The following is a 113699-nucleotide window of genomic DNA, read 5'->3' as shown; positions in this document are numbered from 1 at the left end:
CGCCCTTCGCGCTTGATGGCGGCCTCGCGTTCACGCAATTGGTGGAAGAGCCGCTGGTGGTGGCGCTGCCGCTGGGGCATCCGCTGGCGCGGCGCAAGCGGCTCGCGCCCGCGGACCTGGAGCTGGAGCGCTTCATCCTGTATTCACGCAAGTCGGGCTACGGACTCAGCGCCGACATCATGGCGGCCTGCCGCCAACATGGCCTGAATCCGCAGATCGGCCAACGCGCGCCGCAACTGTCATCGGCCGTGAATCTGGTGGCAGCGGGCATGGGCGTGGCCGTCGTACCGGAGTCGCTGCGCCATCTGCGTCCTGACGGCGTCGTCTACCGCCCCTTCGCGCTGGACTGGCCGCGCGCGGTGTTGGGCCTGGCGGTGCGCCAGCAAGGCGCGGGCGGACGCGTGCGCAATCTGCTGGCCTTGGCGGGCGGCTGAAAGCTCGTGGCGGATCAACCTTCGTGCGATTCGTGCACGGCCACCGCGCCACGCTTCCAATAGCTGGCGGCACGTATGCGGGTCTTGTCGACGCCGTGCTGCATCACCATGATTTCCCGCACGGCCTTGGCAGCCGCGGATTCCGCGGCAACCCAGGCATAGCCTTCGCCAGGCGGCAACACCAGGTCGCGCGCCGCTTCCAGCAGCAAGGTGCTATACCCGGCCGCCGTGCCATTGCGGTGCAGCCAGCGTACGGAAGCCTGCGCCTGGGTCGCCAGCGGGATCTCGCTGGAGGCGTCTGGCACTTCGATCACCACCAGCGCCTGCGTCGTGGCCGGCAATTCTTCCAGGCGGCGCGCAATGGCGGGCAACGCGGTCTCGTCGCCAATCAGCACATGCCAGTCGAAGCCCTTGGGCACGACGAAAGAGCCACGCGGCCCGCCTATGCCCAGCAGTTGGCCGGGCCGCGCCTGTTCGGCCCAGGTAGAGGCAGGACCATCGCCGTGCAGGACGAAATCGATAACGAGTTCCTTGCGCGCCGCGTCGAAATAGCGCGGCGTGTAGTCGCGGGCGGCGGGCTTGGGCGCGTCGTCGGGAAACTTGATGCCATCCGCGCTGGCGACCGGCAGGACCGGCGGCAAGGAAGGATCGGCAGGGAAAAACAGCTTCACGTGGTCGTCGAACGAGGCGGACACGAAGTCCTCCAGCTCGTCGCCAGTGAAAGTAATGCGGGCCAGCAGGCCGGCAATGCGCTCGACATTGGCCACGGTCAGCGTGCGCATCTTCAGGTTGTGGCGGACGCGTTCGACATTCAGGTCGTTGCGGGTCATGGGAACTCCGGAAATGAGGTCATCAGGAACAGCTCTTGGCTGTGATTTCCGCGGTGGCGCGGGCCAGGATAGCCGCAATGCGCCGCTGCTCCGCGGGTGAGGCATCGGTGCGGTCCAGCAGCGCGCGCTTGAGCTCCTGGCGCGCCGCCACGAATTCCGGCAGCCAGCCGGTGGCGGTGTCCTCGCCTTCCGGGCCGACGCTGCGCGGCTGGCCGCTCCATGCCTGACGCATCCAGTCCATCTTGCGCGCCACGTGCTTGAGCTTGTTGAACATCAACGCCAGGCGTTCGCGGTTGCCCTCCAGATGGACGCGCCCCGGCTCCGCCAGGTGATAGCGCTTTTTCGCGCCCTCTTGTTCCACCGTGGCGTAGCCCAGCTCTTCCAGATAGGTCAGGGCGGGATACACCATGCCGGGGCTGGGCGTGTAGAAGCCGTTGCTAAGCGCGCCGAGGGCCTTGATCAGTTCGTAGCCATGGCTGGGGTTTTTTTCCAGCAACCCCAGCAGCATGAGCTGCAGATCGTCGGCAGAGACCTTGCGGCTGCGGGTCCAAGCGCGGCCGTCGTCGCCGAAGCCGCCCCCGAAGCCGCCGCCTTCGCCGTGCTCGCCGCCAGGACCCGAAAACCAGTCACCGCCCGCGGCGGCGTGGCGCTGATGGTGCGCATGGCCCTCGCCATGGTGGCGGTGGTGTTGTGCGTGGGAATGGGAATGGCCGTGGCGGCCCGGCTGCTTCTGGCGGGCACGGCGCACGAATGCGGTAAGAAATTGGGCATCACGCATGGTTGACCTCCGGTTTGTATCTTACGATATATATCTTACGATATACCCGTGAGCGTCCGGGCGTCAAGCGCGGCGTTCGATCATCCCTGCGGCGATACCGGTCACGATGAGCGCCATGCCCGTCAACAGCGAAGCGTTGACAGGCTCATGCAGGACCACGGCGGAACACAGCAGCCCGAATACCGGTACACCCAGCAGTCCAATGGACGTGACGCCCGCGGGCAACGACCGGTTCACGTTCACCGCGGCCCAGTGGGCCACCGCGATGCCGAACACGCCTGCATAGCCCAGCAGCCAACCCAGGTCCGCGTCCCAAGCCACCCGGGGCGCGCCTTCGGCGGCATAGGCCACGATGCACAACGCGGCGGAAGCCAGCAGCGCCTGCCAAAGCGCCAATTCAAAGGGCGGAGTCACCCAACGATGGGCGCGCACATAGACGATGTTGGCCGCCCAGCACAGCGCCGCCAGCAGGATCAGGCCATTGCCGTACAGCGCGTCGCGGTTGCTCCAGTCGAAGGCCAGGGGATTGAAAATAACGAGCACGCCCAGCAGACCCAGGACCAGCCCTGCCCGCCTGGCGCGCCTGACGGGTTCGCCCAGGAAGAGCCAGGCTCCCGGGATCACCCACAACGGCGTGGTGTAGGCCAGCACCGCCGACCGGCCCGCCGGCACGTACAACATGCCCAGGCTGACCAGCGCGGCAAAGGCGCCCATGTGCAGCAGCCCCACGCTGAGGATCACGGGGATGTCGACCTTGACCGGCCACGCCACGCGGCGCAGCGCCAGCCCCAGCGCCAGCAGCGCGGCAGTGCCCACGATGCTGCGCGCGGCCGCCGCCCAGATGGGCGTCATGTAGTCCAGCAGCAACTTGTTGACGATCCAGGTGAAGCCCCAGGCCAGCACCACCACGCACAGCAGCAGCAGGGCATGGCGGCGGGAAAGCGCATTGGAGGACATGAGCGGCAGGCCTGTCCGCTAGGACGCGGCAGTACGAAGAAGACCCGACTATAGGAGCCGGCCGTCATGCGTCCGTAGACCCACGGCGCGCCTATTCCCTGGTGCCACGCCCGGATTGCGGCGGAGAAGCCTGGCGGGTGCGGAGCCAGCGCTCAAAGGCCTCCGCCTTCGGTTCATCCGGCGCCGGCGCATAGACCACCAGCCGCAAGTGCCGGCTTTCGTCCACGGACAAGGTGGAATGCTCGAACGCCAAGGCCCCCAGCGGAGGCACCCGCAAGCTGCGCAGGCCCATGCAGGACCCATGCACATCGTGTACGCGCCACAGGGCCTTGAAGTCCGGCGACACCCGTTCGAGTTCGTCCACCAGTTCCGCCACGTCCGGCGCCTGTCCCGCGCTGGCGAAATCACGCCGGAAGGTGGAAAGCATGGCGGGCGCTTGAGCCTGCCAGTCCACGAACAGTTCGCGCATCGCCGGGTCCGCGAACAACATCCACAACAGGTTTCTGCGCCCCGCCGCCTGCGCCGAAAAATTGAACACGCGGTCCGCGGCGGCATTCCACACCACGACATCCCAGCGCAGGTTCAGGATGTAGGCGGGACGCGCCGGCAGATCGTCCATCAGGCGGCGCACCTGCCCAGGCACCGTGCACCATGTGCGCCCCGGTTCGGACGGCGGACGCTGGTGCGCCAGCAGGTAGAGGTGCCGGCGTTCTGCGGCGTCCAGTTTCAGGACGCGCGCGAGGTTTTCCAGAAAACCGGCCGACACACTGATGTTGCGCCCTTGTTCGAACCAGGTGTACCAGGCCAGGCCCACGCCAGCCAACGCGGCCACTTCCTCGCGGCGCAATCCCGGTGTGCGCCTGCGTCCCGCGGCGGGCAGTCCGAGTTGGGCGGGAGTCAGCCGTTCGCGGCGCAGGCGCAGGAACTCGGACAGGTCGGCGCGGGTGCGCTCCAGACGCTTGGGGGCTTCAGTCGCGGTCATGAGTCTATTGCACGTTGTAATAGCATAAACAGCTAAATTGTATAAGGCTAAAAGCCTCTCCAGAATAGCGCTCATCCTGACTCCGATGGCGCTTTCCATGACTTCCTCGACGCTCCTCCGCCCTGGTCTCCGGGCCCAATCACAGCCCGCGATGGGCCGGCTGGGCCTGGCCGTGCTGCTGTCCGGCGGCTTTATTACGATCTTCGATCTGTTCGTCGTAAACGTTGCCATACCGAGCATGCAGTCCACCTTGTCTGCCAGCTTCGCGCAGATCAGCTTCATCATCGCGGCCTACGAATTGGCCTATGGCGTATTCCTGATCGCCGGCAGCCGGCTGGGCGACCGCCACGGGCGGCGGCGACTGTTCATGCTGGGCATGGCCGCGTTCGCGCTGGCCTCGGCGCTATGCGGACTGGCCCCCACGGCCGACGCACTGATCGCCGCGCGCATCCTGCAAGGCATGGCGGCGGCCATGCTGTTTCCCCAGGTGTACGCGCTGATCCGCGTCAGCTATCAAGGTCATGAGCGGCGCCGCGCGTTCGGCCTATTGGGCATGACCCTGGGCTTGGCGGCCATTGCCGGACAGGTGCTGGGCGGCTGGATCGTTCATGCCGACCTGTTTGGCCTGGCATGGCGCAGCATCTTCCTGATCAACGTGCCGCTGGGCTTGCTGGCGTGGCGGCTGGCGCGCCATATCCCGGAATCGCGCGAGCCTGCGAGTGCCGCGATGGACTGGCCCGGCGCGGCGCTGGTGGGCGCCGGCCTGGCCTTGCTGCTGCTGGCACTGATCGAAGGCCCGCCGCGGCACTGGCCGGCATGGACAGTGTCTTGCGGCGTGGCGGCTGCTGCCACGCTGGCGCTGTTCGTCCATCTGCAACGCGGCATCGCCGCCCGCGGCGGCGCTCCGCTGGTGGACATGGCCTTGCTGGCCCAGCCGCGCTTCGCGGCGGGTTGCCTGCTGGTGATGCTGGTGTTCTCGACCGCGAGCGCAATGTTTCTTTGCTACGCGCTGCTGGTGCAGACAGGCTTCGGGCTGGACGCCCTGACGGCGGGCCTGATCTTTGCGCCCGCCAGCGTGGGCTTCGTAGCGGGATCGCTGGCGGCGCCGCGCCTGGTCGCAAGCTTCGGCACGCGCGCCATCGCGGTAGCCGCGCTGTTGTACGGCGGCGCGACGGCAACGTTGATGCTGCAGGTGGATGCGGCCGGCGCGAGTCTGGCCCCGTGGTCATTGTTGCCGGCGCTGGTGTGGCTGGGCGCCGCCCAGGGCGCCGTCAATACGCCGCTGGTGAACCTGGCGCTGGGCCTGGTGGACGACCGCCAGGCCGGCATGGCCGCGGGCGTGGTGTCGACTCTGCAGCAAGTGGGTGCGGCGCTGGGGGTGTCGGCCGCAGGCCTGCTGTTTTCCGGCACGCTGGCCGCGCATGCCGATGTCAGCGCCGCAGAACGGCATGCGCGCGCATTCGCCAGCGCCATGCAGTTCAACGTTGCCGCGATCCTGGCTGCGTCGGCCATCCTGTGGTGGCTGGGCCGGCGCGCGCGGGCGACCGGCCCAGGCCGGGAGCCGTCGTAAGTTCAGACGATCGACGTGAGCGGCACGCCCGGCTGGCTTGCCGAGCGCGTGCCCGCCACGGGATGGCAGGATTGCGGGTGATACGTGTGCACCACCGACAGCTTCACGCGGTCGCTGCTATTGCCCTGGGCCGCGTGCAAGGTGCGGCAATGGAAGAACACCACGTCGCCCGCCTGCAACTCGGGGCAGACCGCGCGAGCGATCCACTCGGCATTCCCGGGCGCGTCGTCGCGGAAGAACTTCTGCTCGTCGTATTGCTCGGGCGCGAAAGCTGCCGCGTGCGACCCCGGGATGAAAGACAACCCGCCATTGGCGCGGGTTTCCGGCCCCAGCGCCAGCCAACAGGACACCAGGTCCGTGTCGGAAAACGACCAATAGCGGATGTCCTGGTGCCAGCCCGTGAGACTGCCGTAGGCGGGGTGCTTGGTCATCACACAGTTGTGGTGCACGGTGGACAGCACGGGCGTTTCACCGAAGTAGCGCCCCAGCCACTGGCCTATGCGCGTGTCGGTGGCCCATTGCGCGAACAGCGGGTCGCGGGCATAGGCGTTCAGGAGGCGGCGCACGGTCAGCCCGCCTTCAGCGGCGCGCGATTCGGGCGCGCCGGGATAGCGCAGATCCGCTTCGTATTCGATGGGCGCGATATGCTCGCGCAAATGGCGCTCGGCCACGGCGCGCAGCGCCGATACTTGTTCCGGGCTGGCGAACTGGCGCGCCACCACGAAGCCCTGCTCTCGCAGGACGGCTATCTGATCATCAGGCAACAACCCGGACATCTCGATCCTCACACCCCGCGGCGTAAGCTGCAAAGCGTCTGCGAATGCGCAGGCGCGCACCGGACCAGGGCCGGCATACGCGGGGACGGCTAGATTACCAAAACGCGCTCAGGGCTTGCGCCAAGCCCGCGCTGCGCGCATGGCATTCAAGCGGCCGGAGGCTGGGCGGGCGGATTGATGCGGGCGGCGTCGCGTTCCTGTACTTCGTGGTGCACCCATTCGCGCCATACCGCCACCAGCAGGGCCATCAGCACCGGCCCCACGAACAGCCCGACGATGCCCATCGTCTTGACGCCCCCCACCAGGCCGAAGAAGGTCGGCAGGAAAGGCAGCTTGACCGGCCCGCCCACCAGCCGCGGGCGCAGGGTCTTGTCGACGATGAAGAGTTCCACGCTGCCCCAGACCATCAGCGCGATGCCCGCCACCAGGTGGCCGGAGCCCACCAGGTACAGCGACACCAGGGTGAAGGACAACGGCGCGCCGCCGGGTATCAGGGCCATGAAGCCCGTGACCACGCCCAGCAGCACGGGCGATGGCACGCCGGCCACCCAATAGGCGATGCCCAGCACCACGCCTTCGCCCAGGGCGATCAGGCCCATGCCGGTAACGGTGGAGTTGATGGTGGCCGGCACCACGCGCGAGAACCGTTGCCACCGCGCGGGCAGGATGCGTTCGCCCAGCACGTCCAGCTGCGCCACCATGCGGATGCCGTCCTTGTAGACGAAGAACAGCGTGATCAGCATGAAGAGGACGGTCAGCAGCAACTGGAACACGTTGCCCGTGGCGGCCAGGACCATGCGGTAGATATTGCCCAGATGCTCGCCGCTGACGGCCTCGACCAGCGCGCCCAACGCGTGGGGCTGGCCGATATAGTTTTCCCAGTACTGGCCCAGGCGCTCGCCCACGACGGGCATGGAGGTGATCCAGTTGGGCACGGCCACGCCGTGGCGGTTGGCCGCGATCGCCCAGGCGAAGAACGCACTGGCTTCCTTGATGGCGTAGGACAGCGCCAACGACATCGGCACGATCAGCACGACGATCACGACCAGCAGCGCCAATGAGGCTGCCAGCGCAGTGCGGCCGCCGCAACGCGCGACCAGGCGTTGGTACAGCGGCCAACTGGCCAGGCCGATGATGAGCGCCGCAAGCGCGGGGACGAGGAAACCGCTAAGGAAGTACACCCCCGCCAACAGCACGAGCAACAAAAGCCAACGGGCGATCAGGTAAGCGGGTAGTACAGGCTGCATGGAGCGGATCGACAGTAAGTGCGTTGTAGGCTTTGACTGTCGGACTATACAGACGTTTCATGCAATTCGAGGGACACAAGGCCTGTATTTACTACGGGGTTTCCCGTGTTCCCCTGGGTGGAGGGCGGTTCCGCCCCCCACGCCAGACGCTCACAAAGCGTATTCCGCGGCCTCTTCGCGGGCGCTGCGGCGGCGCGGCTGCATGTATTCCAGAACCGGCTGCTTGGGGGCAGTCGAGGCCAGCGTGCTTGCCTGGCTGATCTGGCGCGCATAAACGCTGCAGCTGGCGGCGGCCGGGTCGGTCTCGTCGCGGCCGCTCAAGAGCGGGCAGCTGGCGAACAGCTCGGCGGCCCAATCGGTGAAGGCGCGCACCTTGGGCGACAACTGGCGGCTTTGCGGATACAGCACCGAAATCGCCGTGGGGCTGGGCTTCCATTGCGGCAGCACTTCGATGAGCTCGCCTGACTGCAGATGCGGCAGCGCCATGTAGCGCGGGGTCTGGATCAGGCCAAAGCCTTTCAGTCCGCAATCCAGGTAGGCGCCGGACTCGTTCACGGACACCACGCCTTTCATTTCGACTTCCTGGTGTTTACCGTCCACCCGGAAATCCCAGGCGCAATTGCGTCCGGTGCGGCTGGAGAAATAGTGCACGGCGTGGTGGTCGCGCAGTTCGTCGATGCTCTGCGGCAGGCCATGGCGCGCCACATAGGTGGGCGAGGCGCAGGTCACGCTCTGCAGGGTACCGATGCGGCGCGCGACCAGGCTGGAATCCTCCAGGTCGCCGGCGCGGATCACGCAGTCCACGGCCTCCTGCACCATGTCCACCGGACGGTCGCCCAGACCCAGCACCAGTTCCACGTCGGGATACTTGTCGTGGAAATCACACAATGAGGGGATCAGGATCAGCCGCCCGATGCAAGTGGGCACGTCGATGCGCAAGCGTCCCTTCAGACGCAGGGCCGCTTCCTGGAAGCAGGCCTCGGTTTCCTCGACGTCCGCGAGAATGCGCACGCAGTGCTGGTAATAGCCGGCGCCGTCCGGCGTCAGGCCGATCCGGCGCGTCGTGCGATTGAGCAGGCGCACGCCCAGCAGGCGCTCCAGGTTCTGAATGATGGTGGTAACGGTGGTGCGCGGGAGCGAGAGGCTGTCGGCCGCCCGGGTGAAGCTATTGGCGTCCACGACGCGCACAAACACCTGCATAGCCTGAAAACGGTCCATGGCGACGGTGTCCTTTGGGGAAATAGTCGGTGTGGACGGAGCATAACCCGATTTCGACGTTGATTAGTCGATCTTGGCGACTAGTGTTGCCGAAACATACGGGTTTATCCGACCCCGTAAACCGCTCAGAATGCAAACCATCTTGAAGTGCCCTTGCCGCCAGGCGCCGCCAAAGGGCATGCCTACCCTCAGATTCCGGTAACTGCAAAGACCCGCCCCGATCAGGCGCCTTTGCCTGGGATGCGCAGCAGTATTGCATGTTGCATCGCAGCATTTACGCCGGGTCCTCAGGACAGGCCTGCCCTGGACCGCCACAGCCGCCTCCCGCCCCCAGGCTCTCACAGGCAAGCGCGCTTTCGCCCCATCATTTCTCAAGGAAACATCATGGTTTCGCGCAATCGTATTGCTGTGCTCGCCGTATTTGCAGCCGTCATCGCCGCCGGTGGCGGATACGCCCTGTTCCGCGCCCCCGCAGGCGCCAACGCCGCCCAGGCGCAAACCGCCCCCGCCGCCCCGCCGGTCGAGGTGGCCGAGGTCCTGAACAAGACCATTGTGGACTGGCAGCGTTACTCCGGCCGCCTGGAAGCCATCGACCGCGTCGACATCCGCCCGCTGGTATCTGGCACCCTCACCGCCGTGCACTTCCAGGACGGCAGCATCGTCAAGAAGGGCGACGTGCTGTTCACCATCGACCCCCGCCCCTATGCCGCCGAGGTGGACCGCGCCGCCGCCGCCCTGACCGCCGCCCGCGCCCGCGCCTCGTACACCGCCAGCGAACTGGCCCGCGGCCAGCGCCTGCTGACCGACAACGCCATCGCCCGCCGCGATTTCGAGGAAAAGCAGAACGCCGCGCGCGAGGCGGCCGCCAATCTGCAGGGCGCGCAAGCCGCGTTGGACTACGCCAAGCTGAACCTCGGCTACACCCGCATCGAGGCGCCCGTTTCCGGCCGCGTATCCCGCGCCGAGGTCACCGTGGGCAACGTGGTGGCCGCCGGCGCCGCATCGGTGCCCCTGACCCGGCTGGTATCGGTATCCAAGATGTACGCGTCCTTCGACGTCGACGAACAGACCTTCCTGCGCTACGTGAACCCCGCGCGCAATGGCCGTGCCGGTTCCGTGCCCGTTGAGCTGGGCCTGGCCAACGAGGAAGGCTATTCGCGTACCGGCGTCGTGCAGTCGGTGGACAACCGCCTGGACACGACCTCCGGCACGATCCGTGTGCGGGCCGAATTCGACAACAGCGATGGCCTGCTGCTGCCCGGCCTGTACGCCCGCGTGCGCCTGGGCGGCAGCGAACCGCGTCAGGCCGTGCTGATCGACGAAAAGGCCATCGGCACGGATCAGGACAAGCGCTATGTGCTGGTGCTGGACGATAAAAACCATGCCGTCTACCGCCAGGTGAAGCTGGGCGCCAACCAGGAAGGCCTGCGCGTGGTCGATTCCGGCCTGGCCGCCGGCGAGCGCATCGTCGTCAACGGCCTGCAGCGCATCCGTCCCGGCGATGCCGTGACGCCCACCGTCGTCCCCATGGTTGCGGCCCAACGCAACCCGGTCAAGACCGCTTCGGCTGCCCTGAACTGAGCCGGCGCGTCTAACGAGAACGTCCATGAATATCTCGAAATTCTTCATCGACCGGCCGATCTTCGCCGGCGTGCTTTCGATCCTGGTGTTGCTGGCGGGCATACTGGCCATGTTCCAGCTGCCCATTTCCGAGTACCCGGAAGTGGTGCCGCCGTCGGTGGTGGTGCGCGCGCAGTATCCGGGCGCCAACCCCAAGGTCATCGCCGAAACCGTGGCCTCGCCGCTGGAGGAGTCCATCAACGGCGTCGAGGACATGCTGTACATGCAGTCGCAGGCCAATAGCGACGGCAACCTGACGCTGACGGTGAACTTCAAGCTGGGCGTGGATCCCGACAAGGCCCAGCAGCTGGTGCAGAACCGCGTGTCGCAAGCGCTGCCGCGCCTGCCGCCGGACGTGCAGCGACTGGGCGTGACCACGGCCAAGAGCTCGCCCACGCTGACGCTGGTGGTGCACCTGATCTCGCCCAACGACCGCTACGACATCACCTACCTGCGCAACTACGCCATCCTCAACGTGAAGGACCGCCTGGCCCGCATCACGGGCGTGGGCGAAGTGACGGTGTGGGGCTCGGGCAACTACTCCATGCGCGTCTGGCTGGACCCGCAGAAGGTCGCCCAGCGCGGCATGACCGCCACCGAAGTCGTCAACGCCATCCGCGAACAGAACGTGCAGGTCGCCGCCGGCGTCATCGGCGCCTCGCCCACGCTGGGCGACGTGCCGCTGCAACTGAACGTGAACGCGCGCGGCCGCCTGCAGACCGAGGAAGAGTTCCGCGACATCATCCTGAAGACCTCGCCGGACGGTGCGGTCACGCATCTGTCGGACGTGGCGCGCGTCGAACTCGACGCGCAGGAATATGGCCTGCGCTCGCTGCTGGACAACAAGCAGGCGGTGGGCATGGGCATCATGCAATCGCCCGGCGCCAACGCGCTGGACGTGTCCACCAAGGTGCGCGCGGCCATGGCCGAACTCGCCCAGGATTTCCCCCCGGGCGTCGAGTACCGCATCGAGTACGACCCCACCCAGTTCGTCAGCGCCAGTATCGAGGCGGTGGTTCACACGCTGCTGGAAGCGATCGCGCTGGTGGTGCTGGTGGTGATCCTGTTCCTGCAGACCTGGCGCGCGTCCATCATTCCGCTGCTGGCCGTGCCGGTGTCCATCGTCGGCACCTTCGCGCTGCTCTTGATCTTCGGCTATTCCATCAATGCGCTGTCGCTCTTCGGCATGGTGCTGGCCATCGGCATCGTGGTGGACGACGCCATCGTGGTGGTGGAGAACGTCGAACGCAACATCGCGGCAGGATTGAGTCCACGCGACGCGACCTATCGCGCCATGCGCGAAGTCAGCGGCCCCATCATCGCCATTGCGCTGACGCTGTGCGCGGTGTTCGTGCCCCTGGCCTTCATGACGGGCCTGACCGGCCAGTTCTACAAGCAGTTCGCCATGACCATCGCCATCTCGACGGTGATCTCGGCCTTTAACTCGCTGACCCTGTCGCCGGCCCTGTCCGCCATCCTGCTCAAGGGCCACCACGAGAAGCCGGACTGGCTGACCCGCGGCATGAACCGCGTCTTCGGCCGCTTCTTCAACTGGTTCAACAACATGTTCGGCCGCGCTTCCGAGTCCTACGGCACGGGCGTGTCCAGCGTGATCCGCCGCAAGGCGGGCGCCATGGGCGTGTACGCCGTGCTGGTGGCCGCGACCATCGGCATTTCCTACCTGGTGCCCGGCGGCTTCGTGCCGGCGCAGGACAAGCAATACCTGATCGGCTTCACCCAGCTGCCCAACGGCGCCTCGCTGGACCGCACCGACGCCGTGATCCGCCGCATGAGCGATATCGCCCTGCAGGAACCCGGCGTGCAAAGCGCCATCGCCTTCCCGGGCCTGTCGATCAACGGCTTCACCAACAGCTCCAGCGCCGGCATCGTGTTCGTGATGCTCAAGCCCTTCAACGAGCGCAAGGGCGCCGCGCTGTCGGGCAATGCCATCGCGGGCTCGCTGAACCAGAAGTTCGCCGCCATCCAGGATGCGTTCATCGCCGTGTTCCCGCCGCCGCCCGTCATGGGCCTGGGCACCCTGGGCGGCTTCAAGTTCCAGATCGAAGACCGCAGCGCCGCCGGCTACGCCGAGCTGGACCGTGCCAAGGCTGCCTTCCTGGCCAAGGCTCGCCAGACCCCCGAGCTCGGCCCGGCTTTCTCCAGCTACGAGATCAACGTGCCGCAGCTGGACGTGGACCTGGACCGCGTCAAGGCCAAGCAGTTGGGCGTGCCGGTGACGGAAGTGTTCGACACCATGCAGATCTACCTGGGCTCGATGTACGTCAACGACTTCAACCGTTTCGGCCGCGTCTTCCAGGTGCGGGCGCAGGCGGACGCGCAATTCCGCGCGCACGCCGACGACATCCTGCAGCTCAAGACCCGCAACGTCGCCGGCGAAATGGTGCCGCTGTCCTCGCTGGTCACCGTCAACCAGACCTTCGGGCCGGAAATGGTGGTGCGCTACAACGGCTACACCGCCGCCGACATCAACGGCGGCCCGGCACCGGGCTACTCATCCGACCAGGCCCAGGCCGCGGCCGAACGCGTGGCCGCCGAGACCCTGCCGCGCGGCATGAAGATGGAATGGACCGACCTGACCTACCAGCAGATCCTGGCAGGCAACGCCGGCCTGTGGGTGTTCCCCATCAGTGTGCTGCTGGTGTTCCTGGTGCTGGCCGCGCTGTACGAAAGCCTGACCTTGCCGCTGGCCGTGATCCTGATCGTGCCGATGAGCATCCTGGCCGCGCTGACGGGGGTCTACCTGACCGGCAACGACAACAACATCTTCACGCAGATCGGCTTGATGGTGCTGGTGGGCCTGTCGGCAAAGAACGCGATTCTTATCGTGGAATTCGCCCGCGAACTGGAGATGAATGGCCGCGGTCCGCTGGAAGCCGCCATCGAAGCCAGCCGCCTGCGCCTGCGCCCCATCCTGATGACGTCCATCGCGTTCATCATGGGCGTGGTGCCGCTGGTGCTGTCCTCGGGCGCCGGCTCTGAAATGCGCCACGCCATGGGGGTGGCCGTGTTCTTCGGCATGTTGGGCGTGACCCTGTTCGGCCTGTTCCTGACTCCGGTGTTCTATGTGCTGCTGCGCACGCTGGGCGGCAAGAAGCTGCACTCCGCCGCGCCGCACGAAGCTCCGGTGTGCATGCCGCACCTGGACCCGAATGCGCCGCCCGCCACGCAGCACAACGCCTGACCCCGCGGGCCGGAAATAGCATAGCCAGCGCCTCCCGCCCCGGCGGCGGGAGGCGCCCACAAGAGAATAGTCATCATGATCAAAAGACTTACCCGCGGTTCCGCCCTGCTTGCCGTCCTGCTCGTGCTGGCCGGCTGCGCGGTGGGCCCCACCTACGAACGGCCTTCGGCCGCGGTCCCCGCGGCATTCAAGGAAGCCGCCCTGCCCGCCTCCGAAGCCGGCACCTGGAAAACCGCCGAGCCGTCGGAAGACGCGCTGCGCGGCGCCTGGTGGAAAGTGTTCGGCGACGAAGGCCTGAACCAGTTGCAGGAAGAAGCCCAGAAGGCCAACCAGAACCTCCAGGCCGCAGCTGCCCGCCTGACCCAGTCCCGCGCGTTGCAGCGCGAGGCCCGCGCAGGCTTCTTCCCCAACCTGGACGCCGCCTTCGGCCCCAACCGGCAGCGCCCCTCGGCCGTGTCGCAGGGGCTGCCCGACGGCACCTCGACCAGCCCGGTGACGACTTGGCGCGCCCAAGGCGCCGTGTCCTACGAGGCCGACCTGTTCGGCCGAGTAGCCTCCACCTATGACGCCGCCAGCGCCGACGCGCAGCAAAGCGAAGCGCTGTACCGTTCCGTCTTGCTGGCGTTGCAAGCCGACGTCGCCACCACCTACTTCCTGGTCCGCGAACAGGACGCCGAATCGCAGCTCTACCGCCAGACAGTCAAGCTGCGCACCGACACCCTCCAGTTGATCCAGCGCCGCTACGATGCCGGCGACATCAGCGAACTCGACCTGGCTCGCGCCAAGGCCGAACTCGCCAGCGCGCAGTCCGAGGCCCTGGGCATCGACCGCCGCCGCGCCGCCTCCGAACACGCCCTGGCCGTGTTGCTGGGCCGCGCGCCCGCGGACTTCGCCATGCCCGAGCAACCTATCCAGAAGGTCGCCCTGTCCATCCCGGCCGGCCTGCCGTCCACGCTGCTGGAACGCCGTCCCGACATTGCTGCCGCTGAACGCGCCATGGCCGCCGCCAACGCCCGCGTGGGCGCGGCCAAGTCCGCCTTCTTCCCGCGCCTGGACATCACCGGTGCCTTCGGCTACGAGTCATCGGAACTCGGCAACCTGTTCCAGTGGTCCAGCCGCACCTTCCTGCTGGGTCCGCTGGTCGGCGCCGCGCTGTCCATGCCCATCTTCGACGGCGGCCGCCGCCAGGCCGGCCTGGACCGCGCCCGAGCCGTTTATGAAGAAGATGTCGCCGTCTACCGCCAGACCGTGCTGAATGCCTTCCGCGAAGTGGAGGACAACTTGGCCAATCTGCGCATCCTGGCCGACCAGACCAAGGCGCAAGACGCCGCCGTCGACGCCGCCGCCCGCGCCGCCAAGCTTTCGCATACGCAGTATCGAGAAGGCTCCATCAGCTACCTCGACGTAATCGAAGCCGACCGCAGCGTGCTGCTGCAGCAACGCGTCGCCGTGCAGCTCAGTGGCGAACAAGCGCGTTCGGCCGTAGGCCTGATCCGCGCTATCGGCGGCGGCTGGGAAAACCCCGTGCCGCCGGAGACGGTGGCGGCGAAGTAAGCGCAATCGCAAGAAAAAGCCTAAGCCCCAAAAGGCCGCCCGCGCGGCAGGCCTGGGGCGGGGCCCGCATGACACGCCACCGACCGTGGCCAGAAAGCCAAGCACACCACCCGCCCCAGCGCCCGTGAAGTTTCAACCCGGGGGGGCCCACAGATGCCTCAACAATCAAACCAAACCATCACCCCCGCCGCTCCATATACCTCCGAGCCATCTGATAGCCAGCAAACACATAAAACCCATTGCTATTGAGCACCAACCAAGCCCCCAGCCCGCCGAGCAAGGCGACCACCGGCCCTACCGCCCGCACATCCCCCTGCGTCCAGGCAATCACTCCCAGAAAGCCGACGGCAATCAGCCCCAAGGCCAGCCGCTTCAGCACCACCAGCCCGAACGCGTGCCCGCCCATGAACGCCACCACCCCGATAGCCAGCGCCAGCGCGGTCAGTGCACAAACCAGCACCAGCGCAAATGCCGCCAACGCAGGGCCGGCACCTCGCAGCAGCAGGCTCAGCACCCCTATCCCCACGCCGATTCCACCCGTCATTACCAGCACCGCCAGCACCAGCGGCGACCACATTCCCGGCGGCGCGCGCCGCGCGTCCATGGCCGCCACGAAACGATGCATCGCCGCCGACATGGCGGGTTCGTCCCGCTCCGGCAGCGCGGCTTCCAGCTTGCGGCACTGCGCGATCAACGCGTTCAGCCCCGCCCGCGGCGCCTCCATCACGCCCTCGCCGCGCCCGGCGCGTGTTCGGCCACCGTGTTCCGCAATGCCGCCATCGCCTCCTGCACCGCGATCGGACGGAACGGGTCTTCGCGCCAATACATCGCCACCGATCCGAATCCGGACAGCCGCACCGGAATGATCCGCATCGCCCGCATCTGCGAAAACCGCAGCGCCGCGCGGTGGGAAGCCACTCCGATCATGTCGCTGTTGTTGATCAGCGTGAGATTGATGGTCACCGAGTTGGACTCGACATGGTCCGGCGGCGGCGCCTGTCCCGCCGCCGCGAGCGCCGCGTCCACCGCATTGCGGATGGGCGTGCCCTTGGGCCACAGGATCCAGCGGTAGGACAACAGATCCTGCCAGGACGGCTGCTCGATCGCGAACAGGGGATGCCGCGGCCGCGCCACCAAATGGATGGGTTCCAGGTACAGCGCCTCGAAGCGGATCGCGGGATCGTGGTGCTCGGGCGCCGAACGCCCCACCACGATATCCAGGTCGCCCTGCGCCAATTGCGCCAGCAACAAGTCGGTAGTGCCCTCCACCAGCTTCACGCGCGCCTGCGGCATGCGCTCCAATAGCTTCATCACCGCCAGCGGCACCGTGTCCGAGGCCGACGCGCCGGACGCGCCGATCACTACCCGCCCGCCGCCGCCCTCGCGCAGCGCCGCCATGTCCGCGCTGGCGCGATCCAGCTGCGCCTCCACCCGCTGGGCATGCGCAATCAGCACGTCGCCGTGCGGCGTGGGCCGCAAGCCGCGCGCGTGCCGTTCGAACAGCGGCAGCCCGATGTCGTCTTCCAGATCCTTCAGCCACTTGGACAAGCCCGGCTGCGTCGTATTGAGCATCGCCGCCGAATGGCTGATGTTGCGGGTCTGGGCCAGGCTGAGGAGCATTTTCAGGTTGCGCAAGCGCAGCCGGTGGGTCCAGTCCATGCAGGCCCTCGTCTCGTATGTATATTCTTATTGATATGGATAATAAGATAATTTCATTTCAAAACACATAGCTCGTTCCGCATAATCGTCTCCACATCAGAACCAGCCGCGAACCACGCGGCGGCCACGCGAAGCCGGCGCCAGCCGGACATTCCGGAGACAAGCATGCCCGACGGTCACAATCCCGGCGCGGACCGCGCCGCCTATTACGCCCGCATCGCCCGCAAGCACATGGCCCCGCTGTGGGAGTCCCTGCACAACCTGGTGCCGCGCGAACCCGCGCCGCGTTGCGTACCCGCCATCTGGAAATACGAAGACGTCCGCGACGACGTCATGGCGTCTGGCACGCTCATCACGGCGGAAGAAGCCGTGCGCCGCGTGCTCATCCTGGAAAACCCGGGCCTGCCCGGGCAGGCCAGCATCACCCAGAGCCTGTACGCGGGCCTGCAACTGATCCTGCCCGGCGAAATCGCCCCCAGCCATCGCCACACGCAGTCGGCGTTGCGCTTCATCGTCGAAGGCCGCGGCGCCTACACCGCGGTGAACGGCGAACGCACCACCATGCACCCCGGCGACTTCATCATCACGCCGTCCTGGACCTGGCACGATCACGGCAATGCGGAGACCGCCGAGGGCGGCGAGCCGGTGGTCTGGCTGGACGGCCTGGACATCCCGCTGCTGCGCTTCCTCGACGCGGGCTTCGCCGAAAACTATCCCTCGGCCACCCAGCCCGTGACGCGGCCGGAAGGCGACAGCATGGCCCGCTATGGCCACAACATGGCGCCCGTACGGCACCAGACCGCCAGCGGCACCTCACCCATCTTCAACTACCCCTACGAACGCAGCCGCGAAGCACTGGACCAGCTCTACCGCCATGGCGAACTGGACCCGTGGGACGGCGTGAAGCTGCGCTACCTGAATCCAGCCACGGGCGGCTATCCCATGCCGACCATGGCCACCTTCATGCAGTTCCTGCCCGCCGGCTTCCACGGCAAGACCTACCGCAGCACCGACTCCACGGTCTACAGCGTGGTCGAAGGCCGCGGCACGGCCCGCATCGGCGACCAGGAATTCAACTTTGGCCCGCGCGACGTCTTCGTCGCCCCGTCCTGGCAGCCCGTGCAACTGGCGGCGCTGGACGACGCCACTTTGTTCAGCTATTCCGACCGCCCCGTGCAGGACGCGCTGGGCGTGTGGCGCGAAGCGCGCGTCGGCTGAACGCCGCCGCATTCCTCTATTGCCATTTCAGGCCGGGGCCGCGCCGCCCCCCGGCCGTGCATACACATACATAAAGGTGACCCATGTCTTACGTCTTTGATCCCGCCGCTCCCATCGCCGTGCCCGTCGCCGGCAGCCAGGACAGCTTTCCCGTGCGCCGCGTCTATTGCGTGGGCCGCAACTACGCCGCGCACGCCCGCGAAATGGGCTTCGATCCCGACCGTGAACCGCCGTTCTTCTTCTGCAAGCCGGCCGACGCCGTGGTGCCCGTGGCGGAGGGCAGCACGCTGTCGCTGCCTTACCCCCCGGAAACCGCCAACCTGCACTACGAGATCGAACTGGTCGCGGCCATCGGCAAGGGCGGCGCGAACATCCCCGTCGAAGAAGCGCTGCAACACGTCTGGGGCTATGCCGTCGGCCTGGACATGACCCGCCGCGACCTCCAGATGAAGATGCGCGAAGCGGGCCGCCCCTGGGAACTGGGCAAGGCCTTCGATCTCAGCGCCCCGATCGGCCCGCTGCATCCCGCCGCCTCGGTCCGGAACATCGACCAGGCCGGCATCTGGCTGCAGGTAAACGGCGCCGACAAGCAAAGAAGCGACATCGGCAAGCTGATCTGGTCCGTGGCCGAGACCATTGCCTACCTGTCCAAGTACTTCCGCCTGGAAGCCGGCGACCTGATCTACACCGGTACGCCCGAGGGCGTGGGCCCCGTGGTACGCGGCGACAAGATGGTCGGCGGCGTCGACGGCCTGGGCACGCTCAGCGTGCAGATGGCGTGAACCTTCCGGGAATCCGCATGCAACTGCACAGCTTCTTCAACAGTTCCACCTCCTACCGCGTGCGCATCGCATTGGCGCTAAAGGGCCTGTCCTACGACTATCTGCCCGTGAACCTGCGCAAGCAGGAGCAACGCGCCGCGGACTACGTGGCCAAGAACCCGTCGGCGGGCGTGCCCTTGTTGATCGATGGCGACATCCAGTTGTCCCAATCGCTGGCTATCGTCGATTACCTGGACGCCACCTATCCCGAACCGCGCCTGATTCCCGCCGCCACGCTCGAACGGGCCCGCGTCCTGGAGCTGGCGGACGCCATTTCCTGCGATATCCATCCCGTCAACAACATGCGCATCCTGCGCTACCTGCAGGACGTGCTGGGCGCCAGCGACGAACAGAAGAACTCGTGGTACCACCATTGGATCCGCGAAGGCATGACGGCGGTGGAGGCGCTATTGGTCCGCCATGGCCACGGCGCCTACTGCTTCGGCGACGCGCCCACGCTGGCGGACTGCTGCCTGGTCCCGCAAGTGGCAAACGCGCTGCGCATGGGCTGCGATCTTTCCGCCTATACGAATGCGCTGCGCATCTACGAACACTGCAATGCGCAGCCCGCCTTCCAGCAGGCCGCTCCCAACCGGCAACCGGACTATACAAAGTGAGCAACCAGGAACCCGATACCCAAGGCGCCCCGCTGCGCGCCTATACCGACCCGTCCTACCGTCCGCTTTGCGCCACGCTGGCTGACGTGCGCGCCAACATCGACCGGCTGGACGATGAGATCGTGCGCCTCATCGCCGAGCGCGCCATGTACGTAAAGGACGCCGCGCGCTTCAAGCGCGATGCTTTCCAGGTCAGCGCGCCCGCCCGCCAGGCGCAGGTCTTCGAAAAAGCGCGCCTGCTGGCCGAACGCCACAACCAGGGCTTCGCCAATCTGGACCAGGTGGTGGACGCCACCTACCGGGCCATGGTGGCGGCCTTCATCGCCAACGAACAGACCTACTTCAACGCCATGAAGGACCTGGGAGACACCCATGAATGAGCACACCGCGCCTCTGTGGGCGCGCCGTATCGCTACCCATGCGCTGATCCTGGGCCTGGCCGCGCTAGCGCCGGTATCCGCGGCACATGCCCAGGCTTGGCCGACGCAGCCGCTCAAGGCCATTGTCCCCTTCGGGCCTGGGTCCAGCCCCGACCAGGTGGCCCGGATCGTCGGCGAAAAGGCCGGCGCAATCCTGGGCCAGACCATCGTCATTGAAAACAAGCCGGGCGCCAGCGGCAACATCGGCACCTATGCCATTGCGAACGCCAAGCCCGACGGCTACACCTTCGGCGTGTCCATCACCGGCCCGCTGGTCAACAACACCCTGCTCTTCGACAAGCTGCCCTACGCGCCAGCGACCGACCTGTCGCCGCTGACGCTGGCGGTGCACCAGCCCAATGTGCTGGTAGTGCCTGCCACGGCCGGCATCGAAAACATCGGCCAGTTGCTGGACGCGCTGAAGAAAAACTCGGACAAGTACAACTTCCCGTCCACGGGCGCCGGCACCGTGTCGCACCTGGCCGTGGAACTGATGCTGCAGCAGACCGGCGCGCGCGCCACGCATGTGCCCTACCCCTCGTCGCCCGCCGCGCTGACTTCGCTCTTGTCGGGCGACACGCAGTTCGCCGCGCTGCCGCCCATCGCCGTCATGCCCATGGTGAAGGACGGACGTCTCAAGGCGCTGGCCGTCACTTCGTCCAAACGGTCCGCGCTGCTGCCCGAGATTCCGACGCTGGCGGAAGTTGGCGTGCAGGGCATCGAAGGCTCTGCATGGATCGGCTTCGTGATCTCGTCCAAGGTCCCCGCCGACATCCAGAAGAAGCTGTCCGACGCGCTGATCCAGGCCATACGCGACCCGGAAGTCACCAAGCGCCTGCAGGCCCAGTTCATGGATCCCGCCGCCACCACGCCCGCCGAGTTCCGCGCCTACATGGACGATGAACTCAAGCGCTGGGAGCCGCTGATCAAGAAGCTGGGCATCAAGGGCCAGTAAACCAGCGCCGGGCGCGCCGCAAGGCGCTGCCCGGCTCGGCATATGCAAGGAGAATGGGATGGTCATCACCGAACCCGCCCGCCAGGTCCCGCTCTACGGCGAATATGACGTCGTCGTGCTGGGCGGCGGCCCTGCCGGGCTTCTGGCTGCCGCCAGCGCCGCGCGCAATGGCGCCAGCGTGCTGCTGGTGGAACGCTACGGCTTTCTGGGAGGCATGGGCACTGCGGCCGGCGTATCCAACTTCTGCGGCCTGCACGCGAACGTGCGGGGCGACATCCGTCAGGTGGTCCATGGCATGACGGACGAGCTGCTGGACCGCATGCGCGCCATGGATGGCTTGAACGATCCGCACCTGATCCTGGGCAAAATACATGCCCAGGCCTATGACATTTCGGCCTTCAAGTGCGCTGGCGACGGGCTGCTGCAGGCCAGCGGCGCCCAGGTACTGTTCCATGCCCTGGCCACGGACCTTGTCCGCGGCGCCGATGGCAACGTGGACGCCCTGTTCCTGGAAACCAAATCCGGACGTTGCGCCGTGCGCGGCAGGATCTTCATCGACTGCTCGGGCGATGCCGACATCGCCCAGTGGGGCGGCCTGCCTTTCGAGAAAGGCGACGAGCACGGCGGCATGCTCTATCCCACGCTGATGTTCAAGGTGGGCAACGTTGACGGCGTCCGCGCGCAGGAAGCCTGGAAGACCATCCCGCAGTTGATGGACCAGGCCGCAGCGAGCGGTGAATTCACTTTCCCGCGCCGCGGCGCCATCGTGCGTCCGCAAAAACATGACTACGAATGGCGGGTCAACGTGACCCAGCTGGCCAACGCCGACGGCAGCGCGGCCGATGGCACGGATGCCGATTCCCTGTCGGCGGGCGAGCTCGAAGGGCGCCGCCAGATCGTGCAATACCTAGCCTTTCTGCGCGCCAAGGTACCGGGTTTCGAAAACGCCTACGTGCTGGACATCGCCCCTCAGCTCGGCATCCGCGAAACACGCCGCATCGTGGGCGAAGCCGTCTTGAGCCAGGAAGACGTGCTGGGCTGCGCCGACTTTCCCGACAGCATCGGCGTCAATGGCTGGCCGCTGGAAATGCACACGGCGGGCGACGTGAAATGGCTGTGGCCGCCTATTCCCGAGTCGCGCGGATACAACCAGCTGCCATTCCGCATGATGGTGCCAAAACGCGCCGCGGGCGTGGCCGGCAATGTGCTGGTGGCCGGCCGCTGCGCCTCCATGACGCACGAAGGCCAGTCGGCCGCGCGAGTCAGCGGCAGCTGCTTCGTGATGGGCGAGGCTGCCGGTACGGCCGCCGCGATGGCGCTACGCGCCGGCATTGCGCCGGGCGACGTTCCCATCCCGGCCTTGCAAGCGCAGTTGGTAAAGCAAGGCGTGTTCCTGGGCGGCCAGGACTGAACGGCGCGGAGGCCACACATGAACGCAACGCAAACTGAAAAATCCGTGATCGTGGTGGGCGGCGGCATTGGCGGGCTGGCAGCCGCGCTCGCGCTGACCCGTCAGGGCATCGCCGTGCAACTGTTGGAGCAGGCCGCACACATTGGCGAGATCGGCGCCGGCATACAGTTGGGCCCCAATGCCTTCGCGGCGCTGGATGCCCTGGGTGTGGGACAGACCGCAAGGAACCGCGCCGTATTCACAGACCACATCATCATGATGGACGCGGTGGATGCCAAGGAAGTCGTGCGCATCGATACCGGCGAGGCCTTCCGCAATCGCTTCGGCGGTCCCTATGCGGTTATTCATCGCGCCGACATCCACTTGTCCATACTTGAGGCCGTGCAGCAGAATCCGTTGATTCGCTTCCGCACGTCTACGCAGATTGCTTCCATGTCGCAGGACGACAAGGGTGTGGAAGTGGTGGACACGCAGGGCAACCGCTACCGCGCCGACGCCGTGGTGGGCGCCGACGGCGTGAAGTCCGTGATCCGCGAGCGCATGATCGGCGACCCGGCCCGCGTGACCGGCCACGTGGTGTACCGCGCCGTGGTCGAGCGCGAGAACATGCCGGAGGAACTGCGCATCAACGCGCCCGTGCTGTGGGCTGGCCCGCATTGCCACCTGGTGCACTATCCCCTACGCGGTGGCCAGCAATACAACCTGGTGGTGACTTTCCACAGCCGCGAACAGGAAGAATGGGGCGTGCGCGAGGGCAGCAAGGAGGAAGTGCTGTCCTATTTCCAGGGCATACACCCCCGCCCCCACCAGATGCTGGACCGCCCCACGTCCTGGAAGCGCTGGGCCACCGCCGACCGCGAGCCGGTCGAGCGCTGGGGCCAGGGCCGTGTAACCATCCTGGGCGATGCCGCCCATCCCATGACGCAATACATGGCCCAGGGCGCTTGCATGGCACTGGAAGACGCAGTGACGCTGGGCGAAGCCGTCAGGCGCTGCGAGCACGACCTGGAAGCCGCGTTCCGGCTGTATGAATCGGTCCGCATTCCGCGCAGCGCGCGCGTGGTGTGGTCCACGCGAGAGATGGGCAGGCTTTATCACGCGCGGGGCGTCGAACGCACCGTGCGCAACATGCTGTGGACCGGTCGCAGCCAGTCCCAGTTCTACGACGCGTTGCAGTGGCTGTACGGTTGGAAAGTGGAGAACTGCCTCACTTTTCGTTGAAGCAGTCGAATAGCAGCAAAAAAATCAACATAGGAGAAGACAGCCATGAAGAAGACCCTCAGCGGTGGAACCGCCGCCCTCATGCTTGCGCTGGCCGCATCCGCGGCCGGCGCGCAGCCCAAGCCCGTGGACATCGGCTTCATCGGCACCTTGTCCACACCCGCAGGCTACATCGGCGAAGACGAGCGCGATGCGTTCATGCTGGCCGTGAAGGAAGGCGGTGGCAAACTGGGTGGCGTGCCGGTCAACGTGCGCGTCGAGGACGATGCGCTCAAGCCGGCCAACGCCAAGCAGATCGCCGACAAAATGGTGCAGGGCGGCGTGCGGCTCTTCACCGGCATCAACTTCTCCAATGTCATGGCGGCCGTAGGCCCGACGGTGCTGAATGCGGGCGGCTTCTACGTCAGCCTGAACGCCGGCCCGTCCAACTACGCCGGCAAGGCCTGCAACCCGAACTACTTCTCGGTGGCGTTCCAGAACGACTCCTACGCCGACACCGCCGGCCTGGCAGCCAATGAACTGGGCGCCAAGCGCGTGGTCATCATGGCGCCCAACTACCAGGCCGGACGCGATGCCGTTGCAGGCTTCAAGCGCACCTATAAGGGCGAGATTGCCGACGAGATCTACACCAAGCTCGAACAGGCCGACTTCTCGGTCGAACTTGCGCGCATCCGTTCGCTCAACCCCGACGCCATCTTTCAGTTTCATCCCGGCGGCGCGGGCATCAACCTGACCAAGCAGTTCGCCAATTCCGGGCTCGCCGACAAGATCCGCATGATTACGCCCATCTACTCGATGGACGACCGCATGCTGGCGGCGACCGGCACGGCCGGCAAGGGTTTCTACCTGAGTTCCCTGTGGAGCGCGGACCTCGACAATCCGCAAAGCAAGCATTTCGTGGAGGCATTCACCAAGGCCTACAACCGCGCGCCCACCGCCTACGCGGCGCAAGCCTATGACACCGCCAACCTGATCGGCTCCGCGCTGAAGGCCGTTGACGGCGACATCACCGGCCGCGCGGACGACTTCCGCAACGCGCTGCGCCGCGCCGACTTCCCCAGCGTGCGGGGCAAGTTCAAATTCGGCCCCAACCAGCATCCGATCCAGGACTGGTATCTGCTGCATATCGAAGCCGGCCCGGACGGAAAGCTGGTCTACAAAAACCTTAAGGTCATCGCGCGCGACCATACCGACGTGCACGCCGCCGACTGCAAGATGTAGTCCCGCGCCGCGCCCGGCGGATTGCGCGCAGTCCGGCCGGGCGCCGGCCCACAAGGAGTCCCCCATGCTGATGTTCCTGGAGCAGGTCTTGAACGGCCTGCAGTACAGCGCTTTGCTGTTCCTGCTTTCGGCGGGCTTGACGCTGGTGTTCGGCATCATGAACGTCATCAACCTGACGCACGGCTCGTTCTACATGGTGGGCGCGTTCTGCGCCGCCAGCGCGGCCGCCGCTACCGGCTCGTTCCTGGCGGCCCTGCTGGCGGCGCTGGCTGGCGCCGCACTCTATGGCCTGGTGGTGGAACTGCTGGTAATCCGCCATCTATATCGCCGCGATCACCTGGACCAGGTGCTGGCCACGCTGGGCCTGACCTTATTCACCAACGAGATGGTGACCGTGCTGTTCGGCCGCAGCCCGCCCTTCATGGACATCCCGCCTTTCCTGTCGGGCTCGGTGGAGCTCCTGCCCGGCCTGAACTACCCCCTCATGCGCCTGGCCTTCATCGGCGCCGGCGTGCTGGTGGCGCTGGGACTGTGGCTGCTCATCTCGCGCACGCGAGTCGGCATGCTGGTGCGCGCCGGGGCGGATGACGGCGAAATGGTCGATGCGCTGGGCGTGAACATCCAGCGGCTGTTCACCCTGATCTTCACGCTTGGCGCCCTGCTTTGCGGCTTTGCCGGCGTGATGGCGGCGCCGCTGCTGGCCGTGGAAATCGGCATGGGTGAACGCATCCTGATCACCACCTTCGTCGTCATCGTCGTGGGAGGCGTGGGGTCCGTGCGCGGCGCCCTTGTGGGTTCGCTGATGATCGGCATGACCGATGCGCTGGGACGCGCCTACATTCCGTTCTGGATGTCGCGACTGCTGCCGCCGGAGCTGTCGGATTCAGCGAGTTCCAGCCTGGTCTCGGCCAGCATCTACATCCTGATGGCCATCGTGCTGCTGTTCAGGCCGCGCGGCCTCGTGCCCGCGCAGCGATAGGAACAAGATCCATGACCAGAAAAACCATCGTCAACACGATCGGGCTGCTGCTGTTTGTCCTGGTGCCGGCCATCGCGTCGGCCACGGGCGAGAGCTTCCTGATCAATCTGATGACCCGCTTTCTCATCTACGCCATCGCGGCGGTCAGCCTGGATCTGATTCTGGGCTACGGCGCCATGGTCAGCTTCGGCCATGCCGCCTTCTTCGGTTTGGGCGGCTACGTGATCGGCATCGCGGGATTTCATCTCGGCCAGGGCGACACCCTGTTCGGCTGGAGCGGCAGCAGCTCGGCGCTGGTAATGTGGCCGCTGGCCATCGCCGGCGCCGCGCTGGCGGGACTGCTGGTGGGCTTCCTGTCGCTGCGCACCTCCGGCGTGCAGTTCATCATGATCACGCTGGCATTCGGACAGATGCTGTACTTCATCCTGGTCGGCCTGATGGTGTATGGCGGCGACGACGGCCTGTCCATCGACACGCGCAACACCTTGCCCGGCCTGGATATGAACAGCCCCGCCACCTTCTATTACGTTTGCCTGGCGCTGATGACGGCGTGGGTCCTGGCATGCCGCCGCATCGTCAATTCGCCCTTCGGCATGGCGCTGCAAAGCATCAAGCAGAATCCTCGCCGCAGCATCGGCCTGGGCCTCGCGCCGTTGCGCTACCGGCTCACCGCCTTCGTTCTGTCGGCCGCGGGCACGGGCCTGGCGGGCGCGCTGTGGGCCAACTACGCGCTATTCGTCAGCCCCGACATGTCGTCCTGGCAGAAGTCCGGCGAACTGATGGCCATGGTCATCCTGGGCGGCATGGGCTCCATCTTCGGCCCGGTATTGGGCGTGGCTGTGTACCTGGGCCTGGAACAGGTTGCCACCGCATGGACGGAACACTGGATGCTGATCCTGGGGCCGGTGCTGGTGCTGGTGGTGCTGTTCGGCAAGCGTGGCGTCTATGGTTGGCTGGTGGGAGGCAAGCATCATGACTGATCACCCCAAGCTGGAAATCCGCGACCTGCAAAAATCCTTCGGCGCGGTACGCGCAACCCAAGGCGTCAATTTGCAGGTCCTGCCCGGAGAACTGCATGCGCTCATCGGCCCCAACGGCGCGGGCAAGACCACGTTGCTGTCGCAGATCAGTGGCGAAATCCTGCCGGATGCGGGCGGCATCCTGCTGGACGGCCACGACATCACCCGCATGCCGGCGCACAAGCGCCCCGCCGCCGGATTGGCGCGCTCGTTCCAGATCAGCCAGCTTTATCCCGCCTTTACCGCCGAGGACAACGTCGCCATGGCCGTGCAGGCTCACAGCCCCGGCGGCTTCAACCTGTGGAAAAATGCCCGCCGCCTGCCGCAACTGCGCCAGCCTGCCAGGCAGGCGCTGGAACGCGTGGGCCTGGGCGGCCGCGCCCACGTCCGAGTATCGGAGTTGGCTCATGGCGAAAAGCGGCAGCTGGAACTGGCGATGGCATTGTCGCTGGACGCCTCGCTGCTGCTGCTGGATGAGCCGATGGCAGGCATGGGCGCCGAAGAGTCACAACGCATGACCGCCCTGCTGCAGGAACTAAAAGGCCGCTATGCCATCCTGCTGGTAGAGCACGACATGGACGCCGTCTTCGCGTTGGCCGACCGCATCACGGTGCTGGTCTATGGCAAGACGATCTTCACCGGCACACCCGACGAGGTGCGCCGGCACCCCGACGTGCGCGCCGCCTATCTGGGCGAGGAGGACTGATGCTGCAAGTCAAGCAACTGCAAGCCGGTTACGGCGCCAGCAAAGTGCTGTTCGGCGTAGACCTGGACATTGCCGCGCGGCAAGTCGTGTCCCTGATCGGACGCAACGGCATGGGCAAAACCACCACCGTGAAAACCATCATGGGCATGCTGCCCGCGCAAGGCGGCAACATCTTGCTCGACGGCCAGGCCATAGCGGGGCATCCGCCGCATCGCATCGCGCAGCTGGGCATCGGCCTGGTGCCCGAAGGACGCCGCGTCTTCGGCTCGTTGTCAGTGGAAGAAAACCTGATCGCCACCGCCCGCAACGCACGCGCCGGCTGGCACGTGGGCCGCGTCTTCGACCTGTTCCCCCGCCTGAAGGAACGCCGCGCCCAGTCCGCCCGCACCCTGTCCGGCGGCGAGCAGCAAATGCTCGCCGTCGGGCGCGCGCTCCTCATCAATCCACGCCTGCTTATCCTGGACGAAGCTACCGAAGGCTTGGCCCCGCTGATCCGCCAGGAGATATGGAACTGCCTGCGCCGCCTTAAGGAGGAAGGGCAGACGATTCTGGTGATCGACAAGAACCTGAAGGAAATGGCCACCCTCGTCGACCGCCACCACGTCCTGGAAAAAGGCCGCGTCGTGTGGCAGGGCAGCCCGGCGGAACTCGCCGCGCAGCCCGAGCTCGCACAGCGCTACCTGGGCGTCTAGTCGGATGATTCGCAGAAGCTCAGCCGATTCCCGAACGGATCGATGACGGTCATCACTCGCCCCCAGGGCATCTCTTCCACGCCCGGCCGCATATAGCCATAGCCCTTGGCGTTGACCTCGGCCTGGAACTCGTCCACGCCCCGCATCCGCACGAACACCGCGGATCCCGGCGTGCCGTCGCCGTGGTGTTCGCTCAGGTGCAGCACCAGGTCGCCGCGATGCACTTGCGCATACAGCGGCATGCCCGGCTCGAAGCGATGCTCCCAGTCCCACTCGAACCCGAGGAAATCCAGATAAAACTCGCGCGCCTTCTCGACGGAGAAAATGCGCAGGATGGGAATAGCAGCTTGGATATGCATGAAGGCCCCGGCGTCAGTAAGCAAAGACGCTCAGCATAGACCACAAGCCACACCGCAAAGCACCAATCACCAATCACACAGCATCACGACGCAAGCCACCGCGTAAGCCCCAAAAGGCCGCCCGCGCGGCCGGCCTGGGGCGGGCCCCGCAAGACACGCCCCCCCAACACAAATGTCGGCAAGAACCAGAAGAACGCCAATCGCCCCAGCGGACGTCAAGCTTCAACCGCCAGAGCCTGGCGCGCCGGGCGTCTCAAGAACCCAAGACGCCCATCAAGACAAAAAAATCAATTCAAGCTGGCCCCAGAGATCTTCACAATCTCCTGATACTTCGCCTTCTCGCTCTTAACGAACTCAGCAAACGCCTCAGGCGTCATCGGCGCAGCCTCAGACCCCATCGTCAGCAGCCGCTGCTTCACATCCGCCTGCTGCATCGCGTCCGAGTAAGCCTTGTTCAGCTTCGCCACCACCGGCACCGGCGTGCCGCCCGTCGTGAACACGCCGAACCAGGTTCCCAGGTCAAAGCCCTTGATCCCCGACTCTTCCACCGTGGGCACATCCGCCAGCAACGACGAACGCTTGGCGGTGGTAACAGCCAGGGCCTTCACCTTGCCGTCCTTGATCAGCGGAGCCGAGGCCGCCAGGTTGTCGAACATGAAATCTGACTGGCCCGACAGCAGCGCCAGCTGCGCAGGCGCCGCGCCTTGATAAGGAATGTGCTCGACATTGATGCCTGCGCGCGCCTTCAACAGCTCGCCCGACAAATGCCCGGCGCTGCCGTTGCCGCCCGACCCGTAGTTCAGCTTGCCCGGATTCTTCTTGGCGTAATCGATCAGGTCGGCCAGCTTTTCGATCTTGTTCTTCTGCGCGAACTCGACGTTCATCACCAACACGTTGGGCACCGAAGCCACGATGGTCACCGGCGCGAAATCCTTCACCGGGTCGTATGGCAGATTGGCGAACAGCCACGGATTGATGGCGTGCGTTGCAACCGCGCCCATCACCAGCGTGTAGCCGTCGGCCGGCGCCTTGGCCACCAGGTCGGCGCCAATGTTGCCGCCCGCGCCCGAACGGTTTTCCACGATGACGGGTTGCCCCAGGGAGCCGCGCACCTTCTCGGCCAGCATCCGGGCCATGGTGTCCAGCGGGCCGCCGGGCGGGTAGGGCACGACAAAGCGCAACGGCTTGGTCGGGAAATCGGTGGCCTGGGCCAGGGCGGGCGCGCCAAAAGGCAGGGTCGCGGCCAGCGCCACGGCGCCTTGCAACAGGGCGCGGCGCATAGCGCGGCGGGGGGTCTGCGTCATGATGTTGTTCTCCTCGCGTCGGATAAATAGCGGTCAGTAGCATACCGCAGCAAGGAATACGGCGTAACAAAGAGATACCAGCAGAACGCCCGCCTGTTCCCGTAACAGCGCCCATTCCAAACGCCGGGAATCAAGCCGGCCGCCCCATGAAAAAACCGCCCGAAGGCGGTTGGGGGATCAGTGCAGGATCTGGCTGAGGAACAGTTTGGTCCGGTCGTTCTGCGGGTTGTCGAAGAACTCGTCGGGGCTGTTCTGCTCGATGATTTCGCCCCGGTCCATGAAGATGACGCGGTTGGCGACCTTGCGCGCGAAACCCATTTCGTGGGTGACGCAGATCATCGTCATGCCGCTTTCCTGGGCCAGGTTGACCATCACGTCCAGCACTTCCTTGACCATTTCCGGGTCCAGCGCGGAAGTCGGCTCATCGAACAGCATGATCTTGGGGCTCATGCACAGCGAACGCGCGATCGCCACGCGTTGCTGCTGGCCGCCGGAGAGCTGGCCGGGGAATTTCTTGGCCTGGTCGGGGATACGCACGCGCTCCAGGTACTTCATGGCCGTGGCCTCGGCTTCGGCGCGCGGCTTCTTCAGCACCCACATGGGGCCCAGCGTCAGGTTCTCCAGCACCGTCAGGTGGGGGAACAGGTTGAAGTGCTGGAACACCATGCCGACGTCCTTGCGGATGGTCTCGATGTGCTTGAGGTCGTTGGTGAGCTCCGTGCCGTCCACGATGATGTGGCCCTTCTGGTGCTCTTCAAGGCGGTTGATGCAACGGATCATGGTGGACTTGCCCGAGCCCGACGGTCCGCACACCACGATGCGTTCGCCCGGCGCGACGTCCAGGTTGATGTTGCGCAGCACGTGGAACTGCCCGTACCACTTGTTCACGTCCTGCAATTTGATGATGGCATCAGACATGCCTGTACTCCCGTAAGTATCGCGGTGCGCGCCCGCCCGGGGCGGACGCGCTGCAAAGTTCTAGCGTGCGTGTCCCGTGGCCAGGCGTTTTTCGAGCGCCTGGCTGTACTTGGACATGGAGAAGCAGAAGACGAAGTAGATGAGCGAAATGAACAGGTACGCCTCCACCCCGAATCCGCGCCATGCCGCATCGGACAAGGCTGCCTTGGCCGCCAGCGTCAGGTCGAAGATGCCGATGATCACCACCAGCGAGGTGTCCTTGAACAGCGCGATGAAGATGCTGACCAGCGGCGGAATCACAATCTTCAGCGCCTGCGGCAGGATGATCTTGCGCATCTGCTGCCAGTAGTTCAGGCCCAGGGAATCGGCGCCCTCGTACTGGCCCTTCGGGATCGCCTGCAAGCCGCCACGGACCGTTTCGGCGATGTACGCCGCCGCGAACATGATGATCGCGATCTGCGCGCGCAGCAGCTTGTCGATAGAGAAACCTTCCGGCAGGAACAGCGGCAGCATCACCGACGACATGAACAGCAAACTGATCAGCGGCACGCCGCGGATCAGCTCGATGTACACAACGCACAGCGCCTTGATGGCGGGCATCTTGGAACGCCGGCCCAGGGCCAGCAGCACGCCGATCGGGAACGCGAAGGCGATGCCGAACGTGGACAGGATCAGCGTCAGCGGCAGGCCGCCCCAGCGCGCGTTTTCCACGTAGGTCAGGCCGAACACGCCGCCCCACATCAGGAGCGCCACGGCCGTCAGGCCCACGGTCCAGATGATGGCGAGCTTCCAGTTCCAGAAACGGCGGATGCCGCTGCAGACGATCACGGCCACCAGGATGATGGTCGCGATCAACGGACGCCATTGCTCGTCGTACGGGTAGGTTCCGAACAGGATCAGCCGGTGCTTCTCGATGATGAAGGCCCAGCAGGCGCCGCCCGAGGCGCGGCACTCCTGGGCATTGGTCGCGGAGAAGTTCGCCTTGATGAAGGCCCACTCCACCAGCGCCGGTATCGCCATCAGCAGGAACCACGCCACCAATACCGTGATGAGGATATTCAGCGGCGACGAAAACAGGCGCGACTTGACCCATGCCCACGGACCCACCTGGGTGCTGGGCGGCGGCAGGCCTTCGGCGGGGATATGCGAAGTGCTGCTCATATCAACGCTCCACCAGCGCGATGCGCTTGTTGTACCAATTCATGAATATCGAAATCGACAGGCTGACCGTGAGGTACGCGGCCATGATGATGAGAATGCCCTCGATGGCCTGGCCGGTCTGGTTCAGCGTGGTGTTCACCACCGACACGATATCGGGATACCCGATGGCCACGGCCAGCGAACTGTTCTTGGTCAAGTTCAGGTATTGGCTGGTCATTGGCGGGATGATCACGCGCAGCGCCTGCGGCAGCACCACCAGGCGCAGCACCTGCTTGCGGCGCAGGCCCAGCGAACCGGCCGCTTCCCACTGGCCGTTATTGACCGCCTGGATGCCCGAACGCACCACTTCGGCGATGAAGGCCGAGGTGTAGATCACCAAGCCCGCCATCAAGGCAGCGAATTCCGGCGACAGGGTCAGGCCGCCCGAAAAGTTGAAGCCCTTGAGCTCCGGCATGTCCAGGGTCAGCGAAGCGCCGCTGACCAGCCAGCCGATGACGGGAAAGCCGATGAGCAGGCCGATGGCGGCGCGGCCCAGCGGGAACACCCGGCCGGTGGCTTCCTGGCGCTTCTTGCCCCAGTGGCCCAGCAGGATGATCGCGATGATGGCCAGGCCCAGTCCGCCCAGCATCCAGTCCAGCGAATTGCCTTCCAGCCCCGGCACCTTCAGGCCGCGGTTGGAGATGAAGACGCCTGGCAGCGGATTGTGCGCCTGGCGCGGACCCGGCATGTTTTCCGTGATCAGCGCATACCAGAAGAACAACTGCAGCAGCAGCGGCACGTTGCGCATCACTTCGACGTAGACCGAGGTGATCTTGGCGACCAGCCAGTTCTTGGACAGGCGGCCGATGCCGATGAGCGTGCCGAGGATGGTAGCCAGCACGATGCCGATGACGGCCACGCGCAGCGTATTGAGCAGACCGACCAGGATGGCGCGGCCATAAGTGTTCGCGGGGGTATAGGCGATGGGTGTTTCACCGATCGCGAAACCGGCCTCGCGGTCCAGGAAGCCAAAGCCCGTGGCGATATTGCGCACGGACAGGTTGTGCAGCGTGTTTGAAACCAGGAACCACACGGCCCAGGCCACTGCGGCCAGCGCAAGCACCTGGTAGACCACGGAGCGCACCCCGGGATCGTTCCAGTTCAGACGCCGGGGAGGTGCCGATGCAGGCGCGCTTTTATTGGGAGTATTCATGAGTGAATCTACAGAAGTCGGACACCGGGCGGCGAAACCGGAAGGGCCGCGCCACCCACTCCTGCCACCCGCCCGCAGGCGGGAGAGGAAAAACGGAGCGCCGGGCTCCGTTTTTCCAGGCAGCCGTGTGTTAACGCACCGGCCAACCGTACATCAAACCACCATTCTTGTAGGATGCGTTCAAGCCGCGCTCCAGCTTCATCGCGCTGCTCTTGCCCAGCGTGCTTTCGAAGCTTTCACCGTAGTTGCCCACGTTCTTGATGATGTTGTAGGCCCACTTGTCATCCACGCCCAGGTTCTTGCCCATGCCCGGGGTCACGCCCAGGATGCGCTGGATGTTGGGGTTGGGGCTCTTCGCCATTTCATCGACGTTAGCCTTGGTGATGCCGTATTCCTCGGCTTCGAGCATGGCATTGAGCGACCAGCGCACGATGTTGAACCATTGCTCGTCGCCCTGGCGGACCATGGGGCCCAGCGGCTCCTTGGAGAAGTCTTCCGGCAGGATGATGAACTTGTCCGGGTTCTCGAGCGTGGTGCGGGTCGAAGCCAGCTGCGACTTGTCGGTGGTGAAGGCATCGCAACGACCGGCCGAGAAGGCGCGGATGATCTCGTCGTACTTGTCGATCACGACCGGCTTGAATTCGATCTTCTGGCCGCGGAACCAGTCAGCCAGGTTCAGTTCGGTGGTGGTGCCCGGCTGCACGCAGATGGTGGCGCCGTTCAGTTCCTTGGCGCTCTTGACGTTCAGGTCCTTGGAGACCATGACGCCCTGGCTGTCGTAGTAGTTCACGCCCACGCCGATCAGGCCCAGCGTCGTGTCGCGCGTCAGCGTGACCGTGGTGTTGCGGGTAAGCACGTCCACTTCGCCGGACTGCAGCGCGGTGAAGCGCTGTTGCGTGTTCAGCGGGGTGAACTTGACCTTGGTGGCGTCGCCGAACATGGTCGAGGCGATGGCGCGGCACAGATCGACGTCGATGCCCTTGTATTCGCCCTTGCTGTCAGCGATGGAGAACCCCGGGATACCCGTCGAAACCCCGCACTGGACAAACCCTTTTTTCTTGACATTATCGAAGGTTGCGCCCGCATTGGCTGCGGCCGATGCAGCGAACAAAGCGGCGCCGATCGCAGCGAGTTTCAGTACTTTCATCGTGTTCTCCGTGTGGGATAAGGCGAAGTCTCACGCAGGCCGGGTTGGGCCCACGTATGGGGCGGATGGTAGCGTCCGCGCCGTACGCGGCGCATCCGGGAATTCCCTTGAAATATAGGGACACTGGATGAAATGAAACGCTGTTTTCCCCCGAAAAAAGGGACACTTTTTGAGCCAGCGCAAGCGTGTCCGGATACCTTGCGCCGAAAAATTTGTCCGCGCCTCGTCCTGGCGGCTTAGGCCACCTTACTGTCCCCGAGTTACTATTGCGGCTTCATCTGACAGCCGCCATGATCGAATTCCAGCACGTATTCAAATCATATGGTCGCGGCCGCAACATCCTGGCCGACATCAACTTCCGCGTAAGCGCGGGAGAGTTCGTTTTCGTATCCGGGCCATCCGGCGCGGGCAAGTCCACTTTGCTCAAGCTGATTGGCGGGCTGGAGCCCGCCAGCCGGGGATCGATCCAGGTCAACGGCCAGCGGCTGGACAAGCTGCCCGCCCGGGCGAGGCCGTACCTGCGCCGCGCCGTGGGCGTCATCCTGCAGGACACACACCTGCTGTTCGATCGAAGCGCGTTCGAAAACGTCATGCTGCCGCTGGCGGTCACGGGCCATGCCTGGGATTCGGCCGCAGCCCGCGCCCGCGCCGCGTTGGACAAGGTGGGGCTGTCCGGCAAGGAAGACCTCAATCCCATCGAGCTGTCCGGCGGCGAGCAGCAGCGCCTGGCCATCGCCCGTGCCATCGTGAACCGGCCCGCGATCCTGATCGCCGACGAACCCACCGCCAACCTCGACCACGACAACGCGCAGCGCATCATGAACGTGTTCCGCGACTTCAACCGCGTCGGCGTGACCACGCTGATCGCCTCGCACGACCAGGAACTCATGGCGCGCTACGCCACCCGCACTTTGCGGATCGACCCAGGCAAATTCGCCGACTCCCAGGGCGCCGCGTCGGCGCAGGCTGAGCCGGGCATGGGATACCCCGGCAGCACCCAGCCGGGCGCCGCGTCCGGCCGGGCCTACCCGGGAGAAAACGCATGAACGCCTGGCTGCGGCAACACCGCTACGCGCTGCTGGTCACCCTGCGCCGGCTGATCAAGCAACCCTTCTCTTCCCTGGCCAATCTGCTGGTCATGGCCCTGGCCCTCGCCCTGCCGCTGCTGGGCAGCGCCATCCTGGTCTCGGTCCAGCCGGTGGCGCGCCAGATGTCGGTCACACCCGAAGTCACCGTCTTCATGCGGGTGGACGCCCCCTCGGGCGCCGCCGCGGACGTGGCCAAGCGCATCCAGGACGAATTCAAGGACGACATCCGCGCGGTGCGCGTGATCGGCCGTGAAGATGCCCTGGCCGATCTGCGCGCCAACCCGGCCTGGCAACAGGCGCTGGCCGTGCTGCCCGGCAACCCGCTGCCGGACGCCGTGGTGGTGACGCTGGCCGACGGCGACAACCTGGCAGGCCGGGCGGACAAGCTTGCCGCATCCTGGAAGCAATGGAACCACGTCGACCTGGTGCAGTTGGACAGCGCCTGGGTACAACGCCTGGAGGCCATCCTGCGCTTCGCGCGCATCGGCCTGGGCTTCCTGGCAGCCTGCGTGGCGGTGGTGGTGCTGGCAACGGTCTTCAACACCGTGCGCATGCAAGCGCTTTCGCAACGCGAGGAAATCGGCGTGGCCCGGTTGGTAGGCGCCACCGAATCCTTCGTGCGCCGGCCGTTCCTTTACCTGGGCGCGCTGTCGGGCGCCGTGGCATCCCTGCTGGCCATTGGCGTGGCGGCGGTCGCCCTGTCGCCGCTGAACGACGCCCTGGTCGGGCTGGCGCGCAGCTACGGGGCCGAATTCGCCCTGCACTTGCCCGGCCCCGCCGTGCTGATCGGCGCGGTCGTCGCCTCCGCCGCCTTGGGCGCCCTGTCCGCCCGCTGGTCGGTCACCCGCAGCACGCGCTTCTGACGGCTCCCCCCGCCTAAAGCTCCGTATAGAGCCCGTTCTTCCCCGTGATCCGGGGAACGACTCCCGCCCGCTTGTGTAGGATGCCTGGATGCCTGCCAGCGGGCGCTCCAGGCTGCGCACCATGCGGCAAAAAGCGGACACATTACGGGGTCCGTTACACAGCCATTCACCCGCTGGAAGCTTGAGTATGCAAGAATAAAGCGACATTTTCTTACATGTTTTGATACATTTCTGTTCTCGAGCTGCCAACTTCGTGTCCCAATCGCTGTTCTTGCCCCTAATCGAGTCCCATGGCCGCCCGTCTTGAAGCCCGTGCGACGCGCCACTATTTCGACAGCGCGTTCCAGTGTCAGGCGGTGAAAGTACTGCCCAACGAGTACTACGTCACCAACGAAGACCTGATGATCTCGACCGTGCTGGGATCCTGCGTCGCTGCCTGTATCCACGACCCTGTGACGGGCGTGGGCGGCATGAACCATTTCATGTTGCCGGAAGGCGACATGCAGTCACCCGCCTCGGCCACCATGCGCTATGGCGCGTTCGCCATGGAAGTGCTGATCAACGAACTCCTGAAGGCCGGCGCCGTCCGCGACCGGCTGGAAGCCAAGGTGTTCGGTGGCGGCGCCGTGCTGTCCGCCATGCAGCAGATGAACATCGGCGAACGCAACGGCCAGTTCGTGCTGAACTATCTCAAGACCGAAGGCATTCCGGTCAAGGCGCAAGATTTGGGCGACGTGCACGCGCGCCGCATCAACTACTTCCCGCGCGACGGCCGGGTAATGGTGCGCAAGATGGCCCCGCACCATCAGCGCGCCGAGGAAATCATCGCCAAGCGCGAACAGGCGGCCGCCCAAAGCGTGCAGGCCAAGACCGAAACCCCGCAACGGGTCGAGCGTTTCACCCGGCCCGGCGTGGAGCGCTTCGACCGCCCGGCCCGTCCTGGCGTGGAACGCTTCGACACCGCCCTGACCCGCCGGCGCCGCACGGAGACCACGGGCAACTGAACGGGCCCGACGCGCATTGCGCGGCGCGCGCCCCTACAATCAGCCCATGTCCACCGTACGCCTGTTCTTCGCCCTGTGGCCGGCGCCGCCGCTGGCGGCCAAGCTCGCCACTTGGGCGGAGCAGGCGCGGCCGAGCTGCGGCGGACGCGCCATGCGCACGGAGACCTTGCACCTGACCTTGGCTTTCCTGGGGCCCGTCGACGCGGCGCTTGCCGATGAACTTGCCGCCGCCACGCCCGAGCGCCGTCTCGCGCCGGAGGACATCACGTTGGACCGCTATGGCGTCTTCGGGCGCCAGCGCATCCTGTGGGCCGGCCCCGGGGACATGCCACCGGGCTTGCAGGCCGCCCATGACGAGCTCTGGCAATGGCTGGACGGGTTCGGCCTGGCAGCGCCGCCCCAGCCCTTCCGCCCGCACGTCACCCTGCTGCGCAATATCGAGCACGCGACCCCGCCCATGGATACGCCCGCGCCCTTGTCCTGGCGCTACGACCGCATGGTGCTGGTGGCCTCCGAATCGCTGTCTGGCGGCAGCCGCTATCGCATCGTGGCGCAATCCCGGCCGCAAAACTCCTGACGCTGCGCTCTGGCACAATCAGCCGGTTGCCACCTCCGGGATCGCCATGATCATCCTGCTGGACCAAGACGGCGTGCTCGCCGACTTCGAACACGCCTTCATCGACGCCTGGCACGAGCGCCATCCGAACATCCCCCCCGTGGCGTTCGAAGACCGCAAGTCCTTCTACATCCGCCAGGATTACGCTCCCGAACTGCGCGGCCTGGCCGAAGCCATCTACACGGCGCCCGGCTTCATCCGCAACCTGCCGCCGGTACCCGGCGCGCTGGAGGCCGTGAAGGAATTGCTGGCGCTCGGCATGGACGTGCGCATCTGCTCCTCGCCCCTGTCGCAGTTCGAGAATTGCGTGGCGGAAAAGTACCTGTGGGTGGAAAAGCACCTGGGGCGCGACGCCACCAACCGGCTGATCCTGACCAAGGACAAGACACTGGTGCACGGCCACCTGCTGATCGACGACAAGCCCGTGATCGAGGGCGCGGTACGGCCGCGCTGGAAGCACATCCTGTTTGACGCCCCCTATAACCGCGAGGTGTCGGACCGTCCCCGCATCAACTGGAAGAACTGGCGCAGCGTGCTTGCCGGAGAGCTATATACGGCAGATGAGTGAGTCCTGTTCAGCGGCCGCGATTTGGGACTATTCTGTGTTGCTGTACCCCCATCCGGAGGAGCCTGCGCCATGAATCTGCACCGCCTGCTGAAGCAGCGAGAAGCCGACCACAAGCCTTTGCGTGTTGCACTGCTGGGAGCCGGAAAGTTCGGCGCAATGTTCATGAGCCAGGCCCCGCGCACGCCGGGGATGCGGCTGGTCGCGGTAGCCGATCTGGTGCCCGACCGCGCCCGCGCGGCCCTGACCCGCGTGGGTTGGCCCGCCACCGCCCTCAATGCCGCCAGCATTGGCGACGCCCTCAAGAACGGCAAGGTCTACTTCAGCGACGATCCCCATGCCGTGATCGCCAGCCCGGACGTCGACATCGTCATCGACGCCACCGGCCAGGCCGCCGCCGGCATCAGCCATGTGCTGGCCTGCTGCGAATACGGCAAGCACATCATCATGGTCAACGTCGAAGCCGACGCGCTTGCCGGCCCGCTGCTGGCGCGCCGCGCGCGCGAAGCCGGCATCGTCTATTCACTGGCGTATGGCGACCAGCCCGCCCTGATCTGCGAAATGGTGGACTGGGCCCGGGCCAGCGGCTTCGAGGTCATGGCGGCGGGCAAGGGCACCAAGTACCTGCCGGAATTCCACACATCCACGCCGGACACCGTCTGGCCCTATTACGGGTTCACCGCCGAAATGGTCGCGGCCGGCGACTTCAATGCCCAGATGTTCAACAGCTTCCTGGATGGCACCAAGAGCGCCATCGAGATGGCCGCGGTCTCCAACGCGACCGGACTGCTGCCCTCGCCGTCCGGCCTGCACTTCCCGCCCTGCGGGGTGGACGACCTGGCGCGCGTGCTGCGGCCGCGCGATAGCGGCGGCATCCTGCACCACCGCGGCCAGGTCGAAGTTATTTCGTCGCTGGAGCGCGACGGCCGCCCGGTCTTCCGCGACCTGCGCTGGGGCGTATACGTCACCCTGGCCGCGGACAGCGACTATGTGCGGCGCTGCTTCAAGGAGTATGGCCTGGTCACGGATCCCAGCGGCAACTTCACCGCGATGTACAAGCCCTATCACCTGATCGGCCTGGAGCTCGGTATCAGCGTGGCGAGCGTAGGCTTGCGGCGCGAGCCCACCGGCGCGCCCGCCGGCTGGCATGGCGATGTCGTCGCCACCGCCAAGCGCGACCTGCCGGCCGGCCAGATCCTGGACGGCGAAGGCGGCTACACGGTGTACGGCCGGCTGATGCCGGCGCGCGACTCGGTGGACGAAGGCTACCTGCCCCTGGGACTGTCGCACCAGGTCAAGCTGAAGAATCCGGTGCGGCAGTCCCAGGCGATCCGCTGGAGCGACGTCGAATACGACGACCGCGCGCCGGCCGTGCAGTTCCGTCGCGAAATGGAGCAGACCTTCGCCTAGGTAAGTATCAGGCGGGGGTTCTTGAGCCGCCGGTGTCCGGACTGCGGGATTCCGATGCTCGCCCCGCTGGGGCTGCGCTTCGGATCCCTCCGCCCGGCCCCCGCCTCGTCGCATCTGCCCATGAGCGAAGAAAAAATGCCCCCACGCCGCGCCTCCGGCTTGCTGCCCCCAAGGGGGCGTTCTTTGCCTTGGGGCGGCCCGGCGGCAAAGAATACCCCCACGCCGCGCCTCCGGCTTGCTGCCCCCCAAGGGGGCGTTCTTTGCCTTGGGGCGGCCCGGCGGCAAAGAATACCCCCACGCCGCGCCTCCGGCTTGCTGCCCCCCAAGGGGGCGTTCTTTGCCTTGGGGCGGCCCGGCGGCAAAGAATACCCCCACGCCGCGCCTCCGGCTTGCTGCCCCCCAAGGGGGCGTTCTTTGCCTTGGGGCGGCCCGGCGGCAAAGAATACCCCCACGCCGCGCCTCCGGCTTGCTGCCCCCAAAAGGGGCGGGTGCATTAGGCGACTGCCAGCCGAGGACCCCGAAGTCATCCGAAGCGCAGCCCCATCGGGGCGAGCATCGGAATGGCGCAGGGCAGCCTCGGCGGCTACAGAACCCTGACACCGGCAGCTACAGAACCCTGATGTCCGCGGCAAGAACCCCTAGACAGGCGCGGGACGCTCCGCCTGGAAGAGACGCAGACGGTCGGCGGCATTGCGCAGGTGCTGATCGGCAGCGCGGCCGGCGGCGTCCGGGTCGCCGGCATCGATGGCCGCGAAGATCGCCTGATGCTCGCTCTGTACAGCGGCCATGCGTTCGGTATACATGCGCGCCGTGTTGTTGCGCGCGCTGCGGATGACCCGGCGAACGTTGGCTTCCAGGTAGTCGTTCAAGGCCACCAGATGCGGATTGTGGGTGGCCTGCACGATGGCATGATGGAACTGGTAGTCCTCTTCGTCGCCCAGCTTGTCGTTGAGCAGCGCGTACTCCATTCCGACCAGCGCCTGGCGCATCTTCTTCAGGTCCGCGTCGGTGCGGCGCTGCGCGGCGTAGCGCGCGGCGGTGACCTCAATGGAGAGCATCAATTCCAGGATGTGTTCCAGATCCTGGTTGTCGCCCGGGGTAGGTGCGGCGATCCGGAATGCGTTCTTCTGGAAGTTCGGGTCGACGAAGACCCCGCTGCCCTGCTGCGACGTGATCAGGCCTTCGGACTTCAGGCGCGCCAGCGCTTCGCGTACGACGGCGCGGCTGACCGAATAGGTTTCGGTCAATTGCTTTTCCGTGGGCAGGCGATCGCCGGGCGCGAGCACACCCTGGCGTATCTGCTCCGCCAGCGCGTCACCCAGCGCCGCTGAAAGCGAACTCTTGGGCGCGGCGCGCGACGGATCCTGTTCTTGGTTGGGCTGCATGTCGAATGGTGGAAAACGTGCAGGCGGCGCATGGGCGCCGCCCCGTGTTTATGGGAATGCCTGGGCGGCCGGCCGCGGCGTCGATAGCCGAGCCATCCTTGGACTTTACGCGATATAGATGCCGCCGTTGACCTGCATGACCTCGCCGGTCACGAAACCGGCCAGCGGCGAGCACAGGAAAGCGATCGAACCCGCGATTTCCTCCGCCGTGCCATAGCGGCGCAGCGGCGTGCTTTCGAGCAGCTGCGCGCCCTTTTGCCCGATCAGGTCCTGCGTCATGGAGGTCGCGATGATGCCCGGCGCCACCGCGTTGACGCGGATCTGCGGCGCGAGTTCCAGCGCGAGGCTGCGCGTGAAGCTCTGCACGGCGCCCTTGGACGCGGAATAGGCCGCATGCGCATAACTGCCGCGCTGGGCCGCCAATGAGGTCAACAGCACGATGGAGCCGTCGTGGCGCAAGTGGCGCTGCGCCGCGCGGCACACGTAGAAGGTGCCGTCCAGGTTCACGCGCATCAGCGTGCGCCAGGCCTCATCGCTGGTGTCCTTGACCATCTGCTCTGGGTAGATGCCGGCGCAATGCACCAGATGGTCCAGTCCGCCGAAGTGCTTTGCCGCCGCCTCGAAGACGCGCTCGCATTCCGCGGACGCCGACACGTCCAGCGCGCGCGTGTAAACACGCTGCCCGCTGGGATCCAGTTCGGCCGCCACGTCTTCCAGGCGCGCATTGTCGATGTCGGTCAGCACCAGCCGGGCGCCGTGCGCCGCCATCAGCCGCGCCGTCGCCAGGCCGATGCCATTGCCCGCGCCAGTGATGGCCGCAACTTTTCCTTCGAACGAAATCATTCTGTCTCCTGAAGCACTCTCGTACGCGGGCTCGCGCGCCTTTCCGGCGGCCGCGGAAATTCCGATTGGACTCCTGAAACGGCCGCTTGACACGAGAAAAACGCTTGCCCTATGATTTATCTGACAACTTAATAAAGTTGCCTGACAACTTATTTTGAAAGCGTAAAGCAACTGGCGCTTTCAGGCAAGAGAGTCAGGAACGACACGGCGGCAAGCCGCTACCCAGGCAGGGGACAAACAGGTGGAAATCACCGGCAGCACTACCGTTTTCGCGATCGCGGCGGACCCGATCGCGCACGTCAAGACGCCCCAGCGGCTCAATGCCCTGCTGCGCGAGCGCGGCGTGGATGCGGTCATGGTCCCGTTCCATGTGGCGCCGGCCGCCCTGCCTGGTCTGTTCTCGGGCATGCGCGGACTGGCCAATCTGGGCGGCATCGTGGTGACGGTTCCGCACAAGGAAAATGCCGCCGCCCTGTGCGACGCCCTCACGCCATCCGCCCAACTGAGCGGGGCGGTCAACGCGGTGCGCCTGCGCGGCGGTGTGCTCACGGGCGGCAATTTCGACGGACTGGGCTTCGTGGCCGGACTGCGCAGCCAGGGGCACGACCCGGCCGGCCGCCATGTCTATCTCGCCGGCCTGGGCGGCGCGGGCAAGGCCATTGCCTGTGCCATCGCCGATACCGGTCCCGCCAGCCTGCGCCTGTACAACCGCAGCGCCGACAAGGCGCACACCTTCGCCGCCCATCTCGCGCGCCAGTATCCGGCCCTGGCCATCAGCGTGGCCAGCGCCACCCCCGACGCCTGCGACATCGCCATCAACGCGACCTCGCTGGGCCTGAACGAGACCGATCCCCTGCCCTTCCAGCTGGACGCGCTTGCCGCCGGCACCGTCGTCGCCGACGCCGTCATGAGCCGCGTCGACACGCCATTGCTGCGCGCCGCCGACGCGCGCGGCTGCCGCACGCACCCGGGCCTGTACATGCTGGAAGGACAGATCTCCGAAATTGCCCGGTTCCTGGGCATAGAAGTGCCGCGCTAAGGCCTGTCCCGCCCGCGCGCTTGCTTGATTCACCAATTCACCACACTCCCGTCCCACGGAGGAGACACGCATGAAATTGGCTTTCACCACCGGCCTGCTGTGCCTGGCCGGCATCGCCGCATCGGCTCAGGCCGCGCCCGTCAAGATCGGGCTGATCGAAACGCTGTCCGGCCCCCAGGCTTCCACCGGCCTGATGTTCCGCGCCGCGGTCAAGTATGAGCTGGACCGCATCAACGCCGCCGGCGGCTGGAACGGCCAGCCGCTGGAACTGGTCGAGTTCGACAACCAGGGCGGTCCGGTCGGCGCGTCCGACCGCTTCCGCGCAGCCGCCGCCGAAGGCGTGCAGATCCTGGTGCAAGGATCGTCGTCGGCCATTTCCGGCCAGTTGACCGAAGACGTGCGCAAGCACAACCTGCGCAACCCCGGCAAGGAAGTCGTGTTCCTGAACGTCGGCGGCGAGGCGCTGGAACTGACCGGCCAGAAGTGCCACTTCTACCACTTCCGCTTCACCACCAACGCCGACCTGCGCGTGAAGGCGCTGGCCTCGGTCATGTCGTCCGACGGCACGCTGGGCAAACGCGTGTACGCCATCAACCAGAACTACTCCTGGGGCCAGGACATGGAAGGCGCGACCGAGCGCTTTGCCAAGCAGTATGGCTATGAAGTAGTCGGCAAGACGCTGCACGAGGTCAACAAGATCCAGGACTTCGCGCCCTACGTCGCGCGCATCCGCTCGGCAACGCCCGACACGGTCATCACCGGCAACTGGTCCAATGACTTGCTGCTGCTGATGAAGGCCACCCAGGCCGCTGGCCTGAAGGTCCGCTTCGCCACCGTATTCCTGGACCAGGTGGGCAACCTGGCCAATGCCGGCGACGTCGCGCTGGGCCATTACATCGCTCACCCCTACAACATCGAGGCCGCGGGCGAAGAAGGCGCCAAGTTCGCCGAGGACTACAAGGCCAAGACCGGCCACTACCCCAGCTACACCGAACCGCAGACCGTCATTGGCATCCACTTCCTGGGCGAAGCGCTCAAGCAGGTCAAGCCGCAGGACGGCAAGCTGTCCGTGCCGCAACTGGCGCTGGCGCTGGAGAAGGTGACCTACACCTCGCCGCTGGGCACCTACACGATGCGCGCGGAAGACCATCAGGTGCAGCTGCCGATGGTGGTGTCCAAGGTTGGCAAGAATGCCAAGTACAAGGCCGACGGCACCGACATGGGCTTCGAGCCGGTAAAGGTGCTGGCAGCGGCCGATGTATCGGCGCCGCCGCAGGCGACCTGCAAGATGCAGCGGCCGAACTGATGGGCCGCGCGGCCGGATCGTCAGCTTGCGCGTGACGGTCCGGCCGCGCGCAACCCGTCATCGCCCCTGGAAACCCCAATAAGCGCACCCCCGGCGCGGGCCGGAAAAACCCGGTGCGCAATCGCTCGCAAGACATCCGTCGTCTTAGCGAATACTGGAGCGGACATGGAATACTTTACCGTCTCGCTGTTGAACGGCGTGATTTACGGCCTGCTGCTATTCATGGTGTCGGCAGGCCTGACACTGATTTTCGGAATGATGGGCGTGCTCAACTTCGCGCACGCATCGTTCTACATGATAGGCGCGTATGCCGCCTATACCCTGACGCCGGTCACCGGCTTCTGGACCGCGCTGGTCCTTGCCACCATCATCGCCGGCCTGCTCGGCATGGGCGTCGAGCGCTTTTTCCTGCGCCGCGTCCACAAGTTCGGCCATGCGCAGGAACTGCTGGTGACCTTCGGCCTGGCCTTCATCGTCGCAGAGCTTATCAAGCTGTTCTATGGCGACTTTCCGGTGGACTACCGCGTGCCGCAGTTCCTCAATTTCGCCGCCTTCCGCGTATTCGACGCGGACTACCCCTTCTATCGCCTGCTGATGGGCGGCGTGTCGCTGGCGATGTTCGCGGTCATCTACCTGCTGCTGTCGCGCACCCGCGTGGGCATCGTCGTGCGTTCGGCCATCTACCGTCCGCGCATGGCCGAAGCGCTGGGCCATAACGTGCCGCTGGTTTTCATGAGCGTGTTCGGCGTGGGCGCGGCCATGGCCGGGCTGGCGGGCGCGGTGGCGGGCGCCTTCTACACCACCAATCCCAACATGGCGCTCGAGCTGGGCGTGCTGGTCTTCGTGGTGGTGGTCGTCGGCGGGCTGGGCTCGCTTGAAGGCGCCATGATCGCTTCGCTGCTGATCGGGTTGATCAGTTCCTTCTCGGTGGGCATCGATGCCAGCCTGGCCTCCCTGTTCGGCCTGTTTGGCGCGGGCGAATGGGCCGAGAGCGTTGGCGGCCTGATGACCGTGAAAATTTCCAGCCTGGCGGCCACCCTGCCGTTCCTGCTGATGCTGGTGGTGCTATTGGTCAAGCCCTCCGGCCTGAAGGGAGAACAGGCATGAGCCAACCCCGCCGTACTTCCGCCATTCTCCTTCTCATCCTGTGCGTGGCCGCGCTTTGCGCGCTGCCCTGGCTGCTGCCTCCGGGCCAACTGGTGGCAGCGGTGCAGATGCTGATCGCCGCGCTGTTCGCCTGCGCATTCAATCTGCTGGCCGGCCAGGGCGGCATGCTGTCCTTCGGCCATGCCGCCTACTTTGGCGTAGGCACCTTCGCCACCATCCATGCCATGAATGCGCTGGGTGGCGCGGGCCTCTTGCCCACGCCGCTGATGCCGCTGGCCGGCGGCGTGGCCGGACTGTTGTTCGGCCTGGTCGCGGGCTGGTTCGCCACCATGCGTTCGGGCGTGTACTTCGCCATGATCACGCTGGCATTGGCCGAACTGCTGCATGCGCTGGCGCCGCACCTCAAGGGGGTGTTCGGCGGCGAGGCGGGCGTGTCCGCCATGCGCATGCCAGCCTGGGGCTTCACTTTCGGTTCCGACATCGAGGTCTACTTCCTGGTGCTGGCATGGGTGCTGGTCTCGCTGGCCGCGCTCTACGGCCTGACCCGCACGCCCCTGGGCCGACTGACCCTGGGCCTGCGCGAGAACGCCAACCGCCTGCGTTACCTGGGCTACCGCCCGCACACGCTGAAGACCCTGGTGTTTGCGCTGTCAGCCATGTTCGCGGGCATTGCCGGAGGCTTGCAGGCCTTGAATATCGAAGCGGGCAACTATGTGTTGTTCGACGTGAAGCTGTCCACAGATGCCGTGCTGTTCGCCTACATCGGCGGCGTCAACGCCTTCCTCGGCCCGGTGCTCGGCGCATCTATCCTGACCTTTCTGTCGCAGACGCTGGCCGACATCACCCGCTCGTGGCTGCTGTACCAGGGCATCCTGTTCGTGCTGGTGATGCTGTTCGTGCCGGATGGCCTGGTGGGCCTGGTCCAGGGCGCTGCGCGGTCGCTGCGCGAGCGCGGCCTGGCCAACTGGCTACCCCGCGCCACGGTGTCGGTTGCTGGCGGCCTGTTGCTGACCTGCGCCACGGTCTTCACGGTGGAAATGCTGCAACGCATGTTCGCCCGCGACTACCGTTCGCTGCTGGCGATGAACCCCGAAGCCGGCTGGCCCGACATTCCGCTGTTCGGCCACGACTGGGCGCCGCTGGCGCCGTCGACCTGGCTGATTCCGCTGGCGCTGTTCGCCGCGGGCCTCGTTGCCTGCCGCTGGGCGCTGGCCCTGTGGCGCGACGACGCCCAAGCCGCTCCCACGCTGGAGGCCGCACAATGAGCCACGAAATCCTGACCCTGACCGACGTGCGCAAGTCCTTTGGCGACGCGCAGATCATTCGCGGCGTGAACCTGAACATCCAGGCCGGCGAACGCCACGCCGTCATCGGCCCGAACGGCGCGGGCAAGTCCACCTTGTTCCACCTGATGTCGGGCTCGTTCGCGCCGACCTCGGGCGACATCAGCCTGCGGTCGCGCTCCATCGGCGGCCTGCCGCCGGAACGCATCAACCGCCTCGGCCTGGCGCGTTCGTTCCAGATCACCAATGTGTTCCCGCGACTGTCGGTACGCGAGAACCTGCGCCTGGCGGTGCTGCGCATGCACGGCCTCGTCTACAACTTCTGGCGTCCGATCGCGCGTAACCGCGCCGTCAACGAAGACGTGGACCGCCTGCTGGAAAAAGTACGTCTGGCCGACAAGCAGCACACGGCCGCCGGCGACCTGAACTATTCGGAACAGCGCTCGCTGGAAATCGGCATGACGCTGGCCTCGCGTCCCAAAGTCATCCTGCTGGACGAGCCCATGGCGGGCATGTCCCAGCATGAGGTGGACTACACGGTGGAGCTGATCAAGGACGTGACGCGCGACTGCACGCTGCTGATCGTCGAACACGATATGCAGGTGGTGTTCTCGCTGGCCGACCGTATCAGCGTGCTGGTCTACGGTGAAATCCTCGCCACCGGCACGCCGGCCGAAATCCGCGGCGATGCCCGCGTGCGCGAAGCCTACCTGGGAGAGGAAACGGTATGACGACGCAATCCCCATTGCTGAGCCTGCAAGGCGTGCATGCCCACTACGGCAAAAGCCACATCCTGCACGGCATCGACCTGACCGTCGGCCGCGGTGAAGTCGTGAGCCTGCTTGGCCGCAACGGCGCCGGTCGCTCCACCACCATGAAGAGCATCATGGGCCTGGTGGATGTCACTGGCGGCAGTATCGCCATCGAAGGCCGCGACATCACCAACAAACGCCCCTTCGAAATCGCCCGCGCCGGACTGGGCTTCGTCCCCGAAGAGCGCGAAGTATTCGCCAACCTGACGGTGGACGAGAACCTGCGCATGGGCGAACAACCCAGGCGCGACGACGCGCCCTACTGGTCGACCGAACAGATGTTCGACTACTTCCCGCGCCTGAAAGAGCGCCGTGGCACCAAGGCAGGCAACCTGTCGGGCGGCGAACAGCAGATGCTGACCATGTGCCGCTCGTTGCTGGGCAACCCCAAGGTCATGCTGATCGACGAACCCACCGAAGGCCTGGCGCCGAAGATTGTGGAAGTGATCGCCGACGTGATCCGGGACATCCACAAGCGCGGCGTTTCCGTGGTGCTGGTGGAGCAGAAGCTGACCATCGCACTGAAGGTCTCCACGCGCGTCAGCGTGATGGGCCATGGCCGCATTGTTTTCGAAGGACCGCCCGCGCAACTGCATGAACGCCAGGACGTGGTCCAGGAATGGCTGGCGGTGTGACCGCCGGCGCGCATACATAGTCAAAAAGGCAAACATCGTGGATCACACCCCGGAAGTCACCCATCCAGACCTGCGCGGCCAGACTGTCGTCATCACCGGCGGCGCCAAGGGCATAGGCCTGGCCACGGCGCAGGCGTTCACGCGGCAAGGCACCCGCGTCGCGCTGCTGGACATGGACGCGGCCGCCCTGGACGACGCCGTCGCCGGCCTAGTCGCGCTGGGCGGCGAGGCCCTGGCCGTGCAGGCATCGGTCACCGACGCCGACGCCGTCGAACGCGCCTTTGCCCAGGTCGAGCAAGCCTGGGGCCGTATCGACGTACTGGTCAACAACGCGGGCGTATCGGCCAACAAACCCACGCTGGAAGTCACCGTGGACGAATGGCGCCGCGCCGTGGACATCAACTTGACCGGCGTGTTCCTGTGCGCCCAGGCCGCCGGCCGCCGCATGGTGCCCGCCGGCACCGGCACCATCATCAACCTGGCCTCGATGTATGGCGTCGTGGCCGCGCCCGACCGCGCCGCCTATTGCGCCACCAAGGGCGCGGTGGTGCTGCTGACCGAGACCCTGGCCGTGGAATGGGGCCCGGCGGGCGTGCGCGTGAACGCACTGGCCCCGGGCTACGTGGAAACGGACCTGGTTCGCGACCTGGCCGCTCGCGGCCGTCTCGACCCCGAACGCCTCAAGCAGCGCACGCCGCTGCGCCGCCTGGCCCAACCGGCCGAAATGGCCGATCTGGCGGTCTTCCTGGCCTCGCGCCAGGCCTCGTACATCAACGGACACACCCTGGTGGCCGATGGCGGTTGGAGCCGCTACAGCTACCTCTAACCGCAAAACGCATACCTATCTCTGGAGATTCACTCATGGCCACCCACCAACCGCTTGAGCCCCAGGCGCCCTGGCGGCAACTGACGGTAGATGCCAAGGACTGGCAGCAGGCGGATCCCGCCCTGCTCGGCACCATGCTGACCCAATTGCACTGGATCCGCGCCTTTGAAGAGGCCGTGCTGGAGCTCGCCGCCGAAGGCCTGGTCCACGGCCCCGCGCATTCGTCCGTGGGCCAGGAAGGCGGCGCGGTCGGCTCCGTGCTGGCGCTGGGCGCGGGCGACCAGATCAACGGATCGCACCGCGGCCACCATCAGTTCCTGGCAAAGGCCCTGCAGCATGTCGCGCCGCTAGGCCTGGACCCGCGCAATCCGCTCACGCCCGCCATCGACGAGGTCCTGCAAAAGACCCTGGCCGAAATCATGGGCCTGGCCCAAGGCTATTGCCGCGGCCGCGGCGGCAGCATGCATTTGCGCTGGCTGGAAGCCGGCGCGCTGGGCACCAACGCCATCGTGGGCGGCGGCGTTCCGCTGGCCGCGGGCGCGGGCTGGGCGCACAAGCACGCCGGCACCGACCGCGTCGCCGTGACCTACTTCGGCGACGGCGCGGTGAACATCGGTTCAGTGCTGGAAACCATGAACCTGACTGCGGCGTGGAAGACGCCGCTGTGCTTCTTCATCGAGAACAACCGCTACGCCGTGTCCACCACCGTGGAAGAGTCCACCGCCGAGCCCCGGCTGTCGGCGCGCGGCCTGGCCTTCAACATTCCGTCCTGGAAGGTTGACGGCATGGATCCGCTGGCGGTCCACATCGCCATGTCCGAAGCCGTGGCGCACATGCGCGCCGGCAATGGCCCCACCATCGTCGAAGTCGACGTGTACCGCTTCTTCCACCAGAACGGCCCCTTCCCTGGCAGCGCCTTCGGCTACCGCAGCAAGGACGAGGAAGCGCAATGGCGCGGCCGCGATCCGCTGGACAAGATCGCTACGGAGATGATCGGCCGCAAGCTGGTCACGCAGGCCGAAGTGGACGCCTTGCGCCAGCGCTGCAAGGACGTCATGAAGGACGTGGCCGGCCGCCTGACCGAAGCCGCCGAAGGCGGCAAGCGCCGCGTGCGTGCCGACCTCTGGCCCAGCCCGGACTTCCGCGACGTGGGCTTGCGCAGCGATGGCTCGGAACTGACCGGCCTGCGCTACCAGGAAGCCGCCGACTATGCCGGCCAGTCCGCCGACCGCAAGTTCGTGGATGCGGTGGCAGACGTGCTGGACCGCCGCATGGAGACCGACCCGGGCGTGGTGGTGCTGGGCGAGGATGTGCACCGCCTGAAGGGCGGCACCAACGGCGCCACGCGCGGCCTGAAGGATAAGTACCCTGACCGCGTGCTGGGCACCCCCATTTCCGAAAACGCCTTTGCCGGACTGGGCGGCGGCCTGGCCATGGACGGCCGGTATCGGCCGGTCGTGGAATTCATGTATCCCGACTTCATGTGGGTTGCGGCGGACCAGATCTTCAACCAGATCGGCAAAGCCCGCCACATGTTCGGCGGCGACATCGACGTGCCCTTCGTGCTGCGCACCAAGGTCGCGATGGGCACGGGCTATGGTTCGCAGCATTCGATGGATCCGGCGGGCATCTTCGCAACGGCTCCTGGCTGGCGCGTCGTCGCGCCGTCCACGCCCTATGAATACGTGGGCCTGATGAACACCGCGCTGGCCTCCAAGGACCCGGTGCTGGTGATCGAGCACGTGGACCTGTATGCCTCCTCGGGCGAGGTGCCCGCTGACGACCTGGACTACGCGATCCCGTTCGGCAAGGCTCGCGTGCGCCGCGCGGGCGGCAAGGTCACCATCCTGACCTACCTGTCCATGGTCAGCCGCGCGCTCAAGGCCGCCGAGGCTGCCGGTGTGGACGCCGAGGTCATCGACCTGCGCACGCTGGACCGCGCCAGCCTGGACTGGGACACCATCGGCGCCAGCATCATGAAGACCAATAATGTGCTGATCGTGGAACAGGGCGCGCGCGGCACGTCCTATGGCGCCATGCTGGCCGACGAGATCCAGCGCCGCTACTTCGACTGGCTGGATCAGCCCGTCAAGCGCGTGACGGGCGGCGAGGCCTCGCCCAGCATTTCCAAGGTCCTGGAGCGCGCCGCGTTCGCGGACACCGAGGAAGTCATGGCCGGCCTGGCCGACGTGCTGGCCGACCTGGGAGAGCAGGCATGAGCGTCCCGCTGCACATGAACGTGCCGATGGAGGTCGGCATCTGCTGCGCCGACCTGGACAAACTGCTGGCCTTCTATACCGGCGTGCTGGGCCTGAAGCTCGTCAACCGCGTGACCGTCCCGGCCGATAAGGCCCAGGCCACCGGCCTGACGCAGCACGGCTACGACGTGGCCCGGCTGCAGACCAGCTACGGCGAGCGCATCAAACTGCTGCAGCCCGCCGCCGCGCCCGAGACCGCCGCGCGCGGCGCGGCCATCCTGGACCGCCAGGGCGCCACCTACCTGACCTTCATCGTGCGCGACCTGCCCGCCGTGGTGCGCGGCCTGGAAGCGCAAGGCGTGGTTTTCGACAGCGCGCCGGCGCCGATGGAAGTGCGGCCCGGCACCTGGCTGGCGTTCTTCCGCGACCCCGAAGGCAATGTGCTGGAACTGGTCGAGTACGACGATCCCGCCAGCTACCGGCCCGACCTGTACAGCGCCGCAGAATAGGACGAACATCGTGGCACACCTTATCAAGCTCCCCTCCGTTGCCGCCGACACCTCGGGCGGCACGCTGCACCAGTGGCTCAAGAAAGAAGGCGATACAGTCGCCGTGGGCGACGCGCTGGCTGAAATCGAAACCGAGAAGGCCATCGTCGAAATCAACGCCGAGCAAGCCGGCGTGCTGGGCCGGATCGTGATTCAGGCCGGCGCGGCGTCCGTGCCGGTGAACACGGTGATCGGCGTACTGCTGGCCCATGGCGAAGATGCATCCGCCATTGACCGCGCCCTGGCGGAAGCCGGCGCTGCGGCGCAGCCCGCGGCGGCGCCCACGCCTGAACCGGCGCCCGCCGCTGTCACGGCCCCAGCGCCGACGGCTCCCGCCACTCCGCCACAAATCTCGAATCCGCCAAGCGCCGCTCCGGTGCCCGGCGGACGCCTGTTCGCCAGTCCGCTGGCGCGCCGCCTGGCCGCGCAGTGGCATGTCGACCTGCTGGGCGTGACCGGCACCGGCCCGCATGGACGCATCGTGCGCCGCGACGTGGAGGCCGCCCGTGACCGCGCTCCGGCCTCTGCCGCCGCTCCGCTGGCTGGCCGTGCGGCCTCGCGCCGCGTGCCGCACACCGGCATGCGCCGCGCCATCGCGCGCCGCCTCACCGAAAGCAAGCAAAACGTGCCGCACTTCTACCTGACAGTGGATTGCAGGATGGATGCGCTGTTGGCGCTGCGCGCCCAAGCAAACCAGGGCGGAACGGTGAAGCTCTCGGTCAATGACTTCATCGTGCGCGCGGCCGCGCTGGCCTTGCGCGAAGTGCCGGAAGTGAATGCCAGCTGGCAAGAGGACGCCGTCGAATACCACGCTGGCGCCGACATCTCCGTGGCGGTGGCGACCGACGGCGGCCTGGTCACGCCCATCGTGCGCGACGCGGACGTCAAGCCGCTGTCCGCCATCGCCGGCGAAATCGTCGAGCTGGCCGGCCGTGCCAAGATCAATCGCCTGAAACCCGAGGAATTCACGGGCGGTTCGCTGACCGTGAGCAACCTGGGCATGTACGGCATCAGCCAATTCGCGGCCATCATCAATCCTCCACAGGCCGCCATCCTGGCAGTGGGCGCGGCTGAAAAGCGTCCGGTCGTGGACAGCGAAGGCCAACTCGTCGCCGCTACCGTCATGACAGTGACCTTGTCGGCCGATCACCGCGTCGTGGACGGCGCGGTGGGTGCGCGCTGGCTGGCCGCCTTCCGCGCGCTGATCGAAAACCCCGTGCGCATCCTGCTGTGAGACCAGCCATGACCAAGACTACGTTTGATCTTGCCGTGGTGGGCGGCGGCCCCGGCGGCTACGTCGCCGCAATACGCGCGGCGCAGCTCGGCATGTCGGTCGCGCTGGTGGAACGCGCCGAGCTGGGCGGCATCTGCCTGAACTGGGGCTGCATACCCACCAAGGCGCTGCTGCACAGCGCCACGGTACTGCGCGCGTGCCGTGAAGCCGCGCACTATGGCGTATCGGGCGCAGGCGATGCGCGCCCGGACCTGGCCGCCATGGTGGCGCGGTCGCGCAAGGTAGCGGGCCGCCTGGGCCAGGGCGTAGCGCACCTGATGAAGAAAAACGGTGTCACCGTGTTTGCCGCCAGTGCCAAGCTGGCCGGCGCCGGCCGTCTGACGCTGGACAATGGCACTGCGCTGTCGGCCAGGCACATCGTGCTGGCCACCGGTGCGCGTGCGCGCGAACTGCCCGCGTTGCCCGTGGGCGAACGCATCTGGGCGTACCGCCAGGCGTTGGTCCCCACCGAGATCCCGAAGTCCTTGCTGGTGGTTGGCGCAGGCGCCATCGGCGCGGAGTTCGCCAGCTTCTATCGCGCCGTGGGCGCCGAGGTCACGCTGATCGACATGACCGCGGAGATCCTGCCGCAGGAAGATGCGGAGATCTCGGCGCTGGCGCGCAAATCCTTTGAGAAGCAGGGAATCCGCGTCATGACGCAATGCGCGGTAACTTCGTCCTCGCTCACGGCAAGCGGCGTCAAAGTGGTGCTGGATCAGCAGGGCAAGCGCAGCGAGCTTGAAGTCGACCGCGTCATCGTCGCTGCCGGCATCGTTGGCAACGTCGAGAACCTGGGCCTGGAGCAGACTCGGGTCAAGGTGGAAAAGACGCATATCGTCACCGACGGCCACTGCCGCACGGGCGAACCCGGCGTCTACGCCATCGGCGACGTGGCCGGCGCTCCGTGGCTTGCCCACAAGGCCAGCCACGAAGCCGTGCTGTGCGTGGAAGCCATCGCCGGCAAGCACGTGCACCCCATCGATCCGCTGCGCATTCCCGCCTGCACGTATTCGTATCCGCAGGTCGCCAGCATCGGCATGAGCGAGGCTCGCGCCCGCGAACATGCCGCGAAGACCGGCGGCGACGTCCGCGTGGGCAAGTTCACCTTCGCCGGCAACGGCAAGGCGATCGCCATGGGCGAAGACCAGGGCCTGGTCAAGACGGTATTCGACGCCAAGAGCGGCGAGTTGCTGGGCGCGCACATCATTCACCCCGAAGCGTCCGAGCTCATCACGGGTTATGGCGTGGCGGCGTCGCTGGAAGCCACCGAGGAAGACCTGATGCACACCGTCTTCGCGCATCCGACGTTGTCGGAAACGCTGCACGAGTCGGTGCTATCGGCCTTCGGCCGAGCCCTGCACTCCTAGGCGCAAGGCAAGGCGCGGCGCGGGATCAGATCCGCGCCGCGAAGAAATCCAGGAAGCAGGCAATGCGCCGCGAAAGCTGCGTATTGCGGTGATACACCGCGTGCATGGGCTGCAGGTAGTCCGAGTGCGCGGATTCCATCAGCTTCACCAGCCGGCCCGCCTTGACGTCCTCCCGCACCACGAAGTCGGAGAGGCAAGCGATGCCCACGCCGCGCACCGCCAGCTGCCGCTGCGTCTCGCCGCTGGAGGTGGCCAACGTGGGGACCGCCAGGTAGCTGGATCCTCCTGCGTGACGCAAGGGCCAGACATTCAGGCTTTCGGGCTGGGTGAATCCCAAGAGCTCATGCGCCGCCAAGTCCTCGACAGTCTCCGGCGCGCCGCGCCGGGCCACATAATCCGGGCTGGCCATCACCCAACGCGGCGAAGGGCGCAACGGGCGCGCATGCAAGGTAGAGTCCGTGAGCGGCCCCATGCGTAGCGCGACATCGGTGCGGTGTTCCATGAGATCCACGATGCGGTCGTTGCTGGTGAGTTCCAGCGTAATGGCCGGATACTCGCGCCGGAACTCCGCCACCAGCGGCACCACGCAATGCAACATGACGGGCACAGAAGCATCGATCCGCAAGCGCCCCGCCGGACGTTGGTGCACCATGCGCATGCAGTCTTCAGCCTCATCCAGCGACGCAACGATATGCCTGGCCTTGGGGAGGAAGTGCTTGCCCTCCTCGGTCAGTTCCATGCGCCGGGTGGTGCGGTTCAGCAGGATCACGCCAAGGTCTTCCTCCAGGCGCGACAGCCCGCGGCTGACGCCGGATGCCGTGTGCCCCAGCAGCTCCGCGGCGGCGCTGATAGACCCGGCATCCACCACGCCCAGGAAGAGGCGCAGCGCGTCAGAGTTCAGGGACATAGGGGGTGGCTCCTTGGTGTGTCGGTCGATTGTATAGAGGTAGTGCTTGGATAGAGGGGATTTGTTCAGTCGCGATTGTGGTTCTTTAGACGCCCGATGTAGCGGTGGCCTGCGGAACGCGGGATAACGATTGCGGTCCGGAGCCTACGCTCCGGACTCCCCCTTCGTCATCTTCGTTGCCGCCTGCGGCGGCTGCCTTCAGATTCCCTCGGGCTTATCGACGCCCCGCGTCCCGCAGGCCACCGCTACTCCGGGCTCCGTTGCATCCATCTTCACGGGTGCTGGGACGAAAGGCTTGCGCGGGGTACTCGCCACCGGCGGGGTTTGGCGAAAGATCTTGCGGGGCCCGCTCCCGGCCGGCCGCGCGGGCGGCCTCTGGGAGCATACGCAGTGTCTTGCGTCATACGAGGGCGTCGATGGCTTGATTCGCTGCGGCTGCCAGCAGGGGCGCAGTATGAAAAATAGGAAGGGGACTCACACCAGCGCGCAGCGTCATCCTTGGACGCAAGACACCGCGTAAGCCCCAAAAGGCCGCCCGCGCGGCCGACCTGGGGCGGGCATCGCAAGACACGCCACCACACCCAGGTGCGTGCAAAAACGCCAAGCAAACGACTCGCCCCAACGGCCGGGAAGATACTCCGGCCGAGCCTGTCGCTTCGGGGGCGTGCGGGGCGCGGGGCGTCGATAAGCCCGAGGGAATCCGTAGGGAGCCGAAGGCGGACGAGGATGACGCAGGGGTAGTCCGGAGCGAAGGCTCCGGACCGCAATCGTTGCCCCGCGCCCCGCACGCTCCCGAAGCGGCGGGCGCGTTAAGAACCCTCCCCGCAACAGAGCCAAAAGCAAATAGCCAACACCTCAAGCCACCCTAGCCCCCCCGATAGAAACCACCGTCGCACTAAACCCCTTCAGCAACTCCTCCCTCCGCGACGCCACCTTCGCCATCGCCGCCTCCTTCACATGCCCATACCCCCGTATATCCTCGGGCAAGCTAGCCAATGCCACCGCGCGCTCCAGGTTGCCGCGATTCAATTTCGACAGGATCGCCGTCACCGTCTCGCGATATTCGCGGATCAGTTCGCGTTCCGCGCGGCGCTCGGCCGTGTAGCCGAAAGGGTCCAATCGTGAGCCGCGCAGCCTGCGCATCCGCGCCAGCAGGCCAAAGACTCGCAGCATTCCGGGCCCGTAGCTGCGCTTGATCAGATGGCCGTCCTTGTCGCGGCGCGCAAACAGCGGCGGCGCCAGGTGGAAGCGCAGCTTCCAGTCGCCTTCGAACTGCGCCTGCACGCGCTTGAGGAACTCGCCGTCCGTGTACAGCCGCGCCACCTCGTACTCGTCCTTGTAGGCCATCAGTTTGAAGTAGTAGCGTGCGACCGCCAGCGCCAGCCGGTTGGTGCCTGTGGCCTCGCGCTCGGCCCGTGCCACCTTGTCCACCAGCTCGGTGTATTGCCGGGCGTAGGCCTCGTTCTGATAGTCGGTCAGGAAAGCCTTGCGCACCATCACCAACCGTTCCAGCTCGCCGGCCGGCTTCTTCAGTTCCAGCACGGGGCTGGGTGCGCGTGGACGCTTGAGCTCGATGATGCCCTCCGGGTGAGAAGGCGCGCCGCCATTGGCGATCAGGCGCTTCACGTCTGCGAGGTCGTGCGCGGCGCGGCGGCCCCAGGCGAAGGCCGCGAGGTTGTTTGGCACCTGTTGGCCGTTCAGCTCGATGGCGCGCAACAGCGCATCCTGCGACAGCGGAATCCAGCCCTTCTGATAGGCATAGCCCATCATCAGCGGATTGGAATAGATCGCGTCGCCCAACAGGCACACGGCCAGCGCGGCCGCGTCGACAGTGGCCAGGTGCTCCTTGCCGCAGGCAGCCGCCAGGTCCGTGGTCAGGTTGGCGCCCGGCAGCGTCCAGTCAGGGTTGCTGACGAAAGCGGCGGTGGGCGCCGTGTCGCTGTTGAGCAGGACACGCGTGCGCTCAGGATTCACCCGTGCCATGGATTCCGCGCTGGTGGCTACGACCAGGTCGCCAGCCAGCAGCAGATCGGCCTCACCCATGGCGACGCGGGTGTTCAGCAGATGGTCGGGCGTTTGCGCAAGCACCACGTGCGAATACACCGCGCCGCCCTTCTGCGCCAGCCCCGCCATGTCCAGCACTGAACAACCCTTGCCTTCCAGGTGCGCGGCCATGCCCAAGAGCTGCCCTATGGTCACCACGCCCGTTCCGCCCACGCCCGCAATGAAGACGCCGTATGGCTGATGCAGTTCTCGCGCGGCCGGATGCGGCACGTCGTCGTCGATGGCGCCGTCTTGAGCCAGCGCGCCCGGCTTCTTGAGCTTGCCGCCTTCCACCGTGACAAAGCTGGGGCAAAAGCCCTTCAGACAGGAAAAATCCTTGTTGCAGCTGGATTGGTTGATCGTGCGCTTGCGGCCGAACTCTGTATCCAAGGGTTCCACGGACAGGCAATGGGATTTCTGCGAGCAGTCTCCGCAGCCTTCGCACACGCGCTCATTGATGAGCACGCGGCGAGCCGGGTCGGGGTACGCGTTGCGCTTGCGGCGGCGGCGCTTCTCGGTGGCGCAGGTCTGGTCATAGATCAGCACCGACACCGCGGGATGCTCGCGCAGTTCGCGCATCACCGCGTCCAGCTCGTCGCGGTGCCTGACCGGAACGCCGGGCGCCATGCCTTCGATGCGCTGATACTTCTCCGTGTCGTCGGTGACGACGATGATCTTGTCGATGCCTTCGGCCGCCATCTGGCGGCTGATCATCGGCACGCTCAAGGGGCCGTCTACCGGCTGCCCGCCCGTCATCGCCACAGCATCGTTGAACAGGATCTTGTACGTGATGGGTACCTTGGCCGCCACCGCCGCGCGTATCGCCAAGAGGCCAGAATGAAAATACGTGCCGTCCCCCAAGTTGGCGAAGACGTGCTTTTCCTCGGTGAACGGCGCCTGCCCAACCCATGGCACGCCCTCGCCGCCCATCTGCGTGTAAACGTCGGTGCTTCGGTCCATCCACCGGACCATGTAATGACAGCCTATGCCCGCCATCCCGCGCGAGCCTTCCGGCAGGCGGGTCGAGGTATTGTGCGGACACCCCGAACAGAACCAGGGTTTGCGTTCTTCGACGACACGCGGGCGCGCCAGCGCCTGTTCACGGCCGCTGATGAAGGCCAGACGAGCCTCGATACCGGCGCGCACATCTTCAGGCAGTTCGAAGCGCAGCAGACGCGCGGCAATCGCGCGCGCCACCATCGCGGGCGAGAACTCGTAATGCGCCGGCAGCAGCCAATTGCCTTGCGGCACCGACCATTCCCCGCCGTCCTTGTCGTCGAATTTTCCCACCACGCGCGGAATCTTCTTGCCGCTGCCGATCCAGCTGAACAACTCCTCCTTCAGCTGGTATTCCAGTACCTGGCGCTTTTCCTCGACCACCAGGATCTCGTCCAGGCCTTCCGCAAAACGCTGCATGCCGGTGGACTCCAGCGGCCAGACCATGCCTACTTTAAACAGACGCAGGCCGATGCGCTGGCACACCGCTTCGGACAGGCCCAGGTCCGACAGCGCCTGGCGCGTGTCCAGGTAAGCCTTGCCCGACGTCATGATGCCGAAGCGCGCATCGCGCTGCGGCACCTGCCAGAGCTCGCGGTTGAGCTTATTGGCGCGGGCATAGGCCAGCGCGGCATAGAGCTTGTAGTCCAGCAGGCGGGCTTCCTGCTGTAGCGGCGTATCGGGCAACCGGATGTTCAGGCCGTCGGCCGGCAACAGGAAGTCCTGCGGCAGCACGATCTCCACGCGGTGAGGATCCACATCCACGGAAGCCGATACCTCGACGATGTCGGTAATGCACTTCATGCCCACCCATACGCCCGCATAGCGGCTCATCGCCCAGCCATGCAAGCCATAGTCCAACACTTCCTGGACGCTGGAAGGGAACAAGGCGGGGATCATGCAGGCCTTGAGGATGTGGTCGCTCTGGTGAGGCAGCGTCGAGGACTTGGCGGGATGGTCGTCCCCCGCCACCACCAGCACACCGCCGTGGCGCGACGTGCCCGCCGCGTTGGCGTGCTTGAAGACGTCTCCGCAGCGGTCCACGCCGGGTCCCTTGCCGTACCACATCCCGAAAACGCCGTCATACTTGGCACCGGGAAACAGATTGACCTGCTGCGATCCCCACACTGCGGTGGCGGCCAGGTCTTCGTTGATGCCGGGCTGGAATTCGATGTGGTGAGCCTTCAGGTACTTGGCCGCCTTCCACATGTTCTGGTCGACGCCACCCAGCGGAGAACCTCGGTAGCCGGACACAAAGCCCGCGGTGTTCAGGCCGGCGCGCGCATCGCGCACGCGCTGCATCATGGGCAGGCGGACCAGGGCGTGGATGCCGCTCATCCAGGCGCGCCCGGACTCCAGGGTGTACTTGTCGTCCAGTTGCACGGATTCAAGCGCGGCACGCAAGGCAGGCGTAACAGGAGCGTTCATGTCTACTCCAAGGGATCCAGGAACCCCGGCCGGCTTCGCGCGACACCCTCTTGAAGCGCACGCGGGCGAGCAAGGGACGTGAATTGCGGGCGCTGGCGCGCTTCTGTTTCCATCGGTTGTAACCGGTCGCCCCACCCCGGGCAATAGGGCGATGCGATAATTGCCGCCATGAACTTCGCCCCTCGTATCGTCGACTGGCAGCGCCAACACGGCCGCCACGACCTCCCCTGGCAAAACACCCGGGATCCTTACCGCATCTGGCTCTCGGAGATCATGCTGCAGCAGACGCAGGTGGCGACGGTCATCCCTTATTACGAGCGCTTCCTGCAGCGGTTCCCGGACGTAGCCGCGCTGGCGGCAGCCGCCCAGGAAGACGTCATGCCCTATTGGGCCGGGCTGGGCTATTACGCCCGCGCGCGCAACCTGCACCGTTGCGCGCAGGAAATCGCGCGCGACTGGGGCGGCCGTTTTCCGCCCACGGCCGAAGCGATCGCCACGCTGCCCGGCATCGGCCGCTCCACCGCCGCGGCCATCGCCGCGTTTGCCTATGGCGAGCGCTCTCCCATCCTGGACGGCAACGTCAAACGCGTGTTCACGCGGCACTTCGGCATCGCCGGCGATCCGGCCAAGCGTGAGGTCGAACAGAAGCTGTGGGCGCTGGCCGACGCGCAGGTCGAGGCCGCGCCCGGACTGGACATGGCAGCCTATACGCAAGGGTTGATGGACCTGGGCGCCACGCTATGCACCCGCGGCAAGCCCGCTTGCGAATCCTGCCCCGTGGCGACCAGTTGCGTGGCCAAGCGCGAAGGCCGCCAGGCCGAACTGCCCACGCCCAAGGCGCGCAAGGCGATCCCGGAACGCGAGACCTGTATGCTGGTGCTTCGGCACGAGGGCGCGTTCCTGCTGCAGCAACGGCCCGAGCCCGGCATCTGGGGCGGGCTATGGAGCCTGCCGGAGTTCGACGTGTCGCAAGACCCGGAAAGCGCTTCGCGCGCACTGGGCCTGGAACCTGAACAGCGCTTCGAACTGGCCGCTTTCGCCCATACCTTCACGCACTACCGCCTGCACATCCGCCCCTGGCTCGTGGCCGTGCGAGCCGCCGGCCTGCGCGAATCGGCAAGGCCCGAACGCTGGGTGCCGGCGCAAGAACTGGGCTCAGTGGCGCTGCCGGCGCCCGTGAAGAAGCTGTTGCAGGGGCTGGTCGAAGCGGGCGTGCAGGACAGCTTGTTCAGGGACTGAGCGGCGGCGCGTCGTTCAGTTGGTCATGCGCGGCAGATTGGCTGCCTTGATGGCTCTGCCCATTTGCTCGTAGGTCGTATCGACCATCTTGGCGTAGTCCTGCCCCGACAGCCACACCGGGTCCACGCCCAATTGCTTGTAGGTCTGCTGCAGACGATCCGAAGCCACCGCCGCTTTTGCCGACTGTTCCAGGCGCGTGCGCACCGGTTCCGGTGTGCCCTTGGGCACCGCCAGCCCCAGCCAGGAATCGATTTCCACGTCGTAGCCAGCTTCTTTCAGCGTGGGCACGTCCGGAAACTCGGGCCAGCGAATGGGACTCGCGGATGCCAGCAGGCGCAACCGGCCGGATTGGATGTAGCTGGTCACGTCCGAAGGATTCTGCACAATGGCATCGACCTGTTTGCCCAGCAGGGCCGATACGGTCTCGCTGCCGGACTTGTACGACACCTGCTCGAACTTTGCACCGGTAACGCGCCCAAGGTCGAACATGGCGAGGTTGTTGGGCGCGGAAGGCGCGCCAAAGAAAATGCCAGGACCTTGCTTGGCAGCCGCGACCAAGTCGGCAACGCTCTTGTAGGGAGAATCCGCTCGCACCACCACGCCATAGCGGTAGCGGCCGTAGGCCGCAACGAATTCGAAGTCGCGGGCGGCATAGGGGATGGTCATCAGATGCGGCATGATGGCAATGGACGACAGCGTCACCACGCCCACGTTGTAGCCGTCGGCGGGCTGCTTGGCGACATAGGCCGGGCCGATGGTGCCCAAGGCGCCAGGGCGGTTGAATACCACCACCGCGCGTCCCAGATCCGCTTCCATCGCGCGCGCCAGCTCACGGCTCGCAACGTCGGTATTGCCGCCTGCCCCGTAATTGACTGTCAGCGTGACCTCCTTGTCGGGCCATGCCCAGGCTGGCGCGGCTGCCGCGCACAGCGCAGTGGCGGCGGCGAACGCCGCCAGCATCGATACTCCTTTCATGCTTGTCTCCTGTTGGTTTTTGTATAGGGGCTGCCTGCTCAAGGCATGTAGAAGCCGCCGTTGATATCGAGGATTGCGCCATTGATGAATCCGGCCTCTTCCCCGGCCAGGAAAACCATGGCCGACGCGACTTCCTCGGGAGTGCCCAAACGGCGCACGGGAATCTGCGCCGCGTAGTTTTCGTTCACCGACGGCGCGGCCTGCTGCGCCATCTCCGTCAGGATCCGGCCCGGCGTAATGGCATTGGCGGTAATACCGTGCGGGCCCATCTCCGCCGCGATCGCGCGGGTCAGGCCCAGCACGCCCGCCTTGGAGGCCATGTAGCTGCCGCCGGCTACCAGGGATTTAGCCCGGCCAGCCAGCGAAGACACGTTGACGATGCGCCCCCAACCCTGGTCTCGCATGGCGGGCAACACCATTTGGCATAGCCGGAGTATGGACGTCAGATTGACCTGCAACACGGATTCCCATTCCTGCGGTGTGATGTCCAGAATGCCCGAGGAATTGCCGTCCGCCTGTTTGGGCGAAATGCCAGCGTTGTTCATCAATACCGAAACCGGCCCCCAGGTTTCACGCGCACTTTCCACCAGTGCCTGCATGGCGGGGTAATCGGTCACGTCGGCGCATTCCGTGCGCAGCCGATCGGATGGACCTCCCAGCTTTTGCGCGTCGACACCCTCACGGCTGACCGCCACGACGCGGTAGCCCTTGTCCAATAGAAGACGCGCAACCTCCAGGCCGATGCCGCGTCCCGCGCCGGTTACCAGCGCGACTTTGCTAGGGTCTTTTTTCATGCCTGTTCCGCCGTGAAGAAGGTAATCGGGGGGAACGCGTTTTCGTCGCACATGACTTCGATCAGGGTAGTCAGCTCGGCACGGCGGGCCTCGCGCAGCGCGCCGGCAAGATCAGCCGGCGCCTCGATGCGCACGCCCAGGCAGCCGGCCGCCCGCGCTACCGCAGCATGATCCACGGGGTGGAAATGCACGGCGGACGTATGGGTGCCGAACTTGACGTTTTCGGCATGCTTCTGGAAGCCGAGAATGCCGTTGTTGATCACGACCAGCGTGACCTTGATGCCCATGCGTCTTGCGGTTTCCAGCTCCGACCAGACATGGCCGAAGCCGCCGTCGCCCACGACGCAGACCACGTGCGCGTCCGGCCTGGCTACTTTGGCGCCCATGGCCATGGGGAAGCCCCAACCCAGACCGGCCAAGCCCCGCGGCGTCAGGAAGCGCATGCCCGGCGCCAGGGACGTCAGGTAGTTGGCGATCCAGATGGACGAATAGCTCGCATCCGCCACCACGATCGTGTCCTGGTCCACGTCCTGGCGGATCTCCTCCAGCAGGCGTTCGGGGCGAATCGGTTGTTGGTCGGACAGGCGCACGGCGCGCGATGCTTCCCAGGAGGAAGCGCGGCCGGCCTGAATGGCGGCCTCGAGCCCCGCCCGGCGCGATTGGGCGGCCGACAGGTCGCGGCTGGCAAGCGCGCGCTGCAAGGCCAGCAGCGTTTCCCTCGCGTCTCCCGCCAGGCGCAGCGCTTCGTAATTGCGGCCGATTTCAGCGCCGTCGACATCGATATGGATGTAGCGGGCGTTCTTCGGATAGAGCTTCCAGGAGTCGGTCGCGTTCTGGTTGGTGCGCGAGCCCACCAGCAACACCACGTCGGCATCGGTGATCAACGGGCGCAGGTCGCGACTGGCGCTGTTGGGGCCCATAAAGTAGCCGACCACGCCCAGCGAAAGCGGATGCCGCTCGTCGACGCCGCCCTTGCCCATCACAGTGGTGCCCACCGGCAGATGCGCTGATTCCTGCAAGGCAGCCAGGGCCTGGCTGGCGCCGGACACATGCACACCGCCCCCGGCGATGATCACGGGCCGTTGAGCGCCGGCAAGCAGGTCAGCAGCGGCCTGGACCGCATCATCGGCCGCCACATTGCGGTCCAAGGGGAAATGCCCCAGGTTCGCCTGCCGCTGCGTCGCCGCCGCGGCCTCGGTCAGCAGATCCGCGGGCAGCATCAGCGCGACCGGCCCCGGCCGGCCAGAGCAGGCAATCGCGAATGCCTGGTCCACGTAGTCCTCGACCCGCGAGGCCTCGGTGACACGGCGTACCCACTTGGTGCAGGACGAGAACAAGCCTAGATGGTCAAACTCCTGGAAAGCGTTCTTGTCGGTCTGATCGCGATTGACATCCTGCACCAGCGCAATCACCGGTATCGATACCTTGAGGGCCTCGGCCAGAGGCGGTACCAGCAGGGTCGCAGCAGGGCCGTTCTGGGCCGTGACGATAGCGGGCTTGCCGGTAATGCGGGCATAGCCGTCCGCCATGTAGCCGCCGGCGTTTTCGCTGCGGTACGCCACTTGGGTCAGGCCGAGCTCTTCGCAAGCCAGGTGCAGCATGCTGGGCAGGCTTTGGCCGAATACATGGGTGACGCCGTGACGGATGAGCGCTTTCGCGATCAGGTGAGCCACCGTGCCATGGTTGGTGAGGCCGGGCGCGGCCAAGGGGTGCAACGTCGACATCTCGTCTCCTGTTTATATTTTATAAAATATAGACGGCGTCTCGAATCGCGGTCAATCATTTTATTTTTTACAAAATATAAATTCGGCGACCGGGGCGACGGTAAAATCAGCCATGCGCGGCCAGCCCCGCGCCGACCCACGCGGCCCGGCCGACCAGGAACACAGAATGACCATGAATTTGGCGCCGATGCAGCGGGAAAACATGACCGCCCGCATCTATCGTGAAATCAAGCAGAAGATCATGATGGGTGAGCTACGGCCCGGCGACACCATTACGCTGCGCTCGATTACCGATACGCTGGGCGTGAGCCAGACGCCCGTGCGCGAGGCCTTGCTGCAACTGGTGTCCGAACGCGCGCTCACGCTCAGCCCAGGCAAATCGGTCAAAGTGCCTGAACTTACCGTGGCCCAGCTACAGGAACTGCGCAGCATCCGCCTGGAACTGGAGTGCTTCGCCGCCCGTCGCGCCGTGCCTCACGCAACCCCGGCGCTGATCGCCGAACTGCGCGGCATCCATGCCAGCCTGATGGATAGCCGCAAGCAACAACTGATGGCCCCGGTACTGGCCCGGAACTTCGATTTCCACTTCGCGCTGTACTCGGCCGCGCAGATGCCGCATCTGCTGTTCATGATCGAGAATCTATGGGTGCAGACGGCTTCATACCTGTCGTACCTCTATACCCCGCCCTTCCCTGTCCTGCCCAACGGACATCCGCACGAAGGCATCATCGCGGCCTTGGAAGCTGGCGATACCGAGGCCGTCGTGCGTGAAATCCGCCGCGATATCGAAGGCCATGGCGAATTCCTGATCCGCTATCTCACGGAACACGGGCTCGTGAATTAACGCGCCGGCAAATGCCTAGCCGGCATCCGCGGGTTCCGCGCCCGCTCCCAGCAACATCACCAGTTTCAGATCCGGGTGCGTCGCGAGCCGGAACGTGATCTGCTGGTAGGCGAGCTTGCCACGGCGCGGATGCTGGAATTCGCGCAGGCCGCCTTCGCGCTCCACCACGGCATGTCGCGTCCACCAATGCGCAAACACCGGGCTCTGCCGGTTCAGGTTGTCCAGCAGCGCCAGCACCGCCGACTCATCCAGGTGCGCGCCGGCATCGGCGCGAAACTCCGCCACCACGCGGCGGGCGCGCTGGTCCCAGTCCACCACCAACTCGCGCGCGGCGGGATCCAGGAAGATGTAGCTCAGCAGATTGGGCTCAGCGTCGCGCGCCGGCCAATTGTCGAACAGATCGCGCAGGGGCTCGTTGTAGGCAAGCACGTTCCAGGCGCGGTCCAGCACATACGCCGGGGCATTGATCGCGTTCACGCATTCCTGCAAGGGACCCGGCGCGCCGGCATCGTCGCGCGCGTGCTGCGGATCCGCGCAGTCGGCCAGGTCGAACAGATAGGCACGTTCGGCACGGGCCAGCTGCAACACGCCCGCGATGCGCGACCAGACCGAAGGCGATACCGACACCTCCCGCCCCTGTTCGATCCACGTGTACCAAGTGACGCTGATGCCGCACAGCTGGGCGACTTCTTCGCGCCGCAGCCCAGGGGTGCGGCGGCGCATGCCTTCGGGCAAGCCCGCCATCTGGGGTGTGATGCGTGAACGGGCACTACGCACGAATTCACCGAGCGCCTGGCGGCGCAGGGGAGAACCTTCGTGGCCGGCGGCGGCCGTCTGGGGGGAAGTAGTCATACCAGGATGAGCAATGGGCTTGTACGTGTATGGGCAGCCGCCTATCTTAGCGCCTGGGCCGCCACTTCCAAACGCTTACCCAATCCGTGCCGGGCCCGGCCATCCAAGGACTCCCATGACCTCCACCACCCATGACGCCGCCGTCGACCGCCAATTCAGCCCCCGCGCAACCGCCTACCTGACCAGCGCCGTACACGCCCAGGGCGAAGACCTGCTGCAGATGGCCGACATTGCCGCGCAGCATCCCGAAGCCCGGCTGCTGGACTTGGGCTGTGGCGGCGGCCACGTGAGCTTTCACGTGGCGCCACATGTCAAGCAAGTGACCGCATATGACTTGTCCCAGCAGATGCTGGACGTGGTTGCGGGCGAAGCCGCCAAGCGCGGGCTGGCCAATCTCGCCACGCGCCAGGGCAAGGCCGAGTACCTGCCGTTTGGCGACGGCGAGTTCGACCTGGTGATGTCGCGCTACTCCACCCATCACTGGCAGGACGCCGGGCGCGGCCTGCGCGAAGCCTTTCGCGTGCTGAAGCCAGGCGGCATCGCCGTGTTCGCCGACGTGGTGTCTCCGGGCGAACCGCTGTTGGACACCTGGCTGCAGACCATCGAAGTGCTGCGCGACACCTCGCACGTGCGCGACTACTCGGTCGCCGAATGGACCCGCATGCTGACCGAGGCCGGCTTCACTTTGCAGGGCCTGGTGCCGCGCCGCCTGCCGCTGGAGTTCCAGTCCTGGGTCACGCGCATGCGTACCCCGGACACGCTGGTCGCGGCGCTGCGCCATATGTTCGGCATCGCGCCAGACGTGGTGCGCACCCACTTCGATGTGCAGGAAGACGCTTCCTTCACCAGCGACACGGCGACCATCGTGGTGAGAAAACCGGGCTGATACGCCGCTGGCGCCGGGACCGCTCGACAGCGTCCCTTCCGACCTGTATAGGTACGGGTTCGTCAGAATCCCGCACAGGTAAGGAAGCGCCATGTCCGATACGTCCAAACAGCCTCTATCCGCCGCGTCGCTGGCGGACCTGACCGTCGCCGAGGCCGCGGCCCAGATCCGGCAGGGCCGCCTTACCAGCCTTGCGCTGACCCAGGCCTGCCTGGATCGCATCGCCGCCCGGGAAGATCTCAACGCCTTCATCACCGTGGACCGCGAGGGTGCGCTGGCCCAGGCCCGCGCCAGCGATGCGGCCAGGGGCCAGGCGAGCCAGGCCGCGCTGCCGTTGGCCGGCGTGCCCATCGCCATCAAGGACAATATCCATGTCGCCGGCCTGCCCAATACGGCAGGCACGCCCGCCTTGAAAAACTTCCGGCCAGCCCAGGACGCGCCGGTCGTTTGCCGCCTGCGCGAGGCAGGCGCCGTCATCGTGGGCAAGACCAACATGCATGAACTGGCGTTCGGCGTGTCGGGCTACAACACCGCTTTCCCCGGCACGCGCGGCGAGGGCACGCGCAACGCATACGACGCCAGCCTGATCGCCGGCGGCTCATCCTCGGGCAGCGGCGCTGCCGTGGGCGCGCGCCTGACGCCGGCCGCGCTCGGCACGGACACGGGCGCATCGGTGCGCCTGCCGGCGGCGGTCAACGGCGCGGTGGGGTTTCGCCCCTCCGTCGGGCGCTATGACGGCGCCGGCATTACGCCCATCTCGCATACCCGCGACACACCTGGGCCCATCGCCAACAGCATGGACGACATCGTGCTGCTGGATGCCGTGCTGACGGGTGACCACCAGCCCCTGACCGCGCTGCCGCTTACAAGCATGCGCCTGGGCCTGTGCGGCTATTTCTGGAAAGACCTGGACCCACAGGTACAGGACGTGATGGACGCCGCGCTCGCCAAGCTGCGCGCGGCCGGCGTGCAACTGGTGGAGCTGGATATGCCCGGCCTGGAGGCCAGCAACGCCGCGGTGGGCATGCCTGTCTGCCTGTACGAGCAGAAAGCCGATCTGACGGACTATCTCAGCCGCTATGGAACCGGAGTCACTTTTGAGCAAGTCGTCGCGCAGATATCCAGCGCGGACGTCAAAGGAATCTTTGAAGGGCTGATCGTGCCCGGCGTGCTTCCCCTGCCCACGGGCGAAGTGCTGCCGTTGCAACCCCAGTATGAACGCGCCATGGCGACGCACCGCGACGAACTTATCAACGTGTACCGCCGGGCATTCCAGGACCATGCCCTTGACGGCCTGCTGTTTCCGACCGTGCCGATCCCGCCCATGGCCGCGACGCCGGACGCCAGCAGCTTCGAGAGCTTCGGCCGCCTGGCGCGCAACGTCGATCCCGGCAGCAACGCCGGCCTGCCCGGGCTGAGCGTGCCCGCGGGCTTGTCGGCGCAAGGGCTGCCGGTAGGACTGGAGGTCGACGGATTGCCGGGCGAGGACCGCAAGGTGCTGGCGGTCGGTCTGGCGCTGGAAGGCGTGCTGGGCCGGCTGCAAGGGCCCGGGCGCTCGGGCGGTTGAAGGATTGAGCGCCGCGCGCGGCAACTGCATGAAAAAGCGCCAGCCGTTGCTACAGGCTGGCGTCTTTTGGGGTGGAGTTATGGCTTGAGCACGCTGGGAAACCGGACGCTTGCCCCGGGCCTCAGGCGCTATGCCGCTCTCGAGGTGTCAGCCTTTCAGGCAGGTGCTCATGAAGGTTTTGCGCTTGTCGCCCGTGAGCTGCTGCGACGTAGCCTTGGCGTTGCAGTCCTTCATTTTCTGCTGCTGCGGCGTGAGTTCCTTGGCCGGCGCGGCAGTTTCGCCCTTCAGGCAGCTGCTCATGTAGGTCTTGCGCTCATCCCCCTTCTTGCCTTCCGCCGACTTGTTGCAATCGGCCATGCGCTGCTGCTGCGGCGTGGGCGTCTTTGCGGGGGCAGGCGCTGCGGGGGTTTGGGCAAGGGCTGCCCCGGCGAAACAAGCGGTCAACAGAAAGGCCGAGGCCAATTGGCTGGTACGGGAAAGCATGGGTTCCTCCCTTGGCGCCCGCGCGCCTGGATTCAGTCGCAAAGGCGGGCCGCACGATCCGCCGGCCCAATCGCCGGCCCGGTCATGATCGAACAATCCAGACGCCTTCGCAAGAGCGCGGAAAGTCAAGAATCGCCAAGGCCTTACGGGGCCCTGAACCGCTTGGCGGCTTCCCCCTCTGCAAGCCCGACCCGCTGGCGAATTTGCGACCAATCAGAGCAACCTGTTACCCATTCATCCCTTTGCCCCGTTGTGCGCCGGACGCGAAAGGTGTGAGATAAGCATGCCTCAACCCAGAGATGGCGATGACCGCCCTGCAGGCGCCCGGCGCCCGACAGCGCGGCAGTACAGGAGACCATGATGAAACTTGCCCTAGCTTCGTTCGCGCTGCTTGCGGGCCTGTCCGGCGCCGCCGCCGCGCAGAGCCTGGTCTATGGCGTCACGCTGGGCAATGTCCAGGCCGTGCGCGACGTCAACCAGAATATGTCGGCCATCACCGGTCTGCTGTCCAATCAATCCACCCGGCACATCAACAGCGCCATGCTGACTTTCGTGCTGTACGACGCGCAGAACCGCGAGATCGGACGCGTGCGCGACGATGTTGTCGGCCCGCTGGCGCCCGGGCAGATCAAGCAGATCCGGGCCGTCACCCCGTTGCAATTCACCCGCGTCACCGCGTTGGACGTCGACGCCCGCTAGGCTTTCCTTTACGGCCTGCCCGCCGGAAAAAACCCTGATTACTTCAGGGTTTAGACAGCGTGGCGCAAGGTCAAATATGGGAAAATTCGGTTTGTCGACTCAATAAAAGGGGCTTCCACACGAAGCCCCTTGTTGCGTGCGCCGACGCGCCAGCACGCCTGGCTCCAGCTACGAGGAAGAAAAGATCATGTTTCCAAAAAGACTTACCGAAGGCTATCAATCTTTCCTGGGGGGCCGTTTCCCTTCAGAAAGCAGCCGATACCAGAAGCTGGCCGAATCGGGACAAAACCCGGAAATCCTGATCATCGGGTGCTGCGACTCCCGCGTGTCGCCTGAAGTCATCTTCGACGCCGGGCCCGGCGAAATGTTCGTCGTGCGTAACGTCGCGAATCTGGTCCCGCCCTGTGACCCGGATTCGGAATCCTCATACCACGGCACCAGCGCCGCGATCGAATTCGCGGTCAACGGCCTGAACGTGAAACACATCGTCGTGCTGGGACATGCGTCCTGCGGCGGTATCCGCTCCTTCTTCGACGACGCCAAGCCCCTGACCAAGGGCGATTTCATCGGCAAGTGGATGTCGCAGATCGAACCCGTGGCCGAACGCCTGGGTCCCGGCACGGGCGACCGCCAAGCCAACCTGAAGCGTCTGGAACTGGCCGTGGTCGAACACAGCCTGAACAACCTGATGACCTTCCCGTCCATCCGCCGCCGCGTGGAAAAGGGCGATCTGGAACTGCACGGCACCTACTTCGGCGTGGCCACCGGCCTGCTATACCTGCGCGACCCCGCCACTGGCGAATTCCAGCCCTGCCTGGAAGCGCCGGCAGCTGGCTAGACGCGGCCGGCCAGGCGCGGCCGGCTAGGCGCGGCCGGCCAGGCTGCCTCATACCCGGTACGCCTGCGCCAGCCTTTCGTAGTTGTTCTTCAGGATGATGCCCGCGTAATACACGTGTTCGCGCATCAGGTCCTCGGCCCGCGCGCCGTCGCGGGCGATGATCGCATTGACGATGCGGTGATGGTCGTCGTGCGATCGCAAGATGATCCCGTGGTCCTCCCACAGGATGATCCGGTCCGACGCGTAGGGGATGGCCTGCGCCTGCGTCGCAAAACGCCGCACCCAGGGGTTGCCTGCCGCTTCCAGGATGCCGTTGTGCAGGGTGATGTTCACCTGCTGGTACGGCAGATGATCCTCGGCCAGCAATACTCCCTTGCCCAGGATCCGATCCCCCTCGTCCAGGCAGTTCTTCAATACCGCGACGGCATCGTTCGATAACCCGCGCATGGCGGCCTGGCGACAGGCCAGCCCTTCCAGCGCCGCGCGCACCTCGTAGGCCGCCACGATTTCACCGATGTCGTACGCACGCACCGTATAGCCGCGCTTGGGCAGATGCTCCAGCAAACCCTCGTTGCCCAGCGTGGCCAACGCGGCGCGCACCGGCGTGCGCGACACCCCCAGTTTTTCCGCCAGCGGGATTTCTTCCAGGCGGGCGCCAGGGCTGAACTTGCCGTGCAGCACCCAGTCCCGCAGCGTGTCGGTAACGTGTTGAGATAGCGTGTCCATAGCGGCATTGTATACATGAAGAATACATACAGCGCTAGAACGCAATGTGAATTTCGGAACATCTCCGTAAAACACGATGTAAATCAAGCGACACCGAGGGTAAGCCCCTATACCTGCACCACACCCATGTATACATAATCGCAAAAAATTCAACACCGCGGCCATGTCCCACCCCTAGGCGGACAGCACGCTATCAGGAGACAGCATGTCCAATGTATCCACGCCGGCCAGCACGGCACCGGCCTCCCGCCTTGCGCTCGTCACGGGCGGCGGCGGCGGCATAGGCGCTCGCATTTGCCATGAGCTGGCGCGCGCCGGCCTGCGCGTCGTGGTTTCGGATCTGGACGCGGAGCGCGCTCGCCGCGTGGCAGATGGACTGGGCGCCCCGCATGCCTCGCACGCCTTCGACGTCAGCGACGAAGCCTCTGTCGACAACGCCTTCGAGCAGATCGAAGCACAGCATGGCCCTATTGCGGTGCTCGTCAGCGCCGCCGGTCTGCTGCTGTTCCAGGAAAACGGCGAGCGTCCGCTCATCAAGGACACCTCCCTGGACATCTGGGAACGCAGCTTCGCGGTCAACGCGCGTGGCGTCTTTCTTTGCGGCCGCGCGTACCTGCGACGGCGCGAGGCCGCGCCGCTGGCGCACGGCCGCATCGTCACGTTCACCTCGGTGGCGGCGCAACTGGGCGGCTACCGCTCCAGCGCTTCCTACATCGCGGCCAAGTCCGCGGTGCTCGGCCTGACCAAGGCCATGGCGCGCGAATCCGCGCACCTGGGCGTCACCGTCAATGGCATTGCGCCGGGCCTCATCGACACCGACATGCTGCGCAGCACCGTAACCAGCAGCGGGGCCCTGGCCGCCGCAGCGCAAGCCATTCCACTGGGCCGCATCGGCACGGTGGACGACGTGGCCGCGGCCGTGCGCTTCCTGGCATCCGAGGAAGCCGGCTACATCACCGGCAGCGTCATCGACGTCAACGGCGGCTACCGCATGCAGTAAGGCTCTCCGGCGGCCAGGCCGGCAACGCAGCAAAGCGCCACGCACAAACAAAGGCGCGCACTAAAAAGAACGGGAGACAAAGATGAAGAATCGCAGTCGCTACGCAGCCGCCGCGCTGTGCGCATGGGCGCTGAGCACCGGCGCGCACGCGCAGCAGGAACCAGGCATCACCGACAAAACCATCAAGATCGGCCTCTTCGCGCCGCTGTCCGGCAGCGGCATGGCCTATGGTTTCGACGTGTTGAACGCCGCCAAGATGTGGTACGCCAAGGTCAACAAGGAAGGCGGCGTGCATGGCCGCCAGATCGAGCTGGTGATCGAGGATGACCGCTGCAATGCCAACGACCTGGTTGCCGCGGTCAAGAAGCTGAACGAACAGGACAAGGTCTTCCTGTTGAACGGCGGATCCTGCTCGGCCGCGGTAGTGGCCTCGCGCGAATATGTCGAGCGCGAAAAGGTTCCGCTCGTCATGCTCAACGCATCGGGCGACGGCGCGCTTTATCCGCCATCCAAATACATCTATGGCGCGTTCTCGATTTCGCAGCACGCCGTCGGCGGCTCGATGGTGCAGTTCGCCGCCGAGCAACTGAAGGCCAAGAAAATCGGCTACATCAACCATGACGACGCCTATGGCGGCTGGAACCTGGAAGCCGCGCAGGCCCAGGTCAAGCAGCTGGGGGAAGTGGCCCTGCAAGTCCAGTCGGTGAATCCCAATATCACCGACGTGACCGCGCCCATGCTGAAGATCCGCGCGGCCAATGCCGACGTGCTGCTGCTGACCACGTATGCCCGTCCGGCCGCGCTCATCATCAAGAAGGCGCAGGAGCTGGGTTGGAACAAGCCCATCGTCCTGGCGGTAAACGGCACGGCCGACCTGAAGCAATTGGTCGAAAACGTCGGCAACAAGGACGCCTTCAAGAACGTCTACATCCAGGAAGTCCTGTCCGACATGCCGGGCGGCGCCAAGCTGAGCTGGGTGTATGACATGTACAAGCAGGCCTACCCCGACCTGGCCGCCAAGCCGGGGCATCCGCAGACCTACATGCCCTACGGCCTGCCGCCGGCCATGGCGGTGGTCAACGCGCTGAAGGCCGCCGGCCCGCAGCCCACGCGTGAAAAAGTCCTGCAGGCGCTTGAAACCATGAAGTTCGACTCCGGCGTCATGGCAGGCCCGATCGAGTTTGGCCCGAATGACCGTGCCGCGCAGGAATCCGCCATCTACATCAAGTTCGACGGCACCAACATGTCGCTCGTGCCCGGCGCCTTCAAGAGCGTCTGGCAGTACCAGAAGTAAACCAGCGGCCCGCGACGGGTCTGGCCCGCGCGCTGGCGCAGCAGCGCGCGGGCTGCCGGAGAACATCATGAGCTTTGCCGATATCTGGCTGTTCCTGCAGCAGGGGGTGCTGTCGGGACTGGTGACGGGCAGCGTGTACGCGCTGCTGGCAGTCGCCGTAGTGATTATTTTCAAAACCACCGACGTACCCAATTTCGCCCAGGGCGAAATCTTCATGGTCGGCGGCTACATCGCCCTTTTTCTTACCCTGGTAATGGGCTGGCCCTACCTGGTCGTGATTCCCATCACGCTCGTAGCGGTGGCCGTCTTGTCCGGCCTCTTCCAGCGCGTCGTCATGGAACGCGTCATCGCTTCCAAGGGAGTGGGCGTGCAAATGGTGATCGCCACCCTGGGCCTGGCCTATGCGCTGAAAGGCCTGGTGCGCCAGACCGGCCTGGGCGACACGCCGCGCTCGCTGCCGCCGCTGGCCTCGACCGACGCCATCATCATCGGCGACGCGGTGCTGACCCAGCTCGACCTGGTGATCTTCGCGGTCGCCGTGGCGGTCATGCTGCTGCTCTTCGGCATGTTCACCTACACCCGCGTGGGACGCGCCATGCGCGCAGTCGGCATGAATCCCAAAGCCGCCCGGCTGGTGGGCGTGAACCTGACTCGCATCCGCATGCTGGTATGGGCGCTGGCCGGGCTGATCTCCGCGGTCGCGGCGCTGCTCATCACGCCGAAGATCCTCATCACCCCAGACATCGGCCACATCGCCATCCTGGCGTATGCCGCCGCCATCGTGGGAGGCATCACAAGCCTGCCCGGCGCGGTGGTGGGCGGGTTCGTGATCGGCGTGGCCGAAAACCTGGTGGGGCTGTTCATTTCTACCAATGCCATCGTGGTCGCGCCCTTCGTCGCCATCATGGTCGTGCTGCTGCTGCGTCCGCAAGGACTGCTGGGCGGAAAACTGCAGGTGAAGAAAGTATGAGCAAGAAAATCGACCATGCGCTGCTGGCGCTGATGGCCGTCGTGCTGGCCATCCTGCCCTTCGCGGCCAGCGGCTATGTCATCTACGTGGTGAACCTGCTGATGGTGTTCGTGGTGCTGGCGCTGGGCCTGCATCTGGTCATCGGCGAAACCGGACAGTTTGCGCTGTCGCACGCGGCCTTCTACGGCGTGGGCATCTATACCGCCGGCCTTATCAACAATCTCTGGCATCCGCCTTTCTTCATTTCCATCATCGCGGGCGGGCTGCTGGCCGCCGCGCTGGGCTATGTGATCGGCGCGCTGGCCCTGCGCATGCGGGACATCTACCTGGCACTGTCGACCTTCGCCTTCGGCGAAGCGATGCAATGGGTTTTCCTGAACTGGCAATCTGTCACCAACGGATCGAACGGATTCCGGATTTCCCCCGCCACGCTGTTCGGCTACGAGCTGGTGTCGGATGCCAAGGCCTATCCCTTTGTCGTGCTGATTGCCGCGTTGCTGCTATGGGCCACCATCGCCCTGTCACGCTCGCAGCTTGGCTCGGCCTTCCGTGCCGTACGGGAAAGCGATGTCGCGGCCCAGGCCATGGGCGTGAACATCAACGCCATCAAGCGCACCGCCTTTACCCTGTCCGCCGCTTATGCCGGCATCGCCGGCGGCATGTACACGACCTTCGCCTCCTTCATCCATCCGGAAAGCCTGGGTTTCCAGACCACCATTCTGATCCTGACCATGGTGGTGGTCGGCGGCATCGGTTCGGTGCGCGGCGCCATCGCCGGCGCGCTGGTCTTCGGCCTGATATCCGAACTGCTGCGCCAGGCGCTGTCGTTCCAGGAAATCATCTACGGCTTCATCCTGATGGGCTTCATGATGTTCGCGCCCAAAGGCCTGTTCGCTGGCCGCGGCGCGCGCGCACGCGCGCCATCTCCCGCCGCGCCTCTGCCCTCGGCATCGCGCCAGGCTGCGGCCAAGCCGACCCAAAGGAGCGCGGCATGAGCAACCATCCCTATCTGGACGTCCAGGGCCTGACCGTGAAGTTTGGCGGCCTCACCGCCATCAACGGCTTGTCGATGCAGGTGGAACGCGGCCGCATCCATGCGCTGATCGGCCCCAATGGCGCGGGCAAGTCCACCACATTCAATTGCATCTCCCGCTACTACCGGCCCAGCAGCGGCAGCATCCTGTTCGATGGCGCGGACATCACCCGCAAGAAGCCGCACGAAATGGCGGCGCTGGGTGTGGCCCGCACCTTCCAGAACCTGGAGCTGTTCGGCGCGCTGACCGTACGCGAGAACGCCCTGCTGGGCACCTATGCGCATGGCGCCGACAGCACCGGGAAACTGCTGCGGCCGGCTGCCGCGCAAACGCGCGAACGGGTCGAGCACCTACTGGAGCGCGTGGGGCTGGCTGATTTCCTCGACACGCCGGCATGCAGCCTGGACTTCGGCCGCCAGAAGATGCTGGAGCTGGCGCGCGCCCTGGCGATATCGCCCAAGCTGCTGTTGCTGGACGAACCGGCGGCTGGCTTGCGCAACCGCGAAATCGAAACGCTGGACCGTCTTCTGAACGAGCTCTGCGAGCGCGACGGCATCACGGTGCTGCTGGTTGAACATGTCATGCAGCTGGTGATGTCGATTTCGCATCGCATCACCGTCATGTCCTTTGGCGAGAAGATCGCCGAAGGCACGCCCGCGGAGGTGCGCAGCAACCCCCGGGTCATTGAAGCCTATCTGGGCAAGGGAGCCGCTGGTGGCTGACTATCTGCTTGAAGTCGACGCGGTATCCGCCGCCTACGGCAACATCCGCGCCTTGCAGGACGTGTCGCTGAAGGTGCCGCAAGGCGCCATCGTTGCGCTGCTGGGTGCCAACGGCGCTGGCAAGTCCACCACGCTCAATGTGATTTCGCGGCTGGTGGCGCCAACCGCGGGCAGCGTGCGTTTCGCCGGAGAACCCATACACCGCCTGCCGGCGGATGCCATCGTGGGGCGCGGCATTGTGCAGGTTCCGGAAGGCCGCGAGATCTTCCGTGAAATGAGCGTGCGCGAAAACCTGGAAATGGGCGCCTACCTGCGCAGCGACCGCGCCGCGGTCAAGCAGGACCTGGAGATGGTGTGCGACACCTTTCCGCGCCTGCGCGAACGCTACGAACAAAAGGCCGCGACGCTGTCCGGCGGCGAGCAGCAGATGCTGGCCACGGGCCGCGCCATGATGGCGCGCCCTCGCATGATCCTGCTGGACGAACCGTCGATGGGGCTGTCGCCGCTGGTGGTGGAGCAGATCTTCGACATCGTGCTGCGGCTCAATCGCGAGCAAGGCATCACCATCCTGCTGGTGGAACAGAACGTGAAGCTGGCGCTGTCGGTGTCCAGCTACGCGTACATCCTCGAGAACGGCGAAATTGCCCTGGAAGGCGAGTCGGCCGCGCTGGCCAGCGACGAAGGCGTGCAGCGCGCCTATCTGGGCGCCTGAGGCGCCGAAAGGACTAATCATGATATCGATGCAAGACAAGCGGGTGCTCGTCACGGGCGCGGGCCGCGGCCTGGGCGCAGCCATTGCGCAAGGCTTTGCCAACCAAGGCGCGGCCGTGATCGTGGCGGATGTGGACGCGGCGCTGGCCGAGGCCACCGCACAGGCCATCCGCGGCGCGGGCGGCAAGGCTTTGCCCGCCGTGCTGGATGTGACGGATGCGGCCGCAGTCCGGGCTTACGCGCAGCGGTCCGCCACCGAGCACGGCAACCTGGACATCCTGGTCAACAATGCCGGCATTTCCGCCCGCGCCCCCTTCGACGATCCGAACACGCCCGAGATCTGGGAGCGCCTGATGAGCGTAAACCTGCAGGGCACCTTCAACGTCACGCACGCTTTTGTCGAGCAGCTGAAGGCCACGCGTGGCGCCATCGTCAACCTGTGCTCCATCGTGGCCTACGGCTGCAGCATCTCAACCGCGGGTTACGTCGTGTCCAAGGGCGGCGTGCGCTCGTTCACCGAGGTGCTGGCGCGTGACTTGGCGCCGCATGGCGTGCGCGTGAACGCCGTGGCCCCCGGTCTGATGGAAACCGAGATGACCGCAGGCCAGCGCGCGCAGGCACAGGGCACGGACTGGTACATGAAGCGCGCCCCCATGGCGCGCGCGGGACGGGCCGACGAAATCGTGGGCCCGGTTCTTTTCCTGGCTTCGGACATGGCCAGCTACGTCAACGGCGTAGTGCTGCCCGTGGACGGCGGCTACCTCGCCGTATAAGGACACATCATGGATCTGGGAACGGCATTGGTCACGGGTGGCGCAAGCGGCATGGGCCTTGCGATCGTCGAACGGCTGGCGCGCGACGGCTTTCGCGTCGTCATGGCCGACCGCAACGCGGAGCTGGCCGCAACACAAGCGCAGGCGCTGCAAGCGCAGGGGCTGGACGTGGAATACCGCGTGGTGGACCTGACGGACGAAACCGCTACCCGAGCGCTGGCGCGGTCGCTCGCGCCCCTGGCCGCGCTGGTCAACAACGCCGGACTCTTCGATGAGCGCAAGTTCTTCGAAGTGGACAGCGCCGACTACCGCCGCGCCTTCGACGTGAACCTGCTGGCGGTGGCGACCCTGACACAGGAAGCCGCGCGCGACATGGCGCCGGGCGCCAAGATCGTCAACATCGCATCGCGCGCCTACCTGGGCGCGAAGAATCATCCGCATTACGTGGCATCGAAGGCCGCCCTGGTCGGTTATACGCGCGCCTCGGCCATGGAGCTCGCCCAGCGCGGCATCCTGGTCAACGCCATCGCCCCCGGTCTCATCGATACCCCGCTCTTGCGCAACCTGACGCCCGAGCGCCTGGCGGCCCAGCTGTCCCTGCAGCCCACCGGGCGCGCGGGCCAGCCGCAAGACATCGCCAATGCCGTGTCCTTCCTGGCCGCGCCGCACATGGACTTCATCACCGGCCAGGTCATCTTCGTGGACGGCGGCAAATCGCTGGGCGGCTCGGGAGCATAGGCGCATGGAAGGCATCACTTGGGACAAGGAAGTCGACGCGCTGGTCGTCGGCTCGGGCGCGGGCGGCATGGCCGCGGCGCTGACGGCGCGGGAAGAAGGATTGGACGTGCTGCTGGTGGAGAAGACCGGCCGCATCGGCGGCTCCACGGCGATCTCCGGCGGCGCACTGTGGATTCCCCTGAACGCGCAGAGTGCGGGCGCCGGCCATCCCGACAGCTTCGATCGGGTCTGGACCTATCTGGAGCAAACGGTGGGTGCGGCGGCGCCGGACGACATGAAGCGCGCCTATCTGGAAGCCGGCCCGCGCATGATGGACTACCTGGTGTCGCGCGGCATCCTGGATGTGGCCGCGCGCACAGCCTCGCCCGATTACTACCCCGACCTGCCCGGCGCCGCGATGGGCGGCCGCTCGCTGGATCCACTGGAATTCGACGGCCGCAAGCTGGGCCGGAAGTTCCGTCTGCTGCGCGATCCATTGAAAGAATTCACAGTGCTGGGCGGCATGATGGTCAACATCACCGACGTGCGCCACCTGCTGGGCGCGACGCGTTCGTTCACCGCTTGGCGCCACAGCATGAAACTGGTGCTGCGCTACGCCCTGGACCGCGCCCGCGGCTATCACCGCGGCACCCGGCTGCTACTGGGTAACGCGCTGGCCGCCCAGCTGTTCCACGGCCTGCTGGCGCGCAAGATCGAGTACTGGCTCGACACGCCAGCGCTGACGCTGCACCGTGATGCGAGCGGCCGCGTGCTGGGCGCCGCCGTTCAGCGCAATGGCAAGACGCTGAACATCCGCGCCCGGCGCGGCGTGGTGATGGCCACGGGCGGCTTCCCCTGGGACCCGGAGCGCCGCGCGCAGACCTATCCCAAGCCGACCGATCAGTGGTCGATGTCGCCGCAGGACAATACCGGCGACGGCATCCGGCTATCCGAAGCCGCAGGCGCGGCGCTTGGCACAGGCCATGCCAGCCCGGCGTTCTGGGCGCCAGTCTCCCTGCTGGAATCCCCGGACGGCAAGCGCCTGCATTATCCGCACTTGGTATGGGACCGGGCCAAACCGGGCCTCATTGCGGTAAATGGCGCGGGCAAGCGCTTCGTGAACGAATCGACCTCGTACCATGAGTTCGTGCAGGCCATGTACCGCAGCAATGACACGGTGCCCAGCGTTCCCGCCTTCCTGATCTGCGACCAACGCTTCATCGACACCTGGGGCCTGGGCCTTGCGTTACCGGGAGGCAGGCCGCGCCAGCATCTGATCGATGCCGGCTATCTGCTTAAGGGCGACACGCTGGCGGCGCTGGCCGCCCGGCTGGCCGTGCCCGCCGGTGCCCTGCAGGCCACGGTCGATCGCTACAACGCCCACGCGGCCCAGGGCCGCGACCCGGACTTCGGCAAAGGCTCCACCGCCTACAACCGGTATCTGGGCGATCCGGAGCACGAACCCAATCCCTGCCTCGCACCGCTGGCCGCAGGCCCCTATTACGCAGTCAAGGTGTATCCGGGGGACATCGGCACGGCCTGCGGCATCGCCGCCAGTCCGGATGCCCAGGCGCTGGACGCCCTCGGCGTTCCCATTGCGGGCCTCTATGTGGCCGGCAACGACATGCAGTCCGTGATGGGCGGCGCCTATCCCGGCCCCGGCATCACCCTGGGCCCGGCCCTGACCTTCGGCTGGATTGCTGGACAACATCTGGCCCATGCACAACACTGACGCCTCTCCACCGACAAGGATCCTCATGAAAATCTTCTACTCGCCCGCTTCGCCGTTCGTACGCAAATGCATGGTCATCGCCCATGAACTCGGCCTGGCCGAGCGCATCGAAAAGCTGCCCAGCGCAGCCGGCCCCGTCGCGCGCGACCAGACCATCATCCCCAGCAACCCGCTGGGCCAGGTGCCCACCTTCATCACCGACGACGGCCAAGTCCTCTACGACAGCCGCGTCATCTGCGAATACCTGAACGATCTGGGCGGCGGCGCGCTGTTCCCGGCCGGCCCGGCGCGGTGGCAAGTGCTGACGGAACAATCCATGGCTGACGGCATGCTGGGCGCAGCGCTGCTAGCCCGCTATGAAACCGTGCTGCGTCCCGAAGCCCTGCGCTGGGATGGCTGGTACGAAGGCCAGCTGGGCAAGGTCCGCGACGGCCTCGCGCTGGTGGAGAAGAACGCCGCCGCGCTGGCAGGCCGCCTGGACATCGGCACCATCACCATCGGCTGCGCGCTGGGCTACCTGGATTTCCGCTTCCCCGACCTGGACTGGCGCGCCGGCCACCCGGCCACCGCCGCCTGGTATGAAACCTTCAGCCAGCGTCCGTCGATGCAGGCGACCAAGCCCTGATCCGGTTTGGGCAGGCGCGGGGCCGGGAGAACCCGCCGGGCTCCCTGGCCATCGCCTGCCCGGTACGGCGCGGCCCTTGGGCAGCGTCGCTCGGCCCCCGCCCACGCGGGGGCTTTTTTTCGCCATGATCGTCCCCAGCTGTTACAGTGAATCTGCCGGGCCGGCTGAACCGCCGGCTGTCACTAGAAGGGGTACCGCATGGACGTCGCTGCGATCTCCGCCATCCACCGGGCTGACGCCCCCTACCCGACGCGCTCTGCCGCGCTGGACGCCACGCGGCCGTTTCCTGAAGCCCAGCGCGTCGCCGATGTCCAGGCTGCGCGAGCCGCCGCCGCGCACGCCGCGGCAGCCCTCCGCGAAAGGGACCGCCTGCCGCTGCCCCTGAACGTCTTCAGCGCCCCCAACACGGACGCGCTGCGCGACTTGCATGCAGAATCCCGCATGCGCCGCGCGATAGAAGATTTCACCGCGCCGCCCGATCCCGTGACGCAGCGAGCCGGATCCGCCAATGACCTGGGCACCATCGAAGGCCTGATGCCGCTGCAAGCCTACCGCATCGCCATGGGCAATCCGCAGGTCCAGGAACTGCAGACGGCCGTGGCCGCGAAAGCTGCGGGCCTGGGCATCCCCAAGGTTGCCAACATCGGCGCCACCGAGAACGTCACGGACGACGCCCGGCATCGTCCACGCTTCGCACCCTGAGCAAACAATAAAAAAGCCGCCTGACCACAGGCGGCTTTCTGACATCAAGGCGCAGACACGCGATCAGTGGAAGAATTCCGCGATCATGGTCGCGCCCAGGAAGGTGCCCGCGTTGGCGGCCAGGGACACCACCACGATCTTCCAGCCGAGCTTGCGGAAGGCCGGCAGGTCCTTGAGGATCGACAGGCCGGCCATGGCCAGGATCACGGTCGTGAACGGCAGGAAGTTCACCTTGCCGACCATGGCGATGATCTGGTCCGAGTACGGCAGCACGCCGGGGCAGCCGGCCGTCATGGCGATCAGCGACAGCACGAACACGGCCGGCAGCTTGGGCACCACGCGCAGCACCAGATCCGTGATGACGACCAGCAGGATGATGATGCCCATGCCCGGCAGGGCGTCGGCAAACGGCACGTTGTAGCCCAGGCGGTTGCCCACCAGCGCGAACAGGCCGCAGATGACGTAGGCGGTCAGGCGGTCCCCGAAGCCCATTTTGACGCCATGCGCCGGCGCCTCTTGAGCGGCCGCCTCGTCTTCGGTTGCGATGGCCTCGGCCTTGCCGCGCGAGAAACGGCCCAGGATGGGCTCCAGCTTGCCATACAGGAAGATGGTGGTCGGCAGCGAGATGAAGAGCGTGAAATACACGCCCACCACCGTGGTCAGCAGATTGGCCGCGGCGGCCAGGGCGGCCACCTGGTGCGCGACTTCGGGCGTCTGCTGGGACGCGATCGCACCCACGCCGGCCGCCATCATGCTGCCCGAGCCCACGCCGGCGCCCATGGCGAGCGAACGCGGATCGAAGATGTTCAGGCTGGTGATGAAGCCGGCCATCAGCGCCACGAACAGCGCGCCGATCACGGTCCCCGTGATGTACTCGGCCATCACGCCGCGGCCTTCAGGCGAGTTCATGCCGTAGCGCTCGCCGATGATGGCCAGGCTGGGCTCGCGGCCGACCGAGAAGGTGGCGCCGATGGCTTCGCGCTTGATGCCCAGCAACAAGGCCAACGGCAGGCCGACGGCCATGGTGCCGAAAAAGTGGCCGAACTCCTGGAACACCAGGGCCCAGCCGGCTTCGCGAACCTGCGGCAGGGCACCGCCCACCATCAGGCCCAGCTTGGCCAGGAACGGCAGCAGCGCGTACTGCAGATAGCCGCTGATGCGCGTCTGCATGGCGGTATCGATGCCGAGACCGGCCGGCAGGCGCTGCCCGAAGGCGGCCACGATGGCGCCGATGAAAATAGCCCACAGCATCGGCTGCAAAATGATCTTGCCCGGACCGACGTTGAACGTCGCGCTGCCGATCGCTTCGGAGATGACAACCACCAGCAGGATGGCGGCGAGCATGCGGATGCGCCCGGATAGCGGCATGGAGGGCGCGGCCAGACTGGCGCTGGCGTGAGACATCGGATTCCCCTGATGAACGTGAATAGTCGTCGTGGCTGCCCGCCGCGATCCCGGCCGGCCGGCGCCCGGAAAGGGCGTCGCAACGCGGCGGCGGCGACGGCGCGCGCAGCAGGGGCGATTTTCGCCGGGGGTTCCGCGAGCAACCATGACAGGGCTGGCGCATAAACGTTGCGTAAAATGCAACGGACAGGCTTTTCCAGGGAAAATTTTGCATGATCCCAATTTTGATAAGGGTAAACCCTTATTTTTATCTGTGGATCTGCCGCCGCACTCCTTTCACGGAGCTCCGCCATGGACGAAAAACTCGACGCCCGACGCACTCACTACTTCATGCAGGTCATGAGCCGCGGGTCGGTGCGCGGCGCAGCCGAAGTGCTGGACATGGACCCCTCTGCCGTCAGCCGCGCCATCGCCGCGCTGGAGCGCGATTGCGGGATCGCGTTGTTCGAACGCCGCGGACGCGGCGTGGTCCCGACGGACGCGGGCCACATCCTGGCCCGCTACATCAAGCGCCAGCAAGATATCCAGGAAAGCTTCTTCTCCGAGATCGACAGCCTGCGCAAAGCCGAGCGGGGACATATCGACCTGGTGCTGGGCGAGGGCTTCGTGGAACTGATGTTCGAACGCGTGCTCCCCGGTTACTGGCGCAGCCATCCAGAAGTCACCCTGGATATCGACGTTGCCCGCACTTCCGAGATCGTGCAACGCATCGTCGACGACCGCGCCTATATCGGCCTGGTGTTCCAGCCGCCCAATGATGCCCGGCTGCGCACCCATTACTCGCGCCCCGAACCTATCCGCGCCATCGTCCGCGAGGATCACCCGCTGACCCAACTGCGCCGCCCGCTGTTATTGACCGACCTGGCCGACTATCCCGGCGCGTCAATGCAGGAGGGCTTTGGCGTGCGCCAGCATATCCAGGCCGCGGAAATCAGCGAGCAGGTCAGGCTGCGCAATGTGCTGACCACATCCTCCTTCAAGGCGCTATGGCAGTTCGCCGCCGCCGGCATCGGTTACGCCCTGACGCCCCCCATTGCCGTCACGGCCGACATGCGCACTCAGCGCCTGGCCAGCCTGCCGCTGGCCAATCCCATCCTCAACCAGGGCAGTCTGCATGTCCTGAGCCGCGCCGGCCGCCACGTCTCGCCCGCCGCGCGCGAACTGCTGGACCACATCGTGCGCGGCATCGGCGCCACTGCCGCGCCGGCGACTGATACGGTCGAGTAAGGCGGATCTGCATCTGTTTCCCCGACCTGCGGCAGCCTACATTGGCAGCATCCGCCACCATCCCGGGAGAAACAACATGCTCAGTTTCTTGCGCACGGTCAAATCCGTGCTGTGGGGATTCTTCGGCGTGCGCCGCGGCCGCGGCTACGATGCCGACATTGCCAACAACAAGCCGGCCCCATTGATATTGACGGGGCTGCTGATGGCGCTTTGCCTGGTAGTCATCCTGGTACTGGTCGCCCGCTGGGCGGTAAACGCCGCGTTGTAAGAACGGAAGGCAGCGACCTTCGGAAGAACACCGAAGGCGGCGCAGCCCCCTCAGGAGGCAGCAAGCGCGCAAGGCGCGCGCAGCGTGGGGGCCCCGTCCCGCCGCCGGGCCGCGCCAAGGCGGGACAATCCCCTCGGGGGCAGCAAGCGCGCAAGGCGCGCGCAGCGTGGGGCCCCGTCCCGCCGCCGGGCCGCCCCAAGGCGGCGCAGCCCCCTCAGGAGGCAGCAAGCGCGCAAGGCGCGCGCAGCGTGGGGGACCGTCCCGCCGCCGGGCCGCCCCAAGGCGGCGCAGCCCCCTCAGGAGGCAGCAAGCGCGCAAGGCGCGCGCAGCGTGGGGGACCGTCCCGCCGCCGGGCCGCCCCAAGGCGGCGCAGCCCCCTCAGGAGGCAGCAAGCGCGCAAGGCGCGCGCAGCGTGGGGGACCGTCCCGCCGCCGGGCCGCCCCAAGGCGGGACAGCCCCCTCAGGAGGCAGCAAGCGCGCAAGGCGCGCGCAGCGTGGGGGCCCGTCCCGCCGCCGGGCCGCCCCAAGGCGGGACAGCCCCCTCGGGGGGCAGCAAGCGCGCAAAGCACGCGCAGCGTGGGGGCCCGTCCCGCCGCCGGGCCGCCCCAAGGCGGGACAGCCCCCTCGGGGGGCAGCAAGCGCGCAGGGCGCGCGCAGCGTGGGGGCCTAATTACCTTATTACCAGAATGACTTAGACGCTCGCCACAGCTGCCTGTTACGGTTATGAACCCCTTTCCCCTGCCGCATTGCGCCGGGCGACCGCAGGGGCTCAGACCGAGAAGACTTCAAGGGCAGTAGACATGTACGTGTATGACCCCGTCGACCAGCAGCTAGTCGAGCAACGCGTGGCGCAATTCTCCGACCAGACGCGCCGCTTCCTCGATGGCCAACTAACGGAAGATGAATTCCGTGTTTTGCGCTTGCAGAACGGCCTGTACATCCAGCGCCACGCGCCCATGCTGCGCGTCGCCATCCCCTACGGCATGCTGGCGTCGCGCCAGTTGCGCACGCTGGCGCACATCGCCCGTAAATGGGACCGGGGCTACGGCCATTTCAGCACCCGCCAGAACATCCAGTTCAACTGGCCCAAGCTTGAAGATGTGCCCGCCATCCTGGCCGAGCTTGCCACCGTCCAGATGCATGCCATCCAGACCAGCGGCAATTGCATCCGCAACACCACCACCGACCACTTCGCCGGCGTCGCGCCGGACGAGCTGGTGGATCCGCTGGTGTGGTGCGAGATCATCCGCCAATGGTCCACGTTGCATCCCGAGTTCGCGTTCCTGCCGCGCAAATTCAAGATCGCCGTAAGCGGCGCGGTGCAGGATCGCGCGGCCGTGGGCGTGCATGACATCGGCCTGCAGGCCGTCGAACGCGACGGGAAGCTGGGCTTTCGCGTCTGGGTGGGCGGCGGCCTGGGCCGCACGCCCATCGTGGGCAAGCTGATCAATCCCTTTGTCGAATGGCAAGACCTGCTGACCTATCTGCAGGCTGCGCTGCGCGTCTACAACCTGCACGGCCGCCGCGACAACAAGTACAAGGCGCGCATCAAGATCCTGGTCAAGGACCTGACGCCGGAAGTCTATGCGCAGCAGGTGGATGAACAGTGGCAGCTCATCAAGGGCGGCCCGGACACCATCACCCAGGAGTTTGTCGACGGCATCCGGGCCCGTTTCGTCTGGCCGCAATACGACGCCGCCGCCGCGCAGGACGTCGACAACACCGCTGCGCTGGCTGCCGCCGATCCGCGCTTTGCGCGCTGGCTGCGCACCAACGTGCATCCGCACAAAGTGGCCGGCTATGCCGCCGTTACCGTGTCGCTCAAGCCCACCGGCGTGCCGCCGGGCGACATTACCGCCGACCAGATGGACGCGGTGGCCGACCTGGCCGACGACTACGGTTTCGGCGAGCTGCGCGTCTCGCACGAGCAGAACCTGATCCTGGCCGACGTGCGCCGCGCCCGCCTGCACGAGCTGTGGGTCGCGCTGCAGGAACTGAACCTGGCCACGCCCAATATCGGCTTGCTGACCAACATCATCGCCTGTCCGGGCGGGGACTTCTGCGCGCTGGCCAATGCCGTCTCCATTCCCGTGGCCGAGGCCATCCAGCGCCAATTCGACAATCTCGACTACCTGTTTGAAATCGGCGAACTGGACCTGAACATCTCGGGCTGCATCAACTCCTGCGGCCACCATCACGTGGGTCATATCGGCATCCTCGGAGTCGATAAGGCCGGCGAAGAGTGGTATCAGGTCACCATCGGCGGACGCCAGAATGGCGCTGCCAAGCCGCTGCCCGATATCGAATCCACACGCGGCGGCGGCGCCGCGATCGGACGCATCATCGGCCCGTCGTTCGCGCGCGACCAGGTCGCCGGCGTGGTGGACCGCCTGATCCGCACCTATCTGGGCCTGCGCGACAGCGAAGAAGAACGCTTCATCGACGTCGTGGACCGTGTCGGCATCGACCCCTTCAAGCAGGACGTCTACTCCGATCCCGCCTTCGCCAAACCCACGCAACACGCCGAGGCCGCCCATGTCTGAAATCTATCCGCACGACGCGCCCGGCCCGCACCTGATCCGCAACGGCCGCCTGGAAGCCGACACCTCGCGTCTTTTCACGCCGGAACCCGAGGTCCCCGCCGAAGGCCAGGTGCCGAGTGACACGCCGGGCTGGGTCGTGCCGCTGGCCACCTGGAAGGCCTCGCGCGCCACGCTGCGCCGCCATCGGCATCCTGTGGCCGTCCAGCTGGAATCCGACGCCGACCTGCGCGATCTGGCCGAGGCCGACGGCACGCTGGATCCCACCGGCATCGCCTTCATCGCCGTGGATTTCCCGGTCTACACGGACGGCCGGGGCTATTCGCTGGCGCAACTGCTGCGCACGCGCTACCAGTGGCAAGGCGAGCTGCGCGCGGTCGGAGACGTGATGATCGACACCATCCACTACCAGGCGCGCGTGGGCTTCGACAGCTTCCTGGTCAAGCCCGGCCACGATCCTCACAAGGCACTGGAAGCCTTCAAGACCTTCACGGTCCACTACCAGAAGACCTACCGCGTGCCGACCGCGGCAGCCGCCTAGGCGGCGGGAAACCCCGGCAGCGCCCAGCGTTGCGTCCTGATCTCATCCTGGGCCAGCTGGGCTCGGATGAGGTCGGCGATATTGTGCTGGCGCGCCGCCTGCATGCGGCTGATCAGGCTGGACACGCTGACGGCCAGACGCGGATACCCGCCCGCGTCGCACAGGGCCACCCCCACGCCCAACACGCCCGGCACGGCCGCGTTGCCCACCACGGACCAGCCGCGGTTGCGCGTGTTCTCCACCAGGCGCCGCATCTGCGCAACCGTCATGCCGCCATAGGCACGCAGCGCTTGTTCATTCTGTGCAATCACCTCGTCCGATTCGCCTGGCGGCAACGCCGCCAATAGCGCCAGCCCGGCCGCGCCAACGCCCAACGGCTGGCGGTGCCCCACCGTGACCGCCAGCACCTGCACGGGGTAATTGCCCACTTCGCGATGCAGGCAGAGCGAATCGTTCCCGGCGCGGCAGATGAGAAATGCGGAATCGCCGCTGATATCGCTGATCTGGCGCAGTACCGGCCGCAGGCCTCGCACCGCCTGCGCATGCGGGTCGCCCGCCATCATTACGCCCAGCTCGGCAACGCGCCAGCGCGGCGCGTCGGACTCGCGCAAGGCGTAACCCTCCTGCACCAATACATCGAGATAGCGATAGGCGGTGCTGCGCTGCATGCCCGCTGCGCGCGCGATGTCGACGACGTGCATGCCGGCCGCCCCCGCCTGTCGCAGCACGCCCAGCACGCGCAGCCCGCGGCGCAACACGCGCGGCCCCGATTCTTCGGATTCTGGCTTGTTCAATTTTTGGACAGATTGCGTTGATGAGGCCTCTATCAAAGCCCAATATGAAGCCGGACAGACGCAGAGTTGTCCAAATATTAGACAAACAGGACGGAGACAACAATGAAGAAGCAGAGCAAGCGGTGGGCCTTCGCGGCAGCCGTCATAGGCGCGCTGGTCTCGGCCACGGCCCAGGCGGCCAAGCCCTATCCCGAGCGGCCCGTGACGCTGGTCGTCGGCTATGCGGCGGGCGGCGCCACCGACATCGTGGCGCGCCTGATGGCGAAATCCCTTTCGGAAGAACTGGGGCAGACCATCGTGGTCGAGAACAAGACCGGCGCCAACAGCAACATCGGCGCGGAAATCGTCTCGCGCGCCGCGCCCGACGGCTACACGCTGTACGTGGGTTCCATCGCCAATACCATCAATCGCACGCTGTACAGCCAGCTCAATTACGACTTTGTGCGGGGTTTTGAACCCGTGGGCCTTCTGGCGACCATTCCGAACATTCTGGTCGTCAACCCCAAGCTGCCGATCAAGACCGTGCAGGAATACGTGGCTTACGCCAAGACGCATCCAGGCAAGCTGACCTGCGCCTCATCCGGCAGCGGCTCTTCCATCCATCTGTCGTGCGAACTGTTCAAGATGCAGACCGGCACCGACATCCTGCACGTCCCATACCGCGGCAGCGGGCCCGCCGTGGCGGACCTGCTGGGCGGCCAGGTGGATTCCATGTTCGACAACCTGCCCTCATCGCTGCCGCACGTACAGGCTGGCAAGCTGCGCGCCATCGGCGTCACCTCGCCGCAACGCCTGCCTTCCGCCCCGGATACGCCCACCTTGGCCGAATCCGGCCTGGCCGGTTTCGACGTGGAATCCTGGTTCGGGCTGATGGCGCCTGCCGGCACGCCCAAGCCTGTCATCGAACGGCTGAACCAGGCCATGAACAAGGCGCTCTCCAGCCCCGCGCTGCAGGCGTCCTACCAGCAGTCCGGCTTCTACGCACCGCCACAGCCGAATACGCCCGAGACCTACGCCAGGAAGATCGCCAGCGAGATCGACAAATGGGGCAAGGTCGTCAAGAGCGCCAACCTCAAAGCCAATTAGGAACACCAGGATGTACCCGATAGATTTCTTCTTCCGCGCCGCCGAGCAGTATCCGGACCGCATTGCGCTGGATGGTCCCGAAGGCCGGATCACGTACGCGCGCCTGGCTGCCGATACGCGGGCGCTGGCTGCGGCCTTGCAAGACCTGGACCCCACGCCGCAGACACGCGTGGCAATCTGCGCGGGCAACTCCGCGCGGCACATCCTGGCGCTGTTGGCCGTGCTGGCCAGCGGCAAAGTGTGGGTCCCCCTCAATTACCGCAGCACCGAGCGCGAAATCGGGCGCATTCTGGACGCCACCGAACCGTCCATCGTGATCGTCGACGGCGTCGGAGCGCCGCTGGTCCCTTCGGCTCACGCGCCGCAACACCGCCGCCATGTCCACTTGGAAGATGCGGCGGCGCCGTTGACGCTGCAGACCCTGCTGACCCGCTACGCCGGGCGCGAGCCGCAACGCCACGCCTTGCCGCGCGACGCCACCCAGGCCATCAAGTTCACGGGCGGCACGACCGGGTTGCCCAAGGGCGTCATGCAGCCGTATCACGCGTGGAATGCGGGCATCATCAACCAGATCGCCAGCTGGGGACTTACGCAGGAAGACCGCTACGTCGTGGCGGCGCCCATTACGCACGGCACCGGTACGTACCTGTTGCCGGTGCTGGCGCGCGGCGGCGCCCATCTGTTGCTCGACGGCGTCACGCCGGCCAGCATCACGGCCGCCTTCCGCGAACGCGGGGGAACGCTGAGCTTCATGCCGCCCACGTTGATCTACATGATCATGGCGCAGCCCGGCGTCTCGCGCGCCGACTTCCCGCGCCTGCGCAACCTGATCTATGGCGGCGCTCCCATGCCCGTGGAAAAGATAGACAAGGCCCGCGCTTTCTTCGGCCCGGTGCTGGGCACCACCTACGGCCAGACCGAAGCTCCGCAGATCGTCACCGTGCTGCGCCCCGCCGACCTCGAAGCGCCGGAGAACCGCGCCTCGGTCGGCCGCGTCACCTGGCTGAGCGACGTCGCCATCATGTCGCCCGAAGGCGCGCTGCTGCCGCGCGGCGAAATCGGCGAGGTCGTCGTGCAGGGCGACCTGGTCATGTCGGGCTACTGGCGCCTGCCCGAGAAAACCGCCGAAACCATCGTCGATGGCTGGCTGCATACCGGCGATACCGGCCTGGTCGATGCGCGCGGCTATCTGTTCTTGAAGGATCGCCTGCGCGACGTGATCATCACGGGCGGCTTCAACATCTACCCCGTGGATGTCGAAAACGCGCTGTCCGCGCACCCCGCCGTGTACGAATGTTCGGTATTCGGCCTGCCCGACGACAAGTGGGGCGAAGCGGTCCACGCCGCCGTGCAATTCCATCCGGGCGCGCATGCCACCGAAGACGAGCTGAAAGCGCACGTGCGCGGCCTGCTCGGCCCCGTGGCGACGCCCAAGAAATTCCACATCCACGACAGCCTGCCACGCTCCAGCGTCGGCAAGGTACTCAAGAACGCCGTGCGCGACGCGGCCCTGAAGGAGACACCATGAAGACGCCCGAAACCCGCCTGTGCGCGCATCACCTCACCGGCATGTCCTACCGCGACGTAGACCTGGTCGAAGACCTGATCGGCAAGAAGACATTCACGGAAGTCATGATCATGCAGATCCTGGGCCGCGAGGCGCGCCCGGTAGACCTGCGCATCGTCGACGCCGTGCTCGTCACGCTGATGGAACATGGCCTGACGCCCAGCGCCATCGCCACGCGCTTGATCTACATGAGCGCGCCGGAAAACCTGCAAGGGGCGGTAGCGTCCGGCCTGATGGCAGTGGGAAGCCGGTTCGTCGGGACCATGGAAAACTGCTCGCGCCTGCTGGACCGCATCCGCCAGGCCGACGACGGCCGCGCCGAGGCGCTGGCTATCGCCCGCGAGCACCACGCATCCCGCAGCGCCCTGCCCGGCTTCGGCCACCATCTGCACAAGCCCGACGATCCGCGCTCGATCAAGCTGCTGGCGCTGGCCGAGGCCGAACCCGACCTGACAGGCGACTCGCTCAAGGCGCTGCGGCTGCTGGCCGCCGCGATCGACGAGACCTATGGCAAGCACATCACCATCAACGCCACCGGCGCGGTCGCCGCACTGCTCAGCGAAATCGGCGTACCCACGGAACTGATGCGCGGCTTCGCCGTCATCTCGCGTGCCGCCGGCCTGGTGTCTCACGTAGCCGAGGAACAGCAGAGCCCGTCGGGACGCTACATCTGGGAAACCATCGACCACGCCATTCCGTACGTCGGCCGCGGCAAGACCCACCAAGGCGGAGAACAGCCATGACGGCCCAGGCGCCGGACGGCCGCCTGGCGGGCAAGATCGCGCTGGTAGCCGGGGCTGGCTCGTCCGCCGCCGGCTGGAGCATAGGCAAGGCCAGCTGCGTGACGCTGGCGCGCCAGGGCGCCTCGGTCGTCACGCTGGACGCCGACCTGGCAGCCGCCGAAGATGCGGCCCATGAAGTCGAACTGGCCGGTGGCAGCGCGCTGCCGGTGCGCGCCGACGTGGCCGATGCCCACGCCATGCAGGCGGCCGTGGATGCCGCGCGGCGCCGCTACGGGCGCATCGACATCCTGCAGGCCAACGCGGGCATCGGCAAAGTGGGAGGACCGGAAGACATCTCGCTGGAAGACTGGAATCGCATCCAGCAGGTCAACGTGACCAGCCTGCTCATCGCCACGCGCTTGCTGGCGCCCATGATGCGCGAGCAAGGCGGCGGCGCCATCGTCACGGTGTCGTCGGTGGCAGGCATACGCTATACGGGGTACCCGCATCTGGCGTACAGCGTCAGCAAGGCTGCCGTGATCCACTTCGCGCGGATGGCCGCGCAGCAATATGCTCCGGACCGCATCCGCGTGAACACGGTGATCCCCGGCTTGATCGACACCCCACGCGTGGCCAGGAACGTCGCCCGCATGTTCGACGAAGACGCGCGCGCCGCCAGTGCCGCGCGCGACCGGCAGGTGCCGATGGGCCGCACGGGTACGCCTTGGGAAGTGGCGAACGCGGTGGCGTTCCTGGCCTCGGACGAGGCCTCCTACATCACGGGGACCGAACTGGTCGTGGACGGGGGACTGACAGGCAAGTACGCCTGAACGTCCCCCGCAAGTCCTCAGCCCAGGTTCGGGGCCAGGGTGCGCTTCAGATCCTCGATGCTGCGGCCGCTGCGGGCGGCGTAGTCCTGCAGCTGGTCTTCGCCGATCACGCCCACGTTGAAATACTGCGACTGCGGATGGCTGAAGTAGAAGCCGGACACGCTGGAAGCCGGATACATGGCATAGCTGTCGGTCAGCATCATGCCGATGTCAGCGCCGTCCAGCACGCGGAACATATCGGTCTTGATGACGTGTTCCGGGCAGGCCGGGTAGCCAGGAGCGGGACGGATGCCCACGTATTTCTCGGCGATCATGTCGTCATTGGACAGGGCCTCGTCGGGCGCATAGCCCCACAGGTCCTGGCGCACGCGGGCATGCAGGCATTCGGCGAAGCCTTCGGCCAGCCGGTCGGCCAGGGACTTCAGCATGATGCTGGAGTAGTCGTCCAGCGCCTTCTCGAATTCCGCTTCCTTCTTTTCGATGCCCAGGCCCGCGGTGACGGCGAACATGCCTATGTAGTCCAGCTTGCCGCTGGACTTGGGCGCGATGAAATCGGACAGTGACTTGTTGCTGACCCCTTCGCGCTTGGCGCCCTGCTGGCGCAGGTTGCGGTAGGTGAACAGCACTTCGCTGCGGGTCTCGTCCTTATAGACCTCGATGTCCTCGTCATTGACGCTATTGGCCGGGTAAAAGCCCACCACGCCATTGGCGGTAAGCCAGCGGCCTTCGATGATGCGCTTCATCATGGCCTGGCCGTCGGCGTAGACCTTGCGGGCCTGCTCGCCCACGACCTTGTCGTCCAGGATGGCCGGGAACGGGCCGAACAGGCTCCAGGTCTGGAAGAACGGCCCCCAGTCCACGTACTTGGCGATCTCGGCCAGGTCATAGCTCTTGAACGTGCGGCGGCCGATGAACTTGGGACGCGGCGGCGTGTAGTTGTCCCAATCGATCACGGGACGCGACGCGCGCGCCTCGGCCAGCGGCAGGATGGGCGTGGCCTTGCGGTTGGCATGGCGGCGGCGCACCTCTGCGTACTCCTCGGCCAATTCAGCCAGGTAGGCTTCCGATTGGTCCGACATCAGGCTGGTGGCCACGCCCACCGAACGGCTGGCGTCCGGCACATAGATGACCGGGCCTTCGTAGTTCGGCGCGATCTTCACGGCGGTGTGCACGCGGCTGGTCGTGGCGCCGCCGATCATGAGCGGCAGCTTGCGGCTGCGGAAGTACTCGTCGCGCTGCATTTCACTGGCCACGTAGGCCATTTCTTCCAGGCTCGGCGTAATCAGGCCGGACAGGCCGACGATGTCGGCGTTTTCTTCCTTGGCCTTCTCCAGGATCTGGGCGCAGGGCACCATTACGCCCATGTTCACGACTTCGAAGTTATTGCACTGCAGGACCACTGACACGATGTTCTTGCCGATGTCGTGCACGTCGCCCTTGACCGTGGCGATGACGATCTTGCCCTTGGCCCGCACGTCGCCGCCCGCCGCCGCGATCTGGCGCTTTTCTTCTTCGATGAAGGGCACCAGGTGGGCCACGGCCTGCTTCATGACGCGGGCGGACTTCACCACCTGCGGCAGGAACATCTTGCCCTCGCCGAACAGGTCGCCCACCACATTCATGCCGTCCATCAGCGGGCCTTCGATGACCTCGATCGGGCGCCCGCCGCGCGCGGCGATCTTCTGGCGCACTTCCTCGGTGTCTTCGACGATGTAGGTCGTGATGCCGTGCACCAGCGCGTGCGACAGCCGCGCCTCGACGGATGCAGCGCGCCAGGTCAGGTCTTCTTCTTTCTTGGCTCCCGAACCCTTCACGCTGTCGGCAAACTGCACCAGGCGTTCCGTGGGCGTGCGCTCGTCATCGGCGTCCGTCTTGCCCACGGGGTCGGCGCGGTCCAGCACCACGTCCTCGACCAGATCGCGCAACTTGGGGTCCAGGTCGGCGTACACGCCCAACTGTCCGGCGTTGACGATGCCCATCGTCATGCCTTCCTTGACGGCGTAATACAGGAATACCGTGTGAATGGCCTCGCGCATCGGCTCGTTGCCGCGGAACGAGAAACTGACGTTGGACACACCGCCCGAAATGCGGGCGTAGGGCAGATTCTGGCGGATCCAGCGCGTGCCTTCGATGAAGTCCACGGCGTAATGGTTGTGCTCGTCGATGCCGGTGGCGACCGCGAAGACGTTCGGATCGAAGATGATGTCCTCGGGCGGGAAACCTTCTTCGTCGACCAGGATCTTGTAGGCGCGGCCGCAAATTTCCTTGCGGCGCTCCAGCGTGTCGGCCTGGCCCTGTTCATCGAACGCCATCACCACCACCGCCGCGCCGTACCGGCGGCACAGGCGCGCATGGTGGCGGAAGGGTTCCAGCCCTTCCTTCATGGAGATCGAGTTCACCACGGGCTTGCCCTGCACGCATTTCAAGCCCTCTTCGATGACCTCCCACTTGGAGCTGTCGATCATGATCGGCACGCGCGCGATGTCGGGCTCGGAGGCGATCAGGTTGAGGAAGCGGCGCATGCACGCGACCGAATCCAGCATCGCCTCGTCCATGTTGATGTCGATGATCTGCGCGCCGTTCTCGACCTGTTGGCGGGCCACGGCCAGCGCTTCGTCGTATTTTTCTTCGCGGATCAGGCGGGCGAACATCTTGCTGCCCGTCACGTTGGTGCGTTCGCCCACGTTGACGTAGAGCGTGTCTTCGTCGATGTTCAGGGGCTCCAGGCCCGACAAACGGGTCTTGACCGGCACCTCCGGCACCACGCGCGGCGTCAGCGCCAGAACCTTGGCGGCAATCTCGCGGATGTGATCCGGCGTCGTGCCGCAACAGCCGCCCGACATGTTCACCAGTCCGGAACGGGCGAACTCCTCAAGCAGCGCGGAAGTGTCGGCCGGCGTTTCGTCGAAACCGGTTTCCGCCATGGGGTTGGGCAGGCCGGCGTTCGGATACACGCAGACGTAGGTGTCGCAGATGCGGGCCAGCTCGGCCACGTAGGGGCGCATCAGCGCCGCGCCCAGCGCGCAGTTCAGGCCGATCGTGATGGGACGCGCATGGCGCACCGAATTCCAGAAGGCCTCCACGGTCTGGCCGGACAGGATGCGGCCGGACGCGTCCGTCACCGTGCCCGAAATCATGACGGGCAGGCGCACGCCCCGCGCCTCGAACACTTCCTCGGTGGCGAAAATGGCTGCCTTGGCGTTCAGGGTGTCGAAAATGGTTTCGATCAGGACAATGTCGATGCCGCCGTCCAGCAAACCGTTGAGCTGCTCCACATAGGCAACGCGCAGTTCCTCGAAGGTGACGTTGCGCGCGCCCGGATCGTTCACGTCCGGCGAGATCGATGCCGTCTTGGGCTGCGGACCCAGCGCGCCTGCCACGAAACGCGGCCGCTCGGGCGTGCTGTAGGCGTCACAGGCCTCGCGCGCCAGGCGGGCCGACACCAGGTTCAGCTCGTAGGCCAGTTCCGGCAGGTCGTAGTCGCCCTGCGCGATCGTGGTGGCGCCGAAGGTGTTGGTCTCGATGACGTCGGCGCCGGCCTCGAGGTACTGGCGGTGGATCTCGGAGATCACGTCCGGCCGCACCAGCGACAGCAGTTCGTTGTTGCCCTTCACGTCCTTGCCGTGGGCGGCGAAGCGCTCGCCACGGAAGTCCGCCTCGCCCAGCTTGTAGCGCTGGATCATGGTGCCCATGGCGCCATCCAGGATCAGGATGCGCTTGCCCAGCAGGCGGGCAAAGTCGCCGCCACGGGTATAGGCTTCGGGAGGGTATGGCAGGCGGGGATACGACACGGGCAGGTCCGGAGGGGGTTGGCAACGACGGCGCAATGTGGCGAAAAAGCGAAAAACGCCGCAAAAACAAGCCCTGATCGTAACAAAACGGGCCTATTTCCGCCTCCCGGTGATACAGTTTCGGCCCCGAACCGGTGCTTTCGGCGCAAAGGGCAGGCAAGAACGCAACACTTGCCGGCCGCGTGCGAAAGGTAAACGGGAAACAGGAAGACCTCCCAGGACTGCGGCCCCACAAGGCGCCGGCAACCCTGGCTCCAGCCTGTGCTGCCCCCGCAACGGTCCCCATGCGCGCAATGCGCCCATGGCAGCCCGATACCGGCCTGTTCGATCGCCAGGATGCCCATGCATTGCCGCCAGGCCCTCACCGGCCCGCCGCGGCTTGGACCTCCTCCCCATCGTGAATGACCTGCGGGGTCGCGGGTCGCATCGAGGTTACGTAGATGAAAACCCGCTCCATCCGGCGCTACGCCGGCGCCCTGCTCTGCTCCGCTCCGGCCGTCGCCGCCGCCCAGCAAGCCGCCTCCACCCCTCCCCAGCTCGACGCCATCACTGTCACCGCCCAGCGCGTGCCGACCGACGGCCGCACACTGCCGGTGTCCATTTCGGTCATCACCGCCGAGGACATCGCCGCGGCTAGCGCCCGCACCATGCAGGACCTGCTGTCGACCCAGGCTGGCATCCACCTGATCAACACCAGCAGCTCCAGCGACAATTCCATCGTCGACCTGCGCGGTTTCGGCATCACCGGCGCGAGCAATACGCTGATCCTGATCGACGGCGTGAAGCAGAACACCAACGACCTGTCGGCTCCCAGCCTGGGCGTGGTGCCGCTGGACCAGGTCGAGCGCATAGAGATCGTGCGCGGCAGCGGCTCAGTGCAGTATGGCGGCGGCACCACCGGCGGGGTAATCAACATCATCACCCGTTCGGATTTCGCCAAGGAGCCGGTCAGTGCCCGCGCCACCGCCACCTTCGGCAGCTACGGCCTGCGCCAGTACGACGCCGCCGTGGCCATGAACAATGAAAAAGTCGGCGTAGACGCCTATATGCAATCGCTGCACAGCGATGGCTACCGCGATCACAGCGGCGAGCGCCGCGAAGGTGGCGGCGGCGGCATCACGTTCCGCCATGACGACGGCTCGATCCGCCTGTACGGCCGCACCACCACGCAGAAGCTGGAGTTGCCCGGCCCGCGCACGATCAACCCGACGACGGGGCTGAACGAGTACCAGGACGATCCGCGCGGCTCGAAGAACGACATCGATTACGTCAAGACCACCACGACCACCTTCGGCCTGCAACTGGAGCAGGCGATCGGCGCCGGCACGCTGTACGCCGACCTGTCGACCCGCGAAAAGAAGCTGGACGGCCTGACGTACGACGGCTTCGGCGACATCCTGCGTGACCAGAAGCTGGAAGAGAACATCGCCAGCCTGCGCTACCGCCTGCCGATCACCGGCGGCCACAGCATCGTCTTCGGGGCCGATGGCCAGGAAGCCAAGACCACCGCCAACCAGAATGCCTATTACGACTTCCAGCCGTCGAAGTGGCAGTCTCGCCAGCATCAATATGGCCTGTTCGCCGAAGGCCAGGTCCGCGCCACCGACACTACCTACGTGACGGCCGGCGTGCGCCGCCAGTACGCGTCCGACGACCTGGACGTGATTTCCGGTTCGGGCACGGCGTCAGACCGCAGCAATCACCTGACCGCCTGGCAGCTGGGCGTGCGCCAGGACCTGCCCGCCGGCTTCGGCGTGTACGGCAAGGTCGGCCGCAGCTTCCGCCTGCCCAACGCCGACGAACTGCTGTCGGTGCAGACCCCGCTGGCCCCGCAAACGTCCACCGACAAGGAAATCGGCGTGACCTGGCAATCGGCCAGCAGCAGCGCGCGCCTGTCGTACTTCCGCTATGACCTGACCAATGAGATCCAGTACAACCCGCTGGCCGACGGCATCTGGGGCCCGGGCACCGGCGCCAATACCAACCTGGACCCGACCCGCCGCCAAGGCATCGAACTGGAAGGCCACACCGCGATTTCCAGCAGCCTCACGCTGGATGCGAACCTGACCTGGATGGAAGCGCAGTTCCGCTCCGGCACCTATGCCGGCGTGGACCTGTCGGGCAAGACCGTGCCGCTGGCGCCCAAGTGGCTGGCGAATGCCGGCGTGACCTGGCGCCCCACCGATGCGTTCCTGTGGAACGTCACGGCGCAGTATGTCGGCAAGTCGCGCATGGACAACGACCAGGCCAACCAGTTCGCCAAGGAGCTGGATGCCTACGTACTGTTCAACACCAAAGTGGCCTACAAGTTCACGCGCAATATCGAAGGCGCCATCGGCGTGAACAACATCTTCGACCGCCAGTACGCCACCTACGGCATCCGCGGCGGCAACGCGTCGTTCGAAATGCTGGGCCCGGTCGCCAACTACAGCCTGTACCCCGCTCCTGGCCGCAATTTCTACGCGTCGCTCACGCTGCGCTACTGATCGCGGCATTCCGATATAGTCGGCGTTCCCCGCTGGCTATATCGGCTTCCGGCATGATCCACGCAAACGCCTACCCACACGTTGAACCGGGGCTGTTCCAGGCCCTGGGCTCGCGGCTGGCCGCGGGCCTAGCCGTGGGGCTTGTGGCAGGCCTTGCAGCTAACCCTGCCGTGGCTGGCCCGGCCGCAGGCACCGCCGTACAGGTCCGCGACGACCAGGGCCGCACGATCTCGCTGGCCGCGCCCGCGCGCCGCGCCGTCACCCTGGCCCCGCATGCAACCGAACTCGTCTATGCGGCAGGCGCCGGCGACCACGTCATTGCCACCATCCGCGGCAGTGACTATCCGCCCGCCGCCCGCCAACTGCCCGTCATCGGGGACGGCACCCAACCGGATCCCGAGCGCGTGGCGGCGGTCCGCCCCGACCTGCTGATCGCCTGGCAGCCCGGCGCTGCCGCGCCCCTGGCCCGGGTGATGGACAAGCTGGGCGTACCGGTGTTCTATAGCGACCCGCTGACCCTGGCCGCCATCCCCGACGCGGTCGAACGCATGGGCGCGCTGTTCGGCACCGAAGCGCAGGCGCGGCCCGCCGCGCAGGCCCTGCGCGCTCGCCTGGAGGCTCTGGCCGCGCGCTATGCGGGCCGCCGCCCCGTGCGCGTCTTCGTGCAGGCGGGGCTGGATCCCATCTACACCCTGAACGACAGCAGCATCGTCAGCGACGCCCTGCGCGTCTGCGGCGGCGTCAATGTCTTCGGCCAGGCGCCTGTGGTGGCGCCCCAGGTCTCGCTGGAAAGCGTGCTGGCGGCCCGGCCCGAGGCGGTGCTGGCGGGGATATCCCGCCCGGAGGACGCCGCCCGCAACCTGGCCGCCTGGCAGGCGCTTGGGCTGCCCGCTGCCCGGTTGGGCCACGTGTACGGTGTGGATGCCGATGCCCTGTACCGACCGGGCCCGCGCCTGATCGACGCCGCCGAAGCGATCTGCGCCGATCTGGACCGGTTGCGCTGACCATCCGGTGCGCATGCCGTGATCTTCAAATAGTGGAACGCCACATTTCACCGGCCGCATCTGCCGCGCTGCCGCGTGCTTTATCATTCGAGCAACGAATCGCCAGTCCCCGCGGGCCTCGCATCGTGCGCACCCGCCCTTTGAACCTCCGCCATGACCACTCAAGACACTCTCACCATCGCCGGCCGCGCCTACTCGTCGCGCCTGCTCGTCGGCACCGGCAAGTACAAGGACTTTGAACAGACCCGCGCTGCGCTGGACGCCAGCGGCACCGAGATCGTCACCGTCGCGATCCGCCGCACCAATATCGGCCAGAACGCGGGCGAACCGAACCTGCTGGACTACGTCCCGCCGTCGAAATTCACGCTGCTGCCCAATACCGCCGGCTGCTATAGCGCCGACGACGCCGTACGCACGCTGCGCCTGGCGCGCGAGCTGCTGGACGGCCACGACCTGGTGAAGCTGGAAGTGCTGGGCGACCCGCACACCCTGTTCCCCAACATGCCCGAAACCCTCAAGGCCACCAAGACGCTCGTGGACGACGGCTTCAAGGTCATGGTGTATTGCACCGACGACCCCATCCAGTGCCGCATGCTGGAAGACCTGGGCGCTGTCGCCGTGATGCCGCTGGCCTCGCTGATCGGCTCTGGCATGGGCATCCTGAACCCCTGGAACCTGCGCCTGATCATCGAGCAGGCCCGCGTGCCCATCGTGGTGGACGCCGGCGTGGGCACCGCCTCGGACGCGGCCATCGCCATGGAACTGGGCTGCGACGCCGTCCTGATGAACACCGCCATCGCCGGTGCGCGCGATCCCATCCTCATGGCCAGCGCCATGAAGAAGGGCGTGGAAGCCGGCCGCGAGGCCTTCCTGGCCGGCCGGATGCCCAAGAAGCTGTATAGCGGCGCCCCCAGTTCCCCCACCGAAGGCCTGATCACGGCCGGCGCCCCCAAATGAGCAGCCGCCAACAGGCCGCCAGCGGCCGCCCCATTCCCAACGCACTGACGATCGCCGGCGTCGACCCGTCCGGCGGTGCCGGCATACTGGCCGACGTCAAGGCGATGAGCGCGCTGGGCGCCTACGGCTGCGCGGTGATCGCCGCGTTGACGGCGCAGAACACCCAGGGCGTCACCGGCATCTCGGCGGTCCAGCCGGCCTTTGTCGGCCAGCAGATCGACACGCTGTTCGCGGACGTACGCATCGACGCAGTCAAGATCGGCATGCTGGGCCAGCAGCCGGTCATCCAGGTGGTGGCCGAGAAGCTCGCCAAATGGGCCCCCGCCCACGTGGTGCTGGATCCGGTCATGGTGGCCAAGAGCGGCGACCTGCTGCTGGAACGCGACGCCGTGGGCGCCATGCGCGAAGCCCTGCTGCCCCAGGCCACGCTGCTGACGCCCAACCTGCCCGAGGCCGGCGTGCTGCTGGAAGAACGCCCGGTCGAAACCGTCAAGGAAATGCGGCGCGTGGCCGAACGCCTGCGCAACAAGCTGGCGCATTCAGGCGAACGCTGGGTGCTGGTCAAGGGTGGCCACCTGCCGGGCAACGACACCATCGATCTGCTGCACGATGGCGACCGCATGATCGAGCTGCCTGGCCACCGCATTGAAACCGTCAATACGCACGGCACCGGCTGCACCCTGTCGGCGGCGCTGGCCGCCCTGCTGCCGCAAACCGGGGACGTACCCGAGGCAGCGCGCCGCGCCAAGGCCTATCTGACCGAGGCCATCCGCCACGCGGAGCGCCTTTCGGTAGGTTCCGGCCACGGCCCGGTGCACCACTTCCACGCCTGGTGGTAGTCCCGGGCGGCGCCTGAAACATCTGTCGGCGGGGCGGCGCGTCACAGTACGCTACGAATCGGTACAATGGTCTGTTGATTCCTCTGTTTTTTCTGACCGTCATGAACGCTTCGACCCTGCCCGACGTAGAACAAGCCCGCTTCAACATGGTGGAACAGCAGATCCGCCCGTGGGACGTTCTGGACGCCAACGTGCTGCAAGCGCTGTTCGACGTGCGCCGCGAACAATTCGTTCCGCCGGCCCTGCGCGCGCTGGCGTTTTCCGACCTGGAACTGCCGCTTGAGATCAATGCGGTCAACACCCGCCAAAACATGCTGGCGCCCAAGGTGGAAGCCCGCCTCGCGCAAGAATTGCTGCTGACCAAGTCCGACTGTGTCCTGGAAATCGGCACCGGCTCCGGCTACCAGGCCGCGCTGCTGGGCTATCTGGCGCAGCAAGTCACCTCGGTCGAGATCGACAGCCGCCTGGTGACGTTCGCCCAGCAGAACCTGCAGATGAACAACGTCACCAACGTCAAGGTTGAAACCGGCGATGCCCGCAACGGCTGGGGCTCCACCGAGTACGACGCCATTCTGGTCACCGGCTCCGTGCCGACCGTTCCCGATGCGCTGAAGTACCAGCTGCGCGTGGGCGGCCGCCTCGTCGTGGTCGTGGGCCAGGCCCCCATCATGACCGCCTGTCGCATTACCCGCACCACCGCGGCCAGCTTCGAAACCGTGAACCTGTTCGAAACCGTCATCAAGCCGCTGCGCGGCGTCGCGGTCTCCCAGTTCAAGTTCTGACCCTCAACCCTGCCGCCGGGCGCCCGCCCCGCCATCACGGCGGCAGCGGCCCGGGCGGCCCGGCGTATCGTTGACCATCATGCGTGTCCGATTGCTAACGGCTTTACTGGTTTTTACCTGCGCCGCAATCGTCGGCACGTCGCCCGTCCGCGCGCAGAACCTGATCCAGATCTGGCAGTCCGCGCTGGTCCATGACCCGATCTACGCCGCCGCCCGCGCCAACTACCGCGCCGGCCTGGAAAAAGAACCCCAGGCCCGCTCCCTGCTCCTGCCCCTGATCTCCGCCGAAGCGGGCGGCGCCTACCAGGAAACCCGCAGCACCCGAGGCCTGGGCGTCGCCTACAGCGGCGGACGCGCCGTCTGGGACCTGTCCCTGACCCAACCCTTGTTCGACTGGGGCCGCTGGCAGAATTTCGAGCAATCCAAGCTGATCGTCGCGGACGTCGAGGTGCAGCTGCAGCAGGCCTTCCAGGACCTTTTGCTGCGCGTGGCGGATGCCTACTTCAACGTGCTCTACGCTCAGGACACGCTGACCGCCACCGAGGCCGAAAAGGCCGCCGTGGCCGGGCAGCTCGAATCCGCCAAGCGCAATTTCGAGCTGGGTAACGCGACGATCACAGACACCTACGAGGCCCAGGCGCGCTACGACCTGGTGGTAGCCCAGGAATTGCGCCTGCAGAACGATCTGGATGTCCGCCGCGACGAGCTGGCCAAGATCATCGGCACGGCCCCGGGCGCGCTGGCCGAACTGCCCTACGGCGTGCAACTGCCCGCGCCGCAACCCGCGCGCGTGGCCGACTGGAGCAATCAGGCCGAGGCAGCCAGCCTGGATGTGCTGCGGGCCCAGCTGTCCACCCGCATCGCCGGGCGCGAGATCCAGATCGCCAAGAGCGGCCACTATCCCACGCTGAACCTGCGGGCCACCAGCGGCAGCGCCAGCGATGCGGTCATGGGCAACGCCGCGCCAGGCAAACCGATCGACAACACGATCGGCGTCGTGCTGTCGATTCCGCTGTATGCAGGCGGCGGCGTCTCTTCGCAAGTGACGGAAAAGGTCCAGCTGGAACAGAAAGCACGCCACGACTACGAGGCCGCGCGCCGCCAGGCTGTCCAGGCCGCGCGCCAGTACTACACCGGCGTCACCAGCGGCCTGGCCCGCATCCAGGCGCTTGAGGCCGGTGAAAAATCCAGCCGCGCCGCGGTCGAGGCCAACCGCACCGGCTACGAGGTCGGCGTGCGCATCAACCTGGATGTGCTCAATGCCCAGCAACAGCTCTACGCCACGCAGCGCGACCTGGCCCTGGCGCGTTACAGCACCGTCCTCGCCAGCCTGCGCCTGAAGGCCACCAGCGGCATCCTGGCAGAAACGGACCTGGAAGCGATCAACCGCTTGCTGCGGGAACCGCGCTGACCCGCCGGCTGGGGCCCCCAGCCTTACTGGTTCTGGATTTTCTTCACGAGCGCGGTAGTGGAGCGCTCGAACTCGAATGGAATTGCCACCGCGCGGCCGCCCCAGGTCTTGACCAGGGCGGTCTCGGGCAGCTTTTCCATGTCGTAATCGCCGCCCTTGACGATCAGGTCGGGCCTGAGCTGCCCGATCAGGGCCTCGGGCGTGTCTTCATGAAAGGACGTGACCACGGTCACGAAACCCAGCGCGGCCAGCAAGGCGGCGCGGTCTTCCATGCGGTTGAGCGGGCGCTCCGCGCCCTTGCCCAGGCGGCGCACCGACTCGTCGGTGTTCACCGCCACGATCAGGGTCGCGCCCAGCTGGGCGGCCTGATCGAGGTAGGTTGCATGGCCCCGGTGCAGGATGTCGAAGACGCCGTTGGTAAACACCAGCGGCCGCGGAAAACGGCCGGCGGCGACAGCGGCGACGCATTCGTCGCGGGACAGGACCTTGGATTCGAAACGGGCGGCAGGCATGCGGCGATTGTATCGCCCCGGCTCAGGCGCCGCCCAGGATGATCTGCTTTTCCTTCGGCACGATCAGGGCCGTCATTTCCTTGCGGTAACGGTTCAGGTCCTTCACGGTTTCGAAGCTGCGATCCATCAGCTTGGACAGGATATGCAGGATGCGGGTCGCGACCTTCTGCTCCCACACGCCGTCAAAACGGATCTGCGTGTCCAGCCAGTGCTCCAGCCAGCCCGGTTCCGGCAGGCGCGACTGCACCGTATCGTTGGGGAACAGTTCCTTGTTCACGTGCAGGTTGGTCGGGTGCAGGGCCTGCTGCGTACGGCCGGCAGAAGCCATCAGCACGCCGATCTTGGAGAAAGCCAGGCGGGCCTGCTCGCTTGTGTCCTGGCCGCGGTCATGCAGCGCGCGGCGCATGTACTGCAGATAAGCGCCAGCATGGCGGGCCTCGTCCTGGGCCACCGTCTTGTAAATGGCCTTGATGACGGGTTCCGTATGCCATTCGGCGGCGCGGCGATACCAGTGGTTCAGGCGGACCTCGCCGCAGAAATGCAGCATCAGGGTTTCCAGTTCAGGCGCGGCATCGAACTCGAAGCGCACGTTGTGCAGTTCTTCCTCGGTGGGCACCAGGTCCGGCCGGAAGCGGCGCAGGTACTCGATCAGCACCAGCGAATGCTTCTGCTCTTCAAAGAACCAAACCGACATGAACGCGCAGAAATCGCTGTCGCCGCGATTGTCGCGCAGGAACATTTCGGTAGCCGGCAAGGCTGCCCATTCCGTGATTGCGTTCATTTTGATCGTGTGGGCCTGCTCGTCCGAGAGCTTGCTGCGATCGAAATCCCCCCAGGGAATGTCATGCGCCATGTTCCAGCGCACGGCTTCCATGGTCTTGAAGAGTTCAGGATAAAGCATGGTCTGCCCTTGTATTTGTCCCGCTAGTGGGGCTATTGATATAGAAATTAATGAATGGCGCGCGCGTTGCCGGCAGGAGCGCTGCATTCATCCACCGCAGCGCTATTTTTCGCCGTGTACCGCGAAGCTATGATGACCGTTTCATGAATGAAACATGACAGATACCGTCTAGATCATCGCGCCGCCTATCGGGTCAAGGCCCATATCGCGACCCCGATGGCAACGGCCGCCACCCCAACCAGCGCTGCAACCAGCCGGTTGTTCTGCTCCTGCGCCCTCCGCAACTGGATCATCTCGGCCAACAGGGCGGGCGAGACGTTGGGACGGCTCAGGTGGTCATGGACCAGCCTGGGCAAAGCGGGCAGCATCTGCGACCACTGCGCCGCCTCTTTTTCCAGGCTTTGCCGCAAACCCTTGAATCCGACGCGCTGGCGCATCCAGCGTTCCAGGTAGGGCTTGGCGGTCTTCCAGAGATCCAGGTTGGGATCGAGCTGGCGGCCCAATCCCTCGACGTTCAGCAAGGTCTTCTGCAACAGGACCAGCTGCGGCTGGATCTCGACGTTGAACCGGCGCGAGGTCTGGAACAGGCGCAAGAGCACCTGCCCCAGCGAGATTTCGGACAACGGCCGGTCAAAGTACGGTTCGCAGACTGCGCGCACGGCGCCTTCCAATTCTTCTTCGCGCGTATCGGGAGGCACCCAGCCCGACTCGATGTGCAATTGCGCCACGCGGCGATAGTCGCGGTGGAAAAAGGCCAGGAAGTTCTGCGCCAGGTAATTCTTGTCGAACTCGGACAACGAACCCACGATGCCGAAGTCCAGGGCGATGTAGCTGCCCAGCGTTTCCGGGCGGTCGGATACGTAGATGTTGCCCGGGTGCATGTCGGCGTGGAAAAAGCCGTCGGTAAAGACCTGCGTGAAAAAGATCTCCACGCCGGTGCGCGCCAGGGTGGGGATGTCTATGCCGGCCTCGCGCATCCGGTCCACCTGGCCCACCGGCATGCCGTACATGCGTTGCATGGTGAACACCGTCGAGGCCGTGTATTCCCAGATCACCTCGGGCACGATCAGCATGTCGCCGCGGCCGGACTCGGGGCCAAAGTTGCGGCGCAACTGGCTGCAGTTGGACGCTTCGCGCACCAGGTCCAGCTCGTCGTGCAGGTACTTGTCGAACTCCGCCACGACTTCACGGGGCTTGAGTCGGCGGCCGTCGGCGCCCAGGCGCTCGATGATGCGCGCCACCACCTTCAAGAGCGACAGGTCCTTCTCGATGATGCTGAGCATGCCCGGGCGCAGCACCTTCACCGCGACTTCGCGGCCATCGTGCAGCACGGCGAAGTGCACCTGGGCGATCGAGGCCGAAGCCACCGGGTCCACTTCGAATTGCGCGAACAGCTTTTCGGGCGGCGCGCCAAGCGCCGCTTCGATGCAGGCCGCCGCCTGTGCCGAGGGGAACGGCGGCACGCGATCCTGCAAAAGGGCCAATTCGTCGGCGATGTCAGCCGGGATCAGGTCGCGGCGGGTGGACAACACCTGCCCGAACTTCACGAAAATCGGGCCCAGCGATTCCAGCGCCAGGCGCAGACGCAAGCCACGCGGCTTGCGCGGGCGCGTGCCAAGCCGGATGACGCGCAGCAGGCAGGTCGCCAGCGGATGGTTCAAGCTGGAGAGCACCAGTTCGTCCAGGCCGTAGCGCAGCGAAACCAGAATGATGCGAAAGAGGCGCAGCAAGGGGAACATGAATCAGGCGCCCCGCTTTGCGCTGGCCGATGCCAGACGGGTTTGCAAGGCCGCCGCCGAACGGGCCAGCGCATCGGCGCGGGCGTTCAGTTCGGCCAGGTCCAGGCGCCATTGTTCCAGCGCCGGACGGCTCGCCAGCATGCCGCTTTCTTCGGACAGATATTCCGACACGTTCTCGGCCAGGCGCAGCCCTGCCGTGCGCGCGCCGCCAGCGGCCGCGCGCGCGCCCCCCACCAGGCGCAGCGCCGCGATGTCGCCGACCACCCGGGCCAGCGCGTCTTCAGGATCCCAGCGCAGCTGCTTGGACAGGTCGGCCACCACTTGCGCCAATGCCGCGTCGCCCGAAATATGGGTCGCTTCGGCGAAATCGGGTTGCTCGCGGTCCGCCCCTAGGCGCGGCAGCGGCAGCTTTTCAGGGGCGACCGTCAAAGTCACGTCCGGTACCACGGCCGCATCGGCCTGGGCCGCCAGGCCTTCGCTATCTATGGTCAGGCCCAGGCTGAACCCGCCGAGCGCGAAGCGCACGGTTTTGCCGGCATGCCGGGCCAGCCGGTCGCGCGCCCAATCCTCACGCCGCAACAGGGCGTTGAGCGCGCTTACAGCCAGTCGCGAGGGGGTGGGCAGGAACGGAAAAGGCAGCATGGCGGTCCGCAACAGCCCCGGTTTCCGGGGTTGCCGAAGTTAATGGGTAAATCGGGAGTGTAACGGGTTGGATGGATGGGTGTTTTGCGCAAGCACATGGAAAAACCGGCCCTGTGAGGGCCGGTTCAAACAGATGCCTGGCGGCATCCGCAACGGAGGCGGGAATCGGACCCGGCCGGTCAGGCTCAGCTGGCGAGATCCACCGGGATCTGCTGGATGCCTGCGAGCAGCCAACCGCCATTGGCCGGCTTGAACAGATTCCAGACTTCCTCGAAGCGGAACGCTTCGGTGCCGGGGGCTTCGCGCAGCATGCCGGAGAAGCGCACGCTGGCGAGGTGGCCGTCGGAAACGGTTTCGATGCCCAGCATCTCGGCGTTCAGCAGGACCACTTCGGTCTTGTTGGGCGCCGCGCCGCGCTCGGCCAGCTGCGGCTTGAGCTCGGTGATCAGGTCGTCGGTCAGGAATTCGCGCAGGCCTTCGGTGCTGCCGCTGTCCCAAACGGCCTGGATGCGCACGAATTGCTCCTTGGCCTGCTTCAGGAAGTTGGGCGTGTCGAAGTCACCCGGCACGAACCAGTTATTGTCGTCGCCCATCTTGGGCAGCGCAGCCGGCGCGGCGGCAGCGGCGGCAACCGGAGCGGCGGCCGGAGCAGCCGGAGCCGGCTTCAGCGATTCGCGCCACATCGGTTGCTGTTGCTGCTGCTGGCCCGAGGCGTTGTTGCCGCCGAACGCGCCTTGGGTGGCGGTGCGCGGACCAGCGCCGCGCAGACGGCGGACGATGAACATGATGGCGAAAACGACCAGGCCGATCAGCAGCGCCGACGACAGGAATTCGGCGAAAGCGCCCGACAGGCCCATGCTGGAGAGCAGCGCGGCAATACCCAGGCCGGCGGCGATGCCGGCGATGGGGCCGAGCCAGCGCGAAGCGCCGCTCTTGGCGGCGGCGCCCGCGGTCGCGGCGCCAGCCGTGGCAGCGCCGGCGGCGGCCGGTGCAGCGGTGGCGCCAGCGGTGTTGTTGGCAGCGGCCGGAGGCGTGGTCGCCTGGCGTTGCTGGGTCACATTGGAGGATTGTCGGCCAACGCTGCTGCCACCGCCGGCACGGCGGGCTTCAGCGTCAAACGACGCCGTCACCAGTGCCGCGCCGGAAACGGCGATCAGCGCCGCGGCGACAAACCGCGAAAGACAGAATTTGGACATAGGTTTGCTCCCTCGTACTCGCGCCCCTGCCGCCCCGAGCAGCAGGAAGTCCCACGGACCGCGGGACCTTCGTCGCGACTTTTCTTACATTAATCTGAATACCGTAAGAATAACGGACAAGACGCCGCCCCACAAGTTCCCGCAGGGGCAGCAAAATGTCCGGATGGCTGGCGCGGATCAGCCCAGTTTCACGCCTTCATGCAGGGCGGCGATGCCGGCCGTCAGGTTGAAGTACTGGACCCGCTCCAGTCCGGCCGTGCGCAGCATGTCGGCCAGGGTTTCCTGGTCGGGGTGCATGCGGATGGATTCCGCCAGATAACGGTAGCTGGCCTCGTCCTTGGCAACCTTCTTGCCCAGCCAGGGCAGCACATTGAACGAATACCAGTCGTACGCGGGCGCCAGCGGCTTGGCCACGCGCGAGAATTCCAGCACCAGCAGCTTGCCGCCCGGCTTCAATACCCGGGTCATCTCGGCCAGGGCACGGTCCTTGTGGGTCATGTTGCGCAGGCCGAAGGCCACGCTGACGCGGTCGAAATAGCCCGAAGGGAATGGCAGGCGCTCGGCATCGCACACGGCGGCGGGAACCAGCAGGCCGGCATCCGTCAGGCGGTCGCGGCCCACGCGCAGCATGGAATCATTGATGTCGGTCAGCCAGACCTCGCCCGTGGGGCCGGCGCGCTTGGCGAAAGCCTTGGCCAGATCCCCCGTGCCACCGGCGATGTCCAGCACTTTCATGCCGGGTCGGATGGCGGCGCGGCCGATGGTGAAAGCCTTCCAGACGCGGTGCAGCCCGGCCGACATGAAATCGTTCATGATGTCGTAGCGCTGGGCGACCGAATGGAAGACTTCGGCGACTTTGCGGGCCTTTTCGCTTTCCGGCACCGTCTGGAAGCCAAAATGGGTGGATTGCGAGGCGGAATCCGCGGAATGTTGCGATTCGGAGGGGTTTTGCATGGTGAATTCCCGATATATCGTTCAATGGTAGCCTATCGGGCTCCCTCGCGAGGCTGGGCGACGCCTGCTATGGCGCCTGGCGGTCACATACCTGAAATATTGCGGCCATACTATCGCAATGTTCGCGCCGCGCCGGCGCTCAGAAGTGTGCCCAATCTGCCATGTCCAGCACCATTCTCGTCGTCGAAGACGAACCCGCCATCCAGGAACTGATCGCCGTCAACCTGTCTTTCGCCGGACATAAGGTGCTGCGCGCCTTCGACGCCGACCAGGCCCAGACGCTGATCCGCGCCGAGCTTCCCGACCTGATCCTGCTTGACTGGATGCTGCCCGGCACGTCCGGCCTGGCCATGGCGCGCAAGCTGCGCAACGACGAGCGTACCCGCGCCGTTCCCGTCATCATGCTGACCGCCAAAGGCTCCGAGCAGGACAAAGTGGACGGCCTGGAAGCCGGCGCCGACGACTACATCACCAAGCCGTTCTCCCCCAAGGAACTGATGGCGCGCATCAAGGCCGTGCTGCGGCGCCGCGCGCCCCAGCTGACCGACGACGTGATCGACGTGGGCGGGCTGAAGCTGGATCCGGTGACGCATCGCCTGTCCGGCAATAGCCAGTCGCTGCAGATCGGCCCCACCGAGTTCCGCCTCCTGCATTTCTTCATGACCCACCCCGAACGCGTGTTTTCGCGTTCGCAGTTGCTGGACCAGGTCTGGGGCGACCACGTCTTCGTGGAAGAGCGCACGGTCGACGTGCATATCCGCCGCCTGCGCAAGGCGCTGGAACCCAGCGGCCACGATGCACACGTGGAAACGGTCCGCGGCAGCGGCTACCGGTTTACGGCCCAGCTCCCCACGCGGTAAAACTCCCGCACGATGATCTGGCTGCGCACCCTAGTCCTGGTCGCCCTGTGGGCGGCCGCCGCATTGCTGGCCCAATGGCTCATAGGAGATCCGGCGGGCTGGATACTGTTCTCGATCGCCATTTCCGGCATGCTGCTCTGGCGCAGCTGGCGCCTGCACCTGGTGTCCCATTGGGCCAACCATCCGGAGACTTCGCCCCCCGCGTCGGTCGGGCCCTGGGACGACATCCTTGCCCCGCTGTACCGCTACACCCGCGCCCGCGCCCGCGAACTGAACGAAACCCAGAACACCATGCAGGGCATGCTGGCCGCCGCCCAGGCGCTGCCGGACGGGGCGGTGACCCTGAACGAGGATTTCCAGATCGACTGGTGCAACCGCATGGCTCGCCAGCATCTTGGCCTGCGGCTGCCGGCCGACCGCGGCCACAACCTGCTGAACCTGCTGCGCGCGCCTGAATTCGTGGAATACGCGCACCGCCAGTCCTGGCCCGAACCCATCCTCGTGCGTCTTGGGCAGCAAGGCCAGGAACGGCTGATGATGATGCAGCTGACCGCCTATGCCAGCAATCAGCGCCTGCTGATCACGCGCGACGTCACCCAGATCGAACGCCTGGAAACCACCCGCCGCGATTTCGTCGCCAACGTTTCGCACGAACTGCGCACGCCGCTGACGGTATTGGCGGGCTTCCTGGAGACGCTGCGCGACATGCCCGCCGACGCGCTGCCCGCTGAACAGCGCGAGCAATACATAGACATGATGCACGAGCAGGCGCAGCGCATGCAGGCCATCGTCGAAGACCTGCTGACCCTGTCCACCCTCGAATCCTCGCCGGGCAGCGATCCGCGCGCCGTCAACATGGGCGCGTTGCTGCAGAAGGCGCGCCAGCAGATCGAGGCGCTCTCGGGCGGCCGCCACGTGCTGGAATGGCACGTCGACGAGACCCTGGACGTGCTGGGCGCCGAAACCGAGTTGACCTCCGCCCTGTCCAACCTGCTGACCAACGCCGTGCGCTACACGCCCGATGGCGGCACCATCACCGTGCGCTGGGAGCGCGAGGACGACGGCGGCGCGCGCTACAGCGTGCAGGACACCGGCATCGGCATCCCGGCTCGCCACCTGCCCCGCCTGACCGAGCGCTTCTACCGCGTGGACCGCGGGCGCTCGCGCGCCGTAGGCGGCACGGGCCTGGGGCTGGCGATCACCAAGCACATCGCCATGCGCCACGACGCCGAACTGCTGATCACCAGCGAACCCGGCAAGGGCAGCGTGTTCGCCCTGCGCTTCCCGCCCGATCGCGTGGCCATCGACAGCACGCCGCTGGGCCGGGCGCCTTTCAGCCCGGCACATTGAGCCCCACGCCGGGCGTGGATGGTAAATTTCCCGCCATGCGCATCCTGGTAATCGAAGACGAACCCAAACTGGCCGACTACCTCAAGAAGGGGCTGTCGGAACAAAGCCACGTCGTGGACCTGGCGCGCGACGGCGTGGACGGCCTGCATCTGGCGCTGGAAGGCGTCTATGACCTGATCGTGCTGGACGTGATGCTGCCGGGCGTGGACGGCTTTGGCGTGCTGGCCGCGGTGCGCGAACAGAAAGACACTCCCATCCTGATGCTGACCGCGCGCGACGCGGTCGAGGACCGCGTGCGCGGGCTGGAAGGCGGCGCCGACGATTACCTGGTCAAGCCCTTCGCCTTTTCGGAACTGCTGGCGCGGGTGCAGGCGCTGCTGCGCCGCGGTCGCTCGCAAGAGCCCACGCTGCTGCGCCTGGCCGACCTGGAGCTGGACCTGGCCCGCCGGCGCGCCCAACGCGGCGGCCGCCGCCTGGACCTGACCGCCAAAGAGTTCAATCTATTGGCCTTGCTGCTGCGCCGCCAGGGCCAGGTGCTGTCACGCACCACGCTGGCCGAGCAGGTCTGGGACATGAATTTCGACAGCGACACCAACGTCATCGACGTAGCGGTGCGGCGGCTGCGCAGCAAACTGGACGACCCCTACGACACCAAATTGCTGCATACGGTGCGCGGAATGGGCTACGTGCTGGAATCCCGTCCCGCATGAAGCCCTTGCGCGTGCGCTCCATGCAGGCGCGGCTGACCCTGCTGCTGGGAGCCATCGCGCTGCTGGTGTCCAGCCTGGCGGGAGCCACGCTGTTCTGGGCGCTCAAGCGCGAAGTAGAGCGTCAGGAAATCACCGAGGTCAGCGGCAAGCTGGAACTGATCGACCACCTGATAGACATGCAGAACAGCGCGCGCGGCCTGCAGGACCTGGCCGCCACCTTCGATGAAATGCGCGCTGGCGAAGGCCAGCTCGGCATCTGGATCGTGGATGCGCAGGGACATGCCGTGTATGGCGGCCCGCCGCCGGAAACGCTGGAAACAGAAGACGGCAGGCAGGTCGTGCTGCAGACCGCCGATGGCGGCCGCATGCGCGGATTGCGGGTGGCCATGAATGACCGCATCCTGCCCGGCGCCGCGTTGACGGTGGCCGTCAGCACGCGCACCAGTTCGCAGTTCCTGTACGCCTACGGCACCGCGCTGGTGTTGATCTGCGCGTTGTGGGTGGGCGCCACGGTAGTGCTGGCGGCGTGGGCGGTGCGCCGTAGCATGGCGCCGGCGCGCCGGCTGTCAGAACAGGCGGCCGGCATCCAGCCCGACAACCTGGCGCGGCGCCTGCCGCTGGAAGATACCGACCGTGAATTGCACGAGCTGGTGCGGTCGTTCAACCGCACGCTGGAACGCCTGCAGGCCGCTTACCAGCAGATGGAAGGCTTTAATGCCGACGTGGCGCATGAACTGCGCACGCCGCTGGCCACGCTGATCAATGGCACGCAAGTCATGCTGTCGTCGCCGCGCGATGCGGCTGAATTGCGCGACGCTCTGGAATCCAACCTCGAAGAACTGGAAGACCTGAAGACGCTGGTCAACGACATGCTGTTCCTGGCCCGCGCCGACCGCGGCGAGCGGGCGGTGGACCTGGCGACGGTTTCGCTGGCCGCCGAAGCGCGGCGC

The 113699-nt window shown here is 66.1% G+C and carries 103 protein-coding genes and 1 riboswitch (2 of these 104 running past the window's edge); of the genes, 69 read left to right on the top strand and 34 right to left on the bottom strand.

From position 1 onward, the window contains the following. On the top strand, nucleotides 1-434 hold the 3' portion of the coding sequence (locus VCS63_RS05925; protein WP_042795411.1) for a LysR family transcriptional regulator. The gene continues 445 nt to the left of window position 1, outside the view; only the last 434 of its 879 coding nucleotides appear in the window; its start codon lies beyond the left edge, outside the window; its stop codon occupies nucleotides 432-434. A 14-nt stretch (nucleotides 435-448) separates the two neighbouring features. On the opposite strand, the gene VCS63_RS05920 is transcribed toward VCS63_RS05925, so the two are convergent. From VCS63_RS05920 to VCS63_RS05905, 4 genes are all read right to left on the bottom strand, one after another. Continuing rightward, nucleotides 449-1264, bottom strand: coding sequence for a siderophore-interacting protein (locus VCS63_RS05920; protein WP_323878856.1), 816 nt, complete (start codon nucleotides 1262-1264; stop codon nucleotides 449-451). Between the two features lie 22 nt (nucleotides 1265-1286). After that, nucleotides 1287-2042: a PadR family transcriptional regulator gene (locus VCS63_RS05915; RefSeq protein ID WP_063961549.1), complete on the bottom strand. Its 756-nt coding sequence runs from the start codon at nucleotides 2040-2042 to the stop codon at nucleotides 1287-1289. Nucleotides 2043-2105: 63 nt separating this feature from the next. Continuing rightward, nucleotides 2106-2999, bottom strand: coding sequence for a DMT family transporter (locus tag VCS63_RS05910; protein ID WP_323878853.1), 894 nt, complete (start codon nucleotides 2997-2999; stop codon nucleotides 2106-2108). A gap of 91 nt (nucleotides 3000-3090) precedes the next feature. Next, nucleotides 3091-3981: a helix-turn-helix transcriptional regulator gene (locus tag VCS63_RS05905; protein ID WP_063961547.1), complete on the bottom strand. Its 891-nt coding sequence runs from the start codon at nucleotides 3979-3981 to the stop codon at nucleotides 3091-3093. A gap of 151 nt (nucleotides 3982-4132) precedes the next feature. Here VCS63_RS05905 and VCS63_RS05900 point away from each other — a divergent pair, with 151 nt between their 5' ends. After that, entirely contained in the window at nucleotides 4133-5551 is a 1419-nt protein-coding gene (locus VCS63_RS05900; RefSeq protein ID WP_323878851.1) for an MFS transporter, read from the top strand. Between the two features lie 2 nt (nucleotides 5552-5553). Here VCS63_RS05900 and VCS63_RS05895 read toward each other — a convergent pair whose 3' ends face one another. The 3 genes from VCS63_RS05895 to VCS63_RS05885 form a co-directional block, all read right to left on the bottom strand. Next, on the bottom strand, nucleotides 5554-6327 hold the full coding sequence (locus VCS63_RS05895; RefSeq protein WP_149063572.1) for a phytanoyl-CoA dioxygenase family protein: 774 nt from the start codon (nucleotides 6325-6327) through the stop codon (nucleotides 5554-5556). Between the two features lie 146 nt (nucleotides 6328-6473). Beyond that, nucleotides 6474-7574 carry an AI-2E family transporter gene (locus VCS63_RS05890; protein WP_042795418.1) on the bottom strand — a complete coding sequence of 367 codons (1101 nt, stop codon included), beginning with the start codon at nucleotides 7572-7574 and terminating at the stop codon, nucleotides 6474-6476. Nucleotides 7575-7724: 150 nt separating this feature from the next. Continuing rightward, nucleotides 7725-8792, bottom strand: a complete 1068-nt coding sequence (locus tag VCS63_RS05885) for a LysR family transcriptional regulator (protein WP_042795419.1) — start codon at nucleotides 8790-8792, stop codon at nucleotides 7725-7727. A gap of 384 nt (nucleotides 8793-9176) precedes the next feature. Between VCS63_RS05885 and VCS63_RS05880 the strand changes: the two genes are divergently transcribed. The 3 genes from VCS63_RS05880 (at nucleotide 9177) to VCS63_RS05870 (ending at nucleotide 15168) form a co-directional block, all read left to right on the top strand. Next, on the top strand, nucleotides 9177-10373 hold the full coding sequence (locus tag VCS63_RS05880; protein ID WP_082884481.1) for an efflux RND transporter periplasmic adaptor subunit: 1197 nt from the start codon (nucleotides 9177-9179) through the stop codon (nucleotides 10371-10373). 25 nt (nucleotides 10374-10398) lie between these two features. Beyond that, a complete protein-coding gene (locus VCS63_RS05875; RefSeq protein WP_063639399.1) occupies nucleotides 10399-13614 on the top strand; it encodes an efflux RND transporter permease subunit in 3216 nt (1071 codons plus the stop codon). Between the two features lie 75 nt (nucleotides 13615-13689). Next, entirely contained in the window at nucleotides 13690-15168 is a 1479-nt protein-coding gene (locus tag VCS63_RS05870) for an efflux transporter outer membrane subunit (protein WP_042795420.1), read from the top strand. A 178-nt stretch (nucleotides 15169-15346) separates the two neighbouring features. Here the strand turns inward: VCS63_RS05870 and VCS63_RS05865 are convergent, their stop codons facing one another. Together VCS63_RS05865 and VCS63_RS05860 are read right to left on the bottom strand one after the other, a co-directional pair. Beyond that, nucleotides 15347-15892, bottom strand: a complete 546-nt coding sequence (locus VCS63_RS05865; RefSeq protein WP_063639397.1) for a hypothetical protein — start codon at nucleotides 15890-15892, stop codon at nucleotides 15347-15349. Beyond that, nucleotides 15892-16827: a LysR substrate-binding domain-containing protein gene (locus VCS63_RS05860; protein ID WP_042795421.1), complete on the bottom strand. Its 936-nt coding sequence runs from the start codon at nucleotides 16825-16827 to the stop codon at nucleotides 15892-15894. The genes VCS63_RS05865 and VCS63_RS05860 overlap by 1 nt, the downstream gene beginning before the upstream one ends. 165 nt (nucleotides 16828-16992) lie before the next feature. On the opposite strand from VCS63_RS05860, the gene gtdA reads away from it, so the two are divergent. From gtdA to VCS63_RS05800, 12 genes are all read left to right on the top strand, one after another. Then, complete coding sequence (gene gtdA / locus VCS63_RS05855) at nucleotides 16993-18045, top strand: gentisate 1,2-dioxygenase (RefSeq protein ID WP_063960401.1); 1053 nt, start codon at nucleotides 16993-16995, stop codon at nucleotides 18043-18045. An 83-nt stretch (nucleotides 18046-18128) separates the two neighbouring features. Beyond that, on the top strand, nucleotides 18129-18827 hold the full coding sequence (locus VCS63_RS05850; protein WP_063639395.1) for a fumarylacetoacetate hydrolase family protein: 699 nt from the start codon (nucleotides 18129-18131) through the stop codon (nucleotides 18825-18827). Nucleotides 18828-18844: 17 nt separating this feature from the next. Next, the gene (gene maiA, locus VCS63_RS05845) at nucleotides 18845-19483 is read left to right on the top strand and encodes a maleylacetoacetate isomerase (protein WP_164794685.1); all 639 of its coding nucleotides are present in this window, start codon (nucleotides 18845-18847) and stop codon (nucleotides 19481-19483) included. After that, entirely contained in the window at nucleotides 19480-19863 is a 384-nt protein-coding gene (locus VCS63_RS05840; RefSeq protein ID WP_042795424.1) for a chorismate mutase, read from the top strand. The genes maiA and VCS63_RS05840 overlap by 4 nt, the downstream gene beginning before the upstream one ends. Continuing rightward, nucleotides 19856-20857 carry a Bug family tripartite tricarboxylate transporter substrate binding protein gene (locus VCS63_RS05835; RefSeq protein ID WP_042795425.1) on the top strand — a complete coding sequence of 334 codons (1002 nt, stop codon included), beginning with the start codon at nucleotides 19856-19858 and terminating at the stop codon, nucleotides 20855-20857. The genes VCS63_RS05840 and VCS63_RS05835 overlap by 8 nt, the downstream gene beginning before the upstream one ends. Nucleotides 20858-20915: 58 nt before the next feature. Further along, the gene (locus VCS63_RS05830) at nucleotides 20916-22268 is read left to right on the top strand and encodes an FAD-dependent oxidoreductase (RefSeq protein ID WP_175199863.1); all 1353 of its coding nucleotides are present in this window, start codon (nucleotides 20916-20918) and stop codon (nucleotides 22266-22268) included. Nucleotides 22269-22286: 18 nt separating this feature from the next. Further along, nucleotides 22287-23489, top strand: coding sequence for a 3-hydroxybenzoate 6-monooxygenase (locus VCS63_RS05825; protein ID WP_253636497.1), 1203 nt, complete (start codon nucleotides 22287-22289; stop codon nucleotides 23487-23489). Between the two features lie 45 nt (nucleotides 23490-23534). Next, nucleotides 23535-24710, top strand: coding sequence for an ABC transporter substrate-binding protein (locus VCS63_RS05820; RefSeq protein ID WP_063639391.1), 1176 nt, complete (start codon nucleotides 23535-23537; stop codon nucleotides 24708-24710). Nucleotides 24711-24774: 64 nt separating this feature from the next. After that, the gene (locus VCS63_RS05815; protein WP_082900563.1) at nucleotides 24775-25689 is read left to right on the top strand and encodes a branched-chain amino acid ABC transporter permease; all 915 of its coding nucleotides are present in this window, start codon (nucleotides 24775-24777) and stop codon (nucleotides 25687-25689) included. 11 nt (nucleotides 25690-25700) lie between these two features. Next, nucleotides 25701-26669 carry a branched-chain amino acid ABC transporter permease gene (locus VCS63_RS05810; RefSeq protein WP_042795429.1) on the top strand — a complete coding sequence of 323 codons (969 nt, stop codon included), beginning with the start codon at nucleotides 25701-25703 and terminating at the stop codon, nucleotides 26667-26669. Then, nucleotides 26662-27414, top strand: coding sequence for an ABC transporter ATP-binding protein (locus tag VCS63_RS05805; protein WP_063639389.1), 753 nt, complete (start codon nucleotides 26662-26664; stop codon nucleotides 27412-27414). Before VCS63_RS05810 ends, VCS63_RS05805 begins: the two co-directional genes overlap by 8 nt. Further along, complete coding sequence (locus VCS63_RS05800) at nucleotides 27414-28106, top strand: ABC transporter ATP-binding protein (RefSeq protein WP_042795431.1); 693 nt, start codon at nucleotides 27414-27416, stop codon at nucleotides 28104-28106. The genes VCS63_RS05805 and VCS63_RS05800 overlap by 1 nt, the downstream gene beginning before the upstream one ends. On the opposite strand, the gene VCS63_RS05795 is transcribed toward VCS63_RS05800, so the two are convergent. From VCS63_RS05795 to VCS63_RS05770, 6 genes are all read right to left on the bottom strand, one after another. Next, nucleotides 28103-28465, bottom strand: a complete 363-nt coding sequence (locus VCS63_RS05795; protein WP_042795432.1) for a glyoxalase superfamily protein — start codon at nucleotides 28463-28465, stop codon at nucleotides 28103-28105. The genes VCS63_RS05800 and VCS63_RS05795 overlap by 4 nt on opposite strands. 287 nt (nucleotides 28466-28752) lie before the next feature. Beyond that, nucleotides 28753-29769, bottom strand: a complete 1017-nt coding sequence (locus VCS63_RS05790) for a tripartite tricarboxylate transporter substrate binding protein (RefSeq protein ID WP_323878846.1) — start codon at nucleotides 29767-29769, stop codon at nucleotides 28753-28755. A 177-nt stretch (nucleotides 29770-29946) separates the two neighbouring features. Beyond that, the gene (locus VCS63_RS05785; RefSeq protein ID WP_042795434.1) at nucleotides 29947-30687 is read right to left on the bottom strand and encodes an amino acid ABC transporter ATP-binding protein; all 741 of its coding nucleotides are present in this window, start codon (nucleotides 30685-30687) and stop codon (nucleotides 29947-29949) included. A 60-nt stretch (nucleotides 30688-30747) separates the two neighbouring features. Next, complete coding sequence (locus VCS63_RS05780) at nucleotides 30748-31848, bottom strand: amino acid ABC transporter permease (protein ID WP_042795435.1); 1101 nt, start codon at nucleotides 31846-31848, stop codon at nucleotides 30748-30750. Nucleotide 31849: 1 nt separating this feature from the next. Further along, complete coding sequence (locus tag VCS63_RS05775; protein WP_042795436.1) at nucleotides 31850-33040, bottom strand: amino acid ABC transporter permease; 1191 nt, start codon at nucleotides 33038-33040, stop codon at nucleotides 31850-31852. 130 nt (nucleotides 33041-33170) lie between these two features. Next, nucleotides 33171-34187: an amino acid ABC transporter substrate-binding protein gene (locus VCS63_RS05770; RefSeq protein WP_042795437.1), complete on the bottom strand. Its 1017-nt coding sequence runs from the start codon at nucleotides 34185-34187 to the stop codon at nucleotides 33171-33173. A 290-nt stretch (nucleotides 34188-34477) separates the two neighbouring features. On the opposite strand from VCS63_RS05770, the gene VCS63_RS05765 reads away from it, so the two are divergent. The 6 genes from VCS63_RS05765 (at nucleotide 34478) to VCS63_RS05740 (ending at nucleotide 39733) form a co-directional block, all read left to right on the top strand. After that, nucleotides 34478-35233: a cell division ATP-binding protein FtsE gene (locus VCS63_RS05765; protein WP_063960409.1), complete on the top strand. Its 756-nt coding sequence runs from the start codon at nucleotides 34478-34480 to the stop codon at nucleotides 35231-35233. Next, nucleotides 35230-36138, top strand: a complete 909-nt coding sequence (locus VCS63_RS05760) for a cell division protein FtsX (protein WP_042795440.1) — start codon at nucleotides 35230-35232, stop codon at nucleotides 36136-36138. The genes VCS63_RS05765 and VCS63_RS05760 overlap by 4 nt, the downstream gene beginning before the upstream one ends. A 290-nt stretch (nucleotides 36139-36428) precedes the next feature. Next, nucleotides 36429-37142, top strand: a complete 714-nt coding sequence (gene cheD / locus VCS63_RS05755) for a chemoreceptor glutamine deamidase CheD (RefSeq protein ID WP_042795441.1) — start codon at nucleotides 36429-36431, stop codon at nucleotides 37140-37142. A 46-nt stretch (nucleotides 37143-37188) separates the two neighbouring features. Continuing rightward, nucleotides 37189-37719, top strand: a complete 531-nt coding sequence (gene thpR / locus VCS63_RS05750; protein ID WP_323878842.1) for an RNA 2',3'-cyclic phosphodiesterase — start codon at nucleotides 37189-37191, stop codon at nucleotides 37717-37719. 46 nt (nucleotides 37720-37765) lie between these two features. Beyond that, nucleotides 37766-38326 (top strand): 5'-3'-deoxyribonucleotidase, encoded by a 561-nt coding sequence (locus VCS63_RS05745; protein ID WP_042795442.1) that lies wholly within the window; start codon nucleotides 37766-37768, stop codon nucleotides 38324-38326. Between the two features lie 69 nt (nucleotides 38327-38395). Then, nucleotides 38396-39733 carry an NAD(P)H-dependent oxidoreductase gene (locus VCS63_RS05740; protein WP_042795443.1) on the top strand — a complete coding sequence of 446 codons (1338 nt, stop codon included), beginning with the start codon at nucleotides 38396-38398 and terminating at the stop codon, nucleotides 39731-39733. A gap of 638 nt (nucleotides 39734-40371) precedes the next feature. Here VCS63_RS05740 and VCS63_RS05735 read toward each other — a convergent pair. Beyond that, on the bottom strand, nucleotides 40372-41118 hold the full coding sequence (locus VCS63_RS05735) for a FadR/GntR family transcriptional regulator (RefSeq protein ID WP_042795445.1): 747 nt from the start codon (nucleotides 41116-41118) through the stop codon (nucleotides 40372-40374). A 105-nt stretch (nucleotides 41119-41223) separates the two neighbouring features. Next, nucleotides 41224-41961, bottom strand: a complete 738-nt coding sequence (locus VCS63_RS05730) for an SDR family NAD(P)-dependent oxidoreductase (RefSeq protein WP_042795446.1) — start codon at nucleotides 41959-41961, stop codon at nucleotides 41224-41226. A gap of 241 nt (nucleotides 41962-42202) precedes the next feature. Here VCS63_RS05730 and VCS63_RS05725 point away from each other — a divergent pair, with 241 nt between their 5' ends. The 11 genes from VCS63_RS05725 to lpdA all read left to right on the top strand — a co-directional run bounded on the left by VCS63_RS05725 (nucleotide 42203) and on the right by lpdA (nucleotide 54355). Then, nucleotides 42203-43000: a shikimate dehydrogenase gene (locus VCS63_RS05725; protein ID WP_323878838.1), complete on the top strand. Its 798-nt coding sequence runs from the start codon at nucleotides 42203-42205 to the stop codon at nucleotides 42998-43000. Nucleotides 43001-43070: 70 nt separating this feature from the next. Then, nucleotides 43071-44306 carry a branched-chain amino acid ABC transporter substrate-binding protein gene (locus tag VCS63_RS05720; protein WP_042795449.1) on the top strand — a complete coding sequence of 412 codons (1236 nt, stop codon included), beginning with the start codon at nucleotides 43071-43073 and terminating at the stop codon, nucleotides 44304-44306. 165 nt (nucleotides 44307-44471) lie between these two features. Next, nucleotides 44472-45413 carry a branched-chain amino acid ABC transporter permease gene (locus VCS63_RS05715; RefSeq protein WP_063639381.1) on the top strand — a complete coding sequence of 314 codons (942 nt, stop codon included), beginning with the start codon at nucleotides 44472-44474 and terminating at the stop codon, nucleotides 45411-45413. Continuing rightward, on the top strand, nucleotides 45410-46678 hold the full coding sequence (locus VCS63_RS05710) for a branched-chain amino acid ABC transporter permease (protein ID WP_042795451.1): 1269 nt from the start codon (nucleotides 45410-45412) through the stop codon (nucleotides 46676-46678). The genes VCS63_RS05715 and VCS63_RS05710 overlap by 4 nt, the downstream gene beginning before the upstream one ends. Continuing rightward, a complete protein-coding gene (locus VCS63_RS05705; protein ID WP_042795453.1) occupies nucleotides 46675-47427 on the top strand; it encodes an ABC transporter ATP-binding protein in 753 nt (250 codons plus the stop codon). Before VCS63_RS05710 ends, VCS63_RS05705 begins: the two co-directional genes overlap by 4 nt. Further along, nucleotides 47424-48143, top strand: a complete 720-nt coding sequence (locus VCS63_RS05700; RefSeq protein ID WP_042795454.1) for an ABC transporter ATP-binding protein — start codon at nucleotides 47424-47426, stop codon at nucleotides 48141-48143. The genes VCS63_RS05705 and VCS63_RS05700 overlap by 4 nt, the downstream gene beginning before the upstream one ends. A 37-nt stretch (nucleotides 48144-48180) precedes the next feature. Further along, nucleotides 48181-48969, top strand: a complete 789-nt coding sequence (locus VCS63_RS05695) for an SDR family NAD(P)-dependent oxidoreductase (protein ID WP_063960414.1) — start codon at nucleotides 48181-48183, stop codon at nucleotides 48967-48969. Nucleotides 48970-49004: 35 nt separating this feature from the next. Further along, a complete protein-coding gene (locus tag VCS63_RS05690) occupies nucleotides 49005-51188 on the top strand; it encodes an alpha-ketoacid dehydrogenase subunit alpha/beta (protein ID WP_063639379.1) in 2184 nt (727 codons plus the stop codon). After that, the gene (locus VCS63_RS05685) at nucleotides 51185-51676 is read left to right on the top strand and encodes a VOC family protein (RefSeq protein ID WP_238913039.1); all 492 of its coding nucleotides are present in this window, start codon (nucleotides 51185-51187) and stop codon (nucleotides 51674-51676) included. The genes VCS63_RS05690 and VCS63_RS05685 overlap by 4 nt, the downstream gene beginning before the upstream one ends. Nucleotides 51677-51686: 10 nt before the next feature. Continuing rightward, complete coding sequence (locus VCS63_RS05680; RefSeq protein ID WP_323878834.1) at nucleotides 51687-52949, top strand: pyruvate dehydrogenase complex dihydrolipoamide acetyltransferase; 1263 nt, start codon at nucleotides 51687-51689, stop codon at nucleotides 52947-52949. Between the two features lie 8 nt (nucleotides 52950-52957). Further along, entirely contained in the window at nucleotides 52958-54355 is a 1398-nt protein-coding gene (lpdA, locus tag VCS63_RS05675) for a dihydrolipoyl dehydrogenase (RefSeq protein ID WP_323878831.1), read from the top strand. 25 nt (nucleotides 54356-54380) lie between these two features. On the opposite strand, the gene VCS63_RS05670 is transcribed toward lpdA, so the two are convergent. After that, the gene (locus VCS63_RS05670; protein ID WP_042795459.1) at nucleotides 54381-55262 is read right to left on the bottom strand and encodes a LysR family transcriptional regulator; all 882 of its coding nucleotides are present in this window, start codon (nucleotides 55260-55262) and stop codon (nucleotides 54381-54383) included. Between the two features lie 855 nt (nucleotides 55263-56117). Then, entirely contained in the window at nucleotides 56118-59729 is a 3612-nt protein-coding gene (locus VCS63_RS05665) for an indolepyruvate ferredoxin oxidoreductase family protein (RefSeq protein WP_323878828.1), read from the bottom strand. 168 nt (nucleotides 59730-59897) lie between these two features. Here VCS63_RS05665 and mutY point away from each other — a divergent pair, with 168 nt between their 5' ends. Then, on the top strand, nucleotides 59898-60968 hold the full coding sequence (mutY, locus tag VCS63_RS05660) for an A/G-specific adenine glycosylase (protein WP_063960420.1): 1071 nt from the start codon (nucleotides 59898-59900) through the stop codon (nucleotides 60966-60968). Nucleotides 60969-60983: 15 nt separating this feature from the next. Here the strand turns inward: mutY and VCS63_RS05655 are convergent, their stop codons facing one another. From VCS63_RS05655 to VCS63_RS05645, 3 genes are read right to left on the bottom strand one after another with little or no spacing between them, the layout of a single operon-like run. Further along, nucleotides 60984-61943, bottom strand: a complete 960-nt coding sequence (locus VCS63_RS05655) for a tripartite tricarboxylate transporter substrate binding protein (RefSeq protein ID WP_063639372.1) — start codon at nucleotides 61941-61943, stop codon at nucleotides 60984-60986. A 38-nt stretch (nucleotides 61944-61981) separates the two neighbouring features. After that, nucleotides 61982-62737, bottom strand: coding sequence for a 3-oxoacyl-ACP reductase (locus VCS63_RS05650; RefSeq protein ID WP_063639371.1), 756 nt, complete (start codon nucleotides 62735-62737; stop codon nucleotides 61982-61984). Beyond that, nucleotides 62734-64461 carry an acetolactate synthase catalytic subunit gene (locus VCS63_RS05645; protein WP_323878825.1) on the bottom strand — a complete coding sequence of 576 codons (1728 nt, stop codon included), beginning with the start codon at nucleotides 64459-64461 and terminating at the stop codon, nucleotides 62734-62736. Before VCS63_RS05645 ends, VCS63_RS05650 begins: the two co-directional genes overlap by 4 nt. Before the next feature lie 166 nt (nucleotides 64462-64627). Here VCS63_RS05645 and VCS63_RS05640 point away from each other — a divergent pair, with 166 nt between their 5' ends. After that, nucleotides 64628-65305 (top strand): GntR family transcriptional regulator, encoded by a 678-nt coding sequence (locus VCS63_RS05640; RefSeq protein WP_323878822.1) that lies wholly within the window; start codon nucleotides 64628-64630, stop codon nucleotides 65303-65305. Nucleotides 65306-65320: 15 nt separating this feature from the next. On the opposite strand, the gene VCS63_RS05635 is transcribed toward VCS63_RS05640, so the two are convergent. After that, nucleotides 65321-66157, bottom strand: coding sequence for a helix-turn-helix transcriptional regulator (locus VCS63_RS05635; protein ID WP_063639370.1), 837 nt, complete (start codon nucleotides 66155-66157; stop codon nucleotides 65321-65323). A 115-nt stretch (nucleotides 66158-66272) separates the two neighbouring features. On the opposite strand from VCS63_RS05635, the gene VCS63_RS05630 reads away from it, so the two are divergent. After that, nucleotides 66273-67043 (top strand): class I SAM-dependent methyltransferase, encoded by a 771-nt coding sequence (locus VCS63_RS05630; RefSeq protein WP_175199937.1) that lies wholly within the window; start codon nucleotides 66273-66275, stop codon nucleotides 67041-67043. 91 nt (nucleotides 67044-67134) lie between these two features. Further along, entirely contained in the window at nucleotides 67135-68610 is a 1476-nt protein-coding gene (gene iaaH / locus VCS63_RS05625) for an indoleacetamide hydrolase (RefSeq protein WP_323878818.1), read from the top strand. A 147-nt stretch (nucleotides 68611-68757) separates the two neighbouring features. On the opposite strand, the gene VCS63_RS05620 is transcribed toward iaaH, so the two are convergent. Continuing rightward, nucleotides 68758-69093: a PsiF family protein gene (locus tag VCS63_RS05620; RefSeq protein WP_042795465.1), complete on the bottom strand. Its 336-nt coding sequence runs from the start codon at nucleotides 69091-69093 to the stop codon at nucleotides 68758-68760. A gap of 360 nt (nucleotides 69094-69453) precedes the next feature. On the opposite strand from VCS63_RS05620, the gene VCS63_RS05615 reads away from it, so the two are divergent. Together VCS63_RS05615 and VCS63_RS05610 are read left to right on the top strand one after the other, a co-directional pair. Beyond that, nucleotides 69454-69792 carry an FxLYD domain-containing protein gene (locus VCS63_RS05615; RefSeq protein WP_323878813.1) on the top strand — a complete coding sequence of 113 codons (339 nt, stop codon included), beginning with the start codon at nucleotides 69454-69456 and terminating at the stop codon, nucleotides 69790-69792. A gap of 187 nt (nucleotides 69793-69979) precedes the next feature. After that, nucleotides 69980-70630, top strand: a complete 651-nt coding sequence (locus VCS63_RS05610) for a carbonic anhydrase (protein ID WP_323878810.1) — start codon at nucleotides 69980-69982, stop codon at nucleotides 70628-70630. Nucleotides 70631-70678: 48 nt separating this feature from the next. Here VCS63_RS05610 and VCS63_RS05605 read toward each other — a convergent pair whose 3' ends face one another. Continuing rightward, nucleotides 70679-71356: a GntR family transcriptional regulator gene (locus VCS63_RS05605; protein WP_042795467.1), complete on the bottom strand. Its 678-nt coding sequence runs from the start codon at nucleotides 71354-71356 to the stop codon at nucleotides 70679-70681. Between the two features lie 205 nt (nucleotides 71357-71561). Here VCS63_RS05605 and VCS63_RS05600 point away from each other — a divergent pair, with 205 nt between their 5' ends. The 11 genes from VCS63_RS05600 (at nucleotide 71562) to VCS63_RS05550 (ending at nucleotide 81636) form a co-directional block, all read left to right on the top strand. Beyond that, nucleotides 71562-72356 carry an SDR family NAD(P)-dependent oxidoreductase gene (locus tag VCS63_RS05600; RefSeq protein ID WP_323878808.1) on the top strand — a complete coding sequence of 265 codons (795 nt, stop codon included), beginning with the start codon at nucleotides 71562-71564 and terminating at the stop codon, nucleotides 72354-72356. An 82-nt stretch (nucleotides 72357-72438) separates the two neighbouring features. Beyond that, nucleotides 72439-73650, top strand: coding sequence for an ABC transporter substrate-binding protein (locus tag VCS63_RS05595; protein WP_042795469.1), 1212 nt, complete (start codon nucleotides 72439-72441; stop codon nucleotides 73648-73650). Between the two features lie 67 nt (nucleotides 73651-73717). Beyond that, nucleotides 73718-74620, top strand: a complete 903-nt coding sequence (locus tag VCS63_RS05590; RefSeq protein WP_253636485.1) for a branched-chain amino acid ABC transporter permease — start codon at nucleotides 73718-73720, stop codon at nucleotides 74618-74620. Further along, a complete protein-coding gene (locus VCS63_RS05585; protein WP_076817229.1) occupies nucleotides 74617-75615 on the top strand; it encodes a branched-chain amino acid ABC transporter permease in 999 nt (332 codons plus the stop codon). Before VCS63_RS05590 ends, VCS63_RS05585 begins: the two co-directional genes overlap by 4 nt. Beyond that, complete coding sequence (locus tag VCS63_RS05580; protein WP_063960428.1) at nucleotides 75612-76376, top strand: ABC transporter ATP-binding protein; 765 nt, start codon at nucleotides 75612-75614, stop codon at nucleotides 76374-76376. The genes VCS63_RS05585 and VCS63_RS05580 overlap by 4 nt, the downstream gene beginning before the upstream one ends. Continuing rightward, nucleotides 76369-77088: an ABC transporter ATP-binding protein gene (locus VCS63_RS05575; RefSeq protein WP_042795472.1), complete on the top strand. Its 720-nt coding sequence runs from the start codon at nucleotides 76369-76371 to the stop codon at nucleotides 77086-77088. Before VCS63_RS05580 ends, VCS63_RS05575 begins: the two co-directional genes overlap by 8 nt. Nucleotides 77089-77107: 19 nt before the next feature. Continuing rightward, on the top strand, nucleotides 77108-77860 hold the full coding sequence (locus VCS63_RS05570; protein WP_278487339.1) for an SDR family NAD(P)-dependent oxidoreductase: 753 nt from the start codon (nucleotides 77108-77110) through the stop codon (nucleotides 77858-77860). A gap of 9 nt (nucleotides 77861-77869) precedes the next feature. Then, nucleotides 77870-78598: an SDR family NAD(P)-dependent oxidoreductase gene (locus VCS63_RS05565; protein WP_063960430.1), complete on the top strand. Its 729-nt coding sequence runs from the start codon at nucleotides 77870-77872 to the stop codon at nucleotides 78596-78598. A gap of 4 nt (nucleotides 78599-78602) precedes the next feature. Further along, a complete protein-coding gene (locus VCS63_RS05560) occupies nucleotides 78603-80309 on the top strand; it encodes an FAD-dependent oxidoreductase (RefSeq protein ID WP_323878806.1) in 1707 nt (568 codons plus the stop codon). Between the two features lie 25 nt (nucleotides 80310-80334). Further along, nucleotides 80335-80934 (top strand): glutathione S-transferase, encoded by a 600-nt coding sequence (locus tag VCS63_RS05555; protein ID WP_063639361.1) that lies wholly within the window; start codon nucleotides 80335-80337, stop codon nucleotides 80932-80934. Between the two features lie 198 nt (nucleotides 80935-81132). Continuing rightward, entirely contained in the window at nucleotides 81133-81636 is a 504-nt protein-coding gene (locus tag VCS63_RS05550; RefSeq protein ID WP_323878804.1) for a hypothetical protein, read from the top strand. A gap of 63 nt (nucleotides 81637-81699) precedes the next feature. Here VCS63_RS05550 and VCS63_RS05545 read toward each other — a convergent pair whose 3' ends face one another. Beyond that, nucleotides 81700-83040 carry a DUF3100 domain-containing protein gene (locus VCS63_RS05545; protein WP_042795478.1) on the bottom strand — a complete coding sequence of 447 codons (1341 nt, stop codon included), beginning with the start codon at nucleotides 83038-83040 and terminating at the stop codon, nucleotides 81700-81702. A gap of 291 nt (nucleotides 83041-83331) precedes the next feature. Between VCS63_RS05545 and VCS63_RS05540 the strand changes: the two genes are divergently transcribed. The 4 genes from VCS63_RS05540 (at nucleotide 83332) to VCS63_RS05525 (ending at nucleotide 87616) form a co-directional block, all read left to right on the top strand. Next, entirely contained in the window at nucleotides 83332-84267 is a 936-nt protein-coding gene (locus VCS63_RS05540; protein WP_042795479.1) for a LysR family transcriptional regulator, read from the top strand. Nucleotides 84268-84343: 76 nt separating this feature from the next. Next, nucleotides 84344-84535 carry a DUF2970 domain-containing protein gene (locus VCS63_RS05535; protein WP_042795480.1) on the top strand — a complete coding sequence of 64 codons (192 nt, stop codon included), beginning with the start codon at nucleotides 84344-84346 and terminating at the stop codon, nucleotides 84533-84535. Nucleotides 84536-85335: 800 nt separating this feature from the next. Further along, on the top strand, nucleotides 85336-87078 hold the full coding sequence (locus VCS63_RS05530; protein WP_042795481.1) for a nitrite/sulfite reductase: 1743 nt from the start codon (nucleotides 85336-85338) through the stop codon (nucleotides 87076-87078). Next, nucleotides 87071-87616 (top strand): DUF934 domain-containing protein, encoded by a 546-nt coding sequence (locus tag VCS63_RS05525; protein WP_280133354.1) that lies wholly within the window; start codon nucleotides 87071-87073, stop codon nucleotides 87614-87616. Before VCS63_RS05530 ends, VCS63_RS05525 begins: the two co-directional genes overlap by 8 nt. Here the strand turns inward: VCS63_RS05525 and VCS63_RS05520 are convergent. Continuing rightward, a complete protein-coding gene (locus tag VCS63_RS05520; RefSeq protein WP_063639358.1) occupies nucleotides 87613-88410 on the bottom strand; it encodes an IclR family transcriptional regulator in 798 nt (265 codons plus the stop codon). The genes VCS63_RS05525 and VCS63_RS05520 overlap by 4 nt on opposite strands. A 102-nt stretch (nucleotides 88411-88512) precedes the next feature. Between VCS63_RS05520 and VCS63_RS05515 the strand changes: the two genes are divergently transcribed. Genes VCS63_RS05515 through VCS63_RS05500 form a run of 4 tightly spaced genes read left to right on the top strand, consistent with a single transcriptional unit; the run spans nucleotide 88513 to nucleotide 92615 of the window. Continuing rightward, nucleotides 88513-89496, top strand: coding sequence for a Bug family tripartite tricarboxylate transporter substrate binding protein (locus VCS63_RS05515; protein WP_149063553.1), 984 nt, complete (start codon nucleotides 88513-88515; stop codon nucleotides 89494-89496). A gap of 10 nt (nucleotides 89497-89506) precedes the next feature. After that, a complete protein-coding gene (locus VCS63_RS05510) occupies nucleotides 89507-91024 on the top strand; it encodes a class I adenylate-forming enzyme family protein (RefSeq protein ID WP_323878802.1) in 1518 nt (505 codons plus the stop codon). After that, nucleotides 91021-91806 (top strand): citryl-CoA lyase, encoded by a 786-nt coding sequence (locus VCS63_RS05505; RefSeq protein ID WP_042795483.1) that lies wholly within the window; start codon nucleotides 91021-91023, stop codon nucleotides 91804-91806. Before VCS63_RS05510 ends, VCS63_RS05505 begins: the two co-directional genes overlap by 4 nt. Beyond that, the gene (locus VCS63_RS05500; RefSeq protein ID WP_323878799.1) at nucleotides 91803-92615 is read left to right on the top strand and encodes an SDR family NAD(P)-dependent oxidoreductase; all 813 of its coding nucleotides are present in this window, start codon (nucleotides 91803-91805) and stop codon (nucleotides 92613-92615) included. The genes VCS63_RS05505 and VCS63_RS05500 overlap by 4 nt, the downstream gene beginning before the upstream one ends. A 17-nt stretch (nucleotides 92616-92632) precedes the next feature. Here VCS63_RS05500 and metH read toward each other — a convergent pair whose 3' ends face one another. Beyond that, complete coding sequence (gene metH / locus VCS63_RS05495; protein ID WP_042795485.1) at nucleotides 92633-96406, bottom strand: methionine synthase; 3774 nt, start codon at nucleotides 96404-96406, stop codon at nucleotides 92633-92635. A 158-nt stretch (nucleotides 96407-96564) separates the two neighbouring features. Then, nucleotides 96565-96745: riboswitch (cobalamin riboswitch) on the top strand. 101 nt (nucleotides 96746-96846) lie between these two features. Here metH and VCS63_RS05490 point away from each other — a divergent pair. From VCS63_RS05490 to VCS63_RS05465, 6 genes are all read left to right on the top strand, one after another. Further along, nucleotides 96847-98892: a TonB-dependent receptor gene (locus VCS63_RS05490; RefSeq protein ID WP_042795486.1), complete on the top strand. Its 2046-nt coding sequence runs from the start codon at nucleotides 96847-96849 to the stop codon at nucleotides 98890-98892. A gap of 53 nt (nucleotides 98893-98945) precedes the next feature. Continuing rightward, the gene (locus VCS63_RS05485) at nucleotides 98946-99896 is read left to right on the top strand and encodes a cobalamin-binding protein (protein WP_112966934.1); all 951 of its coding nucleotides are present in this window, start codon (nucleotides 98946-98948) and stop codon (nucleotides 99894-99896) included. A gap of 153 nt (nucleotides 99897-100049) precedes the next feature. Next, nucleotides 100050-100853 (top strand): thiazole synthase, encoded by an 804-nt coding sequence (locus VCS63_RS05480; RefSeq protein ID WP_063639353.1) that lies wholly within the window; start codon nucleotides 100050-100052, stop codon nucleotides 100851-100853. Continuing rightward, nucleotides 100850-101692 carry a bifunctional hydroxymethylpyrimidine kinase/phosphomethylpyrimidine kinase gene (thiD, locus tag VCS63_RS05475; RefSeq protein WP_063639352.1) on the top strand — a complete coding sequence of 281 codons (843 nt, stop codon included), beginning with the start codon at nucleotides 100850-100852 and terminating at the stop codon, nucleotides 101690-101692. Before VCS63_RS05480 ends, thiD begins: the two co-directional genes overlap by 4 nt. 101 nt (nucleotides 101693-101793) lie before the next feature. Then, a complete protein-coding gene (locus tag VCS63_RS05470; protein WP_042795490.1) occupies nucleotides 101794-102474 on the top strand; it encodes a protein-L-isoaspartate O-methyltransferase family protein in 681 nt (226 codons plus the stop codon). 79 nt (nucleotides 102475-102553) lie between these two features. Beyond that, nucleotides 102554-103885, top strand: coding sequence for a TolC family outer membrane protein (locus VCS63_RS05465; protein WP_112967202.1), 1332 nt, complete (start codon nucleotides 102554-102556; stop codon nucleotides 103883-103885). 23 nt (nucleotides 103886-103908) lie between these two features. Here the strand turns inward: VCS63_RS05465 and VCS63_RS05460 are convergent, their stop codons facing one another. The 6 genes from VCS63_RS05460 to ubiE all read right to left on the bottom strand — a co-directional run bounded on the left by VCS63_RS05460 (nucleotide 103909) and on the right by ubiE (nucleotide 109829). Continuing rightward, complete coding sequence (locus tag VCS63_RS05460) at nucleotides 103909-104397, bottom strand: adenylyltransferase/cytidyltransferase family protein (protein WP_063960437.1); 489 nt, start codon at nucleotides 104395-104397, stop codon at nucleotides 103909-103911. Nucleotides 104398-104419: 22 nt separating this feature from the next. Beyond that, nucleotides 104420-105298, bottom strand: a complete 879-nt coding sequence (locus VCS63_RS05455; RefSeq protein WP_042795491.1) for a ferritin — start codon at nucleotides 105296-105298, stop codon at nucleotides 104420-104422. Nucleotides 105299-105483: 185 nt separating this feature from the next. Next, complete coding sequence (gene ubiB / locus VCS63_RS05450; RefSeq protein WP_042795492.1) at nucleotides 105484-107037, bottom strand: ubiquinone biosynthesis regulatory protein kinase UbiB; 1554 nt, start codon at nucleotides 107035-107037, stop codon at nucleotides 105484-105486. A gap of 3 nt (nucleotides 107038-107040) precedes the next feature. Beyond that, nucleotides 107041-107679, bottom strand: coding sequence for a ubiquinone biosynthesis accessory factor UbiJ (locus tag VCS63_RS05445; protein WP_042795493.1), 639 nt, complete (start codon nucleotides 107677-107679; stop codon nucleotides 107041-107043). 185 nt (nucleotides 107680-107864) lie between these two features. Beyond that, nucleotides 107865-108875, bottom strand: a complete 1011-nt coding sequence (locus VCS63_RS05440) for a Tim44 domain-containing protein (protein WP_063639350.1) — start codon at nucleotides 108873-108875, stop codon at nucleotides 107865-107867. 177 nt (nucleotides 108876-109052) lie between these two features. Continuing rightward, nucleotides 109053-109829 (bottom strand): bifunctional demethylmenaquinone methyltransferase/2-methoxy-6-polyprenyl-1,4-benzoquinol methylase UbiE, encoded by a 777-nt coding sequence (ubiE, locus tag VCS63_RS05435; protein WP_042795495.1) that lies wholly within the window; start codon nucleotides 109827-109829, stop codon nucleotides 109053-109055. 161 nt (nucleotides 109830-109990) lie between these two features. Here ubiE and phoB point away from each other — a divergent pair, with 161 nt between their 5' ends. The 4 genes in view from phoB to VCS63_RS05415 are tightly spaced (at most 35 nt apart) and all read left to right on the top strand, a layout consistent with a single transcriptional unit that may run on beyond the window. Beyond that, the gene (gene phoB / locus VCS63_RS05430) at nucleotides 109991-110689 is read left to right on the top strand and encodes a phosphate regulon transcriptional regulator PhoB (RefSeq protein WP_006227196.1); all 699 of its coding nucleotides are present in this window, start codon (nucleotides 109991-109993) and stop codon (nucleotides 110687-110689) included. Nucleotides 110690-110701: 12 nt separating this feature from the next. Further along, the gene (gene phoR, locus VCS63_RS05425) at nucleotides 110702-112039 is read left to right on the top strand and encodes a phosphate regulon sensor histidine kinase PhoR (protein ID WP_063639349.1); all 1338 of its coding nucleotides are present in this window, start codon (nucleotides 110702-110704) and stop codon (nucleotides 112037-112039) included. Between the two features lie 35 nt (nucleotides 112040-112074). Continuing rightward, nucleotides 112075-112749 (top strand): heavy metal response regulator transcription factor, encoded by a 675-nt coding sequence (locus VCS63_RS05420; RefSeq protein WP_042795496.1) that lies wholly within the window; start codon nucleotides 112075-112077, stop codon nucleotides 112747-112749. Next, nucleotides 112746-113699, top strand: the 5' portion of a protein-coding gene (locus VCS63_RS05415; RefSeq protein ID WP_323878793.1) for a heavy metal sensor histidine kinase. Its footprint extends 447 nt past the window's final position; the window shows 954 of its 1401 coding nt (coding positions 1-954); its start codon is at nucleotides 112746-112748; its stop codon lies off the right edge, out of view. Before VCS63_RS05420 ends, VCS63_RS05415 begins: the two co-directional genes overlap by 4 nt.

The organism is Achromobacter sp. D10, assembly GCF_035282245.1.
GTDB lineage: Bacteria > Pseudomonadota > Gammaproteobacteria > Burkholderiales > Burkholderiaceae_B > Achromobacter > Achromobacter insolitus.
Note: the sequence above shows the minus strand (reverse complement) of the source record. Positions and strands in the feature narration are given on the sequence as shown.

Bases quoted from the DNA above. Each gene is read 5' to 3' on its own strand.
- VCS63_RS05920 (WP_323878856.1), bottom strand. From the start codon at position 1,264: ATGACCCGCAACGACCTGAATGTCGAACGCGTCCGCCACAACCTGAAG.
- VCS63_RS05915 (WP_063961549.1), bottom strand. From the start codon at position 2,042: ATGCGTGATGCCCAATTTCTTACCGCATTCGTGCGCCGTGCCCGCCAG.
- VCS63_RS05910 (WP_323878853.1), bottom strand. From the start codon at position 2,999: ATGTCCTCCAATGCGCTTTCCCGCCGCCATGCCCTGCTGCTGCTGTGC.
- VCS63_RS05905 (WP_063961547.1), bottom strand. From the start codon at position 3,981: ATGACCGCGACTGAAGCCCCCAAGCGTCTGGAGCGCACCCGCGCCGAC.
- VCS63_RS05900 (WP_323878851.1), top strand. From the start codon at position 4,133: ATGGGCCGGCTGGGCCTGGCCGTGCTGCTGTCCGGCGGCTTTATTACG.
- VCS63_RS05895 (WP_149063572.1), bottom strand. From the start codon at position 6,327: ATGTCCGGGTTGTTGCCTGATGATCAGATAGCCGTCCTGCGAGAGCAG.
- VCS63_RS05890 (WP_042795418.1), bottom strand. From the start codon at position 7,574: ATGCAGCCTGTACTACCCGCTTACCTGATCGCCCGTTGGCTTTTGTTG.
- VCS63_RS05885 (WP_042795419.1), bottom strand. From the start codon at position 8,792: ATGGACCGTTTTCAGGCTATGCAGGTGTTTGTGCGCGTCGTGGACGCC.
- VCS63_RS05880 (WP_082884481.1), top strand. From the start codon at position 9,177: ATGGTTTCGCGCAATCGTATTGCTGTGCTCGCCGTATTTGCAGCCGTC.
- VCS63_RS05875 (WP_063639399.1), top strand. From the start codon at position 10,399: ATGAATATCTCGAAATTCTTCATCGACCGGCCGATCTTCGCCGGCGTG.
- VCS63_RS05870 (WP_042795420.1), top strand. From the start codon at position 13,690: ATGATCAAAAGACTTACCCGCGGTTCCGCCCTGCTTGCCGTCCTGCTC.
- VCS63_RS05865 (WP_063639397.1), bottom strand. From the start codon at position 15,892: ATGGAGGCGCCGCGGGCGGGGCTGAACGCGTTGATCGCGCAGTGCCGC.
- VCS63_RS05860 (WP_042795421.1), bottom strand. From the start codon at position 16,827: ATGGACTGGACCCACCGGCTGCGCTTGCGCAACCTGAAAATGCTCCTC.
- gtdA (WP_063960401.1), top strand. From the start codon at position 16,993: ATGCCCGACGGTCACAATCCCGGCGCGGACCGCGCCGCCTATTACGCC.
- VCS63_RS05850 (WP_063639395.1), top strand. From the start codon at position 18,129: ATGTCTTACGTCTTTGATCCCGCCGCTCCCATCGCCGTGCCCGTCGCC.
- maiA (WP_164794685.1), top strand. From the start codon at position 18,845: ATGCAACTGCACAGCTTCTTCAACAGTTCCACCTCCTACCGCGTGCGC.
- VCS63_RS05835 (WP_042795425.1), top strand. From the start codon at position 19,856: ATGAATGAGCACACCGCGCCTCTGTGGGCGCGCCGTATCGCTACCCAT.
- VCS63_RS05830 (WP_175199863.1), top strand. From the start codon at position 20,916: ATGGTCATCACCGAACCCGCCCGCCAGGTCCCGCTCTACGGCGAATAT.
- VCS63_RS05825 (WP_253636497.1), top strand. From the start codon at position 22,287: ATGAACGCAACGCAAACTGAAAAATCCGTGATCGTGGTGGGCGGCGGC.
- VCS63_RS05820 (WP_063639391.1), top strand. From the start codon at position 23,535: ATGAAGAAGACCCTCAGCGGTGGAACCGCCGCCCTCATGCTTGCGCTG.
- VCS63_RS05815 (WP_082900563.1), top strand. From the start codon at position 24,775: ATGCTGATGTTCCTGGAGCAGGTCTTGAACGGCCTGCAGTACAGCGCT.
- VCS63_RS05810 (WP_042795429.1), top strand. From the start codon at position 25,701: ATGACCAGAAAAACCATCGTCAACACGATCGGGCTGCTGCTGTTTGTC.
- VCS63_RS05805 (WP_063639389.1), top strand. From the start codon at position 26,662: ATGACTGATCACCCCAAGCTGGAAATCCGCGACCTGCAAAAATCCTTC.
- VCS63_RS05800 (WP_042795431.1), top strand. From the start codon at position 27,414: ATGCTGCAAGTCAAGCAACTGCAAGCCGGTTACGGCGCCAGCAAAGTG.
- VCS63_RS05795 (WP_042795432.1), bottom strand. From the start codon at position 28,465: ATGCATATCCAAGCTGCTATTCCCATCCTGCGCATTTTCTCCGTCGAG.
- VCS63_RS05790 (WP_323878846.1), bottom strand. From the start codon at position 29,769: ATGACGCAGACCCCCCGCCGCGCTATGCGCCGCGCCCTGTTGCAAGGC.
- VCS63_RS05785 (WP_042795434.1), bottom strand. From the start codon at position 30,687: ATGTCTGATGCCATCATCAAATTGCAGGACGTGAACAAGTGGTACGGG.
- VCS63_RS05780 (WP_042795435.1), bottom strand. From the start codon at position 31,848: ATGAGCAGCACTTCGCATATCCCCGCCGAAGGCCTGCCGCCGCCCAGC.
- VCS63_RS05775 (WP_042795436.1), bottom strand. From the start codon at position 33,040: ATGAATACTCCCAATAAAAGCGCGCCTGCATCGGCACCTCCCCGGCGT.
- VCS63_RS05770 (WP_042795437.1), bottom strand. From the start codon at position 34,187: ATGAAAGTACTGAAACTCGCTGCGATCGGCGCCGCTTTGTTCGCTGCA.
- VCS63_RS05765 (WP_063960409.1), top strand. From the start codon at position 34,478: ATGATCGAATTCCAGCACGTATTCAAATCATATGGTCGCGGCCGCAAC.
- VCS63_RS05760 (WP_042795440.1), top strand. From the start codon at position 35,230: ATGAACGCCTGGCTGCGGCAACACCGCTACGCGCTGCTGGTCACCCTG.
- cheD (WP_042795441.1), top strand. From the start codon at position 36,429: ATGGCCGCCCGTCTTGAAGCCCGTGCGACGCGCCACTATTTCGACAGC.
- thpR (WP_323878842.1), top strand. From the start codon at position 37,189: ATGTCCACCGTACGCCTGTTCTTCGCCCTGTGGCCGGCGCCGCCGCTG.
- VCS63_RS05745 (WP_042795442.1), top strand. From the start codon at position 37,766: ATGATCATCCTGCTGGACCAAGACGGCGTGCTCGCCGACTTCGAACAC.
- VCS63_RS05740 (WP_042795443.1), top strand. From the start codon at position 38,396: ATGAATCTGCACCGCCTGCTGAAGCAGCGAGAAGCCGACCACAAGCCT.
- VCS63_RS05735 (WP_042795445.1), bottom strand. From the start codon at position 41,118: ATGCAGCCCAACCAAGAACAGGATCCGTCGCGCGCCGCGCCCAAGAGT.
- VCS63_RS05730 (WP_042795446.1), bottom strand. From the start codon at position 41,961: ATGATTTCGTTCGAAGGAAAAGTTGCGGCCATCACTGGCGCGGGCAAT.
- VCS63_RS05720 (WP_042795449.1), top strand. From the start codon at position 43,071: ATGAAATTGGCTTTCACCACCGGCCTGCTGTGCCTGGCCGGCATCGCC.
- VCS63_RS05715 (WP_063639381.1), top strand. From the start codon at position 44,472: ATGGAATACTTTACCGTCTCGCTGTTGAACGGCGTGATTTACGGCCTG.
- VCS63_RS05710 (WP_042795451.1), top strand. From the start codon at position 45,410: ATGAGCCAACCCCGCCGTACTTCCGCCATTCTCCTTCTCATCCTGTGC.
- VCS63_RS05705 (WP_042795453.1), top strand. From the start codon at position 46,675: ATGAGCCACGAAATCCTGACCCTGACCGACGTGCGCAAGTCCTTTGGC.
- VCS63_RS05700 (WP_042795454.1), top strand. From the start codon at position 47,424: ATGACGACGCAATCCCCATTGCTGAGCCTGCAAGGCGTGCATGCCCAC.
- VCS63_RS05690 (WP_063639379.1), top strand. From the start codon at position 49,005: ATGGCCACCCACCAACCGCTTGAGCCCCAGGCGCCCTGGCGGCAACTG.
- VCS63_RS05685 (WP_238913039.1), top strand. From the start codon at position 51,185: ATGAGCGTCCCGCTGCACATGAACGTGCCGATGGAGGTCGGCATCTGC.
- lpdA (WP_323878831.1), top strand. From the start codon at position 52,958: ATGACCAAGACTACGTTTGATCTTGCCGTGGTGGGCGGCGGCCCCGGC.
- VCS63_RS05670 (WP_042795459.1), bottom strand. From the start codon at position 55,262: ATGTCCCTGAACTCTGACGCGCTGCGCCTCTTCCTGGGCGTGGTGGAT.
- VCS63_RS05665 (WP_323878828.1), bottom strand. From the start codon at position 59,729: ATGAACGCTCCTGTTACGCCTGCCTTGCGTGCCGCGCTTGAATCCGTG.
- mutY (WP_063960420.1), top strand. From the start codon at position 59,898: ATGAACTTCGCCCCTCGTATCGTCGACTGGCAGCGCCAACACGGCCGC.
- VCS63_RS05655 (WP_063639372.1), bottom strand. From the start codon at position 61,943: ATGAAAGGAGTATCGATGCTGGCGGCGTTCGCCGCCGCCACTGCGCTG.
- VCS63_RS05650 (WP_063639371.1), bottom strand. From the start codon at position 62,737: ATGAAAAAAGACCCTAGCAAAGTCGCGCTGGTAACCGGCGCGGGACGC.
- VCS63_RS05645 (WP_323878825.1), bottom strand. From the start codon at position 64,461: ATGTCGACGTTGCACCCCTTGGCCGCGCCCGGCCTCACCAACCATGGC.
- VCS63_RS05640 (WP_323878822.1), top strand. From the start codon at position 64,628: ATGACCATGAATTTGGCGCCGATGCAGCGGGAAAACATGACCGCCCGC.
- VCS63_RS05635 (WP_063639370.1), bottom strand. From the start codon at position 66,157: ATGACTACTTCCCCCCAGACGGCCGCCGCCGGCCACGAAGGTTCTCCC.
- VCS63_RS05630 (WP_175199937.1), top strand. From the start codon at position 66,273: ATGACCTCCACCACCCATGACGCCGCCGTCGACCGCCAATTCAGCCCC.
- iaaH (WP_323878818.1), top strand. From the start codon at position 67,135: ATGTCCGATACGTCCAAACAGCCTCTATCCGCCGCGTCGCTGGCGGAC.
- VCS63_RS05620 (WP_042795465.1), bottom strand. From the start codon at position 69,093: ATGCTTTCCCGTACCAGCCAATTGGCCTCGGCCTTTCTGTTGACCGCT.
- VCS63_RS05615 (WP_323878813.1), top strand. From the start codon at position 69,454: ATGAAACTTGCCCTAGCTTCGTTCGCGCTGCTTGCGGGCCTGTCCGGC.
- VCS63_RS05610 (WP_323878810.1), top strand. From the start codon at position 69,980: ATGTTTCCAAAAAGACTTACCGAAGGCTATCAATCTTTCCTGGGGGGC.
- VCS63_RS05605 (WP_042795467.1), bottom strand. From the start codon at position 71,356: ATGGACACGCTATCTCAACACGTTACCGACACGCTGCGGGACTGGGTG.
- VCS63_RS05600 (WP_323878808.1), top strand. From the start codon at position 71,562: ATGTCCAATGTATCCACGCCGGCCAGCACGGCACCGGCCTCCCGCCTT.
- VCS63_RS05595 (WP_042795469.1), top strand. From the start codon at position 72,439: ATGAAGAATCGCAGTCGCTACGCAGCCGCCGCGCTGTGCGCATGGGCG.
- VCS63_RS05590 (WP_253636485.1), top strand. From the start codon at position 73,718: ATGAGCTTTGCCGATATCTGGCTGTTCCTGCAGCAGGGGGTGCTGTCG.
- VCS63_RS05585 (WP_076817229.1), top strand. From the start codon at position 74,617: ATGAGCAAGAAAATCGACCATGCGCTGCTGGCGCTGATGGCCGTCGTG.
- VCS63_RS05580 (WP_063960428.1), top strand. From the start codon at position 75,612: ATGAGCAACCATCCCTATCTGGACGTCCAGGGCCTGACCGTGAAGTTT.
- VCS63_RS05570 (WP_278487339.1), top strand. From the start codon at position 77,108: ATGATATCGATGCAAGACAAGCGGGTGCTCGTCACGGGCGCGGGCCGC.
- VCS63_RS05565 (WP_063960430.1), top strand. From the start codon at position 77,870: ATGGATCTGGGAACGGCATTGGTCACGGGTGGCGCAAGCGGCATGGGC.
- VCS63_RS05560 (WP_323878806.1), top strand. From the start codon at position 78,603: ATGGAAGGCATCACTTGGGACAAGGAAGTCGACGCGCTGGTCGTCGGC.
- VCS63_RS05555 (WP_063639361.1), top strand. From the start codon at position 80,335: ATGAAAATCTTCTACTCGCCCGCTTCGCCGTTCGTACGCAAATGCATG.
- VCS63_RS05550 (WP_323878804.1), top strand. From the start codon at position 81,133: ATGGACGTCGCTGCGATCTCCGCCATCCACCGGGCTGACGCCCCCTAC.
- VCS63_RS05545 (WP_042795478.1), bottom strand. From the start codon at position 83,040: ATGTCTCACGCCAGCGCCAGTCTGGCCGCGCCCTCCATGCCGCTATCC.
- VCS63_RS05540 (WP_042795479.1), top strand. From the start codon at position 83,332: ATGGACGAAAAACTCGACGCCCGACGCACTCACTACTTCATGCAGGTC.
- VCS63_RS05535 (WP_042795480.1), top strand. From the start codon at position 84,344: ATGCTCAGTTTCTTGCGCACGGTCAAATCCGTGCTGTGGGGATTCTTC.
- VCS63_RS05530 (WP_042795481.1), top strand. From the start codon at position 85,336: ATGTACGTGTATGACCCCGTCGACCAGCAGCTAGTCGAGCAACGCGTG.
- VCS63_RS05525 (WP_280133354.1), top strand. From the start codon at position 87,071: ATGTCTGAAATCTATCCGCACGACGCGCCCGGCCCGCACCTGATCCGC.
- VCS63_RS05515 (WP_149063553.1), top strand. From the start codon at position 88,513: ATGAAGAAGCAGAGCAAGCGGTGGGCCTTCGCGGCAGCCGTCATAGGC.
- VCS63_RS05510 (WP_323878802.1), top strand. From the start codon at position 89,507: ATGTACCCGATAGATTTCTTCTTCCGCGCCGCCGAGCAGTATCCGGAC.
- VCS63_RS05505 (WP_042795483.1), top strand. From the start codon at position 91,021: ATGAAGACGCCCGAAACCCGCCTGTGCGCGCATCACCTCACCGGCATG.
- VCS63_RS05500 (WP_323878799.1), top strand. From the start codon at position 91,803: ATGACGGCCCAGGCGCCGGACGGCCGCCTGGCGGGCAAGATCGCGCTG.
- VCS63_RS05490 (WP_042795486.1), top strand. From the start codon at position 96,847: ATGAAAACCCGCTCCATCCGGCGCTACGCCGGCGCCCTGCTCTGCTCC.
- VCS63_RS05485 (WP_112966934.1), top strand. From the start codon at position 98,946: ATGATCCACGCAAACGCCTACCCACACGTTGAACCGGGGCTGTTCCAG.
- VCS63_RS05480 (WP_063639353.1), top strand. From the start codon at position 100,050: ATGACCACTCAAGACACTCTCACCATCGCCGGCCGCGCCTACTCGTCG.
- thiD (WP_063639352.1), top strand. From the start codon at position 100,850: ATGAGCAGCCGCCAACAGGCCGCCAGCGGCCGCCCCATTCCCAACGCA.
- VCS63_RS05470 (WP_042795490.1), top strand. From the start codon at position 101,794: ATGAACGCTTCGACCCTGCCCGACGTAGAACAAGCCCGCTTCAACATG.
- VCS63_RS05465 (WP_112967202.1), top strand. From the start codon at position 102,554: ATGCGTGTCCGATTGCTAACGGCTTTACTGGTTTTTACCTGCGCCGCA.
- VCS63_RS05460 (WP_063960437.1), bottom strand. From the start codon at position 104,397: ATGCCTGCCGCCCGTTTCGAATCCAAGGTCCTGTCCCGCGACGAATGC.
- VCS63_RS05455 (WP_042795491.1), bottom strand. From the start codon at position 105,298: ATGCTTTATCCTGAACTCTTCAAGACCATGGAAGCCGTGCGCTGGAAC.
- ubiB (WP_042795492.1), bottom strand. From the start codon at position 107,037: ATGTTCCCCTTGCTGCGCCTCTTTCGCATCATTCTGGTTTCGCTGCGC.
- VCS63_RS05445 (WP_042795493.1), bottom strand. From the start codon at position 107,679: ATGCTGCCTTTTCCGTTCCTGCCCACCCCCTCGCGACTGGCTGTAAGC.
- VCS63_RS05440 (WP_063639350.1), bottom strand. From the start codon at position 108,875: ATGTCCAAATTCTGTCTTTCGCGGTTTGTCGCCGCGGCGCTGATCGCC.
- ubiE (WP_042795495.1), bottom strand. From the start codon at position 109,829: ATGCAAAACCCCTCCGAATCGCAACATTCCGCGGATTCCGCCTCGCAA.
- phoB (WP_006227196.1), top strand. From the start codon at position 109,991: ATGTCCAGCACCATTCTCGTCGTCGAAGACGAACCCGCCATCCAGGAA.
- phoR (WP_063639349.1), top strand. From the start codon at position 110,702: ATGATCTGGCTGCGCACCCTAGTCCTGGTCGCCCTGTGGGCGGCCGCC.
- VCS63_RS05420 (WP_042795496.1), top strand. From the start codon at position 112,075: ATGCGCATCCTGGTAATCGAAGACGAACCCAAACTGGCCGACTACCTC.